General features: G+C 65.2%; 106 protein-coding genes, 1 tRNA gene and 1 pseudogene (2 of these 108 cut by a window edge). 64 read left to right on the top strand and 44 right to left on the bottom strand.

Features of this window, described 5'->3' with window-relative positions:
- The 3 genes in view from E7811_RS08470 to E7811_RS08460 are tightly spaced (at most 57 nt apart) and all read left to right on the top strand, a layout consistent with a single transcriptional unit that may run on beyond the window.
- Nucleotides 1–71, top strand: the end of a protein-coding gene (locus E7811_RS08470; RefSeq protein ID WP_136394078.1) for a competence/damage-inducible protein A. Its footprint begins 655 nt before the window's first position; 71 of the gene's 726 nt are visible here — the last part of the coding sequence; the start codon falls outside the window, past its left edge; the stop codon is at nt 69–71.
- Nucleotides 68–778: a GNAT family N-acetyltransferase gene (locus E7811_RS08465; RefSeq protein WP_136394077.1), complete on the top strand. Its 711-nt coding sequence runs from the start codon at nt 68–70 to the stop codon at nt 776–778. The genes E7811_RS08470 and E7811_RS08465 overlap by 4 nt, the downstream gene beginning before the upstream one ends.
- A gap of 57 nt (nt 779–835) precedes the next feature.
- Nucleotides 836–1,792 carry an OmpA family protein gene (locus tag E7811_RS08460; protein ID WP_136394076.1) on the top strand — a complete coding sequence of 319 codons (957 nt, stop codon included), beginning with the start codon at nt 836–838 and terminating at the stop codon, nt 1,790–1,792.
- Between the two features lie 30 nt (nt 1,793–1,822).
- Here the strand turns inward: E7811_RS08460 and E7811_RS08455 are convergent, their stop codons facing one another.
- Nucleotides 1,823–2,728: a LysR family transcriptional regulator gene (locus E7811_RS08455; RefSeq protein WP_136394075.1), complete on the bottom strand. Its 906-nt coding sequence runs from the start codon at nt 2,726–2,728 to the stop codon at nt 1,823–1,825.
- Nucleotides 2,729–3,076: 348 nt separating this feature from the next.
- On the opposite strand from E7811_RS08455, the gene E7811_RS08450 reads away from it, so the two are divergent.
- Nucleotides 3,077–3,322: a penta-EF hand family protein gene (locus E7811_RS08450; RefSeq protein WP_136394074.1), complete on the top strand. Its 246-nt coding sequence runs from the start codon at nt 3,077–3,079 to the stop codon at nt 3,320–3,322.
- 52 nt (nt 3,323–3,374) lie between these two features.
- Here the strand turns inward: E7811_RS08450 and E7811_RS08445 are convergent, their stop codons facing one another.
- The 4 genes from E7811_RS08445 to ilvD all read right to left on the bottom strand — a co-directional run bounded on the left by E7811_RS08445 (nt 3,375) and on the right by ilvD (nt 8,575).
- A complete protein-coding gene (locus tag E7811_RS08445) occupies nt 3,375–5,384 on the bottom strand; it encodes an NADPH-dependent 2,4-dienoyl-CoA reductase (RefSeq protein ID WP_136394073.1) in 2,010 nt (669 codons plus the stop codon).
- Nucleotides 5,385–5,528: 144 nt separating this feature from the next.
- Nucleotides 5,529–5,903, bottom strand: coding sequence for a hypothetical protein (locus E7811_RS08440; RefSeq protein ID WP_136394072.1), 375 nt, complete (start codon nt 5,901–5,903; stop codon nt 5,529–5,531).
- A 14-nt stretch (nt 5,904–5,917) separates the two neighbouring features.
- Nucleotides 5,918–6,691 (bottom strand): DUF6478 family protein, encoded by a 774-nt coding sequence (locus tag E7811_RS08435; RefSeq protein ID WP_211092089.1) that lies wholly within the window; start codon nt 6,689–6,691, stop codon nt 5,918–5,920.
- Nucleotides 6,692–6,841: 150 nt separating this feature from the next.
- Nucleotides 6,842–8,575, bottom strand: coding sequence for a dihydroxy-acid dehydratase (gene ilvD, locus E7811_RS08430; protein WP_136394071.1), 1,734 nt, complete (start codon nt 8,573–8,575; stop codon nt 6,842–6,844).
- A 128-nt stretch (nt 8,576–8,703) separates the two neighbouring features.
- On the opposite strand from ilvD, the gene E7811_RS08425 reads away from it, so the two are divergent.
- The 4 genes from E7811_RS08425 (at nt 8,704) to paaK (ending at nt 13,180) form a co-directional block, all read left to right on the top strand.
- Nucleotides 8,704–9,456, top strand: a complete 753-nt coding sequence (locus E7811_RS08425) for a heparan-alpha-glucosaminide N-acetyltransferase (protein WP_136394070.1) — start codon at nt 8,704–8,706, stop codon at nt 9,454–9,456.
- An 87-nt stretch (nt 9,457–9,543) separates the two neighbouring features.
- On the top strand, nt 9,544–10,479 hold the full coding sequence (gene accD / locus E7811_RS08420; RefSeq protein WP_136394069.1) for an acetyl-CoA carboxylase, carboxyltransferase subunit beta: 936 nt from the start codon (nt 9,544–9,546) through the stop codon (nt 10,477–10,479).
- Nucleotides 10,476–11,759: a bifunctional folylpolyglutamate synthase/dihydrofolate synthase gene (locus E7811_RS08415; protein ID WP_136394068.1), complete on the top strand. Its 1,284-nt coding sequence runs from the start codon at nt 10,476–10,478 to the stop codon at nt 11,757–11,759. Before accD ends, E7811_RS08415 begins: the two co-directional genes overlap by 4 nt.
- 113 nt (nt 11,760–11,872) lie before the next feature.
- Nucleotides 11,873–13,180, top strand: a complete 1,308-nt coding sequence (gene paaK / locus E7811_RS08410) for a phenylacetate--CoA ligase PaaK (protein ID WP_136394067.1) — start codon at nt 11,873–11,875, stop codon at nt 13,178–13,180.
- Between the two features lie 18 nt (nt 13,181–13,198).
- Here paaK and E7811_RS08405 read toward each other — a convergent pair whose 3' ends face one another.
- The 10 genes from E7811_RS08405 to E7811_RS08360 form a co-directional block, all read right to left on the bottom strand.
- A complete protein-coding gene (locus E7811_RS08405; RefSeq protein WP_281277036.1) occupies nt 13,199–13,681 on the bottom strand; it encodes an RNA pyrophosphohydrolase in 483 nt (160 codons plus the stop codon).
- Nucleotides 13,682–13,722: 41 nt separating this feature from the next.
- Nucleotides 13,723–15,063: a S41 family peptidase gene (locus tag E7811_RS08400; RefSeq protein WP_136394066.1), complete on the bottom strand. Its 1,341-nt coding sequence runs from the start codon at nt 15,061–15,063 to the stop codon at nt 13,723–13,725.
- Between the two features lie 7 nt (nt 15,064–15,070).
- Complete coding sequence (locus tag E7811_RS08395; protein WP_136394065.1) at nt 15,071–16,228, bottom strand: murein hydrolase activator EnvC family protein; 1,158 nt, start codon at nt 16,226–16,228, stop codon at nt 15,071–15,073.
- Entirely contained in the window at nt 16,225–17,742 is a 1,518-nt protein-coding gene (gene gpmI / locus E7811_RS08390; protein ID WP_136394064.1) for a 2,3-bisphosphoglycerate-independent phosphoglycerate mutase, read from the bottom strand. The genes E7811_RS08395 and gpmI overlap by 4 nt, the downstream gene beginning before the upstream one ends.
- A gap of 95 nt (nt 17,743–17,837) precedes the next feature.
- Entirely contained in the window at nt 17,838–18,308 is a 471-nt protein-coding gene (rlmH, locus tag E7811_RS08385; protein ID WP_136394063.1) for a 23S rRNA (pseudouridine(1915)-N(3))-methyltransferase RlmH, read from the bottom strand.
- A complete protein-coding gene (rsfS, locus tag E7811_RS08380) occupies nt 18,308–18,676 on the bottom strand; it encodes a ribosome silencing factor (protein ID WP_136394062.1) in 369 nt (122 codons plus the stop codon). Before rsfS ends, rlmH begins: the two co-directional genes overlap by 1 nt.
- 330 nt (nt 18,677–19,006) lie before the next feature.
- Nucleotides 19,007–19,082 (bottom strand) — tRNA-Thr (locus E7811_RS08375).
- 249 nt (nt 19,083–19,331) lie between these two features.
- Nucleotides 19,332–20,792, bottom strand: a complete 1,461-nt coding sequence (locus tag E7811_RS08370; RefSeq protein ID WP_136394061.1) for a heme biosynthesis protein HemY — start codon at nt 20,790–20,792, stop codon at nt 19,332–19,334.
- Between the two features lie 10 nt (nt 20,793–20,802).
- Entirely contained in the window at nt 20,803–22,047 is a 1,245-nt protein-coding gene (locus tag E7811_RS08365; RefSeq protein WP_136394060.1) for a COG4223 family protein, read from the bottom strand.
- Between the two features lie 67 nt (nt 22,048–22,114).
- Nucleotides 22,115–22,828, bottom strand: a complete 714-nt coding sequence (locus E7811_RS08360) for a uroporphyrinogen-III synthase (protein WP_168732953.1) — start codon at nt 22,826–22,828, stop codon at nt 22,115–22,117.
- A gap of 62 nt (nt 22,829–22,890) precedes the next feature.
- On the opposite strand from E7811_RS08360, the gene tsaD reads away from it, so the two are divergent.
- The 5 genes from tsaD to E7811_RS08335 all read left to right on the top strand — a co-directional run bounded on the left by tsaD (nt 22,891) and on the right by E7811_RS08335 (nt 26,987).
- Nucleotides 22,891–23,985, top strand: a complete 1,095-nt coding sequence (gene tsaD / locus E7811_RS08355; RefSeq protein ID WP_136394058.1) for a tRNA (adenosine(37)-N6)-threonylcarbamoyltransferase complex transferase subunit TsaD — start codon at nt 22,891–22,893, stop codon at nt 23,983–23,985.
- Nucleotides 23,982–24,905 (top strand): NAD(P)H-dependent glycerol-3-phosphate dehydrogenase, encoded by a 924-nt coding sequence (locus E7811_RS08350; RefSeq protein WP_136394057.1) that lies wholly within the window; start codon nt 23,982–23,984, stop codon nt 24,903–24,905. The genes tsaD and E7811_RS08350 overlap by 4 nt, the downstream gene beginning before the upstream one ends.
- A gap of 4 nt (nt 24,906–24,909) precedes the next feature.
- Complete coding sequence (locus E7811_RS08345) at nt 24,910–25,182, top strand: YciI family protein (protein ID WP_136394056.1); 273 nt, start codon at nt 24,910–24,912, stop codon at nt 25,180–25,182.
- On the top strand, nt 25,182–25,601 hold the full coding sequence (locus E7811_RS08340; protein ID WP_136394055.1) for an EVE domain-containing protein: 420 nt from the start codon (nt 25,182–25,184) through the stop codon (nt 25,599–25,601). The genes E7811_RS08345 and E7811_RS08340 overlap by 1 nt, the downstream gene beginning before the upstream one ends.
- A gap of 255 nt (nt 25,602–25,856) precedes the next feature.
- Nucleotides 25,857–26,987: a WD40/YVTN/BNR-like repeat-containing protein gene (locus tag E7811_RS08335; protein WP_136394054.1), complete on the top strand. Its 1,131-nt coding sequence runs from the start codon at nt 25,857–25,859 to the stop codon at nt 26,985–26,987.
- Nucleotides 26,988–27,036: 49 nt separating this feature from the next.
- Here the strand turns inward: E7811_RS08335 and E7811_RS08330 are convergent, their stop codons facing one another.
- The 3 genes from E7811_RS08330 to ahcY form a co-directional block, all read right to left on the bottom strand.
- On the bottom strand, nt 27,037–27,378 hold the full coding sequence (locus tag E7811_RS08330; RefSeq protein WP_136394053.1) for a DUF2853 family protein: 342 nt from the start codon (nt 27,376–27,378) through the stop codon (nt 27,037–27,039).
- A gap of 118 nt (nt 27,379–27,496) precedes the next feature.
- Entirely contained in the window at nt 27,497–28,087 is a 591-nt protein-coding gene (locus tag E7811_RS08325) for a class I SAM-dependent methyltransferase (RefSeq protein ID WP_136394052.1), read from the bottom strand.
- Between the two features lie 155 nt (nt 28,088–28,242).
- Nucleotides 28,243–29,637: an adenosylhomocysteinase gene (gene ahcY, locus E7811_RS08320; protein ID WP_136394051.1), complete on the bottom strand. Its 1,395-nt coding sequence runs from the start codon at nt 29,635–29,637 to the stop codon at nt 28,243–28,245.
- A gap of 63 nt (nt 29,638–29,700) precedes the next feature.
- Between ahcY and E7811_RS08315 the strand changes: the two genes are divergently transcribed.
- Entirely contained in the window at nt 29,701–30,339 is a 639-nt protein-coding gene (locus E7811_RS08315; protein ID WP_211092088.1) for an HD domain-containing protein, read from the top strand.
- 49 nt (nt 30,340–30,388) lie between these two features.
- Here the strand turns inward: E7811_RS08315 and E7811_RS08310 are convergent, their stop codons facing one another.
- The 3 genes from E7811_RS08310 to E7811_RS08300 form a co-directional block, all read right to left on the bottom strand.
- On the bottom strand, nt 30,389–30,703 hold the full coding sequence (locus E7811_RS08310) for an H-NS histone family protein (protein ID WP_136394050.1): 315 nt from the start codon (nt 30,701–30,703) through the stop codon (nt 30,389–30,391).
- A 136-nt stretch (nt 30,704–30,839) separates the two neighbouring features.
- The gene (locus E7811_RS08305; RefSeq protein WP_136394049.1) at nt 30,840–31,394 is read right to left on the bottom strand and encodes an ActR/PrrA/RegA family redox response regulator transcription factor; all 555 of its coding nucleotides are present in this window, start codon (nt 31,392–31,394) and stop codon (nt 30,840–30,842) included.
- Between the two features lie 57 nt (nt 31,395–31,451).
- Entirely contained in the window at nt 31,452–32,084 is a 633-nt protein-coding gene (locus tag E7811_RS08300; protein WP_136394048.1) for an SCO family protein, read from the bottom strand.
- Nucleotides 32,085–32,197: 113 nt separating this feature from the next.
- On the opposite strand from E7811_RS08300, the gene regB reads away from it, so the two are divergent.
- The 7 genes and pseudogenes from regB to addA all read left to right on the top strand — a co-directional run bounded on the left by regB (nt 32,198) and on the right by addA (nt 43,775).
- A complete protein-coding gene (regB, locus tag E7811_RS08295) occupies nt 32,198–33,586 on the top strand; it encodes a sensor histidine kinase RegB (RefSeq protein WP_136394047.1) in 1,389 nt (462 codons plus the stop codon).
- Between the two features lie 88 nt (nt 33,587–33,674).
- Nucleotides 33,675–35,264 carry a PAS-domain containing protein gene (locus tag E7811_RS08290; RefSeq protein ID WP_136394046.1) on the top strand — a complete coding sequence of 530 codons (1,590 nt, stop codon included), beginning with the start codon at nt 33,675–33,677 and terminating at the stop codon, nt 35,262–35,264.
- A pseudogene (gene tsaE / locus E7811_RS18195) lies at nt 35,155–35,730 on the top strand (tRNA (adenosine(37)-N6)-threonylcarbamoyltransferase complex ATPase subunit type 1 TsaE); the annotation flags it as partial. The gene E7811_RS08290 and the pseudogene tsaE, both read left to right, overlap by 110 nt.
- An 84-nt stretch (nt 35,731–35,814) precedes the next feature.
- Nucleotides 35,815–36,822, top strand: coding sequence for an aminoglycoside phosphotransferase family protein (locus E7811_RS08285; RefSeq protein WP_246020321.1), 1,008 nt, complete (start codon nt 35,815–35,817; stop codon nt 36,820–36,822).
- Nucleotides 36,807–37,511: a nucleotidyltransferase family protein gene (locus E7811_RS08280; protein ID WP_136394044.1), complete on the top strand. Its 705-nt coding sequence runs from the start codon at nt 36,807–36,809 to the stop codon at nt 37,509–37,511. The genes E7811_RS08285 and E7811_RS08280 overlap by 16 nt, the downstream gene beginning before the upstream one ends.
- A complete protein-coding gene (gene addB / locus E7811_RS08275; RefSeq protein ID WP_136394043.1) occupies nt 37,504–40,482 on the top strand; it encodes a double-strand break repair protein AddB in 2,979 nt (992 codons plus the stop codon). Before E7811_RS08280 ends, addB begins: the two co-directional genes overlap by 8 nt.
- A complete protein-coding gene (gene addA, locus E7811_RS08270; RefSeq protein ID WP_136394042.1) occupies nt 40,479–43,775 on the top strand; it encodes a double-strand break repair helicase AddA in 3,297 nt (1,098 codons plus the stop codon). The genes addB and addA overlap by 4 nt, the downstream gene beginning before the upstream one ends.
- Here addA and E7811_RS08265 read toward each other — a convergent pair.
- Entirely contained in the window at nt 43,772–45,142 is a 1,371-nt protein-coding gene (locus E7811_RS08265) for a phosphohexomutase domain-containing protein (protein ID WP_136394041.1), read from the bottom strand. The two genes, addA and E7811_RS08265, sit on opposite strands and share 4 nt — an antisense overlap.
- Nucleotides 45,143–45,286: 144 nt before the next feature.
- On the opposite strand from E7811_RS08265, the gene msrA reads away from it, so the two are divergent.
- Nucleotides 45,287–45,916, top strand: a complete 630-nt coding sequence (gene msrA, locus E7811_RS08260; RefSeq protein ID WP_136394040.1) for a peptide-methionine (S)-S-oxide reductase MsrA — start codon at nt 45,287–45,289, stop codon at nt 45,914–45,916.
- A gap of 3 nt (nt 45,917–45,919) precedes the next feature.
- On the opposite strand, the gene E7811_RS08255 is transcribed toward msrA, so the two are convergent.
- The gene (locus E7811_RS08255; protein ID WP_136394039.1) at nt 45,920–46,780 is read right to left on the bottom strand and encodes a ribokinase; all 861 of its coding nucleotides are present in this window, start codon (nt 46,778–46,780) and stop codon (nt 45,920–45,922) included.
- Nucleotides 46,781–46,795: 15 nt separating this feature from the next.
- Complete coding sequence (locus E7811_RS08250; RefSeq protein WP_136394038.1) at nt 46,796–49,051, bottom strand: NADP-dependent malic enzyme; 2,256 nt, start codon at nt 49,049–49,051, stop codon at nt 46,796–46,798.
- Between the two features lie 134 nt (nt 49,052–49,185).
- On the opposite strand from E7811_RS08250, the gene mutS reads away from it, so the two are divergent.
- On the top strand, nt 49,186–51,828 hold the full coding sequence (gene mutS / locus E7811_RS08245; protein WP_136394037.1) for a DNA mismatch repair protein MutS: 2,643 nt from the start codon (nt 49,186–49,188) through the stop codon (nt 51,826–51,828).
- A gap of 13 nt (nt 51,829–51,841) precedes the next feature.
- Here the strand turns inward: mutS and E7811_RS08240 are convergent, their stop codons facing one another.
- A complete protein-coding gene (locus E7811_RS08240) occupies nt 51,842–52,372 on the bottom strand; it encodes a nucleotide exchange factor GrpE (protein ID WP_136394036.1) in 531 nt (176 codons plus the stop codon).
- A gap of 25 nt (nt 52,373–52,397) precedes the next feature.
- Nucleotides 52,398–53,468, bottom strand: a complete 1,071-nt coding sequence (hrcA, locus tag E7811_RS08235; RefSeq protein WP_136394035.1) for a heat-inducible transcriptional repressor HrcA — start codon at nt 53,466–53,468, stop codon at nt 52,398–52,400.
- Nucleotides 53,469–53,584: 116 nt separating this feature from the next.
- Here hrcA and rph point away from each other — a divergent pair, with 116 nt between their 5' ends.
- The 5 genes from rph to E7811_RS08210 are packed head-to-tail and all read left to right on the top strand — an operon-like array spanning nt 53,585 to nt 56,798.
- Nucleotides 53,585–54,298: a ribonuclease PH gene (rph, locus tag E7811_RS08230; protein WP_136394034.1), complete on the top strand. Its 714-nt coding sequence runs from the start codon at nt 53,585–53,587 to the stop codon at nt 54,296–54,298.
- Between the two features lie 5 nt (nt 54,299–54,303).
- Nucleotides 54,304–54,912: an RdgB/HAM1 family non-canonical purine NTP pyrophosphatase gene (gene rdgB, locus E7811_RS08225; RefSeq protein ID WP_136394033.1), complete on the top strand. Its 609-nt coding sequence runs from the start codon at nt 54,304–54,306 to the stop codon at nt 54,910–54,912.
- Nucleotides 54,909–55,283 (top strand): RidA family protein, encoded by a 375-nt coding sequence (locus tag E7811_RS08220; protein ID WP_136394032.1) that lies wholly within the window; start codon nt 54,909–54,911, stop codon nt 55,281–55,283. Before rdgB ends, E7811_RS08220 begins: the two co-directional genes overlap by 4 nt.
- Nucleotide 55,284: 1 nt before the next feature.
- Complete coding sequence (hemW, locus tag E7811_RS08215) at nt 55,285–56,448, top strand: radical SAM family heme chaperone HemW (protein ID WP_136394031.1); 1,164 nt, start codon at nt 55,285–55,287, stop codon at nt 56,446–56,448.
- Complete coding sequence (locus tag E7811_RS08210; protein ID WP_136394030.1) at nt 56,445–56,798, top strand: YbaN family protein; 354 nt, start codon at nt 56,445–56,447, stop codon at nt 56,796–56,798. The genes hemW and E7811_RS08210 overlap by 4 nt, the downstream gene beginning before the upstream one ends.
- On the opposite strand, the gene E7811_RS08205 is transcribed toward E7811_RS08210, so the two are convergent.
- From E7811_RS08205 to rho, 6 genes are read right to left on the bottom strand one after another with little or no spacing between them, the layout of a single operon-like run.
- Nucleotides 56,773–57,690, bottom strand: coding sequence for a ParB/RepB/Spo0J family partition protein (locus E7811_RS08205; protein WP_136394029.1), 918 nt, complete (start codon nt 57,688–57,690; stop codon nt 56,773–56,775). The two genes, E7811_RS08210 and E7811_RS08205, sit on opposite strands and share 26 nt — an antisense overlap.
- 5 nt (nt 57,691–57,695) lie before the next feature.
- Nucleotides 57,696–58,502, bottom strand: coding sequence for a ParA family protein (locus tag E7811_RS08200; RefSeq protein ID WP_136394028.1), 807 nt, complete (start codon nt 58,500–58,502; stop codon nt 57,696–57,698).
- A gap of 3 nt (nt 58,503–58,505) precedes the next feature.
- Nucleotides 58,506–59,126: a 16S rRNA (guanine(527)-N(7))-methyltransferase RsmG gene (gene rsmG / locus E7811_RS08195; RefSeq protein WP_136394027.1), complete on the bottom strand. Its 621-nt coding sequence runs from the start codon at nt 59,124–59,126 to the stop codon at nt 58,506–58,508.
- Nucleotides 59,123–60,994 (bottom strand): tRNA uridine-5-carboxymethylaminomethyl(34) synthesis enzyme MnmG, encoded by a 1,872-nt coding sequence (gene mnmG / locus E7811_RS08190; RefSeq protein WP_168732952.1) that lies wholly within the window; start codon nt 60,992–60,994, stop codon nt 59,123–59,125. The genes rsmG and mnmG overlap by 4 nt, the downstream gene beginning before the upstream one ends.
- 11 nt (nt 60,995–61,005) lie before the next feature.
- Entirely contained in the window at nt 61,006–62,301 is a 1,296-nt protein-coding gene (gene mnmE / locus E7811_RS08185; RefSeq protein WP_136394025.1) for a tRNA uridine-5-carboxymethylaminomethyl(34) synthesis GTPase MnmE, read from the bottom strand.
- A gap of 27 nt (nt 62,302–62,328) precedes the next feature.
- Nucleotides 62,329–63,600, bottom strand: coding sequence for a transcription termination factor Rho (gene rho / locus E7811_RS08180; RefSeq protein ID WP_136394024.1), 1,272 nt, complete (start codon nt 63,598–63,600; stop codon nt 62,329–62,331).
- A gap of 581 nt (nt 63,601–64,181) precedes the next feature.
- On the opposite strand from rho, the gene E7811_RS08175 reads away from it, so the two are divergent.
- From E7811_RS08175 to dnaQ, 4 genes are read left to right on the top strand one after another with little or no spacing between them, the layout of a single operon-like run.
- Complete coding sequence (locus E7811_RS08175; RefSeq protein WP_136394023.1) at nt 64,182–64,781, top strand: Maf family protein; 600 nt, start codon at nt 64,182–64,184, stop codon at nt 64,779–64,781.
- Complete coding sequence (locus tag E7811_RS08170) at nt 64,778–65,617, top strand: shikimate dehydrogenase (RefSeq protein ID WP_136394022.1); 840 nt, start codon at nt 64,778–64,780, stop codon at nt 65,615–65,617. The genes E7811_RS08175 and E7811_RS08170 overlap by 4 nt, the downstream gene beginning before the upstream one ends.
- A complete protein-coding gene (gene coaE, locus E7811_RS08165; RefSeq protein WP_136394021.1) occupies nt 65,614–66,216 on the top strand; it encodes a dephospho-CoA kinase in 603 nt (200 codons plus the stop codon). The genes E7811_RS08170 and coaE overlap by 4 nt, the downstream gene beginning before the upstream one ends.
- Nucleotides 66,209–66,910 carry a DNA polymerase III subunit epsilon gene (dnaQ, locus tag E7811_RS08160; protein ID WP_136394020.1) on the top strand — a complete coding sequence of 234 codons (702 nt, stop codon included), beginning with the start codon at nt 66,209–66,211 and terminating at the stop codon, nt 66,908–66,910. Before coaE ends, dnaQ begins: the two co-directional genes overlap by 8 nt.
- A 15-nt stretch (nt 66,911–66,925) precedes the next feature.
- Here dnaQ and secB read toward each other — a convergent pair whose 3' ends face one another.
- Both secB and E7811_RS08150 read right to left on the bottom strand, forming a co-directional pair.
- Nucleotides 66,926–67,432 carry a protein-export chaperone SecB gene (secB, locus tag E7811_RS08155; protein ID WP_136394019.1) on the bottom strand — a complete coding sequence of 169 codons (507 nt, stop codon included), beginning with the start codon at nt 67,430–67,432 and terminating at the stop codon, nt 66,926–66,928.
- A gap of 80 nt (nt 67,433–67,512) precedes the next feature.
- Nucleotides 67,513–68,019, bottom strand: coding sequence for an FxsA family protein (locus tag E7811_RS08150; protein ID WP_136394018.1), 507 nt, complete (start codon nt 68,017–68,019; stop codon nt 67,513–67,515).
- A gap of 123 nt (nt 68,020–68,142) precedes the next feature.
- Here E7811_RS08150 and E7811_RS08145 point away from each other — a divergent pair, with 123 nt between their 5' ends.
- From E7811_RS08145 to E7811_RS08135, 3 genes are read left to right on the top strand one after another with little or no spacing between them, the layout of a single operon-like run.
- Nucleotides 68,143–68,796 carry a Tim44/TimA family putative adaptor protein gene (locus E7811_RS08145; RefSeq protein WP_136394017.1) on the top strand — a complete coding sequence of 218 codons (654 nt, stop codon included), beginning with the start codon at nt 68,143–68,145 and terminating at the stop codon, nt 68,794–68,796.
- A complete protein-coding gene (mltA, locus tag E7811_RS08140) occupies nt 68,796–69,824 on the top strand; it encodes a murein transglycosylase A (RefSeq protein ID WP_136394016.1) in 1,029 nt (342 codons plus the stop codon). The genes E7811_RS08145 and mltA overlap by 1 nt, the downstream gene beginning before the upstream one ends.
- A 2-nt stretch (nt 69,825–69,826) precedes the next feature.
- On the top strand, nt 69,827–70,426 hold the full coding sequence (locus E7811_RS08135; protein ID WP_136394015.1) for a Smr/MutS family protein: 600 nt from the start codon (nt 69,827–69,829) through the stop codon (nt 70,424–70,426).
- On the opposite strand, the gene E7811_RS08130 is transcribed toward E7811_RS08135, so the two are convergent.
- The 3 genes from E7811_RS08130 to hslV all read right to left on the bottom strand — a co-directional run bounded on the left by E7811_RS08130 (nt 70,427) and on the right by hslV (nt 73,503).
- Nucleotides 70,427–71,542 carry an alpha/beta hydrolase gene (locus tag E7811_RS08130; protein WP_246020265.1) on the bottom strand — a complete coding sequence of 372 codons (1,116 nt, stop codon included), beginning with the start codon at nt 71,540–71,542 and terminating at the stop codon, nt 70,427–70,429.
- A gap of 108 nt (nt 71,543–71,650) precedes the next feature.
- Nucleotides 71,651–72,949 (bottom strand): ATP-dependent protease ATPase subunit HslU, encoded by a 1,299-nt coding sequence (gene hslU / locus E7811_RS08125; protein WP_136394014.1) that lies wholly within the window; start codon nt 72,947–72,949, stop codon nt 71,651–71,653.
- The gene (gene hslV / locus E7811_RS08120; protein WP_136394013.1) at nt 72,946–73,503 is read right to left on the bottom strand and encodes an ATP-dependent protease subunit HslV; all 558 of its coding nucleotides are present in this window, start codon (nt 73,501–73,503) and stop codon (nt 72,946–72,948) included. Before hslV ends, hslU begins: the two co-directional genes overlap by 4 nt.
- 325 nt (nt 73,504–73,828) lie before the next feature.
- Between hslV and E7811_RS08115 the strand changes: the two genes are divergently transcribed.
- The 9 genes from E7811_RS08115 (at nt 73,829) to E7811_RS08075 (ending at nt 87,473) form a co-directional block, all read left to right on the top strand.
- Nucleotides 73,829–76,783, top strand: a complete 2,955-nt coding sequence (locus E7811_RS08115) for an Ig-like domain-containing protein (RefSeq protein WP_168732951.1) — start codon at nt 73,829–73,831, stop codon at nt 76,781–76,783.
- A gap of 11 nt (nt 76,784–76,794) precedes the next feature.
- Nucleotides 76,795–78,150 carry a TolC family protein gene (locus E7811_RS08110; RefSeq protein ID WP_136394011.1) on the top strand — a complete coding sequence of 452 codons (1,356 nt, stop codon included), beginning with the start codon at nt 76,795–76,797 and terminating at the stop codon, nt 78,148–78,150.
- Between the two features lie 23 nt (nt 78,151–78,173).
- Entirely contained in the window at nt 78,174–80,375 is a 2,202-nt protein-coding gene (locus E7811_RS08105) for an ATP-binding cassette domain-containing protein (RefSeq protein WP_136394283.1), read from the top strand.
- On the top strand, nt 80,372–81,550 hold the full coding sequence (locus E7811_RS08100) for an HlyD family efflux transporter periplasmic adaptor subunit (protein WP_136394010.1): 1,179 nt from the start codon (nt 80,372–80,374) through the stop codon (nt 81,548–81,550). The genes E7811_RS08105 and E7811_RS08100 overlap by 4 nt, the downstream gene beginning before the upstream one ends.
- 86 nt (nt 81,551–81,636) lie before the next feature.
- Nucleotides 81,637–82,494: a flagellar motor protein MotB gene (locus E7811_RS08095; RefSeq protein WP_136394009.1), complete on the top strand. Its 858-nt coding sequence runs from the start codon at nt 81,637–81,639 to the stop codon at nt 82,492–82,494.
- Nucleotides 82,495–82,593: 99 nt separating this feature from the next.
- Nucleotides 82,594–83,901 carry a flagellar hook protein FlgE gene (locus tag E7811_RS08090; RefSeq protein ID WP_136394008.1) on the top strand — a complete coding sequence of 436 codons (1,308 nt, stop codon included), beginning with the start codon at nt 82,594–82,596 and terminating at the stop codon, nt 83,899–83,901.
- A 13-nt stretch (nt 83,902–83,914) separates the two neighbouring features.
- Nucleotides 83,915–85,372: a flagellar hook-associated protein FlgK gene (flgK, locus tag E7811_RS08085; protein WP_136394007.1), complete on the top strand. Its 1,458-nt coding sequence runs from the start codon at nt 83,915–83,917 to the stop codon at nt 85,370–85,372.
- A 68-nt stretch (nt 85,373–85,440) separates the two neighbouring features.
- Nucleotides 85,441–86,382: a flagellin gene (locus E7811_RS08080; RefSeq protein ID WP_168732950.1), complete on the top strand. Its 942-nt coding sequence runs from the start codon at nt 85,441–85,443 to the stop codon at nt 86,380–86,382.
- Entirely contained in the window at nt 86,379–87,473 is a 1,095-nt protein-coding gene (locus E7811_RS08075; protein WP_136394005.1) for a flagellar basal body P-ring protein FlgI, read from the top strand. The genes E7811_RS08080 and E7811_RS08075 overlap by 4 nt, the downstream gene beginning before the upstream one ends.
- Nucleotides 87,474–87,851: 378 nt before the next feature.
- Here the strand turns inward: E7811_RS08075 and fliP are convergent, their stop codons facing one another.
- The 4 genes from fliP to fliF are packed head-to-tail and all read right to left on the bottom strand — an operon-like array spanning nt 87,852 to nt 91,016.
- Nucleotides 87,852–88,577: a flagellar type III secretion system pore protein FliP gene (gene fliP, locus E7811_RS08070; protein ID WP_136394004.1), complete on the bottom strand. Its 726-nt coding sequence runs from the start codon at nt 88,575–88,577 to the stop codon at nt 87,852–87,854.
- Nucleotides 88,578–88,579: 2 nt separating this feature from the next.
- A complete protein-coding gene (locus E7811_RS08065; RefSeq protein WP_136394003.1) occupies nt 88,580–88,849 on the bottom strand; it encodes a FliM/FliN family flagellar motor switch protein in 270 nt (89 codons plus the stop codon).
- Nucleotides 88,846–89,439, bottom strand: a complete 594-nt coding sequence (locus E7811_RS08060; RefSeq protein ID WP_136394002.1) for a FliH/SctL family protein — start codon at nt 89,437–89,439, stop codon at nt 88,846–88,848. Before E7811_RS08060 ends, E7811_RS08065 begins: the two co-directional genes overlap by 4 nt.
- Nucleotides 89,436–91,016, bottom strand: coding sequence for a flagellar basal-body MS-ring/collar protein FliF (gene fliF, locus E7811_RS08055; protein WP_246020263.1), 1,581 nt, complete (start codon nt 91,014–91,016; stop codon nt 89,436–89,438). The genes E7811_RS08060 and fliF overlap by 4 nt, the downstream gene beginning before the upstream one ends.
- Before the next feature lie 148 nt (nt 91,017–91,164).
- Between fliF and E7811_RS08050 the strand changes: the two genes are divergently transcribed.
- The 11 genes from E7811_RS08050 (at nt 91,165) to E7811_RS08000 (ending at nt 101,392) form a co-directional block, all read left to right on the top strand.
- Nucleotides 91,165–91,644: a flagellar basal body-associated FliL family protein gene (locus tag E7811_RS08050; RefSeq protein ID WP_136394000.1), complete on the top strand. Its 480-nt coding sequence runs from the start codon at nt 91,165–91,167 to the stop codon at nt 91,642–91,644.
- 9 nt (nt 91,645–91,653) lie between these two features.
- On the top strand, nt 91,654–92,025 hold the full coding sequence (locus E7811_RS08045) for a hypothetical protein (protein ID WP_136393999.1): 372 nt from the start codon (nt 91,654–91,656) through the stop codon (nt 92,023–92,025).
- Entirely contained in the window at nt 92,022–92,600 is a 579-nt protein-coding gene (locus E7811_RS08040) for a MotE family protein (protein WP_136393998.1), read from the top strand. The genes E7811_RS08045 and E7811_RS08040 overlap by 4 nt, the downstream gene beginning before the upstream one ends.
- 52 nt (nt 92,601–92,652) lie before the next feature.
- A complete protein-coding gene (motA, locus tag E7811_RS08035; RefSeq protein ID WP_136393997.1) occupies nt 92,653–93,522 on the top strand; it encodes a flagellar motor stator protein MotA in 870 nt (289 codons plus the stop codon).
- Nucleotides 93,522–95,699 carry a hypothetical protein gene (locus E7811_RS08030; protein WP_136393996.1) on the top strand — a complete coding sequence of 726 codons (2,178 nt, stop codon included), beginning with the start codon at nt 93,522–93,524 and terminating at the stop codon, nt 95,697–95,699. The genes motA and E7811_RS08030 overlap by 1 nt, the downstream gene beginning before the upstream one ends.
- Nucleotides 95,700–95,862: 163 nt before the next feature.
- Entirely contained in the window at nt 95,863–97,932 is a 2,070-nt protein-coding gene (locus E7811_RS08025) for a flagellar biosynthesis protein FlhA (RefSeq protein ID WP_136393995.1), read from the top strand.
- Nucleotides 97,929–98,702: a flagellar biosynthetic protein FliR gene (locus E7811_RS08020; protein WP_246020262.1), complete on the top strand. Its 774-nt coding sequence runs from the start codon at nt 97,929–97,931 to the stop codon at nt 98,700–98,702. The genes E7811_RS08025 and E7811_RS08020 overlap by 4 nt, the downstream gene beginning before the upstream one ends.
- Nucleotides 98,699–99,781: a flagellar type III secretion system protein FlhB gene (gene flhB, locus E7811_RS08015; protein WP_136393994.1), complete on the top strand. Its 1,083-nt coding sequence runs from the start codon at nt 98,699–98,701 to the stop codon at nt 99,779–99,781. Before E7811_RS08020 ends, flhB begins: the two co-directional genes overlap by 4 nt.
- A complete protein-coding gene (locus E7811_RS08010) occupies nt 99,768–100,118 on the top strand; it encodes a hypothetical protein (protein WP_136393993.1) in 351 nt (116 codons plus the stop codon). The genes flhB and E7811_RS08010 overlap by 14 nt, the downstream gene beginning before the upstream one ends.
- 99 nt (nt 100,119–100,217) lie before the next feature.
- Nucleotides 100,218–101,159 (top strand): LysR family transcriptional regulator, encoded by a 942-nt coding sequence (locus E7811_RS08005; protein ID WP_136393992.1) that lies wholly within the window; start codon nt 100,218–100,220, stop codon nt 101,157–101,159.
- The gene (locus E7811_RS08000; protein ID WP_136393991.1) at nt 101,156–101,392 is read left to right on the top strand and encodes a sulfurtransferase TusA family protein; all 237 of its coding nucleotides are present in this window, start codon (nt 101,156–101,158) and stop codon (nt 101,390–101,392) included. The genes E7811_RS08005 and E7811_RS08000 overlap by 4 nt, the downstream gene beginning before the upstream one ends.
- On the opposite strand, the gene mobA is transcribed toward E7811_RS08000, so the two are convergent.
- On the bottom strand, nt 101,389–102,030 hold the full coding sequence (mobA, locus tag E7811_RS07995; RefSeq protein ID WP_136393990.1) for a molybdenum cofactor guanylyltransferase MobA: 642 nt from the start codon (nt 102,028–102,030) through the stop codon (nt 101,389–101,391). The genes E7811_RS08000 and mobA overlap by 4 nt on opposite strands.
- 71 nt (nt 102,031–102,101) lie before the next feature.
- Between mobA and E7811_RS07990 the strand changes: the two genes are divergently transcribed.
- From E7811_RS07990 to E7811_RS07950, 9 genes are all read left to right on the top strand, one after another.
- On the top strand, nt 102,102–102,599 hold the full coding sequence (locus E7811_RS07990; protein WP_136393989.1) for a DUF2478 domain-containing protein: 498 nt from the start codon (nt 102,102–102,104) through the stop codon (nt 102,597–102,599).
- A 102-nt stretch (nt 102,600–102,701) separates the two neighbouring features.
- On the top strand, nt 102,702–104,714 hold the full coding sequence (locus E7811_RS07985; RefSeq protein ID WP_136393988.1) for a CocE/NonD family hydrolase: 2,013 nt from the start codon (nt 102,702–102,704) through the stop codon (nt 104,712–104,714).
- A 165-nt stretch (nt 104,715–104,879) separates the two neighbouring features.
- Entirely contained in the window at nt 104,880–105,941 is a 1,062-nt protein-coding gene (locus E7811_RS07980; protein ID WP_168732949.1) for a succinylglutamate desuccinylase/aspartoacylase family protein, read from the top strand.
- A 32-nt stretch (nt 105,942–105,973) separates the two neighbouring features.
- On the top strand, nt 105,974–107,575 hold the full coding sequence (locus tag E7811_RS07975) for a peptide ABC transporter substrate-binding protein (RefSeq protein WP_136393986.1): 1,602 nt from the start codon (nt 105,974–105,976) through the stop codon (nt 107,573–107,575).
- Between the two features lie 45 nt (nt 107,576–107,620).
- Nucleotides 107,621–108,544 (top strand): ABC transporter permease, encoded by a 924-nt coding sequence (locus E7811_RS07970; RefSeq protein ID WP_136393985.1) that lies wholly within the window; start codon nt 107,621–107,623, stop codon nt 108,542–108,544.
- Nucleotides 108,534–109,406, top strand: a complete 873-nt coding sequence (locus E7811_RS07965) for an ABC transporter permease (RefSeq protein ID WP_136393984.1) — start codon at nt 108,534–108,536, stop codon at nt 109,404–109,406. Before E7811_RS07970 ends, E7811_RS07965 begins: the two co-directional genes overlap by 11 nt.
- Complete coding sequence (locus E7811_RS07960) at nt 109,396–110,373, top strand: ABC transporter ATP-binding protein (RefSeq protein WP_136393983.1); 978 nt, start codon at nt 109,396–109,398, stop codon at nt 110,371–110,373. Before E7811_RS07965 ends, E7811_RS07960 begins: the two co-directional genes overlap by 11 nt.
- The gene (locus E7811_RS07955) at nt 110,370–111,344 is read left to right on the top strand and encodes an ABC transporter ATP-binding protein (protein ID WP_136393982.1); all 975 of its coding nucleotides are present in this window, start codon (nt 110,370–110,372) and stop codon (nt 111,342–111,344) included. Before E7811_RS07960 ends, E7811_RS07955 begins: the two co-directional genes overlap by 4 nt.
- 2 nt (nt 111,345–111,346) lie before the next feature.
- Nucleotides 111,347–113,155 (top strand): S9 family peptidase, encoded by a 1,809-nt coding sequence (locus E7811_RS07950; RefSeq protein ID WP_168732948.1) that lies wholly within the window; start codon nt 111,347–111,349, stop codon nt 113,153–113,155.
- A 100-nt stretch (nt 113,156–113,255) separates the two neighbouring features.
- Here the strand turns inward: E7811_RS07950 and E7811_RS07945 are convergent, their stop codons facing one another.
- Together E7811_RS07945 and hemA are read right to left on the bottom strand one after the other, a co-directional pair.
- A complete protein-coding gene (locus E7811_RS07945; RefSeq protein WP_136393980.1) occupies nt 113,256–113,747 on the bottom strand; it encodes a c-type cytochrome in 492 nt (163 codons plus the stop codon).
- Between the two features lie 66 nt (nt 113,748–113,813).
- On the bottom strand, nt 113,814–114,351 hold the 3' end of the coding sequence (gene hemA / locus E7811_RS07940) for a 5-aminolevulinate synthase (protein WP_136393979.1). Its footprint extends 677 nt past the window's final position; the window shows 538 of its 1,215 coding nt (coding positions 678–1,215); its start codon lies beyond the right edge, outside the window; it ends in the stop codon at nt 113,814–113,816.

Genomic DNA, 114,351 nt, shown 5'->3' with positions numbered 1-114,351 from the left:
TCCGCGGCACCGATCCCGGACGCATCGATGCCGCGATGACCCGGCTTTGCGCTCTGGTGGGGCAGGAATGACGCCAGACGCGCTTTACGCAACCGTCGAGGCGACATGGCCGCCCGCATCGGCGCGCCGCATCGGCCCGTGGATCGTCCGCGAGGGACAGGGCGGCGGGCAGCGCGTTTCGGCGGCGACCGTCGCGGGCGACTGGACCGGGGCCGACATCCCGGCTGCCGAACAGGCGATGCGCGATCTGGGCCAGACCCCGCTGTTCATGATCCGCACGCAGGATGCCGCGCTAGACGCGGTGCTTGCGGCGCGCGGCTACCGGGTCAAGGATCCGGTTGTGGCCTATGCGGGCCCAGCAGCCGCAGTGGCCGAACCGGCCCCCAGCCCGATGAAGGCCTTTCCGCACTGGCCGCCTTTGGCCATCACGCTTGAGGTCTGGGAGGAAACCGGGATCGGGCCCGGCCGCGTTGCCGTGATGCAGCGCGTCGCTGGCCCGAAATGCGCCATCCTCGGCCGGATCGAAGATCGCGCGGCAGGCGCGCTTTTCGTGGCCGTCAACGGCCCCATCGCCATGGTTCACGCCGTCGAGGTGCTGCCCGCGATGCGGCGCAAGGGACTGGCCCGCGCGATGCTGAAGCGCGCGGCCGGATGGGCCGCCGATCAGGGGGCGGAAACCTTCTCGCTGGTCGTGACCGAGGCGAATGAGGGCGCGCGGGCGCTGTATTCTTCTCTGGGCATGGATGTGGTTGGTCACTACCATTACCGCATCCTGTAACCCGGAAAGAGTGCGCGCCCCGTGTTGAACAGACCGGCAAGATTGCTGTCAGGGCTGATGGGCAGGGCACCGATCCTTGCCCTGTCGGTGATGGCGCTTGCCCCGGCTCATGCGCTGACACTGGAATTCCCCGGCCCCGCCGCACCCGGCGCCAACCGGCAGGAGGCGCCTGCGACCTACCGCATGGCGATCGGTCCGTGGTCCGCCGATGGGGTTCCCGCCCGCACCGTGGAAGGGGTTCTGGACCAGACTGCCTGGCGGATCGACATGCCGGGCCTGACAACGCTCGCCATACTCAATCCGCTAAAGGCGCAACTCGTCGCGGACGGCTGGACCATCCTTTACGAATGCGAAACGGATGAATGTGGCGGCTTCGATTTCCGCTTCGAGCTTGAGATCCTGCCCGAACCCGACATGCATGTCGATCTGGGCGATTTCCGCTATCTGGCCGCCGAACGGGTCGTGGACGGGGAAAGCCGTTTCATCACGCTGATCGCCAGCCGGTCATCGGTCGCGGGGTTCGTGCAGGTCACGCAGGTGGGGGCCACCGCGCCGCTGCCACCGAAGATCACGACGGGAACCGCCCCCGCGACGATCCGCCCGGCCACGTCCTCCGCCGACCGCGACGCCGACGCGCGGCCCCTGGGCGAACGTCTTGAAACGGGCGGGTCGATCGCACTGGATGATCTGGTCTTTGCCTCGGGCGCGTCATCGCTGGTCGAGGGCGATTATGCCTCGCTTCTTGAACTGGCCGATTACCTGAAGGCCAACCCCGACCGCAGCATCACGCTGGTGGGCCATACCGATGCCTCGGGCGGGCTGGATGCCAACATCGCCCTGTCACGCAGGCGCGCCGCTTCAGTCCGCGAGGTTCTGATCGAACGATACGGCGCGCCTTCGGGTCAGGTCAGCGCGGAAGGGGTGGGATACCTTGTGCCCCGTGCCTCGAACCTGACGCCTGAGGGGCGCACCCAAAACAGAAGAGTCGAGGTGATGCTCACCTCGACCCGTTGACCTGACAACTCACAATAACCCAAGTCACATTTACCAGTTGTCAGGACCCTTGTCTGCGAAACGCCGCGCCAGAAAGTCGATGAAAGCCCGCACCTTGGGCTGGGTGAAGCGCCCCGGAGGATAGACGGCATAGATGCCCAGCGTTTCGACGGGCAGGCCGGGGATCGCCTCTTCGACCTGGCCCAGACGCAGCGCATCGGCACAAAGGAACGACGGCAGATACGCAATCCCAAGGCCCGAGACCGCCGCATTCAGCAGCGACTGTCCGTCATTGACCGTCAGCCAGCCGGCCGACCGCACCTGCCGCTTTTCCCCGGACGGCGCGGTGACCTTCCACACGTTGCCATTGGCCTGGTTGGAATAGTGCAGCAGCTTGTGGTCGTTCAGATCGTCGATCTTCAGCGGCCGACCGAATTTCTGGAAATAGGACGGTGCGCCGATCATGCGCTTGGTCGTGTCGGTCAGCTTCCGCGCGCGAAGCGAGCTGTCTTCCAGTTCGCCGACGCGGATGGCCATGTCGAACCCCTCCGAGATCAGTTCGACATAGCGGTTGTTCAGCACCATGTTCACGGTGATGTCGGGATATTCCAGAAGGAAATCCCCCAGGATCGGCGACAGCAGGTTCACCCCGAAATCGGTCGCAACCGAAATGCGCAGAAGGCCCGAGGGTGCCGATTGCATCGAGGTGACAAGCGCATCCGCCTCGCCCGCATCGTTCAGAACCCGACGCGCCCTGTCGTAATAGGCCAGCCCGATTTCCGTCGGGCTGACTCGGCGGGTGGTCCGGTTCAGAAGGCGGGCGCCCAGACGGGCTTCGAGTGCCGACACGTGCTTGGACACTGCCGACTTGGAGATGCCCATCTTCTTGGCCGCATCCGTGAAGCCGCCTTGGTCCACGACCGTGGCAAATGCTTCCATTTCTGTCAGTCGGTCCATTGTTTTCCCCATACCAACTTACGCGGGTTGATGACCCTTATTGAAAGCCAAATCAGGCGAGATTGCGGTAAGGGCGCGACAAGTCCGCGGTAATTACGCGGATCGTTAATGGCAGCGAAACAGCCACACGACACCTCCGCCCGCCGATTTTCCCTGTTTCAGTCGGCAAAAAAAGGGACAGGGACTTGCACGGATACAACCTTGGGCGGAATTCCCACCCTCAAATTCAGGCGAAGCGGCGGGGGAATCCCGCCGATCCGCAGACGCTCTGGCGCGGTCGCCGGGCGGCGGCCAAGTTTTTGGGCATGGCACGGCAAGACCGCGTCGCAACCCAAGAAAGGACCAAAGATGAAAACGACGATCTTCGCCCTTCCGCTGATCCTTGCCCCTCTCGCCGCGCTCGCGCAGGACCTGCCCGAAATCGCGGACGCGGACGGCAACGGCACCTGGTCGCTGACCGAACTGCAGACGGTCTATGCCGATCTGACACAGGATGCGTTCACGGCAATGGACGTGAACGCCGACGGCGGCGTGGATGCCGAGGAACTGACCAAGGCGATTGCCGACGGCCTGGTCCCGCCGGTCGCGAACTGACGCAGCGGCGGGCGGGGCAGGCCGGCCACCCCGCCCGCCGTTCCCTGACGTGTTACAGCGTCGCCGCCAGCCGCGCGCCCTGATCGATGGCGCGCTTGGCGTCAAGCTCGGCCGCGACATCCGCCCCGCCGATCACATGCGCAGCGATCCCGGCGGCGGCCAGATCATCGGCCAGCGCACGGTCCGGAACCTGCCCGGCACAGAGCACGACCGTATCCACAGCCAGCACCTCTTGCGCGCCATCGCGGGTGATGTGCAGGCCCTCGGCGTCGATCCGGTCATACCGGACGCCGCCGATCATCTTCACGCCCTTCATCTGCAATGCCGCGCGATGAATCCAGCCCGTCGTCTTGCCCAGCTTGCGCCCCGGTTTTTCCGGCTTGCGCTGCAGCAGCCAAACCTCGCGCGCGGGCGGCTCCGGCTGCGGGCCGGCGGGGGAAAGGCCCCCCGCTGCGACGGACGGATCGGCCACGCCCCATTCCCGCCGCCACAGCGCCGGGTCGGTCGCAGGGCTGTGGCCCCGATGCACAAGGTATTCGGCCACGTCAAAGCCGATGCCGCCCGCACCCACGATGGCAACTCGCGGCCCCACGGGGGCGCCCTTCAGCACGTCGATATAGCCCAGTGCGGTTTCCTGCCCCGGAATCGCCGGATCGCGTGGGGCAACGCCAGTGGCCACCACCACCTCGTCAAAGCCGCGCAGATCGTCGGCCCCGGCCCGCGTGTTCAGGCGCAGCGTCACGCCCGCGCGGTCCAGCATCACGCCGAACCAGTCGACAAGACCGTGAAACTCTTCCTTGCCCGGAACCTGCCGGGCAAGGTTCAGTTGGCCCCCGACGCGGTCGGCCCGATCGAACAGCGTCACCCTGTGCCCGCGTTCCGCCGCGACGATGGCGGTCATCATCCCGGCCGGTCCTGCGCCCACCACCGCCACCGATTTGGCCACCGCAGCGGGTTCGTACCGCAGTTCGGTTTCATGGCACGCGCGCGGGTTGACCAGGCATGACGTCAGCTTGCCGCTGAACGTATGGTCAAGACAGGCCTGATTGCAGGCGATGCAGGGGGCGATTTCCCGCGCCCGCCCTGCTTTCGCCTTGGCCACGAAATCGGCATCCGCCAGGAAGGGCCTCGCCATCGAAACCATGTCGGCTAGACCGTCCGACAGGATGGTTTCGGCCACCTCGGGCGTGTTGATCCGGTTCGAGGTGATGACGGGAATGCCCACCTCGGGCCGCAGCCTGCCGGTCAGGTGGGCAAAGGCCGCCCGCGGCACCGATGTGGCGATGGTGGGCACCCGTGCCTCGTGCCAGCCGATCCCGGTGTTCAGGATCGACGCCCCCGCCGCCTGAATGGCGCGGGCCAGTTGGACGACCTCATCCCAGGTCGATCCGTCGGGGATCAGGTCGATCAGGCTGATCCGGTAGATCAGGATGAAATCCGCACCCACCGAGGCGCGCACCCGCCGCACCACCTCGACCGGAAGGCGCATCCGGTTCTCGTAGGACCCGCCCCAGCGGTCGGTCCGGCGGTTGGTATGGCGGACCAGGAACTGGTTCAGGAAATAGCCCTCGCTTCCCATCACCTCGACGCCGTCATACCCGGCCTCGCGCGCCCGCACGGCGGCGGTGACGATATCGCCGATCTGCTTTTCGATCCCGTCCTCGTCAAGTTCCCTCGGCGGGAAGGGCGAGATCGGCGATTTCAGCGCACTGGCCGAAACGCAATCGGGCCCATAGGCATAGCGTCCCGCATGCAGGATCTGCATCGCGATCCGTCCGCCCGCCTCATGCACCCGTCCGGTGACGATCCGATGATTGGCGATGTCCTGCGCGCCGAACAGCCCCGCCGCCCCGGGAAACACCCCGCCCTCGCGGTTGGGCGCCATGCCGCCCGTCACCATCAGCGCCACGCCGCCCCGCGCCCGCGCGGCATAGAATTCGGCCACCCGGTTCCAGTCCCCGGTTTCTTCCAGACCAGTGTGCATCGACCCCATCAACACCCTGTTGGGCAGGGTCACATGGCCAAGGTCGAGCGGCGAAAGAAGATGCGGGTAATCGGTCATCGGCGGGTCCTCCACCCGCCCTTCATGCCAAACCGGACAGCCGTCTGTCACGGCAAACGCGGCGTCACTTCAACCTGAGGAAAATACCCTCGGGGGGAAGGCCGAAGGCCGAGGGGGGCAGACAGCCCCCCTTTTCGGCGCGTCTCAGCCCGCTGTTTCCAGGCAGTGCCTGCGGAACGCGCGCTTCAACATGTCGAGTTCCGCACGCAGCAGGTCGATCTCGGCGCGCAGGTCGTCTTCCATCGCGACGCCGGTGATCACCGTGAAATGCGCCAGCCTTTCGCCAGATACGCGGTCGTGGATCAGGAAGGTCTGTACACCGTCGTTCAACGTCTCGGCCGGGATCGGCACGCGGACGGCCCATTCGCCCGGTCGGCCCGGGATCTCGGAAACGCCGACACCCTCAAGCGGCCGTTCCAGCAGCGTGACAGTCACCTGCGGCAGGCTGGTCGCGCCGGTCAGCACACCCTCCCACACGCCCTCGCGTATCCGTGTCTTGGTCAGCCTGATGTCGGACATGCGCCCAAATCCCGTTACAGATCCGCCCTCGGGCGGCGACAGAAGGTAACATCCCTCAGGATGATCTGGTTCATCTCGGGTCCTTCAAAGATGAGGTCGACCCAAAGCTTTTCGATCCGCTTCTCGTTCACCTTGGTATAGGCCAGATCGAATTCGACCATGACCTCTTCCTCGTTCAGGGGAAGTTCGCGCACGATCTGCTCGACGTTCGGGCCATGCTTGATGTTCAGCCGGGCGAAGATCTCAAGCGGTTTTTCCATCTCGACGATCACGTCGAGCCGCACCAGATGCCTCAGCTTCAGGCCCTGCACGGCTTCGGGCGGCAGGTCGAGCACCAGAGAAAGGAAGCTGCCATCGAACCGGAACACGTCCATGCGAAAGCCGAACGGGGCGATATCGGCCTCGCGCGTGTTGCGGATCTGGCGGACGGTCAGTTCCGACCGGCGGCAGTCGTGAAACACGGTCGCCCCATCGCAGACGGAGGCACGGCCGGGAACCGTGGACATGCCGGGGACGGGAATCTGGCCCTTCCACAGATCCGGCCGCCATGCCCAATCCGCCCCCATCGGCTTGCGGATCGCGTTGGAGCCGATCACGGGCAGGGCCAAACGGTGTTCGGCCTCGTGAATGACGCGGTCCAGCTGGCGCCGCAACTGCCGGGCCTTCCCGCGCAGATCGCGCAGCGTTTCCAGATCGACCTCGCCCGACTTGTCCGCCAACCCGGCCCAACGTCGCAGGGCGCGCCTCTGCATCAGCCGGTCCATGAACGTATCGGAGAGTTTCGGCATGGGCGGGGGCGCGGCTCTTCTACTGATCGGTCATGACTAAGGGACAATCACTCAATTATTGAGTGTATGGAAACGATTCCCCGATTGTCAGTAAAATGTAAAGCATTTCAGGACGACCGGCGCCCGCGTTCGGACGCCGGCCGGCAGGGATCACTGATCCATGTAGATGTGGCGCTCGGCCTTGGCGCCCGGATGGGTCACCGCGCCCCAACGCGCGCCGCCCACCAGGCGGGCGTACTTGTACAGCGCGCCGCTTTCATACTGGGTGCGACGCGGGCCTTTCCAGTCGGCCTTGCGCTTCGCCAGCTCGTCATCCGACAGCGCGACCGAAATCTCGCCCGTCAGCGCGTTGATGGTGATCACGTCGCCGTTCTTCAGCAGGGCGATCGGCCCGCCATGCGCGGCCTCGGGGCCGACGTGACCCACGCAGAACCCGCGCGTCGCGCCCGAAAAGCGGCCATCGGTGATGAGCGCGACCTTCTTGCCCATGCCCTGCCCGGACAGCGCGGCGGTGGTGGCCAGCATTTCGCGCATGCCGGGGCCACCCGCCGGACCCTCGTTGCGGATCACGATGACCTCGCCTTCCTTGTATTCGCGCTTCTGCACTGCCTCGAAGGCGTCTTCCTCGCATTCGAACACGCGGGCCGGGCCAGTGAAGACCTGTTCGGTCTCGGACATGCCGGCGACCTTCACGATGGCCCCGTCGGGCGCCAGGTTGCCGCGCAGGCCGACGACGCCGCCGGTCTTGGTGATCGGCGTCGCGACCGGATAGATCACCCGGCCATCGGCCTCGCGCGTGATCTCGTCCAGTTCCTCGCCCATGGTGCGGCCAGAGGCGGTGATGCAATCTTCGTGGATAAGGCCCGCCTTGCGCAGTTCCTTCATCACCACGGGCACGCCGCCCACCTCATACAGGTCCTTGGCAACGAATTCGCCACCCGGACGCAGCGACACGAAATAGGGCGTGTCGCGGAAGATGTCGCAGACATCGAACAGGTCAAAGTCGATCCCCGCCTCGTGTGCGATGGCGGGAAGGTGCAGGCCCGCGTTGGTGGAACCGCCCGTGCAGGCGACCACGCGCGCCGCGTTTTCCAGCGCCTTGCGCGTCACGATATCGCGGGCGCGGATGTTCTTTTCGATCAGGTTCATCACCGCCACGCCCGAGGCGTCGCCATACTGGTCGCGGCTTTCATAGGGGGCGGGCGCGCCCGACGAATTCAGCAGCGCAAGGCCGATCGCCTCGGACACGCAGGCCATCGTGTTGGCGGTGTATTGCCCGCCGCAGGCCCCGGCCGAGGGGCAGGCGACCCGTTCCAGGATGTCGAGTTCGGCATCGGTCATGTTGCCGGCCTGATGCTTGCCCACGGCTTCGAACACGTCCTGCACCACCACGTCGCGCCCGTTCAGCTTGCCCGGCAAGATCGACCCGCCATAGATGAAGACGCTCGGCACGTTCAGGCGGACCATCGCCATCATCATCCCCGGCAACGACTTGTCGCACCCGGCAAGGCCGACCAGCGCGTCATAGCAATGGCCGCGCATCGTCAGTTCGACCGTGTCGGCAATCGCATCGCGCGAAGCCAGCGACGAACGCATGCCCTCGTGCCCCATCGCGATCCCGTCGGTCACGGTGATCGTGGTGAATTCGCGCGGCGTACCGCCGCCCTTCTTCACGCCCATCTTGACCGACTGCGCCTGACGGTTCAGCGCGATGTTGCAGGGTGCGGCCTCGTTCCAGCAGGTCGCCACGCCAACCCAGGGCTGATGAATTTCTTCCTCGGTGATGCCCATGGCATAGAAATACGACCGGTGCGGCGCGCGGGCCGGTCCTTCGGTCACGTGGCGGCTGGGCAGTTTCGATTTGTCGAAACGGGTGTTGGTCATGGCATCCTCCGGGAATTCGCTGGGCAATGGAATAAAGGGGCAGCGCCAGCGGGGCAAGGCGGATTGCGCCCGGCGCGTATGTCGTTAGGCTTGCCGACGACAGGTCGCCGGCCGAAAGACACTCAGGAATGACCCACGCCTCCGACGTGAACGCTGCAAACGGCGCGATCCACCGCATCCCCGCGCTGGACATCGCGCGCAGTGTCGCGCTGTTGGCGATGGTTGTCTTTCACCTCACCTACGATCTGGCCCTGTTCCGTCTGATCGATCCCGATACGGCCTTCACACCGTTCTGGGCGCTGTTCGCCCGGATGACGGCGGGCAGCTTCCTGTTTCTCGCGGGCGTCAGCCTGTGGCTGGCACATGGGCGGGGCATCAGGTGGCCGTCTTTCCTGCGGCGGCTTGCGATCCTTGCGGCAGCAGCGATCGCCGTCAGCCTAGGGACGAGGTTCGGCATGGGCGAGGCCTGGGTGCGCTTTGGCATCCTGCATTCGATCGCGGCCTGTTCGGTGCTGGGGCTTTTGTTCCTGCGCCTGCCCGCCGCGGTCACGGCCGCCGCGGCCATCGCCGCCTTTTTCGCCCCCGGCTGGATCGCCCCGGGCACCTTTTCCCACCCGGCGTGGGTCTGGCTGGTGCAGGCCGAAGGGCGGCCCGGCATGGTGGATTATGTGCCCCTGCTTCCCTGGGCCGCACCGTTCCTGGCTGGCATGGTGCTGGGGCGCATCGGCACCGCATCCGGCCTGTGGCGCAGCCTTGCCCGGGCCGAAACGCCACTGACACGGCGGCTGTCATGGCCGGGGCGGCACAGCCTTGCGATCTATCTGGTTCATCAGCCCGTGTTGATCGGGCTTGTCTGGGCCTGGGCGCGTTTCGTCGCCTGACGAGATCGCCCCGCCGCGCTTGTGATTGCATTTCGGCCCCCCCCGGCTTATTTCGGGGGCCGAACGATAACCGAAGGGCCAGCCTGCATGAACTGGATCTCGAACTACGTCCGCCCGAAGATCAACTCGCTCTTCTCGCGCCGGGAAGTGCCCGAGAACCTGTGGACGAAGTGCCCCGAATGCGGAACCATGCTGTTCCACCGGGAACTGGCCGACAACCTGAACGTCTGCACCTCCTGCGATCACCACATGGCGATCACGCCGCGCGACCGCTTCAAGGCGCTGTTCGACGGCGGGATCTTCACCGAAGTGAAGGTGCCCGAGCCGCTGGCCGATCCGCTGCACTTCCGTGACCAGAAGAAATACCCCGAGCGGATCAAGGCCGCGCAGAAGGCAACCGGCGAGAAGGATGCCATGCTGGTCGCCGAGGGCGAGATCGCCCGCACCCCCGTTGTCTGCGTCGGGCAGGATTTCGCCTTCATGGGCGGGTCGATGGGCATGTATGTGGGCAATGCCATCATCGCCGGCGCCGAACGCGCCGTGAAACTGAAACGCCCGATGATCCTGTTTTCCGCCGCTGGCGGGGCACGGATGCAGGAAGGCATCCTTTCCCTGATGCAGATGCCGCGCACCACCGTCGCGGTCGAGATGCTGAAAGAGGCGGGGCTGCCCTACATCGTCGTGCTGACACATCCGACGACCGGCGGCGTGACGGCTTCCTATGCGATGCTGGGCGACGTGCAGATCGCCGAGCCGAACGCGCTGATCTGCTTTGCCGGGCCGCGCGTGATCGAACAGACGATCCGCGAAAAGCTGCCCGAAGGCTTCCAGCGCGCGGAATACCTGCTGGATCACGGGATGCTTGACCGCGTGACCCACCGCAAGGACCTGCGCGACGAACTGGTCACGATCCTGCGGATGCTGACCCGTCAGGGCCCGGCGGTGAAGGGCGACCTGCCCGCGCCCGCGGCCGAAACGCCTGCCGCGCCCGAAGCCGCCAAAGCGGAAGCCGCCCGGAAATGACCACGCCGCAGGCGACGGGATCCGACCTGATCCTTGAACGGATGATGACCCTGCACCCCAAGGTCATCGACCTTACGCTTGACCGCGTCCACCGCCTGCTGGCGGCGCTTGGCCATCCCGAACGCGGGCTTCCCCCGGTGATCCATGTCGCCGGGACCAATGGGAAGGGATCCACGCAGGCGATGATCCGCGCCGGTCTGGAAGCGGCGGGCAAGCGCGTGCATGCCTATACATCGCCGCATCTGGCGCGCTTTCACGAACGCATCCGGCTGGCGGGGGATCTGATTTCCGAACCCGCGCTGACCGCGCTTCTGGATGAATGCGTGGCCGCCAATGGCGGTGAAGAGATCACCTTTTTCGAGATCACCACCTGCGCGGCCTTCGCGGCCTTTGCCCGCACCCCGGCGGATTTCACGCTGCTTGAGGTGGGTCTGGGCGGGCGGCTGGATGCCACCAACGTGGTCGAGAAACCGGCCCTGACGATCATCACGCCGGTATCGCTGGACCATCAGCAGTATCTGGGCGAAACCCTGCCAGAGATCGCCGGCGAAAAGGCCGGGATCATCAAGCGCGGCGTGCCCTGCATCGTCGGCCCGCAGGCGCCCGAGGGGCTGGCGGTGATCGAGGCACGGGCCGAACGTCTTGGCGCGCCCCTTTTCGTCCACGGGCAGCACTGGCACGCCTTTGCCGAAGCCGGGCGGCTGATCTATCAGGATGAAAACGGCCTGCTGGACCTGCCCCTGCCGAACCTGCCCGGCCCGCACCAGATCCAGAATGCCGGCGCCGCCATCGCGGCCCTGCGCGCCCTGGGATATGGCGAGGCCGCCTGCGAGGCTGCCGTGACGCGCGCCGAATGGCCTGCCCGGATGCAGCGCCTGCGCCGCGGTCCGCTGGTGGACATGGCGCCGGGCGTGGAATTGTGGCTGGACGGCGGGCATAATCCCGCCGGGGGCGAGGCGCTGGCCGCCACGCTGGCACAGATGCCCGCGCGGCCCACCCACCTGATCTGCGGCATGCTGAACACGAAGGACATCGGCGGCTATCTGCGCCCTCTGGCCCCGCATGTGACGGAACTGCACGCGATCTGGATCCCCGGCGAAAAGAACACGCTTCCCGCCGAGGTGACGGCAGGGGCGGCCACCGCTGCCGGCATGAAGGCCACGACCGCCGAAAGCGCCGCGGCAGCGCTGGCGGCGATCACCGCGCACGATCCGGCGGCACGGGTCCTGATCTGCGGGTCGCTTTACCTGGCCGGGGCAATCCTGCGCGAGAACGGCTGACGCGTTCGTCAGAGGCTTGCCACATCGGTGCCAGATTTGCGTGGCTTGGCTTGCATCCGCCCCGGACGCATCTGGTGACCGGGTTTCTTCAAGAGTGAACGAAAGACTGCCCCATGCGCGATCTCAGCCCCAGGCCCGAAGAACTGGAACCGATCGAACTCGCATCCCGAGACGAGATCTCCGCCCTGCAACTCGCGCGGCTGAAACAAAGCCTTGGGCATGCCTATCGGAACGTCGCGCGTTACCGCCAGAAGTTCGAGGCCGCTGGCGTGCATCCCGATGATCTGACCTCGCTGGACGATCTGCGCCGGTTTCCCTTCACCGAAAAGTCTGACCTGCGCGAAACCTTCCCTTTCGGGATGTTCGCCGTTCCGCGCGACAGGGTGATCCGCATCCACGCCTCGTCGGGGACGACGGGAAAACCGACGGTGGTCGGCTACACCCGCAACGATCTTGACATGTGGTCGAACCTGATGGCGCGCAGCCTGCGGGCAGCGGGCACAAGGCCCGGCGATGTGGTCCATGTGGCCTATGGGTACGGGCTGTTCACCGGCGGATTCGGTGCCCATTACGGGGCGGAACGGCTGGGCTGCACGGTCGTGCCAGTTTCGGGCGGAATGACCCCCCGGCAGGTCGCGCTGATCGAGGATTTCGGCGCCACGACGATCTGCGCGACCCCGTCCTACATGCTGTCGATCATGGACGAATACCGCGCCCAGGGTCGCGACCCGGCGGAAAGCCCGTTGCAGACCTCAATGTTCGGGGGGGAACCCTGGACCAACGCGATGCGGGCCGAAATCGAAACCGCCTTCGACATGCATGCCATCGACTGCTACGGACTGTCCGAGGTCATCGGACCCGGCGTCGCAATGGAATGCGTCGAGACCAAGGACGGGCTGCACCTGTGGGAAGATCACTTCTACCCCGAAATCATCGACCCCGAAACCGGCGCGGTCCTGCCTGATGGGGAAGTGGGGGAACTGGTACTGACCTCGCTGACGAAAGAGGCGCTGCCGGTGATCCGCTACCGAACGCGCGACCTGACCCGCCTGCTGCCGGGAACGGCCCGATCCATGCGGCGGATCGAAAAGGTGCGCGGGCGGTCGGACGACATGATCATCCTGCGGGGCGTCAATGTCTTTCCCAGCCAGATCGAGGAACAGATCCTGGCAACGCAGGGTCTGGCGCCGCATTTCCAGATCGAGCTTTCGCGCGACGGCAGGCTGGATTCAATGAAGGTTCTGGCAGAACCGGCAACGGCCTTGCCCGGCGACGCGGCTCTGAGGCTGGCGGGCGGGCTTCAGAAGCGGATCAAGCAGACGCTGGGGATCACCGTGACCGTGGCCCTGCAACCGCCCGGCGGCGTGAAGCGCAGCGACGGCAAGGCGCAACGCGTGATCGACCGCCGCCCGAAGGCATAGGCCCGACGTCCGCCCGGATCAGGCAAGATGCGGGCGGAACGCCTCGATCACCTGTTCATAGACGGCGCGCTTGAACGGAACGATCGCCTTCACCATCTCGTCCGCCGTCACCCATTTCCAGACCGAGAATTCGGGGTGGTCGGTATCGATCCGGATCTGGTCATCCCGGCCGGTGAACCGGAACAGGAACCATTTCTGCTTCTGCCCCCGGAATTTGCCGCCCCAGACCTTTCCCAGCAGTTCGGGCGGCAGATCGTAAGTTACCCACCCCTTGGTCTTTTCCATGAATTCGACCAGGTCGCCGGTCACACCGGTTTCTTCCCACAACTCGCGCAGGGCGGCGGCGCGGGGCTTTTCGCCATCGTCGATGCCACCCTGAGGCATCTGCCAGGCGGCTGTCGGGCTGTCGATGCGCTGGCCGGCAAAGATAAGGCCCGCGTCATTGATCAGCATCACGCCGACGCAGGGGCGATAGGGCAGGTTCAGGGGATCTGTCACGATGGGCGCCGACGGGGCCGGTTGCCCGGCCCCATCCCTTGCTGTCAGGGTTTCGGGGCGATGGCCGAAAGGCCCTTGAGGATATCCACGGCATAGGCCAGCTGATAATCCTCGTCGCGCAGCTTGGCGGCTTCCTCGGCGCGCGCCAGTTCGTCTTCAAGCTGCTTGCGTTCATCCTCGGTCATCGAGTCGTTCGACAGGTTGCCGCGAAGGTCGGCCTCGAACCGGCCATTGTCTTCCGCTTCCGTCTCGGTCTCGGCTTCGGCGTTCGGGTCGCGGCGGGGCTGGTTCACGATGATGTCGGGGGCCACGCCAAGCGCCTGGATCGACCGGCCCGAGGGCGTGTAATACCGCGCCGTCGTCAGGCGCATCGCGCCCTCGCCGCGCAGCGGGATCACCGTCTGGACCGACCCTTTGCCAAAGCTCTTGGTTCCCACGACGATCGCGCGTCGATGATCCTGCAACGCACCCGCCACGATCTCCGAGGCCGAAGCCGAGCCGCCGTTGATCAGCACGACAATGGGCTTGCCCTGGGCCAGATCGCCGGGCGTCGCGTTGAACCGTTCGCCATCGCTGGGATCGCGGCCGCGGGTCGATACGATCTCGCCCTGTTCAAGGAAGGCGTCAGACACGAGGATCGCCTGGTTTAGCAACCCGCCGGGGTTGTTGCGAAGGTCGATCACCACGCCTTCGACGTTTTCCATCCCGCCCAGTTCGGCCACGGATTTGTCGAGCCCTTCCTTCAGCCCCGAGAAGGTCTGGTCGTTGAAGGTGGTCAGGCGCAGCACGATGGTCTTGCCGACCACACGTTCGCGCACGGCGGTCAGCTTGATCGTGTCGCGGATGATCGACACGTCGAAGGGTTCTTCGATCCCTTCACGAACGACGGTGATGATGATCTCGGACCCGACCGGGCCGCGCATCATGTCCACCGCCTGATCCAGCGTCAGGCCAAGAACGGATTCGCCGTCGACATGGGTGATGAAATCGCCCGCCTCGATCCCGGCGGCATCGGCGGGGGTGTCATCCATGGGGGCCACGACCTTGACGAACCCCTGTTCCTGCGTGACCTCGATGCCCAGCCCCCCGAACTCGCCGCGGGTCTGGACCTGCATGTCCTCGAAATCGTCCGGCGGCACATAGCTGGAATGGGGATCAAGCGACGACAGCATCCCGTTGATCGCGGCCTCGATCAGCTTGTCGGTCTCAACCTCCTCGACATACTGGCCGCGGATCCGTTCGAAGATGTCGCCGAACAGGTCGAGCTGTTCATAGACGGACGAAGACGATGCCGCCTCCTGCGCCACAAGAGGCCCGGCAACCTGCGTCGTCAGAACCGCCCCGGCCAGCGTGCCGCCCAGTGCGGCCATCACGAACTTTCTCATCTGTCAGTCATTCCCCTGTTTGGGTTCCTGCTTGTTGCGCTGTTCCGGCGAACCACTCGGACGGGTCAACCGGCTCTGCTCCCAGCCTCAGTTCCAAATAAAGCGTTTCCGTATCCTGTCCGCCACCGCCTTCTTGCATGGAAACCAGGAACTCGGCGGCTCCCGGCTCACCACCACCCATCAAGCCGATGGGGGCGCCTGCGGCGATCACCTCGCCGACAGAGCCATATACGGTTTCAAGCCCCGCCACGATCAAAAGATATCCGTCCCCCGGCTCAAGCACGATCACGTTTCCGTAGTCGAGCAGCGGACCCACATAGCGGATCGTGGCGCCGTTTGGCGACGTGACCAGCGCCCGCGGCCGCGTGGCAAGGACAATGCCGGGGCGGGCCACGCCGCTGGCGTCGGTTTCGTTCGCGCGGCGGATGACCGTTCCCAGAACCGGCAACGGAATGGCCCCCTTTGCGCCGAGGAACGAACCGGTTCCGCCGTCATCGGCTAGGTTCAGCGCCAGCCCCTGGGAAAAGGCATCCAGCGTATCGGCGCTTTCCAGAAGCCCGCGCAGGGTTTCGGGATCTTCGGTAAAGCGCCGGGGCAGTTCCGTCCGGTCCGACATCGCCTGGCTGAGCGCGGAACGCGCCTGTTGCGCGGCAGATAGGCCCCGTTCAAGCGTCTGCCCCGCGGCCACCTGCACCGCGCGCAGATCGCGCATCTCTTCCAACTCTACCCGAAGCGCGTCGGCCTCGGCCTGAAGCGCCGGGGTGACCTCGGACAGCATCATGCCCGACCGCGCCGTCCCCAGTGGGCCCGACGGATGCAGCAGCAACAGCGGCGCGGGATCGCTTTCGATCCGGCTCAGCACGCCCAGAAGCTGCGCGACACGGGCGCGCTTGGCATCGAACTGCAGTTGCAGCGCCGTTTCGCGCACGCGCGCCTGGCGCAGCCCTTCGCGCATCGCGGCAAGGCCCCGTTCATAGGCGCCGATGGTGCGCGTCAGCGCCGCGATGCGATCCTTGGCCGCGGTCGCGCTGTCTAGGTCGGCCACCGCCTGTTCAAGCTCGCGCGCGGCCTCGGCGGCGATGTCACGGACGTCCGCCGCCCGCGCGGCAGGGGCTGCCGCCAGAACCCAGACCATCAGGGCAGAGGCCAGAACCCGCGCGATCATTCGATCAGGCTTTCCCCCGTCATCTCGGGCGGCTTCGGAAGGCCCATCAGTTGCAGCAGCGTCGGGGCAAGATCGGCCAGTCGCCCCGGCCGCAGATGCGCGCCCGCACGCCCACCGACAAGGATGACCGGCACCGGGTTCGTCGTATGCGCGGTGTGAGGCCCACCGGTTTCCGGGTCCACCATCACCTCGCAATTGCCGTGGTCGGCGGTCACGATCATCGCCCCGCCCGCCTTGTCCAGCGCGGCCAGCGCCCGGCCCAGACCCTGATCCACCGCCTCGCAGGCGGCGATGGCGGCGGCCAGATCGCCGGTATGCCCGACCATGTCGGGGTTGGCATAGTTGACCACGATCAGGTCGTAACCGGCCTCGATGGCCGCCACGAAACGATCCGTCACCTCGCCCGCGCTCATTTCCGGCTTCAGGTCATAGGTGGCCACCTTCGGCGACTTCGGCATGAACCGGTCTTCGCCCGTATTGGGCGCCTCGGTCCCGCCGTTCAGGAAGAAGGTGACATGCGGGTATTTTTCCGTCTCGGCCAGGCGGAACTGGGTCCGGCCCTGGCTTGCGACCCATTCGCCAAGGGTGTTGCGGATTTCCTGCTTGGGATAGGCCGTGGTCATGTAGGCGTTGTGGTCCACGGAATAGTCGACCATCCCCAGAAGCGCCGACCACCCCGGCCGACGGCCGGTGTCGAAGGCATCAAAGCCGGGCTGGCCGATCGCTGCCAGGATTTCCCGCGCCCGGTCCGCCCGGAAATTCAGGCAGAACAACCCGTCGCCATCCCGCGCGCCGGCGTAATCGCCGATGACCGTGGGCGCGATGAATTCATCCGTGCCGCCCGCGCGATACGAGACCTCGACTGCCGCCAGCGCATCGGGGGCCGCCTCGCCCTCGCCGCGGACCATCGCGGCATAGGCGCGTTCGACGCGGTCCCACCGGTTGTCGCGATCCATCGCCCAGTAACGGCCGATCACGGTGCCGATGCTGACGCCCTCGGGCAGGCCGGCCAGCAACTGCTGCATGTAGCCCCGTGCCGACGACGGCGGCACGTCACGCCCGTCGGTGATGGCGTGGATCACCACGTCGCAGCCGCCCGCCCGCAGCACCCGCGCCGCCGCCAGCATGTGGGTGATGTGGCCATGCACCCCCCCGTCCGAGACGACGCCCATCAGATGCGCACGGCCTCCCGTCGCCCTGAGCCGGTCGATGAACGACAGGATCGCCGGGTTGCGGTCGAATGATCCCTCCTCGATCGCAAGGTCGATCTGGCCCAGATCCATCGCCACGACCCGCCCGGCACCGATGTTCGTGTGCCCGACTTCGGAATTGCCCATCTGGCCCGTGGGCAGGCCGACGTCCGGGCCATGTGTCACCAGCAGGTTGTGGGGGCAATCCTTCCAGATGCGGTCGAAGTTGGGCGTGCGGGCCAGCGCCGGTGCATTGGCCTCGGTCTCTTCCCGATGGCCCCAACCGTCAAGAATGCACAGGACGACCGGTTTCGAAACGGACATTGGCACGCCTTTCTTTGGTATCCTCGCGCGTTCTACGCCTTGCGCCCGCCCGCTTCAACCGCGCAGCACTGCGCAAGGCGCAGGTTTCCATGTCCTCAGGCGCGATGATAGGGCGTTCCCGCCAGGATGCCCGCCGCGCGATAAAGCTGTTCGGCCAGCATCACCCGAACCAGCATGTGCGGCCAGACCATGCGCCCGAAACTGATCGAGAAATCGGCCCGGTCCCGAAGCGGGGGTGCAATGCCGTCGGCGCCGCCGATCACGAAGGCCACATCCTGCCGACCGCCATCGCGCCATTTCGCAAGCTGTTCGGCGAATTCGGGGCTGGAAAGGACGCGCCCGCGTTCGTCCAGCGTGCAGACCAGCGCGCCAGAGGGGATGGCGCGGTCCAGAAGATCCGCCTCGACCGTCATGCCGCCGCCACGCCTGTCCTCGACTTCGTGTTCGGTCACCGGCCCCAGGCCAAGCCCGCGCCCGGTGCGGTCGAACCGCTGGATGTAATCATCCACAAGGCCGCGCTCCGGCCCGGACCGCAACCGCCCGACCGCACAGAGGTGAACCCGCATCAGGCCTTCGACGCCGCCTGCCCGCTGGGCAGCCACATCTTTTCAAGCTGATAGAACTCGCGCACCTCGGGCCGGAAGACATGGACGATCACATCGCCCGAGTCGATCAGCACCCAGTCGCCGGTTTCCTTGCCTTCCATCTTGCAAAGCAGCCCGAAATCCTGCTTCAGCCGGTCGGCCAGCTTTTCCGCGATGGCCGCGACCTGCCGCGACGAACGGCCCGAGCAGATCACCATGTAATCGGCCATGTCGGAACGACCGCGCAGGTCGATCTGCACGACTTCCTCGGCCTTGTCGTCCTCAAGCGATTGCAGGACCCGTGCCAGAAGCTCTTCGGAAGCAGGCTCGCTATCACCTGCGGCGGTCATACGCGCCGCCCTCGGTCCGACCGGCAGCCCGGTCGCAGGATCAGAATGAGACAGGACATTGTCCTCCAGATGGCGCGCCAAACCCAGGTGGCGCAAGTTAGCGCGATTCTAGCACCCGCTCCCGCAAATCTCAACAATCGGGGGCCAAACGCGAAGCGGAGCCGATATCCCGCCATGGGACGGATGGCAAGCGAAAGCCGTCCGGCACTGCACCTGCGTCAGTGGCGTCGAACGCCGCATCCGCAATCCGACCCTTGGGATCGTCTCGTCCACGCAGTGTGCATGGCGACATCTAAGCTATTGGAACGGAAGGGTTTATCCAGAGAAGACTGGTGCCGCTGAAGGGACTCGAACCCCCGACCCCATCATTACGAATGACGTGCTCTACCAGCTGAGCTACAGCGGCACTCTTCTCTGGCTTGGCCCTACTATGGCCCTGCCAACAATTCAACCCCCGATCTAACTGCTTGGCTTTACACGTCTTTCGCAAGCGGAACCGCTCTTTGCAAATGACGTGCCCGACCAACCGAGCCATACCGACAGCCTTCACTGGCACGGCCCGTTCCGGGTCTGTCCGTGGCCAGCCGCATCGTTTCCCTGATCGGGTCAGAGGCGGTAGCGGGCTATTAGCACCGTCGAAATGCGGTGTGTAGCCCTATTTTTCATTCGGCGGAACAACCTCGGCATCGACCACTTCGGCAGGGGCGTCGGCGGTGTCAGCCTCGGGCTCGGGGGCGACGGGCGTGCCGACCAGAAGCGGCAGCAACTCCGTTCCTGTGGCGCTCGGGCCGGTGCCTTCCGGCGGTTCACGCCAGCTCAGGGTGTCGAACCCGCCGCAGTTCTCGCAGATCGGAACCCATTGCGCATGGATCGCCTGACACTTGTCGCAGCACCATTGCGGGCCACGCGGCGCCGTGAGCGCGCGTGCGAGCCAACCGCGCACGACCGCCTCGTCCGAGCCTTCGCCACGTTCGATGGCCGCCATGACCGCCAGCGACCGCTGGGTCGGGTGCGATGTGGCCAGGTCGCCAAGCGCGCGGCGCGCCGCCGGGAAATCCTCGGCCGTGATGTTGAGTTCCGCCAGAAGTATCCGGGTTTCCGGATCCTCCTTGTGCACATCGGTCAGGGCGCGAAAACGCTTGATCCGGGCCTGCGGGCTTTCATCGGGTTCGATCTCGGCGAAGGCGGCGGCCAGATCGGGATGCGGGCGGGTCGCCCATGCCTTTTTCAGGACGCGTGTCGCATCCTTCTTCTTGCCCGCCTCCATCAAGCCGCGCGCCGCCATGGCCGCAGCCGGGATCAGGTCAGGCGACAGGCGGTTGGCCTCGATCGCCGCTTCGCGCGCCTCGATCGTGGCGTTTTCGTCAAACACCGTTTTCGCTTCCTGAAGCGCAAGCACGGCATCGCGCCGACGATAGACATCGCGGGGCAGGTCGCCGGATTTCAGCTTGGCCCCCAGCGTCGCCCGAGCGCCCTTCCAGTCATGCGCATCGGCCTGCAGCTTCAGCAGGATATCCTGCATCTCGGGGTGCTTGGGTTTCAGCACAAAGGCCTTTTCCGCGAGTTTCAGCGCGGTGGCCGTGTCGCCCTCTTCGATCTTCTGCAACATCAGCCCGCGCACACCGACAAAGCGGGTCTTTTCATCGGCCAGCAGCAGCTTGTAGGCCTCGGTCGCGCGCTTGCCGTCGCCGACCAGTTCGGCGGCCTGCGCCGTCAGAAGCGTCGTCAGTTCCGGCTTGTTGAGGTATTTTTCGGCCTTCGCGGCCCGCACCATTGCCGTGCGACCCTCGCCCGAGGCCAGCGCGATCATCCCGTCGGCAAGGGCCTGATAGCCCTTGCGTTCGCGGTTGCGGTCGAAATAGCGCGAGACGGCGGTTTCATCCCCATTGAGGAACCGCAGGACCGCCACGACAAGCCCCGCGATCTTCATTACCAGCCACAGCGCGAACAGCAGCAGAAGCGTGGCAATCGCCGCCTGCAAGGGGCCAAGCGTCACCTCGTATCCGGCGGCGGCGATGCGGATGCCGCCGTCGGTGTCCATCAGGACACCAGCGCCATAGGTCAGCCCGGCGATGGCCGCGACGAACAACAGAACCTTGAGCAAGGACCAGATCATTTCGCGCCCCTCATTCCGCCAGAGATTGGGTGATGTCCCGGATCGCCTGCATCACGCTCAGGCGCTGACCGGCCATGCCCGCCCAGGTGGCCATTGCCGCCTGCCCGTCTTCGGGCAGCGTTGCGATCAGGTCAAGCGCGGCCTGCAGGTCGTTTTCCCGCACCGCGGCCTCGGCCCGCGACAGGATGGCGTCGGGATCGTCGCCCTCGCGCGGTTCAAGGGACCTCGCATTGGTCTGGGTCTTGAGGAATGTGGCCAGCCGGTCGGTCAGGGCATCGCCTGCCTCGACCTGGACGGAGGCCGCAAGCGCCGCGCGCGCCGGGTCGGCAAACCCGTCCCGCAAGGCGGCAAGCGTCGGGATACCGGCCTCGGCGGCCGCGGTCAGGGCATCGGGCACCGTGACCCCCGCGGACGATAGGGCCTGAAGTTCCCCGGCAAAGGGCTGGCCCGCATCTGCCGCAGCCAGAAGCGCGGTGGCCGCCTGCCGGGCCGCAGCCTGCATCGCGAGGCGCTCGGCCTCGTCCCGCATCTGGGCAGCGTTCGCCTCGGCCTCGGCCAGACGGGCGGCGGCGGCGGCATTCGCGGCCTCGATCTGCGCGGTGATGTCGGCGGCAACATCGGGCTGGCTTGCCAGTTGCGCCTTCAATGCCTCGATCTCGGCCATGACGGGGGCGAGATCGACCTCTGCCGCCGCCGGAGTGGCCTCGATCGCCGCAAGCCTTTCGCCCAATCCCGTCAGACCTTCGGCGGCCGCATCCAGCCTTGCCGCCAGATCCGCCTGGGCCGACTGATTTTCCGTCTTCAGGCCCGCGACGGTTTCCTCAAGGGCCGCGATGGCCCGGGCCTGTTCCGCCAGCGCGGCAGAGGAATCGGACTGCCCCGGGAAGGGCCAGCCATCGGGCTTGATGACCTGCGCGGTCCCGAAACCGATCCCGGCCGCCAGGACACCCCCCAGAAGCGCGGGCAGGAAGGACGATCGCTGCGCCGGTGCCGGTTGCTGAGCGGCGTGAACGGGTTCCGGCGCCGGCCGGATTTCTTCACCGGCGTCGGCGGGCCGGGGGCTTTCGTCATCGGCCGGCAGCACCTCATCCACGTCAGCCGCAGGCGGGGCCACGGTTGCCTCGGCCACCTCCGCTGCGACCGGCGTCGGCTCGGCGGCAACCTCGGGCACGGGTGCGGGTGCTTCATCCGGTTCCGGCAGGATGACCGGCTCCGTTGCGGGAGTCTCTGCAGGCTTGCCCTTTGGTTTCTTCATTCCGTTACCCCCTGACCCGATCCACCCCGTTTCCTTGCGGAAAGCCTAATCACTCGAACACCATCTCTCAACCCGGAGGGCCTGCGTCAATCAGCGCGACCACCGCGCGCCGCATGGACGGGGCATCGGGATTGAGGGCCACCTTGCGCATCCGCACCGACGGCAGATCGACATTGGCGTCAACCGCTTTCGACATCGCCACAACTCCAAGCGGCGCCTTCCCGCCAATCGCCCGATAGGCCGCACAGAACAGGCTGGCCGTCCGGGGCGAAAAAAGCGGGACGATGACGCCGCCCTGCCCCTTCAGCAGGACCTCGGCCGCTGCCGACATCGCCTGCGGAACCTGCCGGTAGGCTATGACAGAAACTGTCTCTATTCCGGCGGCAGTCAATCGTTGCGCAACATCGCCGCGTGTATCCTCGCCGTGCAGGTGGATCAGCCTTCCGGCCGGAGCCTCGCCCCGGATCAGCCGGATCATCGATTCCGCGTCGCCCTCGGCCGGGACGGGCCTGAACCCCGCGGCGGCGGCGGCGGCGGCCGTCCGATCACCCACGCAATAGGCCAGATCCGGCAAGGATGCCCGAAAGGGCAGCGCCGCCTCAACCCCGGTTTCGGAACTGAAGATGACCCCGGAAAACGGGCCCGCGGGCACATCCCGCAGCACAAGGTCGGGCGCCATCAGGGGCGAGATCATGATCTCTGCCACACCCGGCCGCGCCCGTTCCAGATCGGCCGCGAACCGTTCCGATTGCGCCTGCGGGCGGGTCAGAAGAATCGGCATGCGGGATTGTGTGGCCATGCACCCAGTGTTACCTGCGGGGAAAGCCCCTGACAACGACGCCCATGCACCGCCTCACCGTCCTTGGCATAGAATCGAGTTGCGACGACACCGCCGCGGCAGTCGTCCGGCTGGACGCCGGACAGGCGCCGCAGATCCTGTCGTCGGTCGTCAGCGGACAGACGGACCTGCACGCGCCGTTCGGCGGTGTCGTGCCCGAACTTGCCGCACGCGCCCATGCGGAACGCGTCGATCTTTGCGTCGAAGAGGCGCTGACACAGGCAGGCACCGACCTGAACGGGATCGACGCCATCGCCGTGACGGCGGGGCCGGGGCTGATCGGCGGGGTTCTGGCCGGGGTGATGTGCGCCAAGGGGCTGGCCGCCGCCACCGGCCTGCCGCTTGTCGGCGTGAACCATCTTGCCGGGCACGCCCTGACCCCGCGCCTGACCGACGGGCTTGGTTTTCCGTATCTGATGCTGCTGGTTTCAGGCGGACATTGCCAGTTCCTGATCGTCCGGGGTGAAGAGGATTTCACCCGCATCGGCGGTTCTATCGACGACGCGCCGGGCGAGGCATTCGACAAGGTCGCGAAACTGCTTGGCCTGCCGCAACCCGGCGGCCCCTCGGTGGAACGCGAGGCGGAACAGGGCGACCGAAGACGGTTCGCCCTGCCGCGCCCGCTTTTGGACAGACCGGGGTGCGACATGTCCTTTTCCGGGCTGAAGACCGCCGTCCTGCGTGAACGTGACAAGATCCTTGCAGAAAAGGGCGGCCTGACGCGGGCGGATCGCGCCGATCTCTGCGCCGGGTTTCAGGCGGCCGTCACCGATGTGCTGGCGGAAAAGACGCGCCGGGCGATCGGGGATTATCTGGACCTGCGTCCGCATGCGCCTAGCCTTGCCGTTGCGGGCGGGGTGGCCGCGAACACGACCATCCGCGCGAGGCTTGAAACCGTCGCCGCCGACCTCGGGCTTGGGTTCGTCGCACCGCCGCTGTCCCTGTGTACCGACAATGCCGCGATGATCGCCTGGGCCGGGATCGAACGGTTCCGTCACGGCGCGCGCGATGGCCAGGATCTGGTGGCGCGCCCGCGCTGGCCGCTTGACAGCACAGCGCCCGCGCTGATCGGATCCGGCAAGAAAGGGGCGAAGGCATGATCGCGGTTCTGGGGGCGGGGGCGTTCGGCACATCGCTGGCCGTGGCCATCGGCCGCGAACGCCCGGTCACGCTGTGGGGCCGCAACCTGAAACATCGGAGCCAGTCGGCCGTGTCGCTGCCGGAAAACGTCACTGTTTCTGCGGAAATCGGCGATGTCGGGGCCGATACCGTGCTTCTGGCGATGCCCGCGCAGGCGCTGCGCGGCTTTCTGCAAGACAACGCCCCACGTCTGGCCGGGCGCAAGCTGGTCGCCTGCTGCAAGGGTGTGGACCTGCGGCTTGGGCTTGGCCCCGTGGGGGTGATCCGGTCGGTCCTGCCGGGGACAACGGGCGCGATCCTGACCGGCCCCAGCTTTGCCGCCGATATCGCCCGTGGCCTGCCGACAGCGCTGACGCTGGCCTGCGCGGACGATGCCGAAGGGCTGCGGCTTCAGCATGACCTGTCGACGGCGGTGCTGCGGCTTTATCGCACGACCGACGTGGTCGGCGCGGAACTCGGCGGCGCGCTGAAGAACGTGATCGCCATTGCGGCGGGCATCGTCATCGGCGCGGGCCTTGGCGATTCCGCCCGCGCCGCCCTGATGACACGCGGCTTTGCCGAAATGGTGCGCTTTGCCGAAAGCCGGGGCGCCCGTGGCGAGACGCTGACAGGGCTTTCGGGTTTTGGCGATCTGGTGCTGACCTGCACCTCGCCCCAGTCGCGGAATTTCCGTCATGGTCTGGCGCTTGGTTCGGGCCAGCCGGTCGATGAGTCCGCGACCGTCGAAGGCGTCGCGACCGCCCGCGCCGTGACCGATCTGGCCGAACGCGTGGGCATCGCAATGCCCGTTACCGCGATGGTCGCGGCCCTGACCGAAGGCCATGTTACCCTGGCCGAGGCCGTACGCACACTGATGTCCCGCCCGTTGAAACAGGAGTGATCCCATGCGCGTCGCGCTGATCTGCATCGACAAACCCGACAGCCTTTCGATCCGTCAGGAAAACCGCCCGGCACACCTGGAACACATCCGGGAAAGCGGCATCGTGGAAATGGCGGGTCCGTTCCTGAGCCCTGCGGGCGAGATGACCGGATCGCTTGTGATCCTGAATGTCGAAACGCTTGCGGACGCCGAGGCCTGGGCCAAGGCGGACCCCTATGCCAAGGCAGGGCTTTTCGCCAGCGTCGACATCCGCGAATGGAAGAAGGTGGTCGGCTGATGGCCTACTGGCTGTTCAAATCCGAACCGGACACCTGGAGCTGGGATCAGCAGGTGGCCAAGGGCGCCGCGGGCGAGGAATGGGGCGGGGTCCGCAACTATCAGGCCCGCAACAACATGCGCGCGATGAAGATCGGCGACCTGGGATTCTTCTATCATTCGAACGTCGGGAAAGAGGTTGTGGGCATTGTCGAGGTCTGCGCCGAAAGCGCCCCCGACAGCACAACGGACGATCCGCGTTGGGATTGCGTGCATATCCGGGCCGTGCGGCCGCTGGCCCGGCCCGTGACGCTGGAAGATTGCAAGGTGGAACCGGGGCTGGAAAAGATGGCGCTGGTCAATAACACCCGCCTTTCGGTCCAGCCCGTGACGGACGAGGAATGGCGGATCGTGTGCCGGATGGGCGGCGTGGAACCCTGATGTTTTCTGGAAATGGAGGGCCCCGCACCCCTACGGGACCCTCCATCCACCCCACGCGCTCCCCTAGCACCGCACGTGTTCCGAAAGGGTCCCGGGCATCCTGCCCTGTTGCCTTATCCTTAGCCGAATCGCGCGACGAGGGCAAAGCCGAAGCCCGACAAGTTTGAACCAACTCATTCTAAAATCAGGTTCTTTCCAATTCGCTTTGGGCCTGACGGGTTCGTGCTAGACTGCGCTTGCGAACGGGAGGGTCCGATGCAGGTCTTGCTTGTCGGAACGACGAAGGGTGCTTTCCTGCTGGAAAACGGTCGAACGGGCTGGCGGGCACGGGGGCCATTCTGCGACGGATGGCCGATCAACCAGATGGCGGGCGATCCGGCCGGGGGAACGATCTGGGCCGCGGGCGGGAATGACTGGTTCGGTGCCGGCATCTGGCGTTCGGATGATGGCGGGGCGACGTGGTCGCTGTCGCTGTTGTCGAACGGACAGATGGATGCATGGTTGGCCAATGACCCGACCTTCGTCGAAATGGCGGGCCGCGGCCCCGACCCGGACGCGCCCTTCAAGGGCACGGTGGATTCGGTCTGGTCGATCCATCACGCCGGAAACCGGCTCTATGCCGGCACGAAACCCGCCAATCTGTTCGTCAGCGATGACCGGGGCATGACCTGGACGCGCTGCGAGGGGCTGGCGCAACACCCCAGCCGGGACGAATGGAACCCCGGCGCGGCGGGGCTTGTCCTGCACACGGTCGTCACCGACGAAGCCGATGCAAACCGGCTCTGGATCGGGATATCGGCAGCGGGTGTCTTTGCCAGCGAGGATCGCGGCGAAACCTGGGACAGGCGCAACCGGCTGACCAATGCGGCCGCCGATCATGGCGGGCACCGGCATCCGGCCGCACCCTGCGGCCACGAGATCGGCCATTGCGTGCACAACATGGGACGGTCGGCCGAGGGCGTGATCTGGCAGCAGAACCATCACGGCGTGTTCCGCAGCACCGATGATGGCCGCAACTGGCAGGACGTGACCGAAGGCCTGCCCTCCACCTTCGGGTTCCCGGTCGCCGCGCATCCCGCCGACTCGCAGACTGCCTGGGTCGTGCCGCTGAACGGCGACATGCAGGGACGCTATCCGCCGGATGCGGCCTGCGCCGTCTGGCGCACGCAGGATGGCGGCCAGACATGGCAGGCGCTGCGCAACGGATTGCCGCAGGAAGGCTGCTTCTTCACCGTCCTGCGGCAGGCGATGGCGATCGACGCCGATGCCCGCCTGTCCTTCGGCACAAACAGCGGATCAGTCTTCCACAGCGACGACGGGGGCGAGACATGGCAAGAGATTGCGCGGCATCTGCCAACGGTGCTGAGCGTGGACGTCCTGCAATGAAAAGCCCGCGCCCCACGGGGAACGCGGGCCATCACACCTGCGGGGCGTCTTACTTGTAGACGCCTTCCTTGCCGAAATGCTTGGTCAGCATGTAGTAGACGACGGCGCGGTACTTGTTGCGCTCGGACTTGCCGTAGGTATCGACGACGGCATCGATCGCCTCGCCCAGCTTGGGGCTGTCGGCCAGGCCAAGCTTCTTCATCAGGAAGTTCTTCTTCACCCGTTCGATCTCTTCAGGGTCCGAGGCCGCGACGGTTTCGCTGTCGGCGTTGTAGATCGCGGGACCGCAGCCGATGGTCACCTTCGTCAGAAGGGCCATGTCGGGATTCATCTTGCACTTGTTGCGCAGATCGTCGGCATACTTGGCGATCAGTTCGTCACGTTTGCTCATTCTATCAGGCTCCTCGTTCCCGTTGGTTTTCACTTGGCCGCACGGCCCGGACACATCCGGGATCAGCGGAATGCCGAAAGCTTAGGCGAAACTCATTCGCCCACAAAGGGAAATATGGCTATTTCTTTCCCCCCCGGGCCTTGGGCGCGGGACGGTTCAGACGGATCGTCCACTGGTTCGCCATCAGGCTCAGGCTGGCCTGATCGCCCAGTCCGGCAACGGCCTTTTCCACGGCATGCTTCACCGGGGCGCCGCTTGTGGTGGCCTGCCAGTTGAAATCGTCGCCGCAGATGATGCCGTCGTGCTTCACCTTCTTCAGGCTCAGCGCGATGTCATTGTCGATGAAGGGTTCGTTGTGGTTTCCGTCGAGATAGACCCAGTCGAGGTATCCATCCTTCAACGCGGCCAGCGCCTCGTCCGAGGTCGCCCGGTGGATGATCACCCGTTTGTCGTCACGGAAGGCCGCGACGACGCCCTGATAGATCTCTTCCATCCGGTTTTCGTTCTTCTTGCGGCCGAAACCGGTATTCGCGAACTCGGGCTGGTAAAGCCACGGGTCGATCAGGTGAAGTTCCTTCGGCTGGCAGATTTCCAGAATGCGTTTCGAGAAATTGCCTTCCCAGACGCCCACCTCGGCCACGATCCCGCCTTTCGGCAGGCTTTCCAGCAGCTTGCCGCGGACGCGATCACGTTTGCTTTCTTCTTCCATTGGTCACTGCCCATACCATTGATTGTTTTTTGGCGCAGAATAGGCAGGGCGCGACACGTTTGCAAAAGAATGGACAAGGCAGCCGGGGGGAAGTTGCAAAAAGAACGCAGCGCCCCGCAAAGGGCGCTGCGCCGAACCGAATGAACTTCGTGCGGTCAGTAGCGGTAGTGATCCGACTTGAACGGCCCGTCGACCTTGACGCCGATGTAATCGGCCTGTTCCGGGCGCAGTTCGGTCAGTTTCACGCCGATCTTCTTCAGATGCAGGCGGGCCACCTTTTCATCCAGGTGCTTCGGCAGGATGTAGACGCCGGGGGCATAATCCTTGCCCTTGGTCCACAGTTCGATCTGCGCAAGAACCTGGTTGGTGAACGAGGCCGACATCACGAACGAAGGATGCCCGGTGGCATTGCCGAGGTTCAAGAGACGGCCTTCGGACAGAAGGATGATACGGCTGCCCGAAGGCATTTCGATCATGTCCACCTGATCCTTGATGTTGGTCCATTTGTGGTTGCGCAGGGCCGCGACCTGGATCTCGTTGTCGAAATGGCCGATGTTGCCGACGATGGCCATGTCCTTCATCTCGCGCATGTGCTCGATACGGATCACGTCCTTGTTGCCGGTGGTGGTGATGAAGATGTCGGCATCCCGCACCACATCTTCCAGCACGACAACCTCGAAGCCGTCCATCGCCGCCTGAAGCGCGCAGATCGGGTCAACCTCGGTCACCTTCACGCGGGCACCGGCGCCGCGGAGCGAGGCGGCCGAGCCCTTGCCCACATCGCCGTAACCGCAGACGACGGCCACCTTGCCGGCCATCATCGTATCGGTGGCGCGGCGGATGCCATCGACCAGGGATTCCTTGCAGCCATACTTGTTGTCGAACTTCGACTTCGTCACACTGTCGTTCACGTTGATCGCCGGGAAGGGCAGCATGCCCTTCTTGTGCAGGTCATACAGACGATGCACGCCGGTGGTGGTTTCCTCGGACACGCCCTTGATGGCTTCACGCTGTTTCGTGAACCAGCCGGGCGACTCCGCCAGACGCTTCTTGATCTGGTTGAACAGGCAGACTTCTTCGTCACTGGTCGGCACGGTGATCAGGTCGGTTTCACCGGCCTCGACCCGCGCACCAAGCAGGATATACAGCGTTGCATCCCCGCCATCGTCGAGGATCATGTTGCAGGTGCCTTCCGGGAACTGGAAGATCTTGTCGGTATAGGCCCAGTAATCTTCCAGCGATTCGCCCTTGATCGCAAAGACCGGCACGCCCGAAGCGGCAATTGCCGCCGCCGCGTGATCCTGCGTCGAGAAGATGTTGCACGAGGCCCAGCGCACATCCGCACCCAGCGCGACAAGCGTTTCGATCAGGACGGCGGTCTGGATCGTCATGTGCAGCGATCCGGCGATGCGGGCGCCCTTGAGGGGTTTTGCCGCGCCGAATTCCTCGCGCAGCGCCATCAGGCCCGGCATTTCCGTTTCGGCGATATCCAGCTCTTTCCGGCCGAATTCGGCCAGCCCGATATCCCTGACTATGTAATCCTTCGCCATTTGGCGCACTCCTTGGCAATTCTCGCTTTGCGGTGCACATAGCACCTTGAAGGGTTCGCGACAATGTCGGGGGAAAAGCAAAGCATCATGCCTGTGTCCGAAAGCGGCAAGGGCCGCACACCGCGTGCATGGCAGCGCATGCTGTCGGGCCGCCGGCTTGATCTTCTCGACCCGACACCGGTCGATATAGAGATCGAGGATATTGCCCACGGCCTTGCCTTCGTGGCGCGCTGGAATGGTCAGACCCTGGGGGATTGGCCCTATTCGGTGGCCGAACACTCCCTTCTGGTGGAACGGCTGTTCAGCCGACAGAATCCCGATATCGCCCCCCGCTGGCAATTGGCCGCGCTGCTGCATGACGCCCCCGAATATGTGATCGGCGACATGATCAGCCCGGTGAAGGCCGCCGTCGGTCCGGGATATGGCGCACTTGACGAAAGGCTGACCGCCGCGATCCACTTGCGGTTCGGTCTTCCGGCCGTGACGCCGTCGCCGATCAAGAAGGCGATCAAGGCGGCCGACCGGATTTCGGCATGGATGGAGGCGGTTCACATCGCCGGTTTTTCCCGGACCGAGGCCGATCGCCTGTTCGGATGTCCCGACCCCGGCCTTATTTCGGGGATGGTGATCGAACTGCGCCCCCCTGCCGAGGTGCGCGCCAATTTCATCAGCCGGCACCGGGAATTGATGGAAAACATGTGATCGCGTGGCGTACGTCGCTTGACCCGCCACGCAACCGGATTCGTCAGCCTCAGATAGCCAGATCCGAGGGCGATTTGCCGGCTTTCAGCGCCTCTTCGAACCAGCGCGGCTTGCGCCCGCGCCCCGACCAGGTTTCCGACCTGTTGGCGGGATTGGCGTATTTCGGCGCAACCGGGGCCTTCGTCCGACCGGTCGAAGCCCCGGTCAGTTCGGCAAGCGAGAAACCCATCTGGCGGGCCTTTTCCTCAAGCTCGGCAAGGGCTTCCTTCTTGCGGCGATCCTCATAGCTGGAAATGGCGCGCGCAATGCGGGCCTGAAGTTCCTTCAGCTCCTTGAGCGAAAGGGAATTGATATCGGTATCCACGTCTGATCCTTTCGAAGATCCGTCATTCGAATTGAAAACGGATCATTGCTTCCACAAAAACGTCCCGCTTTAAAAGCGGATGTAAAATGTGGATATCCGATCAGACGTGAATTGGCCAGAAATTCCGGAAATGGCTTCAGCGCGGGCTGCGTTTGGCCAGAATTCTCTGAAGGGTCCGGCGATGCATGTTCAGGCGACGGGCGGTTTCGGAAACGTTCCGGTCGCACATTTCATAGACCCGCTGGATATGTTCCCAACGCACCCGATCAGCCGACATAGGATTTTCCGGTGGCGGCGGAAGGGCATCGCCCTTTGCCAGAAGTGCCGCGGTAATTTCGTTTGCATCGGCCGGTTTTGAAAGATAATCGGTGGCACCGACCTTCACCGCAGCAACCGCCGTGGCAATCGCCCCGTATCCGGTCAGTACGACGATCCGGCAATCCGGGCGCTTTTCGCGCAGGGTTTCCACCACATCAAGGCCGTTGCCGTCTTCAAGCCGAAGATCCACCACCGCATAAGCTGGCGGTCGGGTCTGGGCAATGGCCTTTCCGGCGGCAACACTTTCCGCGGTTTCCGGAATGAAGCCCCGCTTTTCCATCGCCCGGGCAAGGCGTTTCACGAAGGCTTCGTCATCGTCAACAAGCAGCAGGCTGCGATCCGGCCCCAGTTCCGCACCCAGATCTTCGGACATTTGCGTTTCCTTACTATTCACGAATTGGAATGAATCTAGGTTGCTTTTGCCCGCTGGTCAATTTTGACCTTGGGTTGCCGCCGCCTCGACGAAACAGGCCACACGCTGTGCCATTTCATCCGGCGTCTCTTCGCGCCGGAAGAATTCCACGAAGCCGATTTCAGGAAAGACCAGATAGGTAAAGGTCGAATGGTCGATCAGATAGAACTCTTCTTCGGGATCCTGGATCTTGAAATAGGTCTTGTAGGCTTTTGACGCTTCCTGGATCTGTTCGGGCGTTCCGGTCAGGCCGATCATGCGCGGGTGCAGGTTATCGGTGAAATCGCGCAGAACCTCGGGCGTGTCGCGCTTCGGATCGACCGAGATGAACACCGGGGTAACCTCGATGCCCCTCTCTTCAAGGATATCCACCGCCTCGGCGTTGCGCGCATTGTCCAGCGGGCAGACATCCGGGCAGAAGGTATAGCCGAAATACACAAGCGACGGCCCGGTGATCACGTCCCTGTCGGTGACGGTCTTTTCGTTCTCGTCGATCAGCGTGAACGGGCCGCCGATGGCACCACCGCCGACCTGCCCGCCCCGGCACTGGGCAAAGACGTCATCCGGCGCTGCAAGCTGGCTGTAAAGGTAGGTGCCCCCGACCAGCGCCACGATGGCGCCGGCAGCGACCCCGGCGTAAAGCTTCATCATCATTCACCCTTGCATTCCGATGCGCGGTCACCCGCGTCAAACATGCGTCATTGATCCTTCATTGCGGGCTTCGTAACAATGGAAAAATCCCTTCCGCGACAGCAAGGCGCGTCATGACACCTCCGCTTGCGGGCATCAATGTCCGCACCGACACCCGCGAAAGCATGCGGCTTCGGACGCTGATCCTGTTGCGGTGGATGGCGATCGCCGGCCAACTTGCGGCGATTGCGGTCAGCATCCGGTATTTCGACATGCAGGTGCCTCTGGGCCTCTGCTTCATGACGATCGGCGCCTCGATCATCTCGAACCTGATCTTCATTTTCATCTTTCCGGAAAACAAAAGGCTGAGCGATACCGAAGCGCTCATGATCCTGCTGTTCGATCTGGCACAGCTTTGCCTGCTTCTGTTCCTGACGGGTGGCATGGACAATCCCTTTGCCCTGCTGGTGCTGGCGCCGGTGACGATCTCGGCCTCGGCGCTTCAGGTGCGCCAGACGGTGATCCTTGGGCTTGCGGCGATCGTCCTTGTCACCCTGACAGCGCTATTGAACATCCCGATGCGCCTTTCGGACGGCTCCGAATTCGCGGTCCCGCCGCTGTTCGAGTTCGGCTTCTGGCTGTCGATCGTGATCGGCGTCGTCTTCATGTCGCTTTATACGCAACGGGTTTCATCCGAAATCCGGACGATGTCAGACGCACTTCTGGCCACGCAGATGGCCCTCGCACGGGAACAGAAGCTGACCGATCTGGGCGGCGTCGTCGCCGCTGCGGCGCATGAACTGGGAACACCGCTGGCCACGATCAAGCTGGTGTCATCGGAACTGATCGAGGAACTGTCGGACCGGCCCGCGTTGCAGGATGACGCGCGGCTGATCCGCGATCAGGCCGACCGCTGCCGCGACATCATGCGATCCATGGGCAGGGCCGGCAAGGACGACAGGCAGATGCATCAGGCACCGCTGGATGCCGTTCTCCGCGAGGCCAGCGAACCCCACCTGAACCGCGGCAAGACCGTTCATTTCGAACTGGTCGCAGAAGCGGAAGGCGGGCGCCAGCCCACGATCCGCCGAAGCCCCGAGATCATCCACGGCCTGCGCAACCTGATGCAGAACGCAGTGGATTTCGCAGCCGGCAATGTCTGGGTTGAGGGCCGCTGGAGCGACCGCCGCATCGTCGTGCGCATCGTCGACGATGGCGACGGCTATCCGCCGCATCTGATCGGCCGCATCGGCGACCCGTTCGTGCGCAGACGCCGGAGCGAGACGGACGCGGCCAGACGCCCGGAATACGAAGGCATGGGCCTTGGGCTGTTCATCGCAAAGACCCTGCTGGAACGCACCGGCGCCGAGCTCAGCTTCGCGAACGGATCAGACCCGTTCCTGACCCCGGAAGAACGGCCCGAACGGTGCGGCGCGATCGTCGAGGTGATCTGGCCGGTGGACCGTATCCTTGCCCCGGCGCTGGACACACCGCTTGGGGAAAACGCCCCGATCGAGGGATAGCCCTTCCCGTCTTCTGCCTGCGGGTTAACGGGTCGTTAACACTGTCGCCTCTAGGTTGACGAGGTGAGTCCCCTGGTCGGCCGCGTGCATGGATATTTCGGTTCCCCTGGTCCTGTTGATTACCTCCGTCTCTGCCGGTGCCGTCACGCTGGGCCTTCTGGCAATGCATCTTTACGGCAGTCTCAGGCCAGTGGTCGTTCCGCGCAACTCGCTCTTTGCGGTGCAGGATGATGCACCGGTCTTCGTCTTTGACGGCCAGACGCTGCTGGATACCTCGCCTGCCGCACGCCGGCTGATCGGGCGGGCCATCGGCGACGGGCCCACGTGGAATGACGGCCGCGCCTGGGAAGCGGTCATGGGCTTTCTTGCCGCACGCTTTCCGGACCTCGCGGCACAGATCGACGGGCTGGGATCCACCGGCCAGATCACGCTGAACTCGGCCCGTAATGATGTGAACCCGCTTGTTCTTCATGCATCCCGCAACGGCGGCCTTCTGCGCCTGACGCTGTCGGATGCCGACAGCGAGGCCGCGCGGGGCCACGATCCGCTGACCGACCGGACCATCGCCGAAGAACTCGACCGGCTGCGCCGACTGGGCGCGCTGATCCCCTATCCGGTCTGGCGCGAAGATGCCGGGGGCCGCGTCACATGGGCAAACCAATCCTATCTGACCGGCCTGTGCGAAACCCGTGACGAGGGTATCGGATGGCCGCTGCCTCGGCTTTTCCCCGCAATGCCGCCGGGCGACACCAGCCATCGGGCGCAGCTGGAAAAGGGCGCTGTCACGCAGTGGTTCGACATCAGCGCGCATCCCGATGGCTGCGGCGAAACCCTGTACTTCGCCACGCCCGCGGATGCGGCCGTCAGCGCGGAAAAGGCACTGCGCGAATTCATGCAGACCCTGGCGCGGACCTTCGCACACCTCCCCGTCGGTCTTGCCGTGTTCGACCGCCAGCGCCAGCTTGCGATGTTCAACCCCGCGCTTGCGGACCTGACGGACCTGAAGGCCGATTTCCTGACGATGAAGCCCACGCTTTTCGCCTTGCTGGATCAGATGCGCGAGCGTCGCACGATCCCCGAGCCCAAGGATTACCGCAGCTGGCGCAAGCAGATGGCCGAGATCGAGAAGGCGGCGACCGCAGGCCAGTTTCAGGAAACCTGGAACCTGCCGGGCGGGCGCACCTACAGGGTCTCTGGCCGCCCGCATCCGAACGGGGCAATGGCCCTGATCATCGAGGACATCACCACCGAAATGTCCCGCGCGCGTCTGTTCCGCGCCAATCTGGAAATGGCCCAGTCCGTTCTGGACACACTGGCCGACGGGATTTCCGTGTTTTCGGAATCCGGCGTTCTGGTGATGTCGAACCGTGCCTATGCCGACCTGTGGGATCACGACCCGTCCGATGCCCTGGGTGCCGGCGCCATCGGCAGCATGTCCGCCCACTGGCAGGCCCGTTCGGCGCCGACGGAAACCTGGTCGCGGATCGAAGGCAGCATCCTGGGGCGCGAGGCGCGCGGCGAATGGACAGCCGATGTGCGGCTGACCGACGGACGGATCGTTTCGTGCCATGTCAGGCCATTGGGCGCCGGGGCGACGATGGTTTCGTTCCGCCTGCCGGAACCGGCCGATCCCGCGACGATGGCCGTTGGGCGGGAGCGTCCCAGACAACGCGCCTGACCGGTCCTGTTTCGCTTGCGGTCGGAACGCGGGTCGATACATTCGGCGCATGTCCGATCCCGGTTCCGTCCTTGTCCTTGATCTGCCAGATGAAAGCGCCACAGCGCGTCTGGGCCGATGCCTTGCCCGCCTCTTGCGGCCGGGCGACACCCTGCTTCTTGAAGGCGAAATCGGCGCCGGAAAATCCCATCTCGCCCGAAGCCTGATCCGCCAGCGGCTTGGCCGGATGGAGGATGTGCCATCCCCCACGTTCACATTGGTGCAGACATACGAGGCCGAAGACGGCGACATCTGGCACGCCGATCTGTACCGGCTGTCACAGCCCGACGAGATCGCCGAACTGGGGCTGGAAGAGGCATTCGCCACCGCCATCTGCCTTGTGGAATGGCCCCAGCGCCTGGGACGGTACGTGCCTGCGGATGCCATGACCCTGCGCCTGGAACGGAAGGGAGAGGGGCGCACCGCCACGATCCTTGCACCGACCCGTCCGGGATTTGCCGCGGCGCTGCGCGCTGTTTGGGATGATGCCGGGCCAGGGGGGGGCCGAGGCATGACAGACCGCGCGGCGCTGGCGCTGGATTTCCTGCAAACGCATGGCTGGGCCGACGCGCGGCGCTGGCCACTGGCGGGCGACGCCTCGGACCGCAGCTATCAGCGCCTTGCCCTTGGCGACCGACGGGCGGTTCTGATGGACGCCCCGCCGGGAAAGGGCGATGATCCCGCCGATTTCATCAAGATCGCCGAATTCCTTGGCCGTCTTGGCCTGTCGCCGCCCGCGATCCTTGCGCGCGACCTGAAGCATGGCTTTCTGTTGCTTGAGGATCTGGGCGACGACCTGTTCGCCCGCCTGATCGAACAGGAGCCTGCGCGCGAGGCCCCGCTTTGCCGGGCCGCCGCCGATGTGCTGATCCGCCTTCACCAGGCCGCACCGCCACCGGGCCTGCCCGACCTGACGGCAGCCGACTGGGCCGAGGCGGCGATGTTCTGCGTCGATTTCTACCGCCACGCGCTGACCGGCGATCATGCGGGGCGCGATGCCCTCCGGGCCGAGATGGAACACATCCTGACCGCCCATGCCGACGGGCCGCGCGTGGTGATCCTGCGGGACTATCACGCCGAAAACCTGCTGTGGCTTCCCGACCGCGAAGGTGTGCGGCGTGTCGGCCTGCTGGATTTCCAGCTGGCCCAGATGGGCCAGCCGGGCTATGACCTCGTGTCGCTTCTGCAGGACGCGCGGCGCGATGTGTCCGAGGCGACCGAGGCCGCGACGATCCGGCATTTCCTTGAACGCAGCGGGCGATCGGAACAGAGCTTCAGCGCGGCCTATGCCGCATTGGGCGCGCAGCGCGCCTTGCGGATCATCGGCATCTTTGCGCGCCTTTGCCTTGTTGGCGGAAAGGATCGCTATCTTGCCTTCCTGCCCCGCGTCTGGTCGCAACTTCAGCGCAACCTGGGCCATCCTGCGCTGTCGGACCTGGCGCGGATCGTGAATGAAACCCTTCCCGCACCCGACGCCGGTGCGATCGAAAGGATCAGGCTGCAATGCCGCAGGACGTGAATGCGATCATGGTCTTTGCCGCCGGGTTCGGAACCCGAATGGGCGAACTGACCCGCGCACAGCCAAAGCCGCTGATCCGCGTCAACGACGCGGCGCTGCTGGATCATGCGCTGGATCTGGCCGATGCGGCCGGGATCGGGCGGATCGTGGTCAACACCCATTACCTGGCCGATCAGATCGTCCGGCACCTTGGCACGCGCCCCGACATCGCCCTGTCGCACGAAGCGGATGAAATTCTGGAAACGGGCGGCGGGCTGAAACAGGCGCTTCCACTTCTGGGGCGCGGCCCGGTCCTGACCCTGAATTCGGATGCCGTCTGGACCGGGCAGAACCCACTGATCCAGTTGCTGCAGGCCTGGGACCCCGCAGAAATGGATGCGCTCTTGCTGCTGCTGCCCGCACCGCTGACGCGCGGGCACCGGGGCACGGGCGATTTCGTCATGGATCAGGCCGGGCGCATCCGGCGCGCCGGTGGCCAGCCGGGCCTGACCTATCTGGGCGCGCAGATCCTCAAGACCGATGGGCTGTCGGCGATCCCCGACCGGGTCTTTTCGCTGAACCGGCTGTGGGATCAGGCGATTGCAGAAGGTCGAGCCTTCGGTCTGGTGCACAACGGGCTCTGGTGCGACGTGGGCCACCCCGGCGGCATCGCCGAGGCCGAACAGATGCTGGCCGAAGCCGATGGATAGGGCGCGGCTGTTCACCGGGGCCGAGGCGACCGGGCCGCGCCTGTTCTGCCTGCCGCCCGGCGTCGATTTCCCGCGCCTCCTGATCGCGGGGCTGCGCGCGCGCCTTCAGGGCCAGCCGCCCGAGGCGATGGCGCGCATCACCCTGTTCGTGAACACCGAACGCATGCGCCGCCGCATCGTCGATCTGATGTCGGCCGAGGGCGCGGGTTTCCTGCCGCGCATCCGTCTTGTCACCGATCTTGCGCCCGAAGCGGCCCGCGCCGGCATCGCGGCCCCGGTGCCAACCCTTCGCCGCAGGCTCGAGATCGCGCAGCTTGTCCGCCGCCTGCTGGCGGTGGAGCCTGACTTGGCCCCGGCCAGCGCGGCCTATGATCTGGCCGACAGTCTGGCCGACCTGATCGACGAGATGCAGGGCGAAGGCGTGCTGCCGGAAACCGTCATGGGGCTGGATGTCTCGCAGCATTCGGCCCACTGGCAGCGCACGCAGAAGATCCTGAACATCGTCGTTCCGCTTTTCACCGATGGCGCCGCGCCGGATGCGCAGATGCAATTGCGCCGCACGGTCGAGGCGCTGGCCGGGGTGTGGAAGCTGACACCGCCCGCCGATCCCGTGGTGATTGCAGGCTCCACCGGGTCGCGCGGCACCACGGCGGCGTTGATGCGGCTTGTGGCGGGCCTTCCGCAGGGTGCCATCGTCCTGCCCGGATATGACGACGCCACACCGGCCAGCGTCTGGGACCGGCTGGAAGACGCGCTGACCGCCGAGGATCACCCGCAATACCGGTTCCATCGGCTGGTGCAGATGATGGGAATCGGCCACGCCGACATTCGCCCGTGGGTGGCGGCGCGGGCCCCCGCCCCGTCGCGCAACAGGCTGGTGTCCCTGGCCCTGCGCCCCGCTCCGATCACCGACCAGTGGATTGCCGAAGGCGCAACGCTGGATGATCTGCCGTCCGCGACCGAAGACATGACCCTGATCGAGGCCGAAAACCCCCGGCAAGAGGCGCTGGCGCTGGCACTGATCCTGCGCGAGGCGGCCGAAAGCGATATCCGCGTCGCCCTTATCACCCCGGATCGCGGGCTGACGCGGATGGTGACCGCGGCGCTGGATCGCTGGGGCATCCGGCCCGACGATTCCGCCGGCCGTCCGCTTGGACTGACGCCGCCGGGCAGGCTGTTGCGGCATCTGGCCGGCCTGTTCGGCCAGCGGATCACGGGCGAGGATCTGCTGATCCTGCTGAAACACCCGCTGACGGCGACCGGGGCCGACCGGGGCCAGCACCTTCTGTTCTCGCGCGATCTGGAACTGCATATCCGCAAGCACGGCCCCGCCTTCCCCACGGCACAGACAGTATCGGCATGGGGCAATGCGCAACGCACGCCCGAACGGGTCGCGCCCTGGTGCGAATGGATCGGGCGTGTCCTTTCGGCGCTGGCCGATCCGGAGGGCGAGACGGGCCCGATCGAACTGTCCGACCATGTGGCGCGGCACCTGGCGCTGGCCGAACTGCTGGCGCAGGGTCCGGGCAGCGCGCCATCGTCGCTCTGGGTCAGGGAAGCGGGCGAAATGGCCCGCAGCCTGATGGATAACCTGGCCACCGAGGCCCCCCACGGCGGGACGATGACGAACGCGGAATACCGCAACCTTCTTGATGCGCTTATCGCGCGCGGCGAGGTGCGCGAGGATGTCGTGGCGCATCCCCGGATCATGATCTGGGGCACGCTGGAGGCGCGCGTTCAGGGTGCCGATCTGGTGCTGCTCGCAGGGCTGAACGACGGGATCTGGCCGCAGCTTCCGCCCCCCGATCCATGGCTGAACCGGCAGATGCGCCTGGCTGCGGGCCTTTTGTTGCCGGAACGCCGGATCGGGCTTTCGGCGCATGATTTTCAGCAGGCCATCGCCGCGCCGCGCGTTGTCCTTTCCCGGTCGGTGCGCGACGCCGAGGCGCAAACGGTGCCTTCGCGCTGGTTGAACCGGCTTTCCAACCTGATGGCAGGCCTGCCCGACCGGCGCGGCCCCGAGGCGCTGGCTGCGATGCGCGACCGGGGGCGCCTGTGGCTTGACCGGGCCCGCCTTCTGGAAAGGCCGGAAACCGCGCTGGCCCCGGCGCCACGCCCTTCGCCCCGCCCCCCCGTGGCGGCGCGGCCCGACCGGCTTTCCGTCACCACGATCGCCCGGCTGATCCGCGACCCCTATGCAGTTTATGCGCGGCACGTCCTGCGCCTGTCGCCGTTGGATCCGCTGACGCAATCCCCCGATGCGCGGCTGCGTGGATCGGTTCTGCACCTGATCCTCGAAGCCTATGTGCGCGAACGCCGCAAGCACGCGACCGCAGGCGAACCGCGCGAGATGGCGCGCGCCCGGCTGATGGATATCACCCACCGGGTTCTGGAATCCGAGGTGCCATGGCCCGATGCCCGCGCCCTGTGGCAGGCCCGGTTGGCGCGCGCGGCAGATTTCTTTCTGGATCAGGACGAACGCCACGGCGGCACGCCGGTCGTTCTGGAAACGCGCGGCAAGGTCCGGCTTGATCCGCTGGATTTCACGCTGACCGCACAGCCGGACCGCATCGACCTGCTGCCCGACGGACGCATCCACCTGATCGACTACAAGACGGGCAACCCGCCCAGCGCCGACGCACAGAAGCATTTCGAAAAGCAGTTGCTGATCGAGGCCGCGATGGCCACTCGTGGGGCGTTCTCGGAACTCGGCCCGGTCGAACCAGCGCGCGCCACCTATGTCGGCCTTGGGGCTTCACCGGAAATTTCGGAACCCGATGTCGATGCGGCCACGCTGGAAACGGTCTGGGCCGATCTGATCCGGCTGATCCGGCGCTACATGCAGGCCGATCAGGGCTATACCTCGCGGCGCGCCCCGGCCAAGGCCGACGAGGCGGGCGACTATGACCATCTCGCCCGCTACGGCGAATGGGGCATGGGCGATGCGCCCGGACCGGAGGATGTGGGATGACGCGACCCCGCCCCAATGACGCAACCGAACGGCAGATCCGGGCCGCCGATCCGGCACAATCGACCTGGCTTTCGGCCAATGCCGGGTCGGGCAAGACGCGCGTTCTGACCGACCGTGTGGCGCGGCTTCTGCTGGACGGGACCGACCCGGCACGCATCCTGTGTCTGACCTACACCAAGGCCGCCGCGACCGAGATGCAGAACCGCCTGTTCCGGACGCTCGGCGAATGGGCGATGCTGCCCGATGCCGCCCTGTCTGACCGGCTGGCCGAACTGGGCGTCGAGATCGCACCCCGCCCAGCCCTGCTGGCGGATGCACGGCGGCTGTTCGCGCGTGCCATCGAAACGCCGGGCGGCCTGCGCATCCAGACGATCCATTCCTTCTGCGCCTCGCTTCTGCGGCGGTTCCCGCTCGAGGCGCGCATCTCGCCGCAGTTCACCGAAATGGACGAACGCGCGGCCAGCCTGATGATGCAGGAAATCGTCACCGAGATGGCCGCGTCGATCGCGCCCGATCTGGTCGAGGACCTTGCCGCTGTCTATTCGGGCGAGGATTTTTCCGAGGTCGCGCAATCCATCGTGGCCGATCGGGCGGGCTTCACGGCGCCTGCCGACCTTGATCATTGGCGCGCCCGGATGGGCCTGCCCTCAGGGTTCACGGCCGAAACCCTTCTGGCCGAGGTGTTTCTGGGCGACGAGGCCAGCCTGATTGCCGCGATGCGCCCCATCCTTCTGGCCAGCGCCAAGATCACGGACGCAAGGACGGCAGAAAACCTTGCTGCATTGCGCCTCGATGCGCCGACGACAAGGACGTTGGCCGATCTGGAACGGATCGTCCTCACGGGTGAGACGGCACAATCGCCCTATTCGGCAAAGGTGGGGTCGGTTCCCACAAAGGACACCCGCAATCGTCTTGGCGCACTGGCCGACCGGTTCGAACAGCTGATGCGGCGCGTCGAAGCCGCGCGGCCAAGGCGCATCGCGCTTGAAGCCGCCGAGAAAAGCCTGGCTCTGCACCGGTTCGCGCACGTGTTCCTGCAGGAATACGACCGGCGCAAGGCGAACCGCGCCGCGCTGGATTTCGATGACCTGATCGCCAAGGCGGTGGCGCTCTTGACCGATCCGGCGGTGGCTCAATGGGTGCTGTTCCGCCTGGATGGCGGCATCGACCACATTCTTGTGGACGAAGCGCAGGACACCTCGCCCCAGCAATGGCGCGTGATCGAACTGCTGGCACGGGAATTCACCGCAGGCCAGGGCGCGCGCGACATCGCCCGCACGGTCTTTGTCGTGGGCGACAAGAAGCAATCCATCTATTCCTTCCAGGGCGCCGATCTTCAGGCGTTCGACCGGATGCAGGGGCATTTCCGCCAGCGGTTTTCGGAAATCGGCCAGCCGATCCAGTCGCTCGATCTGGAATATTCGTTCCGGTCCTCTCCCGCGATCCTCGATCTCGTCGATGCGGTCTTTGCCCGGCACAGCGGTCGTGGCCTGGGCGGACAATGCCACCACCTTGCCTTCAATTCCGGGATGCCCGGGCGGGTGGAGCTTTGGCCTCCGATCCCGCCCTCGGGCAAGGCCGAGAAAGAGGAATGGTGGGACCCGGTCGACATCATCGGCGAGGAACACCACATCGCCCGCCTCGCTCGCGAGATTGCCGAGGAAATCGGGGCGCTGCTGGCGGCAGGCGTGCAGGTGCCGGTCAAGGGGGGGTTCCGCCCTGCCCATGCGGGCGATTTCCTGATCCTCGTGCGGCGGCGTTCGCCGCTCTTTTCCGAAATCATCCGCGCCTGCAAGAAGGCCGGCCTTCCCATCGCCGGGGCGGACCGGCTGAAACTGGGCGGGGAACTGGCGGTGAAGGACCTCGCCGCCGTCCTTTCCGTTCTGGCCACGCCCGAGGACGATCTGTCGCTGGCCGCGGCGCTGCGCTCGCCCCTGTTCGGCTGGACGGAAGACGATCTTTTCAGGCTGGCGCAAGGGCGCGAGGGATACCTCTGGCAAGCGCTGCGCGAAAAGGCCGACGACCACGGCGAAACGATGGCCATCCTGACCGACCTGCGCGATCAGGCCGATTTCCTGCGGCCCTATGACCTGATCGAACGGATCCTGACGCGGCACGACGGACGCCGGAAACTTCTGGCGCGTCTTGGCGCCGAGGCCGAGGACGGGATGGACGAACTGCTTTCGCAGGCGCTCGCCTACGAACGCAACGACGTGCCCAGCCTGACCGGCTTCCTGACATGGCTGCACACCGACGACGTGACCGTGAAACGGCAGATGGACAGCGTCGGCCAGCAGATCCGGGTGATGACGGTGCATGGCGCGAAGGGGCTTGAGGCGCCCTTCGTCATCCTGCCCGACACGGCCGACCGGACCCGGCAGGAACGCGGCGTCGCGATCCGTCTGGCAGACGGAACCATTGCCTGGCGGATGCCCAAGAAAGCCTCGCCGCCCGAGATCGAGACCGCCCGCGCCCTGCGCGAGGATCGCGAGGCCGAGGAACAGCTTCGCCTGCTTTATGTCGCGCTGACCCGTGCGCAATGCCGCCTGATCGTCGCCGCCACCGGCAAGTTGAGCGACGAAATGGCCTGGTACAACCTGGTTCGCGAGGGGATGGAAACGCTCGGCGCGCGCACTGCCGCCGATGGCCGACTTGTCCACGAAACCGGCGCCTGGCCAACCGGCACGCCAGCGGCGGTGGCGGATGCACGGCCAGAGGCACCGCTTCCCGAATGGGCGCGGCGGAAGTCACCCGACAGCCCGCGCCCGCCCCGACCGCTGTCACCCTCCGATCTTGGCGGGGCAAAGGTGATGCCGGGCGAAACCGACGGCAGCAGCGAAGAGTCGATGAAACGCGGAACAAGGCTGCACCTGCTGCTGGAACATCTGCCCGACGCGGACCCCGCCGAATGGCCCGCCCTGGCACGGCGCCTGCTTGAGGATGCGCCCGACAGCGACGATCTGCTGGCCGAGGCGCGCCCGGTCCTGATGGCGCCGCATCTTGCGCCGCTTTTCAAACCCGGCACGCTGGCCGAAGTGGCCGTCACCGCCGAATTCGAGGGGCAGCGCCTTTCCGGCACGATCGACCGTCTGGTCGTCGAACCCGAAAGGGTGCTGGCGGTTGACTTCAAGTCGAACCGGATCGTTCCCGACAAGGCCCAGGAAGTGCCCGACGGCATCCGCCGCCAGCTTGCGGCCTATGCTGCGGCGCTTGCGCAGATCTACCCCGACCGGCGGATCGAGGTTGCCGTTCTGTGGACGCGGACGGCAACCCTGATGCCAGTGCCGGTCTAGGCTTCGGACCGGATCAGCGTAGCAATCTTGTCCACCCCGTCCTGAACCCGCCGCGCATCGCCCCGCGCCTCGACATTCAGGCGCAAGAGCGGTTCGGTGTTCGATGACCGCAGGTTGAACCGCCAGTCCCGGAACGATAGGCCGACGCCGTCACTGTCGTCGCGGCTTTCCGCCTCTGCCTCGAACGCATCCAGGACGCGGCGAACAGCCGCGGCTGGATCCTTCAGCGCAAAGTTGATCTCGCCCGACGAGGGAAAGCGCGCGATGCGGTCGGCCAGAAGATCGGCCAGAGAAGCACCGCGACGGCCAATCAGTTCGGCGATCAGAAGCCAGGGAATCATGCCGGAATCGCAATACATGAAATCGCGGAAATAATGGTGCGCCGACATCTCGCCGCCATAGATCGCGTCATGATCGCGCATCGTCTGTTTCATGAAGGCGTGGCCGGTGCGCGACTGGATCCCGCGCCCGCCGCCCGACCGGATCACATCCTGCGTGTTCCAGACCACCCGCGGATCGTGCACGATCGCCTCGCCGGGATGATGGTCAAGGAAGACCTCGGCCAGAAGCCCGACGATGTATTCGCCCGGCACGAAGGTGCCAAGGTGATCGAACAGGAAGCACCGGTCGAAGTCGCCATCCCAGGCAACCCCGAAATCCGCGCCGTGCTGGCGCACCGCTTCGGCGGTCACCGGCTGGTTCTCGGGCAGAAGGGGGTTCGGGATGCCGTTCGGGAACTGGCCGTCGGGGTCATGGTGCATCCGCACGAAGGACAGGGGCGCACCCCGTTCGCGCAACCCATCGGCCAGGGCATCGAAGGTCGGGCCGGCTGCACCGTTGCCTGCGTTCACCAGTATCCGCAACGGGCGCAGTTGCGCGATGTCGACCATCGATAGGACACGGTCCACATAAGCCGCCCGGCAGGACGACACGTCGCGCAGCATACCCCGCGCCCCCACTGCGCGGAACGTGCCGCTTTCGGCCAGCGCGCGAATGGCCCCAAGGCCGCTGTCCTGGCCAAGCGGTGCCGACCCCGCCTTGACCATCTTCATCCCGTTGTAATCCATCGGGTTGTGCGAGGCGGTCACTTCGATCCCGCCATCCGCATCCAGATGGGCGGTCGCGAAATACATCTCTTCCGTGCCGCAAAGCCCGAGATCCAGCGCATCGGCGCCTGCATCGCGGACGCCCTCGACCACCGCATCCATCAACGCCTGCGAGGATGCGCGGACGTCACGACCCACCACGATGGTGCGCGCGTCAAGCACCTCTGCCGTTGCCCGCCCGATCCGGTAGGCAACCGATTCGTCCAGGTCGACGCCCAGCTTTCCGCGAACGTCATAGGCCTTGAAGCAGGTCAGATTCATCTCATTCGCCGTGTCAGTCTTTTGTCTACATGGGCGAGTCTGCACGCTTCCGGTGCGAACATAAAGATCGCGTGATGTCACCGACGGGTGAATTGCCGCGCGTTGGACTTGCCGTCATGGTTTGGTTTCGTGATGGAGGTGTGAATGAAGATATTGGCGTTATCAGGAATTTTGTGCGCTGCGCTTGCGGCATCGGCCCATGCCGCACCCGAAAAGGCCATTGTCGCTGGTGGGTGCTTCTGGTGCGTCGAGGCCGATTTCGAAAAGGTGCCGGGTGTGATCGGTGCCGTTTCGGGCTATACGGGCGGGTCCGAACAGAACCCGACATACAAGCAGGTTTCCGGAGGCAGGACGGGACATTACGAGGCGGTCGAGATCACCTTTGACAACGCTCGGATCAGCTATGACGACATCCTGCACCTGTTCCTGCGGTCGGTCGATCCGACCGATGCGGGAGGGCAGTTCTGCGACCGGGGAAAAAGCTATCGCACGGCGATCTTTCCTTTGAACGCGGCCCAGGAAGACGCGGCGCGGCGCGCCATCGCAAAGGCGGGCGCCGACCTGGGGGCAAAGATCGCGACCCCGGTTCTTGGCGCTGGCCGGTTCTGGCCTGCCGAGGACTATCACCAGGATTACTACAAGAGCGGCGACATCGTGATCACACGCGCCGGGCCGAAATCGAAAGCGAATGCCTACAAGTTCTATCGCGAGGCCTGCGGCCGCGACCAGCGGGTCAGGCAGTTGTGGGGATCGGCGGCGGCCTTTGCCAAATAGGCTCTAATCCTGCAGGAATGCGGTGACGTCCGCGGCATCCGGCATGGCCTCGCCCGCGCCGGCGCGTGTCACCTGGATCGCCGCAGCCGCCGAAGCGCGGCGCATCGCCTCGGGCCGGGAAAGCCCCGCATCCAGCGCGGCTACGAGATTGCCGATGAAACAGTCGCCCGCCCCTGTCGTATCGACGGGCCTGACACGAAAGGCGGGAACCGAAAGCACCTCGCCCGACGGGGAATGCCATTCGGCCCCCTTTGCGCCGCGGGTCACGATCCGTTCCACCGGGGGAACCTGCCCGAGCGCCGCTTGCAGTTGCGCGGCCTCGCCTTCGTTCATGACCAGAAGGTTGGTAAAGGGCAGAACCTCGCGCACGGCATCAACATCGAACGGCGCGGCGGAATAGACGACGCGCAGGCCGCGTTCCCGCCCGATCCGCGCCGCCTCGGCCTGGGCGGATGTTTCGTTCTGCAAAAGCAGGAAATCCCCGACCCTTGCATCCGCCAGCGCGCCTTCCACCTGATCGCGATCGGGCAGCAGATTGGCGCCCGGAAACAGGATGATCGCGTTCTCGGCCTGCGCATCGACCGTGATGATCGCATGGCCTGTGGGGGTGTCGGTGATCCGGATGGCGTCTGTTCCAACGCCAAAAGCACGCAACCGCGCCAGCACCCGATCGGCATCGGGACCGACGGCCCCGATGTGATGCACCACGGCCCCTGCGCGCGCGGCGGCGACCGACTGGTTCGCGCCCTTTCCACCCAGCCCGGTCGAATAGGACAGGGCCGCAAGCGTTTCGCCCGGGGCGGGCAGGTGCGGCACCTGATAGACATGGTCGATGTTGACCGAACCCAGGTTCCAGACCGCCATGACCGCCCCCCGCCGCTAGCCGATCTTGGACGCGGCAAGCGCCGCCATGTTCAGGATGTCGTTCACCGTCGAATTGGTGGAACAGATCTGGATCGGCTTCCTGACGCCGGTCAGGATCGGGCCGATCACGGTCGCTCCGGCCATTTCCTGCATCAGCTTGACCGAGATCGACGCCGAATGACGCGCTGGAACTACCAGAACGTTCGCCGGTCCGGTCAGGCGGCAGAACGGGTATTGCGCCATCACATCGGCATTCAGCGCCACATCGACGGTCATTTCGCCTTCGTATTCGAAGTCGACGCCCATCCTGTCCAGCACCCTTGGCGCCTCGTGCATTTTCGCGGCGCGCTCTGAAACCGGATAGCCGAAGGTCGAGAACGACACGAAGGCCACCCGAGGATCGAGGCCGAAGTGACGTGCCACGCCCGCCGCCTTGATCGCAATCGTCGCCAGATCATGTTCGTCGGGCCATTCATGCACCAGCGTGTCGGTGATCAGCACGATCCGACCCTTGTGCAAAAGCGCCGTCACCCCAACGGCCCCGTCGGTGGCCTTGGCATCGAAGACATGGTTGATCAGTTGCAGCACATGCGCGGATTTGCGGGTGGCCCCGGTGACAAGCCCATCGCCATGTCCGTGCTGCAGCATCAGTGACGCAAACACATGCCGGTCGCGCGCGGCCAGACGGTGCACGTCGTGCCGGTCAAACCCCTGCCGTTGCAGGCGGTGGTACAGGAAATCCTTGTACTGATCGAGATGGCGGGTGTTGGCCGCGTTCACCACCTCTAGCTCGCGGACTGCCTCGCCGAGGCCGGCGGCATCCAGCTTTTCGCGCACATCGGCGTCGCGGCCGACGACCAGCGCCTTGCCCAGGCCCGACCGCTGATAGGCCACTGCCGCGCGCAGGACGCGGGGATCGTCACCTTCGGCAAAGATCATGCGGGCCTGCGCCGCGCGGGCGCGGGCATGCACACCCTGAAGGATGCTGGCCGTCGGGTCCATCCGGGCCTTCAGGCTTTGTTCATAGGCCTTCAGGTCGATGATCGGCCGCCGCGCCACCCCGGTATCCATGCCCGCCTTTGCGACCGCGGGCGGGATCACATAGATCAGCCGCGGATCGAAGGGCGTGGGGATGATGTAATCGCGCCCGAAGGAAAGCTTGCGCCCATAGGCCATCGCGACCTCGTCCGGCACATCCTCGCGCGCAAGCCGCGCCAACGCCTGGGCACAGGCGATCTTCATCTCGTCGTTGATGGCGCGGGCGTGGATATCCAGCGCCCCCCGGAACAGATAGGGGAAGCCAAGGACGTTGTTGACCTGATTGGGATAGTCGGACCGCCCGGTCGCCACGATCGCATCGGCGCGCACCGCATGGGCCTCTTCCGGCGTGATTTCCGGATCGGGGTTCGCCATTGCGAAGATCACCGGGTTGTCGGCCATGCTGGCGACCATCTCGGGCGTCACAGCGCCCTTGGCCGACACGCCGAGGAACACGTCCGCGCCGGCCATCGCCTCTTCCAGCGTGCGCAGCTCCGTGTTCGCGGCATGGGCCGATTTCCACTGGTTCATGCCTTCGGTGCGGCCCTGATAGATCACACCCTTGGTATCGCACATGATGCAGTTGTCATGCCGCGCGCCCATCGCCTTGAGAAGTTCCAGGCAGGCGATCCCGGCAGCCCCAGCGCCATTCAGGACGATCCGGCAATCCTCGATCTTCTTGCCCGACAGTTCCAGTGCGTTGATCAGGCCCGCCGCACAGATCACGGCCGTGCCGTGCTGGTCGTCATGGAACACGGGAATGTCCATGATCTCTTTCAGGCGCTGTTCGATGATGAAACATTCCGGCGCCTTGATGTCTTCAAGGTTGATGCCGCCGAAGGTTGGCCCCATCAGCGACACGGCCTTGATGATCTCGTCCGGGTCTTCGGTATCCAGCTCGATATCGATGGCGTTCACATCGGCGAACCGCTTGAACAGGACCGCCTTGCCCTCCATCACCGGCTTGGACGCCAGCGCCCCGAGGTTGCCCATGCCCAGGATCGCCGTCCCGTTCGAGATGACGGCGACCATGTTGCCCTTGACGGTGTAGTCATAGGCCGTTTCCGGCGCGTCCGCGATGGCCTGAACGGGAACCGCAACGCCCGGGCTGTAGGCCAGCGAAAGATCGCGCTGCGTCGCCATCGGGGTCGAGGCGACCACATCGTATTTTCCGGGGCGCGGTTCCAGGTGATAGGCAAGCGCCTCTTCGGGGGTGATCTTCGTTCGGGTCATCAGGGGGCCATCCTGTATATCGCAAGCCCTGCCCTCTTAGCGCCCCCACGGCCCTGTCACAACAAGAGTTGCACTTGCGCCTTCCCCCTTCCGGGGCGGTTTTGTAGGGTTTCCGGGCAGCAAGGGGGAAACTCGTGAACGACGATAGCGTCACGCCGATGATGGCCCAGTATCTGGAGATCAAGGCCCAGAATCCGGGGGCCCTGCTGTTCTACCGGATGGGCGACTTCTACGAGATGTTCTTTGACGATGCGGTGGCCGCAGCCGAGGCGCTGGACATCGCGCTGACCAAACGCGGCAAGCACCTTGGCGAGGATATCGCCATGTGCGGCGTGCCCGTCCATTCGGCCGAAGGGTACCTGTTGTCGCTGATCCGCAAGGGGTTTCGCGTGGCCATCGCCGAACAGCTGGAAGATCCGGCCGAGGCGCGCAAGCGCGGATCAAAGGCGGTGGTGCGGCGCGATGTGGTGCGGCTTGTCACGCCCGGAACCCTGACCGAGGATTCGTTGCTGGAAGCGCGGCGCCACAACTTCCTTGCCGCCTGGGCCGAGGTGCGGGACGAAGCGGCGCTTGCCTGGGCCGACATATCGACCGGCGAATTGCGGGTGATGCCCTGCCCGCTGGCGCGGCTGGCCCCCGAACTGGCCCGCCTTGCCCCGCGCGAGGTTCTGGCCAGCGAGGCAAAAGAGGCCGATCTGGCTGCAATAGTGACGGATTCGGGCGCCGCGTTCACGCCGCTCGCGCGGTCCGCCTTCGACAGCACGGGGGCCGATGCACGGCTGTGTGCGCTGTTTCAGGTGGGCACGCTGGATGCCTTCGGCACCTTCGACCGCGCCGAACTTTCCGCGATGGGGGCACTGGTCGAATACCTGAACCTGACGCAACGCGGGAAACTGCCGCTGCTGCGCCCGCCGCAAAAGGAATCGCTGGGCGGGTCGATGCAGATCGACGCGGCGACACGGCGGAACCTGGAAATCACGCAATCGCTGTCGGGAGGGCGGGACGGGTCTCTTTTGTCGGTGGTGGACCGGACCGTGACGGCAGCCGGGGCACGGCTTCTTGAACGGCGCCTGTCCAGCCCCGCACGTCATCTGGGCACCATTCATGCACGGCTGGAATCGGTGCGCTTTCTGCTCGAACAGAGCCGTTTTCGGCAGGAATTGCGTGACTTGCTGCGACGCGTCCCGGACATGGACCGCGCCTTGTCGCGCCTTGCGCTGGATCGCGCCGGGCCGCGCGACATCGCCGCCATCAGGGCGGGCCTGACCCAGGCCGGGGCGCTGGCGCAGCGGCTTTCAACCAACCTGCCCGGCCTGCTGGCCGAGGCGGCGACGGCGCTGACCGGGCATGATGGCCTGATCGACCTTCTGGATCAGGCGCTGGTGGCCGAACCCCCGCTTCTGGCGCGGGACGGCGGTTTCATCGCCCCCGGATACGATGTGGAGTTGGACGAAACCCGCACGCTGCGCGACGAGGGCCGCGCCGTGATCGCGGGCATGCAGGCCGATTTCATCGAAAAGACGGGAATCCAGAGCCTGAAGATCAAGCACAACAACGTGCTGGGCTACTTCATCGAGACGACATCGACCCACGCCGAAAAGATGCTGGCGCCGCCGCTTTCGGAAACCTTCATCCACCGGCAGACGACGGCCAATCAGGTGCGGTTCACCACGCTGGCGCTTTCCGAGATGGAAACGCGGATCCTGAACGCCGGAAACCATGCGCTTGAGATCGAAAAGCGTCACTATTCCAGCCTCAGAGAGGAAACCCTGGCCCGGTCGGCTGCAATCGCCGCTACGGCGAGGGCGCTGGCCGAGATCGACCTTGCGGCGGCCTTCGCCGATCTGGCAGCCGAAGAGGGCTGGACCGAACCGGTCGTCGACGACAGCCGCGCCTTCCTTGTGTCCGGCGGTCGGCACCCGGTGGTGGAACGGGCGCTGCGCAGGCAGGGGGGGCAGCCCTTTGTCGCCAACGACTGCGCGCTGACTGATGCGGACACGCCCGCCATCTGGCTGCTGACCGGGCCGAACATGGCCGGCAAGTCGACCTTTCTGCGGCAGAACGCGCTGATCGCGCTTCTGGCCCAGTCCGGCAGTTTCGTTCCGGCAACCTCGGCGCGGATCGGGCTTGTCAGCCAGCTTTTCAGCCGGGTGGGCGCGTCGGATGACCTGGCGCGGGGCCGGTCCACCTTCATGGTCGAGATGGTGGAAACCGCCGCGATCCTGAACCAGGCGGATGATCGGGCGCTGGTCATCCTGGACGAGATCGGGCGCGGCACGGCCACATACGATGGTCTGTCCATCGCCTGGGCGACGCTGGAACATCTGCACGACGTGAACCGCTGCCGGGCGCTGTTTGCAACCCATTACCACGAGATGACCGCGCTTTCGGCCAAGCTGGACGGAGTCGAGAACGCAACCGTCACGGTCAAGGAATGGGAAGGCGAGGTCGTGTTCCTGCACGAGGTGCGCAAAGGCGCAGCCGACCGCAGCTATGGCGTGCAAGTGGCGCGGCTTGCGGGCCTGCCGTCGGCGGTGATCGACCGGGCCAAGGTGGTTCTGGAGGCGCTGGAAAAGGGCGAACGCGAAGGATCAAGCCAGAAGGCGCTGATCGACGACCTGCCCCTGTTCCGCGCCACCCCGCCGGTTGCGCCGCCACGGGCGGAACCGAAGGCTTCTGCCATCGAGGCGGCACTGAAGGGGGTTCACCCCGACGAACTGACGCCCATCGAGGCGTTAAAACTGGTCTATGACCTGAAGGCGATGCTGCCCGGCTGAACCGGGCGGCGCATCACTGGGTGTTTGACGACACGCCGACCTGCGCGGGGCGCAGAAGCCGGTCATGGATCATGAAGCCCTCGGTCATGACCTGGATGATCTGACCGGCCTTCGTGCCCGGCACCGGGGCCTCGAACATCGCCTGATGCTGCTGCGGATCGAACTGGTCGCCCACCTTGGGCGAAACGGTCGTCACGCCGTGCCGCCCCAGAACATTGACCAGCTCGCGCATCGTCAGCTCCACCCCTTCAAAGAAGGCCGAGACCTGTTCGCGCTGTTCGTCGCCCACGGCATCCAGTGCGCGCTTGAGGTTGTCATAGACGGGCAACATGTCGCGGGCGAGTTTGGAACCACCATACTGTTCGGCTTCCCGGCGATCGCGTTCGCCCCGCTTGCGCGCATTTTCGGCATCGGCAAGCGCCCGCATGAACCGGTCGCGGAAATCGTCACGCTCGGCGCGGAGGGCTTCGATTTCATCCAGTTCGGCGAAATCCTCGAGCCCCTCTTCGATCAGATCCTTTTCGGATGCGTGTTCCTGCGACATGTCTTCTTCCTCAGTATTTCCAACGTCAGACCACACCCCGGTCTGAAACCAGCCGTCCGATCAGTTGCGCGGTGTAATCCACAATCGGAACGATTCGGCCATAGTTCAAACGGGTCGGACCGATGACACCCACGGCGCCGATGATCTTTCGGTCAGCGTTCATATAGGGAGAGACGACCAAAGAGGAACCCGAAAGTGAGAAAAGCTTGTTCTCGGAGCCGATAAAGATGCGCACACCCTCGCCGGTTTCCGCCAGTTCCAGGAATTCGGTGATGTCGCGTGTGCGTTCAAGATCATCGAACAGCTGGCGGATGCGTTCCACATCGCGCGCCTCGGCGCTGTCGTCGATCAGATTCGACCGGCCGCGGACGATCAGCCTTTCGCTTGCCAGCCCGGCGTTTTCCCAGACGGCCAGACCGCTTTCGACCAGATCGCGTGCCAGCGTGTCGATCTCTTGCCGCCGTCGGACCATTTCGTTGCGCATGGCCTTGACCAAATCGCCCAACGTCTTGCCTTCGGCCAGCGCGTTCAAGAAATTCGCGGCCTCGCGCATCGACGACGGCGTCTGCCCGGCGGGCGGGGTGAACACGCGGTTTTCGACATGGCCATCCGCAAAGACAAGGACGACCAGCGCGCGATCCGGACCGAGGCTGACGAAATCGATATGCCGGATGGGCGCTTCATGCTTTGGCGCAAGAACTAGGCTGGCGCCGCGCGTCAGTCCCGAAAGCGCGCTTCCGATCCGGTCAAGCAGCGTGCCAACGTCGGCCTCGTTCGAGCCGAGCGTCGCGTCGATACGTTCCCGGTCGTGGGCGGCGACGGAACCGATTTCCATCAGGCCATCGACGAACATCCGCAGGCCAAGCTGCGTGGGAACCCGGCCGGCCGACACATGCGGGCTGTCCAGCAGGCCCAGATACTCCAGATCCTGCATGACGTTGCGGATCGTCGCTGCGCTGACCTTTTCGTTCATCGTGCGGGTCAGCGTGCGCGAGCCCACCGGATCGCCGGATTCAAGATAGCCCTCGACGACCCGACGAAACACCTCGCGCGAGCGATCGTTCATTTCTGCCAGAAGTTTGCGACCGTCAGACATGGCTGCTTTCCAAGGGACCACAGACATTAAAGTTGACCCGAGGGGCGCGTCAATCAGGGTTGCATCCCGTGCCATCGGGCCGCTATCTCAGCCCGGACCGATGAAAGGATGAAACGATGCGCCCCTCTGGCCGTAAACTGGACGAACTGCGCCCGGTTTCCATTGAAATCGACGTGATGAAACATGCGGAAGGGTCCTGCCTGATCCGCATGGGCGAAACCCATGTGCTGTGCAGCGCCACCGTCGAAGACAAGCCGCCGCCGTTCCTGAAGAACACCGGCCTTGGCTGGGTGACGGCGGAATACGGGATGCTGCCGCGCGCCACCAACAGCCGGACCCGGCGCGAGGCCGCGGCCGGAAAGCAATCGGGCCGGACGCAGGAAATCCAGCGCCTGATCGGTCGCGCCCTGCGCGCGGGCGTGGACCGTTCGGCGCTTGGAGAGCGTCAGATCGTCATCGACTGCGACGTGATCCAGGCCGACGGCGGCACGCGCTGTGCCTCGATCACGGGGGGCTGGGTTGCCCTTCGCCTGGCGGTCAACCGGCTGATGAAGGCGGGGATCATCGTCTCGGACCCGATCCTGGATCATGTCGCCGCGGTGTCCTGCGGGGTCTATGCGGGCCAGCCGGTGCTTGACCTCGACTATGCCGAGGACAGCACCGCCGGGACCGACGGCAATTTCATCATGACCGGCGCGGGCCGGCTGATCGAAGTGCAGATGTCCGCCGAGGGTGCGACCTTCTCGCGCGCCGAGATGGGGCGGCTTCTTGACCTTGCCGAGGCGGGAAACACCATGTTGGTGGCGGCGCAGAAGGCCGCGCTGGGGTAAGGGCGATGCGGAAATTCCAGGGCGACCGTCTGCTGGTCGCCACGCACAACAGGGGCAAGCTTGAAGAGATCGCCAGGCTGCTGGAGCCCTACGGGATCAGCGTGACATCCGCTGCCGATCACGGCCTGCCGGAACCGGTGGAGACCGAGGAAACCTTTGTGGGGAACGCCCGGATCAAGGCCCACGCGGCCGCGCGCGCCACGGGCCTGCCCGCGCTTTCGGACGACTCGGGCATCAGCATCGACGCGCTGGACGGAGCGCCGGGGGTTCACACCGCGGACTGGGCCGAAACGCCCGACGGTCGCGATTTCGGGATGGCGATGAAGAAGACCTGGGACCTGCTGGAGGCTGCCAAGGCCCCCTTCCCGCGTCACGCGCAATTCCGCTGCACGCTGGTGCTGGCCTGGCCGGACGGGCATGATGAAGTGTTCGAAGGCGTGATGCCCGGTCAGGTGGTCTGGCCCATGCGGGGCGACCAGGGGCATGGCTATGACCCCATCTTCCAGCCGGAGGGGTTCGACCAGACCTTCGGCGAGATGGACAGGTGGCAGAAGAACCAGATCAGCCATCGGGCCGATGCGTTCCGCAAGCTGGTGAAGGGGTGTTTCGAATGAAGCGGATTTCCACCGGGTCGCCCTTCGAGGCGAAGATGGGCTATTCCCGCGCCGTCGTGAAGGGTGGCTGGTGCTTTGTGTCGGGCGTCACGGGATATGACTATCGCACGATGACAATCCCGGTCGATGTGGCGGCACAGGCCACCAACTGCTTTGCCACGATCCGGGGCGTCCTGACGGAAGCGGGGTTCGAGATGGCCGATATCGTCCGGGTGCAGTATACCGTCACCGACGCCGCGCTTGTCGACGCCATCCTGCCGGTTCTGGCGGAAAACCTGGGCGAGATCCGCCCCGCCGCGACGATGGTGATCGCGGGGCTCATCAAGCCGGAAATGCTGATCGAGGTCGAAGTGACGGCCTTCAAGGGGTGACATGGAAGACTGGCGGCACGGCGGTTTCGGGCTTTACCTGCATTGGCCGTTCTGCCAGTCGAAATGCCCCTATTGCGACTTCAACAGCCATGTCGCGGCCCGCATCGATCAGGGCAACTGGCAGAATGCCTATCTGCAAGAGATCGACAGGATCGGGGGTGAGACCGGCAACCGGGTTCTGAACACGGTCTATTTCGGCGGCGGTACCCCGTCGTTGATGGAAGGACGGGTTGTCGGCGCGATCCTCGAACGGATTGGCAAGACATGGACCCTGGCCAATGACATCGAAATCACGCTTGAGGCAAACCCCGGTTCGGTCGAAGCGGCGCGGTTTGCCGACTACCGCGCGGCGGGGGTCAATCGCGTTTCGCTTGGTGTTCAGTCACTTAGGGATGCGGACCTGCGCCGGTTGGGACGCCTGCATGATGCCGCCGCGGCCCGCGATGCGCTGGAAATTGCAAAGCGCACCTTTGATCGCGTCAGTTTCGACCTGATCTATGCGCGGCAGGATCAGACCCTTTCGGACTGGGAAGCCGAACTGGGCGAGGCGCTGCAACTGGCGGCAGGACACCTTTCGCTTTACCAGCTGACGATCGAAAGCGGCACGGCCTTTGGCGACCGGCTCGCGGCCGGAAAGCTGCGGGGCTTGCCGGACGAGGATCTGTCCGTCGACTTTTTCGAGCTGACCCAATCCATGACCGAGGCTGCGGGGATCCCGGCCTATGAAGTCTCTAATCATGCGGAACCGGGCAATGAATCCCGTCACAACCTGATCTACTGGCGATCGGGTGACTTTGCCGGGATCGGGCCTGGCGCGCACGGAAGGCTGACCCTGAATGGGCGGCGGATCGCGACAGAAACGGCACGGAACCCAAACGCCTGGCTGTCTACGGTAATGGCCGGACGATCGGGCGATTCGCTTCGGGAAACGCTGGACCAATCGCAGATCCTTGAAGAGTTTCTGGTGATGGGGTTGCGCACGTCAGAAGGGCTGGACGTCGCTCGGCTGTCCAGCCTCTGCGGAAAGAAAGATTTTTCAAGTGATTTCAAAGATTTGGAAGATTTTGGATTGATTTCCACGACGCCGCACAAGTTGATGGCTACCGCAAAAGGGCGGCTTGTTCTGAACCGCCTGATCGAAGAAATCGCGACGAGGCTGGAATGAGGTGGCTCTGGGCAGCGGCTGGCCTGATTGCAGTGGGACTGGCCTTCATAGGGATTTTCCTGCCGCTGGTCCCGACGGTGCCATTCCTACTGCTGGCCGCGTTCTGCTTTGCACGGTCGTCCGAACGGCTGCACAACTGGCTTCTCAGCCACCCGACATTCGGCCCCCCGATTCTTGACTGGACCACCCGGGGCGCGATCGCGCGGCGTGGGAAGGTCCTGGCAAGCGTCTCGATCGCTGCGGTTTTTGCTGTTTCTCTGGCCCTGGGCCTGCGGCCGGCGATCCTTGTGGTTCAGGCCGTTGTGCTGGGGGCCGTGCTGATCTTCATATGGACCCGTCCCGAGGCGTAGCGGACAGCACCCGGCACAGCAGATCGAGATCGTCAAGCGTGTTGTAGCGAATCGAAAGGACGCCGCTTTCAGTTCCGGCCTGATGGTTGATCGAAACGCCCATTCCGAGGTTTGCCGATAGATCGCCTTCGAGGGCGCGCGTGTCTGCGTCCTTCTCGGTGTGTCCGCTGCGCCCTGTTGCCCCCCCCCTCGTCGCCGCCTGCGGAGCTGCCGCGGCCTTGGCGAGTTTTTCAGTCTCGCGCACGGAGAGCCCCTTGGCGATCACATGACGGGCAAGCGCGACCGGATCATCAGAGGTGATGAGCGCGCGGGCGTGACCGGCACTGAGCCTTCCATCACGGACATGATCCTGCACTTCGGAAGGAAGATTCAACAGACGCAGAAGGTTGGCCACATGGCTGCGGCTTTTGGAAAGGACCTCGGCGAGCTGGTCCTGCGTATGACCAAAGCGATCCATCAACTGACGGTAGGCGGCAGCCTCTTCCATCGGGTTGAGGTCGGAACGCTGAATGTTCTCGATGATAGCGACTTCAAGGACCTCTGTATCATCGTATTCGCGCAAGATGACCGGGACATCATGCACCTGCGCCCGCTGTGCTGCGCGCCAGCGACGCTCGCCGGCGACGATTTCATAGCCACCGCTGGCGCGGGTTCGCACGATAAGGGGCTGAAGGACACCTTTCTGCCGGATCGATTCGGCCAGATCGGCAAGCGCATCCTCGGCAAAGGTCCGCCGCGGCTGAAGCGGATTCGGATGCAGCTTTTCAATGGGAACAAGGAAGTCTGCGCGCCGCGGGCCAGATTCCTGCGCGGGTTCGGTTGTTGCCGAAACATCGGCCATCAACGCCGAAAGGCCGCGACCCAGGCCGCGCCGTTCCTGTTTCTTGTCCATCGGCGTTACTCCTTCCTTGCGGGTAGACCGCGGCGGCCCGCGATTTCTTGTGCGAGAGCGCGATAGGATTCCGCGCCCCTTGATGATCCGTCATACTGAAGAACCGAAAGCGCGAATGACGGCGCCTCGCTCAATCGGACGTTCCTGGGGATAACGGTCTTGAACACCAGCTCCCCAAGGGTTTCGCGCGCATCCTTTTCCACCTGCTGGGAAAGGTTGTTCCGAACGTCATACATCGTTAGGACAACCCCTTCGATCCTGAGGTTCGGGTTTGCGGATTGGCGCACCTCGCGGATGGTCAGCATCAGTTGCGACAGGCCTTCCAGCGCAAAGAACTCGCTCTGCAACGGAACCAGCACCGAATCCGCGGCCACCAGCGCGTTCACTGTCAGAAGGCTGAGCGAGGGCGGGCAGTCGATGAAGATGTAGTCAAAGCCATAAGGCTCCATCTCGTTTTGCCGCAGGGCGTCACGCAGAAGGAAACTGCGCCGTTCGGACGAGACAATCTCGATATCGGCCGACGACAGGTCGGCGTTGGCGGGCGAGATGAACAGGCCCTCCACGCGGGTGGGTCGGACGACCGAAACGGGGGACGCACCATCAAGGATCAGATCATAGGTGGAAACCTGACGATCCGATTGATCTACGCCAAGGCCCGTGGAGCTGTTTCCCTGCGGGTCGAGATCCACAAGAAGCACACGATGGCCAAGTTCGGCCAGTGCTGCCGACAGGTTGATGGCTGTCGTGGTCTTGCCGACACCGCCCTTCTGGTTGGCAATGGCGATTATGGCTGCGGGCTGGGTACCGGACATCGGTTAACGGGCCTTTATTTTTTTCAGCACAAGGATAGCGGCGTCCTTGTCCGTCACGCTGGGAAGGACCGAGACGGAAAAGTCGTGTGACTGCTGCGCCTCTGCGATTTCTGCCTGATGATTGGCGCCCTTTGGGAAGATAGCCACGCCACCCGGCTCCAGATGCCTTTCCGCGAAACGGCACAGAGCCGGCAGGGCGGCAAGCGCGCGTGCCGAAAGGACGTCCGCCTTCATTGGAGAAAGAGTCTCGATCCTTTCAGCGTGGACGGTGGCCTTTACACCGAGCGCCCGCGCTGCCTGTTGAAGGAACGCCGCTTTTCGCTGATCCGATTCCACAAGGATCACTTCGGCCTCCGGGTTCTGTTCGGCCGCAAGAATGGCAACCACCAAGCCGGGAAATCCGCCGCCCGATCCAAGATCGACCCATCTATGAAAATCCCGGGGTGCCAGGGTGTACAGCTGCTGCGAATCGACGATGTGGCGAGTTCGCGCGTCCTTCAGGCTTTCCTTGGAGACCAGATTGACCGCTGGGTTCCACTTCCGCAGAAGGCCTTCGAGGGCTGAAAGCCTTTCGGATGTTTCACGTGAAACATCCCGGTCAGTAGCGGAGAGATCAGACATCATTGACCGACCGCCAGATCCGGCGTCTTGAGGCGACGAAGGTGCGCGAGGATCAGCATGAGAGCAGCGGGCGTCATCCCCTCGATCTGGCTGGCACGATGCAAGTTCTCTGGTCGATTTCGTTCAAGCTTCTGTCGAAGCTCGTTCGAAAGGCCCGAAATTCCGGAGTAGACGAAATCCGCCGGGATCGCTGTTTCCTGGTCCCGCCGTAGCGCATCGACATCAATGGCCTGGCGATCAATATATTGTGCGTAAAGCGCGTCTCGCCACAACTGATCCTTGATCGGACGCGGGATATCCGAGCCCTCAGGAAGAAGTGCGTCGATCGTTTCCGGTGATGACTCTGGAAACGCGAGAAGCGAGAACGCAGTTCTGCGCGCACCATCCATGCTGACATTGATACCGGATTTGCGCGCCTCGGCGGGTGTGAAGCTTTTTTCCAGAAGGGCGGACTTGCCCGCTGAAAGCGCCTCCATCTTTTCCGCGAATCTGGCGCTCCGGACCTTCGAGACACAACCCACCTCTTCGCCCAGAGGCGTCAGGCGCTGATCTGCGTTATCGGCCCGCAAGGTCAACCGATACTCTGCCCGTGAGGTGAACATCCGGTAAGGTTCGGTTGCACCGAAGTTGCCAAGATCATCGATCATGACCCCAATATACGCCTGGCCGCGGGAAAGCGTGACCTCTGCCCTGCCAAGCGCCCGGCACGCCGCATTCAGGCCAGCCACAAGCCCCTGCGCCGCCGCCTCTTCATAACCCGTCGTGCCGTTGATCTGGCCGGCGAAAAACAGGCCCGTGACCGCGCGGGTTTCAAGGGTCGCGCGCAGGTTTCGCGGATCAAAGTAATCGTACTCGATCGCATACCCGGGCTGGAGGATTGTCACATTCTCAAGCCCACGGATCGACCGCACATATTGATGTTGAACTTCTTCCGGCAGCGACGTGGAAATGCCGTTCGGATAAACCGTATGATCGTCCAGACCCTCCGGCTCAAGAAAGACCTGATGGCCGGTCTTCTCGGCAAAGCGCACGACCTTGTCCTCGATCGACGGGCAATACCGCGGCCCGACCCCTTCGATATGACCGCCGTACATGGCCGAGCGACCAAGGTTGGCGCGGACAATATCGTGTGTACGCTCGTTCGTATGCGTGACCCCACACGAGATCTGGCGGACCATCGGCGCGGTAGAGAGGAAGGAAAAAAGCGTCGGCTCATCGTCGCCGGGCTGTTCGTCCAGAATATCCCAGTTGATTGTCCGACCGTCGAGGCGCGGCGGCGTGCCGGTCTTCAGCCGCCCTCGGGGGATTGCCATGTCCTTCAGCCTGTCTGCCAGGGCGACAGAGGCATTATCTCCGATTCGCCCGCCACTTCTCCGGACATCGCCGATGTGGATGACGCCGTTCAGAAACGTGCCTGCGGTCAGAACGACGGAACGCGCCTCGATCCGGCTTCCGTCAGCCAGGATGACTCCGCCAATGATTCCACCAGTCTCGACAAGGTCTGCGACCTCTGCCTCGACAATCGTCAGGTTTTCCTGTTGTGACAGCAGGCGCTGGATGGCCTCGCGATAGAGCTTCCGGTCAGCCTGCGCCCGGGGCCCCTGCACCGCCGGCCCCTTGCGGCGGTTGAGAAGGCGAAACTGGATCCCGGCAGCATCGGCCGCCCGACCCATGACGCCGTCCAGCGCGTCGATTTCGCGCACTAGATGGCCTTTGCCCAGCCCACCAATCGCCGGATTGCAGGACATGACGCCGATCGCGTCTTTCCGCAGCGTGATCAACGCCGTCTGTGCGCCAAGACGTGCCGAGGCAGAGGCGGCCTCTGCCCCCGCGTGGCCCCCACCGATGACGATCACATCAAAATGTTTCACGTGAAACACCCTCATTTCCCGATGCAGAAGCTGGCAAAGATTTCATCCAGCAGGTTCTCTACCCCGATCCGGCCAACCATCAATTCCAGAGCTCTGATCGCCTGACGGATGTGTTCGGCAATCAGTTCCGTCCGGGCAGGTATCACGTCTAGCTGATTCCGTGCCAGACCCAAAGAGGCGATTGCTGACTCCAGCGCTATCCTCTGGCGTTCGTGCATGACAACACCGGACGAAGCGACCCTCGCACCCAGAACGGTGGCGATCCTTTCCACGAGGTCATCGATGCCCTGCCCGGTCTTGCCTGAGATCGCACCCGTCTCCACGGCATCGCCGACGCCAAGATCGGACTTAGAGCGGACGACGATATCATCCCTGTCAAGACTTATGCCCGGCGGCAGCCCCGCGTCACCCACCAGAACCACCCGAAGATCCGCCAGACGCGACCGCTCCAGTGCGCGCGCGATGCCAATGCCCTCGACAGGATCATCGGTCTCTCGCAAACCTGCCGTATCCAGCAAGGTGACCGGCAAACCGGAAAGATCCATGCGAACCTCGATCACATCCCGCGTCGTTCCCGCAATTTCCGAGGTGATGGCCGCCTCTCGACCTGCCAACCTGTTGAGAAGGGTGGATTTTCCGGCGTTTGGCTCCCCCAGGATCGCCACCTCGAAGCCGTCTCGAAGCCGCTCTCGGACCTTAGAACCTTCCACCTCTGCCGAAAGGTCCCGCAAAAGACCGTCCAGTAGCAGGCGCACCTCGGGCGTCACATCCACCGGCACGTCCTCGTCTGCAAAGTCGATCGTGGCCTCGAGAAGTGCGGCAGAGCGGATCATCGCCCTGCGCCACGCCTCGACCCGTTCGCGGACAGCCCCGGACATCACGCGAAGCGATTGCCGGCGCTGCGCCTCTGTTTCCGCATCGATCAGGTCGGCCAAACCTTCCACCTGGGTCAGGTCGATCCGCCCGTTTTCCAGCGCTCGTCGGGTAAACTCACCCGCATGCGCCATCCTGCAACCCGGCATGCCCGACAGGACACGCAACACCTCGGCAACCACGGCAATACTGCCGTGCAGGTGCAGTTCTGCCACCTTCTCGTCGGTGAAACTTCCGCCCTCCGGAAACAGCAGAACCAGTGCCTCGTCCAGAACGACATCCTGCCACACAAGCCTGCGCAGAGCTGCCCGCCGCGGCGCGGGCAGATCGCCGGCCAGCTGGCCGACCACATCCCAGGACGCGGGGCCGGAAAGACGGATGACAGCCACACCCGCCTTGCCACGCGCGCTGGCCAAGGCGAAAATCGTATCCACGATACGACCCTCCGTTCAGAAAGCGCCTCAGGCGTTCATGGAATCGAAGAATTCCGAGTTCGTCTTGGTCTGCTTCAGCTTGGAAATGAGGAACTCGATCGCATCGGTGGTGCCCATCGGGTTCAAGATGCGGCGCAAGACATAGGTCTTCTGCAGATCGGCCTTGTCGACCAGCAGATCTTCCTTGCGCGTGCCGGATTTGAGGATGTCCATCGCCGGGAAGACGCGCTTGTCGGCAACCTTGCGATCAAGCACGATCTCGCTGTTGCCGGTGCCCTTGAATTCTTCAAAGATCACTTCGTCCATCCGGCTGCCGGTATCGATCAGCGCCGTTGCGATGATGGTCAGGCTTCCGCCTTCCTCGATGTTGCGAGCAGCGCCGAAGAACCGCTTGGGGCGCTGAAGCGCATTGGCGTCCACGCCCCCGGTCAGGACTTTGCCCGACGACGGCACGACCGTGTTGAACGCACGGCCAAGACGGGTGATCGAATCCAGCAGGATGACCACGTCGCGCTTGTGTTCGACCAGACGCTTGGCTTTCTCGATCACCATTTCCGCGACGGCTACATGCCGGGTCGCCGGTTCGTCGAAAGTCGACGAAACAACCTCGCCCTTCACGCTGCGCTGCATGTCGGTCACTTCTTCCGGCCGCTCGTCAATCAGAAGCACGATCAGATAGCATTCCGGATGGTTCTTCTCGATCGAATGGGCGATGTTCTGCAGCAGAACGGTCTTGCCCGTCCGTGGCGGGGCGACGATCAGCGCACGCTGGCCCTTGCCGATGGGCGACACGAGGTCGATGATCCGCGCGGACCGATCCTTGATAGTGGGATCCTCGATCTCCATCTTCAACCGCTCATCGGGATAAAGAGGCGTAAGGTTGTCGAAATGCACCTTGTGCTTGGCGCGTTCGGGATCGTCAAAATTGATCTTCGTGGCCTTCACCAGGCTGAAATAACGCTCGTTCTCGCGGGGGGCCTGGATCACGCCTTCGATGGTATCGCCCGTCCGCAGGCTGAACTGGCGGATCATCTCGGGGCTGACATAGATGTCATCCGGGCCGGGAAGATAGTTCGCCTCAGGGCTGCGCAGGAAACCGAAACCGTCCTGCAACACTTCCAGAACCCCATCTCCGCCGATTTCCCAACCTTCCTCGGCATGTTCCTTCAGGATCGAGAACATCATTTCGCCCTTTCGCATCGAAGGAGCGTTCTCGATCTCCCATTCCTCTGCCATGGAAAGCAGCTCGGCCGGGGTCTTGGCCTTGAGATCAGACAGGTTCAGCCGTTCAACGGTCATGGGATCGTCCTTGGCACAGCAGAACGAAATCTGCCGTATCTCTGGTTTGGCGGGGATGTTCTGACCGGACGGCCAGCTTGACGGCAACTAAGGTGAAACCGCGCGAAAGTCAACCAGGGCGCCGATTCTGCTTGATGTTCCCAGCCGGTGTTTGCGAAGCGGTCGGATCGGTACGCGCCGGATAGCCCTTCCTTAATAAGAGATTCTTGAAAAGAAGAGATGATGATGTCTTTGGTGTTGTGGATAACTGGATATCCCGATTTATCGACCGAGTCATCCACAAGTCAAAGGTGGTATTATTGACCAGATACGATCGGCCATCTCCCCTAGAGAGACGATAAAAATAATTCTATATCAATATGTTAAAAGAATTTCGCAAATGGCTGACCATCCAAGTGCCAGGGTATGATCGACCTGTCCTCCCGATCTCCCACAGGATCGTTGAAACGCGATCCACAAAAGGAAAACCTCAGGGCAACGCTTGACTTTGCCAACAGTCGCCATGCACCAAAGGCCACCGCCCGTGAAAGGCCACAAATGGCTCGGCGGAACATATCGCGATTATCCACAGCCCTACCCTCATGTCCCGTCCGATCGTTCTTGCCTCTTCCTCAGAAATCCGGGCCCGCCTGATGCGCTCGGCCGGGCTCGACATACGGGTTCAGCCCGCCCGGGTGGACGAAGATTCGGTCAAGGCCGCCCTGATGGCTGAAGGGGCCACGCCCCGCGACCTCGCCGATACGCTGGCCGAGATGAAGGCCCGCAAGACCGCCGATCGGATGCCCGATGATCTGGTCCTTGGCTGTGATCAGGTCCTCGCCCTCGGTCGTCACGTCTTTTCCAAGCCCGGAACGCCCGCGGAAGCCGCCGATCAGCTGCGCGCCCTTCGTGGGCAGTCGCACCAGCTGCTTTCTGCCATCGTCCTCTATGATCGGGGCGAACCCGTGTGGCGCCATGTCGGAACCGTCCGCCTGACGATGCGCGACTTTTCCGAAGACTGGCTTGCCGCCTACATCGACCGCAACTGGGAAAGCATCCGCCACAGCGTGGGCGGCTACAAGCTCGAGGAAGAGGGGATACGCCTTTTCACCAGTATCGAAGGGGATTACTTTACCGTCCTTGGGCTGCCGCTTCTGCCGCTTCTGGCGTATCTGGGTCAACGAGGGTTCATCGAGACATGACCGATCATCCGCGAATACCCCTGGCCGGGGTGATCGGATCGCCCGTGGCGCACAGCCGGTCGCCGATCCTGCACGGCTATTGGCTGCGAAAGTACGGAATCCGCGGCCATTACATCCCGATGGACATCGCCCAGGCCGATCTGGGCGAAGCGCTGCGCTTGCTGCCGAAGCTGGGTTTTGTCGGGGTGAACGTCACGATCCCGCACAAGGAAACCATCCTCGGACTGGCCGATATCATCACCGACCGGGCCGCGCTTATCGGCGCAGCCAACACCCTGATCTTCCGGAAGGACGGAAAGATCCACGCAGACAACACCGACGGGTCGGGATTCATCGCGAACCTTCGCCAGAACGCGCCCGACTGGAATCCGGCGGCAGGCCCGGCCGCGGTCTTCGGGGCGGGCGGCGCGGCGCGTGCCGTCGTTGCCGCGCTGATCGAGGTCGGCGTGCCCGAAATCCGCATCGCCAACCGAACCCGCCCTCGCGCCGAAGCCCTGCGCGCGGATTTCGGCGCCAAGGTCACCGTCTTCGAATGGGTTCAGGCGGGCAACATGCTGGACGGGGCGCGGACGGTCGTGAACACCACATCGCTCGGCATGGTGGGCAAACCCGACTTCCGCGTGCCGCTGGACGGATTGGAACCCGCGGCCCTGGTGACAGATCTCGTCTACACCCCGCTCAAGACGCCCTTCCTGGCCGAGGCCGAGGCCGCCGGCTGCAAGGTGGTGGATGGATTGGGCATGCTGTTGCATCAGGCCGTGCCGGGCTTCGAACGCTGGTTCGGCCACCGCCCAGAGGTGGATGATGCGACCCGCGCCGCCGTACTTGGCCCATGACCGTCGGATCGCAGTTTCGCCTTGGGCTCACCGGCTCCATCGGCATGGGAAAGTCGACCACGGCAGGCTTCTTCCGGGCCGCAGGCATCCCCGTCTGGGACGCCGACGCCTCTGTCCACCGGCTCTATGAAACCGGTGGCCCCGCCGTGGCGCCGGTCCGAGCCATCTGCCCCGAGGCAACAGCGCAGGGGTATGTCGACCGCTCGATCCTGAAGGACAGGATCGCATCCGACCCATCCTTCCTTTCCCGTCTTGAAGGCATCGTGCATCCGCTCGTCGCCGCCGACCGGGCGGAGTACGCCGCCAGCGCGGCATCCGATATCGTCGTCTTCGACATCCCCCTTCTGTTTGAAAAGGGGACCGAAGCCGAGATGGACGCGACCGTTCTGGTCACGGCCCCGGCGAGCCTGCAACGCCAGAGGGTGTTGGCACGGCCCGGCATGACCGAAGCACAGTTCACCGCCATCCTGTCGCGCCAGATGCCCGACGCGGAAAAGCGCGCCCGCGCCACACATGTGGTCGAAACCCTGTCGCTCGACTCCGTTTCGGCCTATGTTCAGGCCCTGATCGCCTACATCCGGATGCTGCGTGATGCGTGAAATCGTTCTGGACACGGAAACCACGGGCTTCGAGCCGTCCGAAGGCCACCGCATCGTCGAGATCGGCGCGGTGGAGCTGTTCAATCACCTGCCGACCGGCCGGACCTATCACCAATACATCAACCCACAGCGCCTGATGCCGAAAGAGGCGTTCGAGGTTCATGGGCTGGGGGATGATTTCCTGCGCGACAAGCCGGTTTTCCGCGATATCGGCCAGGCATTTCTTGATTTCTTGGGCGACGCAAAGCTTGTCATCCACAACGCCACCTTCGACATGAAGTTCCTGAATGCAGAGCTTGGCTGGGCCGGCCTTCCGACTCTGCCCTTCGATCGGGCGGTTGACACGCTTCTGATCGCGCGGACAAAATTCCCTGGCGCCCAGAATTCGCTCGACGGGCTTTGCCGCCGGTTCGGCGTCGACAATTCGATGCGCGAAAAGCACGGCGCGCTTCTGGACAGCGAAATCCTGGCCGAGGTCTATCTGGAATTGATCGGCGGGCGTCAGCCGGATTTCGGCCTTGCGGCAACGGCCGTCCGTGTCGAGACGCGGTCGGCGTCGCTGACGGTGGCCGATTGGCGGCCGCAACCGCGCCCGTCGCCGCTTCCCCCCCGGATCACCGAGGAAGAGGCCGCCGCTCATGCGGCCTTCGTGGCGCGGATGGGCGACGGCGCGATCTGGAACAAGCGGGGCTGATGCGCCCCGCCGCGGTCACTGGGTGACCTGCTCCGTCGGGGCGGCGTTCTGGGCCTGCGCGCGCCGCGCGAGTTCCTGACGGTAAAGCGCGAGGAAATCCACCGTATCCACGTTCAGTGGCGGGAAGCCGCCATCGCGCGTCACATCGGAAATGATCCGGCGCACGAAGGGGAACAGAAGGCGCGGGCATTCGATCAGCAGGAAGGGGTGAAGCTGGTCTTCGGGCACGCCTTCCACATGGAAGATCCCACCATAGTCCACTTCCAGAAGGAACAGCGTGTCGCCGTTGGTCTTGTTCTTCGACGTCACCTTGAACTTGGTGATCACCTCGTACTGATGGTCCTGCGGGCGCTTGCGGGCATCGAGCGAAACCGCGACCTGAATGTCGGGCTGCACTTCCCCGCTGGTCAGCCCCTTCTGCGCCACCAGGTTTTCGAACGACATGTCCCGCACGAACTGTGCAAGGACGCTCATCTTCACCTGCGGCTGGGCTTCTGCGGCGGTGCCGTTACCTTCGGCCATTCCCAAATTCCTCCAATTCACGACACCAAAGCGTGCCTGTTAACGGTTGCCGATGTCCTTAGCAGCATCGGACGCGCCCCTCAATGCCGTGTCCAGCCCGATCCCCCCGGCGGGCGCGGCGGCGCGGCGCCCCCCGCCCCGGTTCCGGCGTCATCCTCCATCTCGAAATACTCGGCGTCGATGATGGTCGTGGCGCCACTGCGCGCGGCGGTTTCTTCATGACGGGCGGAAAATCCCACAATGCTGATCCGGCTGGCCAGCTGGGCGATCACCACATTACGGATCTTCGGCACCAGCAGAAGAAAACCGACCGTGTCCGTGAAGAACCCAGGCGTCAGCAGCAGCACGCCGGCCAGAAGGATCAGCGCGCCATGTGCCAGCGGCGACAGCGGGTTGCCGAAATCTTCCTGTGACCGCCGCAGGTCATTCAGCACCCGCAGGCCCTGATGCCGGACAAGGATCGTCCCGATGATCCCTGTCAGCAGCACGACCCCCAGCGTTGGCCACAGCGTCAACCATCCGCCCACCTTGATGAAAAGGGCGATTTCGATCAGTGGGACCGCGACAAACAGAAGCAAAAGCCACATCGGGCGATTCCTTGGTTCAACCATTCGGGCGGGGCGGTAGACTTGTGCCCACCCCTCACCTACATAAGGACGCAACGGGCGGACTGCCAGTCCGCACAAGAGTATCGCCGAACCGAGGTCTTGATGAACAATTCGCTGATCCAACTGCTCGTCCTGGCCGGGATTGCCGTGTTTCTGATCCTGAAGCTCAGAAGCGTTCTGGGCACCCGTGAGGGTTTTGAAAAGCCGCCTCTTCCCGCCGAACCCGCACAGGCAAGGCGCACTCTCGAGGTCGTCGAGGACGGCCCCGATCGTGACATCACCGATCACGTGGCCGATGGTTCGCCCGCGGCAAAGGCGCTGGCGGCGATGAAGATGGTCGAGCCGGGCTTCAACGTCAGCGAGTTCCTGCAAGGGGCGCGCGGCGCCTACGAGATGATCCTGATGGCTTTCGAGCGTGGCGATATCAACCGCATCCGCCCTTTCCTGTCGCCCGACATCCATGACGCCTTCGCCGAAGCCGTGCGCGAACGCGAGGATCAGGGGCTGACAGTCGAGGCGAATTTCGTAGGCCTGCGCGGCCTGACCCTGGAAGACGCGACCTTCGACCGCGACACCGCCGAGGCCGAAGTCACCGTGCGGTTCACCGGCGAACTGACGACCGTCATCCGCAACAAGGCCGGCGAGGTTGTCGAAGGCAGCCCGACCGCCGTAAAGCGGCAATCCGACGTCTGGACCTTCGCGCGCCGGATGGGGACGAACGACCCCAACTGGCAGCTTGTCGCGACAGGGGAGTGATGCGTGCCCTTCTGCGCAGCCTGGCGCTTGCGGCGTTCGCGATGACCGCCGCGCCGCTGCCTGCGCAGATCCTCGACTTTGCCGATCTCGACGGTTGGGCCGAGGACGACCATCGCGCGGCGCTGGTGGCGTTTCGCGAAACCTGCGCACAACTGGACGATCCCGATTGGCGCCCTCTCTGCCGTCTGGCCGCAGATGCAGGCGGATCGGACGCATCCGCCCGCCAGTTCTTTGAATTGTTCTTCCGGCCCGTCCTGGTTGGGGAACCGCCCGCGTTGTTTACCGGGTATTACGAACCGGAACTGGCGGGTTCGGCCCACCGCACGCCCCGTTTTGCCTGGCCGATCTATGGCCGACCGCCGGAATTGCAGGACGGCACCCAATGGCTCAGCCGGGCGCAGATCGAAACCGAGGGCGCGCTGCGCGGGCGCGGGCTGGAAATCGCCTGGCTCGAAGACCCGGTTGAGGTGTTCTTTCTTCAGATCCAGGGGTCCGGCCGGATCCGCATGACCGATGGCCGGGTGATCCGCGTGGGCTATGCCGGGCGGAACGGCCATCCCTACCGGTCCATCGGGCAGGAAATGGTCCGGCGCGGCACCCATACGCTCGATCAGGTTTCAGCACAGGAAATCCGCGCCTGGGTTCGGGCCAATCCGGCCGCCGGGCGCGAATTGCTGAACCACAACCCGTCCTATGTCTTTTTCCGCATCCTGCGCGACCTTCCCCCCGAAAAGGGGCCGATCGGGGCTATGGGGCGTCCGATCACCGCGATGCGCACGGTTGCGATCGACCCGTCCTTTACGCCGCTTGGCGCGCCGGTCTGGATCGAAAAGGACGGTCGCGATCCGCTGCGCCGCCTGATGATCGCGCAGGACACCGGCGGCGCCATCAAGGGCGCGCAGCGGGCCGACATCTTCTTTGGCACAGGGTTCGAGGCGGGTGAGGCCGCAGGCACCATCAAGGACGGCGGCCGGCTGATCCAGCTTCTGCCGATTGACCGCGCCTACGCCATGTTGCCGGACGGCTGATCATGGCCCGCCGCCGAACCCTTCGCCCGGACGAGGAAGAGCTTTGGCATGCCGTGGCGCGCACGGCCAAGCCGATGCATCCCAAGCGCCGCGATCCCGGCCCGAAACCCGTTCCCGCCCCGCCGAAGGCACCACAGAAACCCGAACCGGTGGTTCCGCTTTCCACCTTTCGTATTGGTGAAAGGGCGGCCCAGACGGCGGCCCGCGCGCATGACCTGGCACCGACGGTGGGCGAACGCCTGTCGGGTGCGACAGTGCGGATGGACCCAAAGACATACTCGCGAATGGGGCGCGGAAAGCTCGCGCCCGAGGCGCGCATCGACCTGCACGGCATGACCGTGGCAGAGGCGCATCCCGAATTGATCCGTTTCGTTCTGAACGCCCATGCCCAGGGGATGCGGCTGGTCCTTGTGATCACGGGCAAGGGCAAACCGGGGCCGGATCACGGGCCGATCCCTTCGCGACAGGGTATCCTGAAACATCAGGTGCCCTTCTGGCTGCACATGCCGCCGATCGGGCCGACCGTTCTTCAGGTGACCGAGGCGCACCTGAAGCACGGCGGTGCAGGGGCCTATTACGTCTATCTCAGGCGGTCGCGCTGATCAGCGGTTCAGTTCGTCGGAGATCGCCGTGACCGGCGAAAGCACGATCTGTGTCGCGCTTTGAACTGTTAGTACCACCCCCGGCAGAAGGCCCACACGCCCCTGCCTGTCGGCCTCGAATGCAGCGTCGATATCGCCGATCCGGCCCAGAAGGCTGATCAGGGTCGGCGACTGCGCGAGGGTGAAGTGCCCCGCCCCTTCCGAGAAGGCGCCGACATCAAGGAAAGTCACGTCAAGATCGGCGACCCGCGACACGTCGCTGAGGTTGCCAAGCCGCTCGGGCTCGCCCGCTAGCCGCGCCGACAGGTTCAGGATCCGGTCACGGTTCGATCCGAAGATCAGGAAGGGCTGCGGCAGACCGTCCATCGCATGGGCCTGTGCCCTGAACACGTCAACGTCGATATCGGGGGAAATCAGGACCACGCCCCCGATCCGCGATCTTGCACGCGCTCCGTTCCTGATGATGGCCTGGCGCAAGCCCTCCATCGTCAGGGCCGAACCCATCGAATGGGCCACAAGGACGATCCGCTGTGCTCCGGCAGCGTCCACCTCGGCCAGAAGCCGCTCCAGCCCGTCGCGCGCGAACAGGGCGGAATCCCTGTCATAGACATAGCCCAGTGGATTGGCGGCAGAAGGCCAAGAGTAATGCACGATCGCCCCCGGCATGTCGAGGTCGTGCGAAAGCTGCGCGATGCGGTAAAGGCCTTCTGAAAACGTGTTGTTGAAGCCATGCACAAAGATCACGGCATCCCGCTGACCGGCTGGCAGCCGGGCCAGTTCCGCCGCCAGGTCGGCCCGGAATGAAAGGCTGTCCTCGTGGCGCACCTCGGCGGTGGTCAGGAAGTGACGTTCCGGGTCGGGCGTCCCTGCTTTCGGCGGCCAGCGGATATCGCCCGCCTCGCGCCTGGGAGGAATGTTCACGTCATATCGCGCGAAGGATACCGCTTCGGATCGTCCCCTGCCGAACCTGTCACGCTCGTCGCCGATCGTCCGCGTGGTGGCAACGAAGATGCGCTCGATCTGGCCCGCGCCCGCGGCCTCGGGCGAAATGGTCATGTGCCCCCGCGGCGCGCAGGCCGCCAGAACAAGGATCGAGATCAACAGAAACCTGCGCAAGACGGACCCCCATCAGGACATCCCATTCATTCGCCACCGCGGCGCCAAAGGTCAAGCGGCCATAGGGACGTCGCCCCGGGTCAGGCGGCAGGACACCGCCGGTCCTGGTTACAGAACGTAACGGCTCAGGTCGGCCGATTTCGCCAGTTCGCCCAGGTTTTCGTCGACAAAGGCGGCGCTCACGGTCACGGCCTCTCCGCTGCGGTCCGGCGCGTGGAACGACAGGTCCTCGAACACGCGTTCCATCACGGTGTAAAGCCTGCGCGCGCCGATGTTTTCCACACTGCGGTTGACCTCTGCGGCGATCCCGGCAAGCGCCTTGATCCCGTCTTCGGTGAAGGTCACGGTCACGCCTTCCGTTTCCATCAGCGCCGCGTACTGGCGCGTCAGGGCGTTGTCGGTTTCGGTCAGGATGCGCACGAAATCTTCCTCGCTCAGCGCGCGAAGCTCGACCCGGATCGGCAAACGTCCCTGAAGCTCGGGAAGCAGGTCCGAAGGTTTGGCGATATGGAAGGCGCCCGAGGCGATGAAAAGGATATGGTCGGTACGAACCGGCCCGTATTTCGTCGAAACGGTCGTTCCCTCGATCAGCGGCAGCAGGTCGCGCTGCACCCCCTCGCGGCTGACATCGGCGCCGCGCGCATCGGCACGGGCGCAGACCTTGTCGATCTCGTCGATGAAAACGATCCCGTTTTCCTGAACGGCCTCAAGTGCCGCCCCCTTCACGGCCTCGTCATCCAGAAGCTTGTCGGCTTCTTCCCCGATCAGGATCTCGTGGCTTTCGGAGACGGTCATCCGCTTGCGGGTCCGCCGCTGAAATGCTTTGCCGAACAGGTCCTGAAGGCCCTGCATCTGCATGTCCATCCCGTTGCCGCCCATCACCATAGGGAAACCGCCGCCCGCATCGGTCAGTTCAAGCTCGATCACGGTATCGTCCAGTTCGCCGCGGCGCAGCTTCTGGCGGAACATCTCGCGCGTCTGTTCGCGGGCGTCCTTTCCGGCAATCGCCTCGATCACCCGGTCCTCGGCGGCACGCTGGGCGCGGGCCTTCACCTCGTCGCGCATCCGGGCGCGGGTTTCGATCATCGCGGCATCCACCAGGTCGCGGATGATCGAATCCACGTCCCGCCCGACATAGCCCACCTCGGTGAACTTCGTCGCCTCGACCTTCAGGAAGGGCGCGCGTGCCAGCCTGGCCAGGCGGCGGCTGATTTCCGTCTTGCCGACACCGGTCGGCCCGATCATCAGGATGTTCTTGGGATAGACCTCGTCGCGCAGGTCATCGCCCAGTTGCTTGCGCCGCCAGCGGTTGCGCAGCGCCACGGCCACGGCGCGCTTGGCATCCTTCTGCCCGATGATGAAACGGTCCAGTTCGGAAACGATTTCGCGCGGGGTCAGGTCGGTCATTTGCGGATCGTCTCCACCGTCAGGTTGCCGTTCGTGTAAACGCAGATGTCGGCGGCGATCGCCATGGCGCGCCGTGCGATGTCTTCGGCGGCCATGTCGGTGGACATCAGCCCGCGCGCGGCGGCCAGCGCGAAATTGCCGCCCGATCCGATTGCGGCGACGTCATGTTCCGGTTCCAGCACATCGCCTGCACCGGTGATGACGAAAAGCTCTGCCCCGTCGGTGACGATCAGCATCGCCTCGAGATTGCGCAGGTACTTGTCCATGCGCCAGTCCTTCGCCAGCTCGACACAAGCCCGCGCCAGTTGCCCCGGCATCGCCTCGAGCTTCTTTTCCAGCCGCTCCAAAAGCGTGAAGGCATCGGCCGTCGATCCGGCAAAGCCGCAGACAACATCCCGGCCCCCTGGCGAAAGCCGCCGCACCTTGCGGGCGGTGCCCTTGATGACGGTCTGGCCAAGGCTCACCTGACCGTCGCCGGCAACGACCACCTCACCCCCCCGGCGCACCGCAAGGATCGTGGTGCCATGCCAGCCGGGGAACCTGTCTTCTGCCATCGCAATCTCCATTTCGTGCCAACCTATATGGCGAGACGCGAGGCGCGACACAAGTTCGGCACCGTTACGGCGCAGGGGCCGATTTTTACTACCTTTGAGACAACAAGGCCCCAATTGGAAAAGGGCGTGTGATTTTGGACACAAAATATAGTGGCCGGGTAATCAAATTGCGCAAACTGGGGGGAAATTTACACAAAAAGCGCCACACCCGCATCGAACCTCTAGAAATTGTGGCAAAATAGAGGTATCCGTTGTCGCAATGGGTCCGAAAGTGACCTGAACACAAATGCCGGGGGCAGTCCCGGTTCGAGGCGGAGTAGTAAAGATGGCCCAGGCGATTGATTTCGCCGTTCGCAATGCTGCGGGCGGAATTGTACGTGGTACGGTAGGCGGTGAGGGCAGCAGCTTCATTCCCGTCGGAACCGGAGAAAGCGTCTCTCTCAACATTTCCAGCGCATCGGTGGTGTCGTATGAACGCCAGGGCGCGGATCTCATCATCAAGCTTACCGATGGCAGCACGGTCACCCTGAACGGGTTTTTCAACGATGCTGCGGTGGCTGACAACCGGCTTTACCTCAGCTCGGATGGCGTGATCTCGGAGGTCATGCTGAACGACAGCGGCAATGGCCTGATCTATGCCGAATACGGCCCGGCCCAGGGCTGGGACAAGTATTCCGCGCTGGATGACCTTCGCTTTGCGCAATCGGACGCGGCGGCGACCTACGGCGAATACACCGATGAACCGGCGGGCATGGGCTTTCTAGCACCGGGTCTGCTGGGCGGGCTCGGCTCTGGCGCGGCTGCGGCTGCCGGTGCAGGCCTTCTGGGCGGCGCAGCCCTTCTGGGCGGCGGCGGTTCGAACGCCGGTGGCGGTGACGGTGACGGCGACGGAGGTGGTAACGGCGGCGGCGATGGTGACGGTGACGGCGGTGGCGACGGCGGTGGCGATGATCGCGCCCAGCCGACGGTGGATCGTCCCAACGCAACCGACACGCTGACCACGAATACCGAAGATCCGCGCCTTGTCGTGACCGGCACGGGCGAACCCGGCGATGCCGTGACAGTGACGATCGGAACGGAAACCAAGACCACGACGATCCGTCCGGATGGCACATGGGGCGTTACCTTCCCCGAAACCGATTTTCCTGCCGACGGCACCTATCGGTCCGAGGTCGTTTTCACCCAGCCGGATGGCACGACGACCGAAATGAACGGTCCTCGCTTCGTGATCGACATGACGCCGCCCGAGGTAGAGGCGACCGCCGGCGTGGAAAGCGCAGGCGATGTCGAGAACGCTGCGGAATACGCCGATGGCGTGACGATCTCTGGCGAGGGCGAGGCGGGCGCCGCGATCGTCGTTACGATCGACGGTCACAGCCAGTCGACCACGGTTGCGGCAGATGGCACATGGTCGGTGACCTTCACGCAATCGCAGGTGGCGGCCGGCGAATACAGCATCCCCGTGGTGATCACCGCGACCGATGCCCTCGGCAACCAGACGACGATCAACGAAACGCTTGTCATCGACACGCGCACCTCGGTCACGATCAATTCGCCCGTCGCAGGCGATGACATCGTCAACGCCGCCGAAGCGGCGGCGGGCGTCACCCTCACGGGTCAGGCGCAGCCGGGATCGACCGTGTCGGTGGAATGGAACGGCACGACGCGGCAGGCGACGGTCGCGGCGGATGGCAAATGGTCGGCCAACTTCCCGGCCGCCTCGATCGCGGCGGGCACCTATGCGGCGACGGCAACCGTGACCGCGACCGATGCGGCGGGCAACACGGCCACGGCTACCAAGTCGATCCGTGTCGATACAGAAATGTCGGTTGCGTTCAATGACGGCCAGGCCGGTGGCGACAACACCATCTCGGGCGCGGAACGGACGGCATCGGTTGCCCTGACCGGAACGGCCGAACCGGGCGCCACGGTGCAGGTTAGCTTTGAAGGTATCACCAAGACGGTGACGGCCTCCCAGAACGGAACCTGGACGGCGACCTATGGCGCATCGGAGATCCGCGCGGGCACCTATACCTCGACCGTGACCGTCTCGGCGCGGGATGCGGCCGGAAACGTGGCGACCGACAGCCATACGGTGCGGGTCGATACCGAGGTGCGCAACTTCACCCAGTCGCCCGACACCAGCGCGGTCAAGGCAGATGCGATCCTGAACGGCGCCGAAGCGGCGGCAGGAATGACCGTCACCGGCACCGTGGAACCGGGTTCGACCGTGATGGTCAGGTTCGGATCCGGCACCACCCGCGAAGCAACCGTCCGGGCCGATGGCACGTGGTCGGTCGTCATTCCCTCGGGCGAAATTCCGGCTGGCGAGAATTCGGTGACCTTGACGGCGACGGCAACCGATGCGGTCGGCAACACATCGACGCTGACGCAGCAAGTCGCGGTCGATACGCTGGTGCGCAACCTCGCGCTTCAGGGCAGGATCGCCGGCGATGACATCCTGAACGCCGCCGAAGCCGCGCAGGGCCTGGTTCTGCAAGGATCGGTGGAACCGGGTGCCTCAGTGGTGGTGCAACTTTCGAACGGCGCCGAAATGACCGTTCGCGCCAATTCGAACGGACGCTGGGTGGCGAATTTCGCGGCCTCTTCGCTGCCGGCGGGCGAAATGGACATGGTGGCCACTGTCACCGCGACCGATGCCGCCGGGAACGTCGACAGCTTCACCCGCGACTTCCGTCTGGACACGATCGCGCCGGAATCGCCAGATGTGGTGTCCTTCTCGCGCGACGCCTCGGGTCTTCGCGGTATCGGCACGGAACTGACGGACGATATCTACAGCTTCGCGCGGATCGACGCCTCGGGCGCATCGACCACGGTCAACGCGGTCCGGTCCGACGACACTGTCTGGGACGAAGCGAACTTCCGCTTCAGCTCGACCGTGCCGGATGGCAGCTATCTGGTCATCAACAACTCGGACGAGGCGGGCAACACGGCCAGCACGCTGCTGATCGTGGACAACACCAGCGGCGTGGATGTGGATCTGACCCGCTCGGGCCTGACCCGCTTTGACCTGGCGGCGATTGACCTGACCTTTGCGCCGGATGCCGACCTGACGATCACCGAACAGCAGCTGATCGCGCTGACCGGGCCGGAAAACAGCCTGATCGTCAAGGGCGACGCCGACGACACCGTGACCGCCACCGGCGCGGAAGGCACTGGCCAGACGACCGTGATCGGCGGTCAGAGCTATGTGGTCTATACGCTGGGTGACAGCGGCGCGAGCCTTCTGGTCGACGACGACATCAACACCGTCATCTGACGGAGGCCGGAATGAAACGGCCGGTCGCAAGCAGGACAGGGGCCGGGGCGGTTCGCCTCGGTCCGCTGATGGCTCTGGCCCTGATCCTGTCGGGATGCATGGATGCGGGGAACGGGGTCGTCGGCATGTTCCGCATGTCCGACGATGCCCGCCCCGATACCGTGACGAGCGAACCCCAGGGCGAACTTGCCGCCGCAGGCAACCAGGCGGAAACCCGGTCGGCGATCATCGACCAGCTTTCCGAACGCCGATCCATCATCACCGATGGTCCCTACGCACAGGTCGCGCAGGCGGTGCTGTCCGCCTCGGCCGGGGCGGCGCAGGCCGAATTGCGCGTGGCCAGCCTCACCGCCGAAGCGAAGTCGAAGAACTGGCTGCCTTCGGTCGGGCCGTCGGTTGATCTAAGCTCGCTCGGTTCGGTCGCGGCATCCATTCTTGTGGAACAGGTCCTGTTCGACAATGGCTACAAGAAGGCCGAACGCGCCTTTGCCGCAGCCGATGTCGAGGTCGCCGCCGTCAATCTTTCGATGGACATCAACCGCCGCATCCAGGACGGGCTGATCCATTACATCACCGCGCAACGTGCGCAGGAACAGGCCCGGCTGGCCGAAACGGCGATTGCCCGGATGGGCGAATATGAACGCATCGTCGCCGGGCGGATCGAAGGCGGCCTGTCGGACCGGTCCGAACAGAACGTCATCATCCAGAAAACCTCGGAGATGCAGGCCGCGCTGACAGCAGATCGCAACGCGGCGTCCCTCGCCATGGCCGAGCTGAACGCCATGGCCTCGCATCCGCTGGATGGCATTGCCGGGCTACAGCTGCTGCCTGCCGATCCGGGCGGGCCAGAGCCGCTTTCCGTCCTCAAGGCGCGGGGCGAAGGTGCCCGGAATGTGGCCGAGGCGCAGATGGAACGCGCCGCGCATCTGCCGGGGCTGAAGGCTGCCGGCTCGATCGGAAGGGGCGGGTTGACCGGGGGCCTGAGGTTGGGTGCCGACCGGCTGCTGGGCCTTGGGACCGGCGCACAGCTTGAGGCGCTGGATGCCGCGGGCGAAGTCGCAGACCGGCGCGAGGCCGAGGAACGCCAGGATGCCGCGCGGCGCCTTGTGGCCCTGCAGAAGGAAATCGACGCGCTGCGCATCCGCGAGGCAGAAACCAAGAACGTGCTGGAACAGACACGCGGCAGCCTTTCGCTTTTTACCGAACAGTACAAGGTCGGCCGCCGCCCGCTGATGGAACTGGTCGGCATGTATGAAACCCTGTCCGGGCAGGAACGCGAACACGCCTCGCTGAAATACGAAATCGCGATCCGCCAGGTCCGGATGGCGGCGGAACGCGGCGTTCTGGTGGATGGAGCGCGCTTGTGACGGATCGCGTCATCGCCTTCGACATGAACGCGGCCCGCGTGGCGGGATCGGCCCCGGCACGCCCTGTCGCGGGATCACCGGCGGCGGCCCCGCCCCGGATGGACCCGCGTCTTGACGGCCGGGCCGGTCTGGCGGTGGTGCTTGCCGCGCTGACGGGCCACGAAATTTCGCGCACCGATCTGCTGGAACACCTGCACCAGAAGGCAGGGGAAAGCGGCGCCTTACCGGCTCTGCGCGACCTCGCGCGGGGCATGGCGGCCCTGGGCCTGAAACCTGCGCTGGTGCGGGAAACCTCTGGCCGGCCTGGCATCTGGCCCGCGCTGGCGCAGATGTCCAATGGCCAGATCGTCCTTGTGCTGGACGAAACAGAAGCCGAATTCACCGTCTACAACCCCTCCAGCGCCGACCACCGCGACGACGTGCCCCGCGCCGATTTCGAAAGCGTCTTTACCGGTCACGTCCTGCGGCTGAAGCAGCCCGTCGCCGCGCTGGAACGCCGCCACCTTCCGCGCCTGTCCGCCGATCACTGGTTCTGGGGACAGTTCGGCCGTTTCCGCCGCCAGATGATCGAGGTGGCCGCCGGGTCGCTGGTGGCGAACCTGCTGGCCGTCTCGGTCGCCCTTTTCTCGCTTCAGGTCTATGACCGGGTGATCCCGCACCAGTCCGAGGCGACGCTGTGGGTCCTGGCGATCGGCGCGATGCTGGCGTTGATGCTTGAGGCGGCGCTGAAGGTCGCGCGGTCCACCCTGATGGATTCGACCGGGCGGCAGATCGAACTGACGGTTCAAGGGATCCTGATGGACCGGCTTCTGGGCATGAAGGTGCCGCCTTCGGAACGCCAGCCCAGCCAGGTCTTCAGCACGATGCGCGAATTCGGCGCGGTGCGCGAATTCTTCACCGCCTCGACCATCGGGACGCTGGCCGACATTCCGTTCGTGATCATCTTCCTTGCACTGGTGGCAACGATCGGTGGCAATCTGGTGTGGGTTCTGATCGCGGGCGGCCTGCTGATGGTGCTGCCCGGCTTCCTGTTCCAGAAGCGGATGGTCGCACTGACGCAGGCCACGCAAGGGGCCAGCATGCGCGCCTCGAAACTGCTTTACGAGGCAGTGTTCGAACAGGAAACCGTCACCACCCAACGCGCACAGGGCCGCATCCGCCGCATATGGGCGGAACTCAACGCCCTGACTGCCGCGAAATCCTCGGATCAGCGCAAGCTTTCCTCGCTTCTGACCTACTGGGCGCAGGGCGTGCAGCAGGCAACTTACGTCACGGCGGTCGTCGTCGGAGCCTATCAGGTCTTTGCCGGAAACTTCACGGTCGGCACGATCATCGCGATCGGCATCCTGACCAGCCGGACGCTTGGCCCCCTGGCGCAGCTTTCCTCCACCATGGCGCGCTGGACCAATGTCAGGGCGGCGCTGGATGGTCTTGATACGCTGGTGAACACGAACCAGGCCGAAGACCAGTCCCGCACCTATCTGCGCCGTGACGAGATCGCGGGCGCTTATGAGCTGCGCGCGCTTGAGTTCCGCTATGATCCGCAGTCCGCGCCAACGATCGACATTCCGGCAATGGCCATACCCGCGGGCCAGCATGTGGCGGTTCTGGGCACCAACGGATCGGGCAAATCCACGCTGCTTCGGCTTCTGGCCGGGCTTTATGAGCCCACCGGCGGGCGCGTTCTGCTGGACGGGCTCGACATGGGGCAGATCCACCCCCGCGACCTGCGCCGCAGCCTGGGATACCTGGGTCAGGACGTGCGGCTGTTTTCCGGAACGATCCGCGACAACCTGAACATGAACGGGCTTGAGCGCGACGACGACCGTCTTCTTGCCGCGCTGGATTTCGCCGGGCTTGGACCTTTCATCCGAAACCACCCGCGCGGTCTGGATCTTGAAATCCGCGAACTGGGCGAGGGCCTGTCGGTAGGCCAGCGGCAAAGCCTTGGCTGGGCGCGCCTTTGGCTGCAGGACCCGAAGATCGTGCTGCTGGACGAACCCACCGCTGCGCTGGACCAGACGCTTGAATCGACACTGGTCAGCCGCCTGCACGGATGGCTTGACGGGCGAACGGCCGTAATCGCGACGCACCGCGTGCCGATCCTGCAGCTGACCAGCCGCACGCTGATCCTTCAGAACGGGCGGCTGGCCGTGGATGGCCCGCGCGATGCGGTTCTGGCGCATCTGACGAATGCGCGAACGGCAGGGGGGGCGGCGCAATGACGGTGATCCTGGATGACGGGTTCGAAAACCGGATGCAAAGGCCAAGCCTGACGGTCTGGATGATCGTCGTCGCGGTGGCCGTGTTCCTGCTGTGGTCCGCCTTCGCCTGGGTCAGCGAGATCGTCCGCGCTTCCGGTCAGGTCGTATCGTCGTCGCGTCCGCAGATCATCAGCAATCTGGAGGGCGGCATCCTGGCGGAACTGGACGTTTCCGAAGGCGATGTCGTCGAACCCGGCCAGGTGCTGGGGCGGCTGCACGGCACGCAATATCAGTCCGCCGCCCGCGATCTGGCCGATCAGGTGGCGGCGCTGGAAATCCGCAGGCTGCGGCTTGAGGCCGAAATGGCGGGGCGCGACCGCTTCGAGGTGCCCGGGGATCTTGCCGCCCGCGTGCCCGAAATCGCGGCATCCGAGGCCGCGCTGCTTCAGGCCCGACAGGGCGATTTCCGCGGCAGGCTGGACGGTGCCGCGGCGGTGCTGGAACAGGCGGCGACAGAACTTCAGCTTCTGGAAAAGATGCACCAGCGCGAACTGGCGCCGCTGATCGAGGTGACGCGGGCGCGCAAGTCCCATTCGGATGCGCAGAACCGCTACAGCGACACGCAGACCGAGATGGAGTTGCAGCAGGCCGGGGAATATTCCGAAACCCTGACCGAACTGACATCGCTGCGCCAGAAGCTGACCATCGCCGAGGATCAGCTGCGCCGCACCACGCTTGTGGCCCCGATGAAGGGCGTCGTGAACAAGCTTTCGGTGACGACCATCGGCGGGGTCGTGCGGCCGGGCGAAGAGATCCTGCAGATCATCCCGCTTGAGGACGAACTCTTCATCGAGGCGCGGGTGAAACCCGAAGACATCGCCTCGGTCCGGCACGACCAGGATGCCACGATCAAGCTGTCGGCCTATGACTACACGATCTATGGCACGCTCAAGGGCAAGGTCCATTTCATCAGCGCGGACACGTTCAGGGACGAACGGTCGCGCAACCCCGATGGCGATCCGCACTATCGCGTGACGGTGAAGGTCGACATGACCCAGCTGACCGACCGGCAGACCCGGCTTGAAATCCGCCCCGGCATGCTGGCCGAGGTCGAGCTTCAGACCGGGGGCAAGACCATCCTCAGCTACCTGACCAAGCCGCTTTACAAATCGCGCGAGGCGCTGCGCGAACGCTGAGGGCCAAAACCCTAAAATCCAACAGGTTAAACGCCCATTCACCCAGACCGGGTATTCCTGTTCGCGGGTGTAAATGGGTGTGGTGCATGGCCGGGCAATCAAATGCCGCGCCAGTCATCATCAAACGGAAGAAGGTCGTCGGGGGCGGCGGTCATCATGGTGGGGCCTGGAAAGTGGCCTATGCGGATTTCGTGACCGCGATGATGGCATTCTTCATGTTGATGTGGCTGCTGAACGCGACGACGGAGAAACAGCGCAAGGGTATCGCGGATTACTTCAACCCGACGATCCCGATCAACCGCATCTCGGGCGGGGGCGAGGGCGCCTTTGGCGGCGACAGCATCTTTACCGAACAGCAGCTTGCCCAGACCGGGACCGGCGCCAGCAACATCCGGCCGACCGAGGCGAACGCCGCCCGCGGCGAGATGCGGCAGGCCGATCAGCCCGGCGTCGATGCCCAGACGATGCAGCGCGACACCGAGGCGATCGAACGGGTCATCAAGGCGCTTACAGCATTGGGCGGGGAAAGCATGACGATGCAGCAGGCGCTGCGTCATGTCGTGACCCGCGTCACGGATGAGGGGCTGGTCATCGAGATCTTCGATCTGGAAGGGCGGCCCCTGTTCGTTGACGAAACCGCCAGTCCGTCGCACACGATGGCGCTTCTGGGCGATCTTCTGTCCGAGGTCCTGAACCTTGCGGAAAACCCGGTGGCGATCAACGCGCATGTCCGGTCCTTCCCGATCACCCTGATCGACGATCCCACCTGGTCGATGACCGCAGACCGGGCGATGGCGATGCGCGACCTGCTGGTGTCCGCCGGGCTTCCCGACGGCCGGATCGCGCGGGTGACAGGCCATGCCAACCGCCGACCGGTCACGGCCAACCCGATGGCTGTCCGCAACAACCGGGTAGAACTGGTTCTGCTGCGGAGTGATCGCTAGGGGAAATCGGTCGATCTTTATCTGTTAGGCGGCTGTTAAGCGCTTTGCGGCAAGCCTCGGTCTGCAAAAGGGATCGAAGCAGCAGAAAGGCGCTTTCGAATGACGATTTCCTCCTCGCTGAATGCGGGCGTGGCCGGGCTGAACGCCAATGCCACGCGGCTTGCCACCATTTCCGACAACATCGCGAACTCGGCGACCTATGGCTACAAGCGCGCGGTGACCGATTTCCAGAGCATGGTCATCAGCGAGGCGCCAGGCGCGGGCACCTATTCGGCCGGAGGGGTGCGCGCCTCGACCGAGCGTCTGATCAACGAGAAGGGCGCACTCGTATCCACCTCGAACGCGCTCGACATCGCGGTATCGGGGCGTGGGATGCTGCCGGTGACGCCCTCTGTCGGGCTGGACACCAACATCGGCGACAGGACCCTGATGATGACGACCACGGGGTCGTTCAACCCCGATGCCGACGGCGTCCTGCGCACGCAGTCGGGCCTTGTCCTGTTGGGATGGCCCGCCAATGCCGACGGCACGATCCCGGTCTTGCCGCGCGACACGATCGCGGGCCTTGTGCCGGTCGTGGTGAACGCCAACCAGCAGGCGGGCGATCCGACAACGCAGATGAAGCTGGGCGTGAACCTGCCCGCCACCCATACCGTGGCCGGCGCCGCAGGCGATACGCTGCCGCTTTCCGTGGAATATTTCGGCAACCTCGGAACCTCGGAATCGCTCGACATCACCTTTACGCCCACCGTTCCGGCAACGGGGGCCTCAAACGAATGGACGCTTCAGATCCGCGATTCGGCGCAGGACGGGGCCTTGATCGGGGAATACACGCTGACCTTCGACGACACGCGCGGCAATGGCGGGACGCTGGCCAACGTGACGGTGGTTTCGGGCGGCACCTATGACGCGGCCACCGGCACGCTTGACCTGACCGTCGGAGGCGGGCCGCTGACGCTGACCATCGGGCGGCTTGGCGATCCGAACGGGTTGACGCAACTGTCCGACAGTTTCGCGCCCACCTCGATCACCAAGAACGGGTCGCCCGTGGGAAACCTGACCGCGGTCGAGGTCGATGAGAACGGCTATATCATGGCCACCTACGACACCGGCTTTACCCGGCGTCTCTATCAGATCCCGCTGGTCGACATGCCCAACCTCAACGGGTTGATCGCGCTGAACAACCAGACCTATCAGGTTTCGCCCGAAAGCGGATCGTTCTTCCTGTGGGATGCGGGCGACGGGCCGACGGGATCGGTCGTGGGCTATGCGCGCGAAGGGTCCACCACCGATGTCGCGGGCGAATTGACGGCGCTGATCCAGACGCAGCGCGCCTATTCCTCGAACGCCAAGGTGATCCAGACGGTGGACGAGATGTTGCAGGAAACCACCAACATCAAACGCTGACGGGTAGGGCCGGATGACCATTTCCGCCACCCTGTCCAGCGCCCTTTCCGGGCTTCAGGCCGCAAGCCGCGCCGCCGAACTGATTTCGTCGAACGTGGCGAATGCCATGACCGAAGGCTATGCCCGGCGCGAGCTGGAACTGGCCGCGCGCCGCGTCGGCGACAGCGGACAGGGGGTTTCGATCACGGGCGTCAACCGCCTGACCGACCCGGCGTTGACCTCGGACCGCCGCATGGCCGAGTCTGATCTGGCGGGCGGGTCCGAGATCGCGGATTTCCTTTCGGGGCTTCTGGATGCCATCGGCAACGCCGAGGATGCAGGCTCGCTTTCGGCAGGGATAGGTCGGCTTGACGCGGCCCTTGTGACGGCGGCGGCCAATCCCGGCTCGAACGCGCATCTGGCGCAGGTCCTGGATGCGGCCCGCGCGGTTGCCGATGGCATCAGCCGGATCGGCCGGTCCATTCAGACAGCCCGCAATGCCGCAGACAACCGGATTTCGGCCGATGTCGCCACCGTGAACCAGACGCTGGCCCGGATCGCCGATCTGAACACGGAAATCCGGGGCCAATCCAGCGCAGGCCGTGACCCGTCGGCGCTGATGGATCAGCGCAGCCAGATGGTGGACAGGCTGGCCGGTCTCCTCCCTCTCCGCGTCGTGGACAGGGATCACGGGCAGATCGCAATCTACACGACCTCTGGTGCAGTGCTGCTGGACGGTCGGCCATCGGTTCTGGGCTTCACCCGTGCGGCGATGGTCACGCCTGAAATGACGATGGCTTCGGGCGGGCTGTCGGGGCTGACGCTGAACGGTGTGCCGATGACACCCGGCACACAGGGCAGCCTTGTCAACGGCGGCGCACTTGGCGCCCGGTTCGAGATCCGCGACAGGCTTGGCCCGCAGGCACAGGCCCGGATCGACGCGATCGCGCGCGACCTGATGGAACGGACGGCCGATCCCGCCGTGGATCCGACGCTGGCGCCGGGCGCACCCGGCCTGTTCACCGATCTTGGCGCGACCTTCGATCCGCTGACCGAGGCGGGGCTTGCCCAGAGGCTCCGGATCAACGCGGCGGTCGATCCCCTTGCGGGCGGCGCGATCTGGCGGTTGCGCGACGGGATCGGCGCGGCCGCTCCGGGCCCGCCGGGCGATCCATCGCGCCTTGCCGCGTTGCGCGGCGCGCTGTCCGATCCGCGGCTCGCGCTGTCCGCCGATCTCGCGGCGGGGGCGACCTCGGCCACGGGCCTGGCGGGCGCGTTCCTTTCGCTTGCGGCCACCGAATACGGGCAGGCCGACCTGAAATCCACCTATCTGTCCAGCCGCCATTCCGGGATGAAGGCGCTTGAGCTTCAGAATGGTGTCGATACCGATCAGGAAATGCAGGCACTGTTGCTGGTCGAACAGGCCTATGCGGCCAACGCGCGTCTGATCCAGACAGTCGACGACATGATCCAGACCTTGCTGGGGATCTGACGATGCTGCGCTTTCCCGCCTTTGGTGATCTGGCCCAGACCTTTCAGCGAACAGCCCAGATGGGGCAGATGAAAACGGCCATAAACCGATCGACGACCGAAACGACCACCGGCCTTGTCCATCGGACGGCCACGCATCTGACCGCCCGCAACGACAGCCTCGTCGCGCTGGAAGCATCGCTTCAGCGGCTGGACGCCTACGCGCAGGCGCGCGGCGCGGTGAACCTGCGCATCGACGCCGTGCAATCAGCCCTCGAGGCAATCGATGACATGTCATCCGCCCTTTCGGTCGATCTGATGAATGCCACGGCCTCGGCCCACGCCGTCACCGTCGACACGCTTGCACGCGACAGCGCCACCCGTTTCGAGGCGACGGTGGGCCTGCTGAACGGCAGGCTGGCGGAACGCGCGCTGTTCGCGGGCCGAGCCGAGGCCGGCCCTGCCTTGCGCCCCGCGCAACAGATCCTCGATGAATTGCAGACGGTTGTCGCGGGCGCCGTCTCGGCCGCCGATGTCGAGACGCTGGCGGGCGCCTGGTTCGACGATCCCGCGGGCTTTGCCGCCTTCGCATACCTGGGCGGTGATGCGGCCCCGGGCATCCCTGTATCGGACACCGACAATGTGGCTGTGCCCGTTACCGCCGCCGATCCCGCGCTTCGCGACACCTTGAAGGGCCTCGCCATGGCCGCGCTGCTGGATCGTGGCGCGCTGGCCGGCCTTGACGCGCAGCGCAAGGATCTGGCCGCACGCGCCGGGCAGGTGCTGTTTGCCGCAGGGTCCGACCGGACGATGCTGGCGGCATCCCTTGGGGTTGTGGCCGACCGGCTTGACCGGATCGGCACGCAAGGCGCCGCCCAGCGGAGCGGGCTCGAGATCGCCCGCGTCGGGCTGATCGGCGTCGATCCCTTCGCCTCCGCCACCCGCCTGCAAGAGGCGCAGCGCCAACTGGAAAGCGTGTTCGCGATCACCGCCCGCATGTCGCGGCTGAACCTGATGGATTTCCTGCGATGAAACGGTTTTTCCTGATCCTTGCGATGCTTTTCTGTGGCCCGGCCGTGGCCGAACAGATCCGCATCAAGGACCTCGTGCAGTTCGATGGCGTCCGGGGCAACGACCTTGTCGGCTATGGTCTGGTCGTGGGACTGAATGGCACGGGCGACGGATTGCGCAACGCGCCCTTCACCGAAGAGATCATGTCGAACCTGCTGGAACGCCTGGGCGTCAATGTCGCGGGCGAGGATTTCCGCCCCAAGAACGTGGCGGCGGTGCTGGTGACGGCAACGCTTCCGCCCTTCGCGCGGTCCGGGGCGCAGATCGACGTTTCCGTCTCTGCCATCGGGGATGCGAAAAGCCTTTTGGGCGGGACGCTGGTGCTGACGCCGCTCAACGGTGCCGACGGGCAGGTCTATGCCGTCGCACAGGGGACAATCATCGCCGGCGGCGTATCCGCCGAAGGCGCTGCGGCGCGTGTCGTGCAGGGGGTGCCGACCGCCGGGATCATCCCGAACGGCGGGCGGATCGAACGTGAGGTCGCCTTTGATTTCTCGACGCTCGAGATCATCCGCCTCGCGCTTCGCACGCCGGACTTCACCACCGCGGCCCGGATCGAGACGGCCATCAACCATGCCTTCCGCAAGCCCGTGGCGGCGATGATCGATCCGGGCACGGTCACCCTCGATCTGACAGGGTCAGGCGCATCGCCTGCCCATGTGCTGCAAAAGGTGGAAAACCTGCTGATCGAACCCGAACGCCGCGCCCGAGTTGTGGTGGACCAGAGATCGGGGACAATCGTCATGGGCGAGGATGTGCGGATCAGCCGGGTGGCGGTGGCGCAGGGCGGCCTCACCCTTCGGGTTGAGGAATTTCCGGCTGTGATCCAGCCGAACCCCTTTGCAGAGGGGGAGACCGTGATCGTTCCGCGCACCGCCGCCGGGATCGAGCAGGATCCGGGAACCGGTCTTGCCGAGGTGTCGGGCGGCACGAACCTGTCGGACCTGATCGCGGGGCTCAATGCCCTTGGCGTGGCACCGCATGACATGATCGACATCCTGAAGACGATCAACGCGGCCGGCGCGCTGCATGCAGAATTCATCGTCAACTGATCCGGTGCCAACGCGGCAAACGCTTGCGGCCTGTCGACATGTGCGGCGACCCTGGCGGTGCTGCCTGGCCGCGGATGGACCGGCTGGTCGATCGCAGCGGGGCATTTCACATGTTCCGGCGGTGCCATTGGAAAATTCGCGCCGATGAAAGCCGCAACGCTTGTTGGACTTGGCGCCTGGCCCGGACTTGCGCCTGGAAAGGCAGGCTTGGCCCTCGGTTTCTTTCCGGGCATGCAAGGCAGTATCAGCAGAGGTCCGTTCATCCCGTTAGCGGGATCTGCGCGCTGATCGCGGCCCTGATGGCCCGGCGTCACCGCGACTCTCCACAGGACGCGCCATCGGGCACGGCACATTCGGGCTGGGAGCCCTTCGGGTGGATCACAGGTAGCTTTTCACCAGTGCCTCGGAAACCAGCGTCCAGCCGTCGGCCATAACGAAGAAGGCCAGCTTGAACGGCAGGGCGACCGTGGCGGGCGGAACCATCATCATACCCATCGACATCAGCACCGCCGAAACGACCAGATCGATGATCAGGAACGGCAGAAAGACCATGAACCCGATCTCGAACGCGCGCTGCACCTCGGTCAGCAGGAAGGATGGCACAACCAGCGAAAGGGGCGCCGCCGCCGTGGGTGTGATCGCTTCGTTTCGCAGCCCTGCAAGCGTGGCATAGGTTTCGCCATCCAGCCGCGCGAGCATGAATTGGCGGAACGGGTCGATCATACGCGGGATCGCCTGTTCCACCGGCAGCGCGCCTTCGGTCATCGGCAGAACCCCGTCGTTCCAGGCAGCCATCAGCACCGGGTCCATCACATACCATGTCAGGAACAGCGCCAGGCTGACGATCAGCATGTTGGGCGGGGCCGATTGCAGCCCGATCGCCTGCCGCAGGATCGAAAGCACCGTCACCACGAAGGGAAAGCAGGTGACCATCACGGCGATGCCCGGAAGCAGGCTGAGAACGGTGATAAGCAGGATCAGCTGCACCACCGTAAGCGACAGGGAGCCCCCCGCCCCAGCATCGAAGCTGAGCGTCTGCGCCGCCAGCGGCCCGGCCAGCCCGACCAGAATCGCCGCGAGACCTGCCGCCCGGAAAGGGCACATGGTCAAAGGCCCCCGGACAGATTGACAAGCTCGGTCAGACGGACCGCCAGCTGCCCGGCCTGGTCGCCCGAAAGCTCCTGCAGTTCTCCACGCGCGATCAGCCTGTCACCGACGTAAAGTTCGACCGGGTCATCGACCCGGCGATCCAGCGCCAGCACGGCATCTGGCCCCATCCGCATCAGCGCCCGCACTGTAGGCCGGGCCCGCCCGACCGCTACGGTGATCTCGATCGGAACCGAGGAAAACGGGTTGGCATCGATCGCTTCGGTCATCCTGGGTCTCCCGTCGGGGGGGTTTGAAAGAAGTCGTCCATGGCGGCGCGGATGCGCGCCACGCTGTCGGCAAGGTCGATAAGCCGTTCTTCGGGCGCGGCCCGCAGCAGCACCTGTTCGGGCGGCAGGCTGGGTTCATCCAGCAGAAGGACGGAAAGGCCGGTCGTTGCCTGAAGCATGGGTTCGACCAGCGCGCGGCTTCCGGGATGGACATGAAGGGCGAGCGGTGCCTCAAGCGCCTGTCCGGCCGCCTTCGTCACCTCTTCCAGCACGACCGCACCAAGGGCGGCACGCGCGATCTCGGGCAGGATCGTGTCGGTCAGGGACCGGATCACCGGGGCCAGGGCGCGCAGCAGAAGACCCCGCGCCTCATGATGCGTGAAGGCCAGCGCCTGAAGGTTGCGCGCCGCAGCAAGCTGGCGGGTCCGAAGATCGCTTTCGTCGGACGACGATGCGTCTTCCCACCCTGCCGCGTAACCTTGTTCGTAGGCGGCAAGTTTCAGATCCTCCAGATAACCGCTGTCGGCCATCACGGCCTGATCCGGGGCGTCCGCCTGGCCTTCGAAGACCTCAAGCCGGAGCGGGCTCATCTTTGCGCCTCGTCTGCGGTTTCAAGCCAGCCCCGCAGGATCTGGACCGATTCGGCCTGCCGGTCTGCGATCAACCGGCGCAAGCGGTCCATCGGGTCGTCGGCCTCGGTATCCGTGCCATCGTCAAGCGATGGCAGGATCTCGCCATCGGCCACACGATCCACTGCCCGCCCGACAAGCGCGCCGCCCTCAGCGTCCGGTCCGCCGATGGCCGCAACGGCCCCCGTCGGCAGAAGGGCCGCGGCATCATCGGCGATGCGTGCCCGTGCCCCGGTCAGGGCCGGACGCAGCACGAAAAGACCAAGAACGATCGCCACCAGCGCCAGCAGCGCGACCGACACCAGTTGCATGACGTCGATCCGATCCATGATCGACCAGCCCTCGGCCGTGGCCTCGGTTCCCTCGACGGGAGCGGAGCCGAAGGCGAGTGACCGGATCGCCAGCGTATCGCCCCGCGATTCGTCCAGTCCGACCGCCGACGCCACAAGTTCGCGCAGGATGGCCAGTTCTTCCTCGGGGCGGGGCTCGATGGTGGTGGACCCATCGGCGGCAGTCACGGCGACGCCATCGACCAGCACCGCCACGGAAAGCCGCCTGATCGAACCGGGCACGCGCAGCACCTCGCGCATGGTTTCGGATACCTCGAAATTCGTGCGTTCCCGCGTTTCGGTCTGGCTGCTTTGGTTGCCCTCGCCTTCGGCGCCGTCCCCGTCGGGCAGGTTCGATGCCACGGTCACCGACCCCTCCGCCCCAGATTCCGACGAAGCACGCTCTTCAGTTTCCGTGGATACCGCCACGCGCCCCTTTGGATCGAACAGACGTTCGGAAATCGATTCGCGCTCGGTGACGAGTTCCGCACTGACCTGCACGATCGCCCGGCCTGGGCCGACGCGGGCCTCAAGCAGGCGGGTGGCGCGGTCGCGCAGTTCCGCCTCACGGTCGGATCCCCCGGTCGGGCCGGGGCCGGCGCCTTCCGGGTCGGTGATCAGGCCACCAACGCTGTCGATCACCGCGACATCGGCAGGGGACAGGCCCGCCACCGCCGCCGCAACAAGGTGGCGAATGGCGCGTGCCGTATCCGGCGGCACCTGGCCGGTCGCCGTTGTCAGCGTCACGCTGGCCGTCGTGCCGGTTTCGGGTTGAAACGGTTGCGAAGGTGCGCGGGCGATGTGCACGCGGGCGGCCCTGACCATCGGGTTTGCCAGGATCGTCCGGGCAATCTCTCCTTCCTTCGCGCGCCAGTACGCGGCGTCGAACATCTGCGATGTCGTCCCGAAACCCGAAAGCCCGTCCAGCAGTTCGTAGCCCGCCCCCCCGGTTTCGGGCAGGCCCTGCCCGGCGAGCGTCAGCCGCAGCTGATCGCGCTGCGCGGGATCGACATAGATCGCATTGCCCCGCACCTCATAGGCAGTGTTGGCGGCGTCGAGTGCCTCGATCACCGCGCCTGCGTTGCGGCCATCAAGCCCGGCGAAAAGCAGCGCGCGTTCCGTCCGGCTGCCTGCCCCACCGATGAAGATCAGCGCCGCGAAGACGCCCATCGTCGCCACCGCAACGATGATTCGCTTACTGATATCCATTCCGGACCACAGGGAAAGAAGATTGGACACGCCCGAGTCTCCATCGCTTCGGCTTCTGCCGCCTCGGGCCGACATTCGCCAAACCGGCTTAAGAAACGGTTAGCCAGATCGGGGCTATGCATGGGCCGTGATCCATCAGGAGCCGACGATGGCGGAACCCACCGAAGCCGAACCCCCCAAGCCCCGGAAACGTTCGAGGCTTGGCTTGATCATCGCCCTTGTCCTTGCCGCCGTTCTGGGTGGCGGCGGGTTCTTTGCCACCTATTCCGGCCTTCTGTTCGGCGGCGGGGCGGAAAAGGCGGATGGTGCCGATGCGGCACCGCTGCCCGAAATCGCCTTTGTTCCGGTCGATCCGCTGACCATCACGCTCGGCAACGGCGGCTCGGTGCGGCATCTGCGCATGGCCTCGCAGCTTGAGGTGTCACCCGCCCATTCGGCCGAGGTGGCGCTTTTGATGCCGCGCATCCTCGACGTGATGAACGGCTATCTGCGGGCCGTCGCCCTGCGGGAGCTGGAGGATCCAGCGGCGCTTGTCCGTTTGCGCGCGCAGATGCTGCGCCGGATCCAGATCGTTTCCGGCGAAGGCCGGGTGCGCGATCTGCTGATCACCGAATTCGTGCTGAACTAGGAGGCGGGAATGGACCTGATTTCGGATCTGATGCTTGGCCTCGGCAGTCTGGGTGCGGCGGCCTACTGCTATGTCCTGGCGCGCCGGTTAAAGCGGTTCTCGACACTGGAAACCGAAATGGGCGGGGCCATCGCCGTTCTTTCGGCGCAGGTCGATGACATGACCCGCGCGCTGAACCGTGCGCAGGCAGCCGCCCGCGAAAACGCCGACCGGCTTGAGACGCTGACACTGCGGGCCGAGGCCGCGGCGGCCGGGCTGACAGCGGCGGAACAGGCGCATGCGGCACGCGCGCCTTACGAAGGCGCGCCCATGTCCGACACGTCGCGGCGGCTGCGCTTTGTCCGCCGCCGTCCCGTCGAAGCGGATGAGGTGCTGACATGAAGCGCCTTTTCTATCGCCTCGGTCTTGGTGTCCTTGCCGTTGCGGCACTTCTGATGGCGGCATCGGGCGCCGTGCGGATCGGCAGCGGCATCGGTCTTGCCATCGCCCAGACCCAGGTGGCCGACAGCCCGCCCGACGACACCGCGGCAGCGCCGGCGCACTGCCCGGCGCCCCCGGCCGAACTTGCCCGTGCCCTGCGGGAACGCGAGGCGGCGCTGGCTGCGCGCGAAGCCTCGCTGATCCGGCGCGAGGCCGCCGTCGAGCTTGCCGAACAGCTTTCCCGCCAGCGCCTGAATGACATGGCGGCTGCCGAGGCCAGCCTCGCAAGGATGGTCGCCCGTGCCGACAGCGCAGCAGAGGATGATCTTGTCCGGCTGACCTCGCTTTACGAGGCGATGAAGCCCAAGCAGGCGGCGGCGATCTTCGACCAGATGGTGCCCGAGTTTTCGGCCGGGTTCCTTGGCCGGATGCAACCCGACATCGCGGCGCAGATCATGGCGGCGATGACCCCCGAAAACAGCCATTCCGTGACGGTGCTGCTGGCCGGGCGCAATGCGCGCGCGCCCGTCGAATAGGCCGCAAACGGCTTTGAAGACAACGCAACCTACCCAGTGAAGGAGCCTTTCCATGTTCGGCATCATCGGCATCGCCGTGATCTTCGTGATGGTCTTCGGCGGTTACATGCTGGCCGGCGGAAAGATGGGTATCATCCTCAAGGCCCTGCCGTTCGAGATGATCATGATCGGTGGTGCGGCGATCGGGGCGTTTCTTTTGTCCAACGATCTGGCGTCGGTCAAACATGCGCTGAAGGACATCGGCAAGGTCTTCAAGGGGCCGAAATGGAAGCCTGCGGATTACCGCGATCTGCTGTGCCTGCTGTTCGAACTGATCCGGGTGGCACGCAACAATCCGGTCGAGCTTGAAGAGCATATCGAAAATCCGGGAACGTCGGCGATCTTCTCGCGCTACCCCAAGATCCAGAAGGATCACGAGACGATCGACCTGATCTGCGACACGCTGCGCGCGGCGTCCATGAACTATGACGACCCGCATCAGGTAGAGGATGTTCTGGACAAGCGCATGGAGGCGAGCCAGCACCACGCGCTTCATTCCAGCCACGCGCTTCAGTCGATGGCCGATGCGCTGCCCGCCCTGGGTATCGTGGCCGCCGTTCTTGGCGTGATCAAGACGATGGGTTCGATCGACCAACCGCCCGAGGTGCTGGGCAAGATGATCGGCGGCGCCCTGGTGGGCACCTTTCTTGGCGTCTTCCTCGCCTACGGGATCGTCGGCCCCTTCGCAGTGCGGGTGAAGGCCGTTGTCGAGGAGGATGGGCATTTCCACCACCTGATCCGCGAGGTGCTGGTGGCCAACCTGCATCGGCATCCGCCGAACATCTGTATCGAGGTCGGTCGACAGAACACGCCGCACCACGTCCGCCCCAGTTTCCAGGCCGTGGAAGAGGCCGTGCGCAGCCTGAAACAGGATGCGGCGTGATGCGCGCGCTGGCCCTTCTGTTGTGCATGATCTGGTCCGCCATGGCCCAGGCCGCCACGGTCCGGGTGACATCGGGCGAACATGACGGGTTCACCCGCCTTGTGGTCGATGCGGGCGCGGGCACGGGGTGGAGCCTGGGCGCGACACCCGACGGATACGAACTGCGACTGTCGGGTCCCGACCTGGCCGTTGACCTGAGCGGTGCCTTCCGCCTGATCGGCCGGTCCCGCATCGCAACGCTTGAGGCCGCGCCCGCCACGCCCGACGGGGCTGCGCTGCGCCTGGTCCTCGGTTGCGGCTGCCATGTGCAGGCTTTCGAATTCCGCCCCGGCGTGCTGGTTCTCGACGTGCGCGACGGACCGCCGCCGCCCGGTTCCGCCTTCGAACAGCCGCTAGCGGCGCGACGCATGGCAGAGTCGCCGCCACCCATTGCCCTTCGACCCCGTCCGCGCCCGTCCGCGCCCTATGTGGGCGCGACCTTGCCGCCCGTTGCCCCTGCCGCCCCGCCGGCCCCCCTGCCAACTGTCTTGCCGGCAGACCAGGCCGCCTTCGGAACCGAAGCGATCCAGACGGAAGAGGCGCGGCAAAGACTTTTGCGGGACCTGAGCGACGCGGCCGCTCGCGGTGTGGTACAGATGGCGCTGCCGGAAGGCGTGGTCCCGCAGCGGGACGGGCAGGCGACAGCGCACGCCGGGGCAGGCCAGATCCGTGCCGGGCTGGACCTTGGCCTTGTCATCCTTCCCGATCAGGATGCAAGGCCCGCCATGATGCCGGATGGCGCCACCTGCCTGGATGACCGCCGCCTGCGGCTTGCCGACTGGGGACAGGCCGAAGACGTCGCAGCCCAACTTGCCACCGCCCGGCAGGGCCTTCTTGGCGAATTCGACCACACGAACCACGATGCGCTGGCCGACTATGTGCGCCTGCTTCTCTATCTCGGTTTCGGGGCCGAGGCGCGTCAGGCCATCGAATCCTTCCAGAGCCAGCACGAAGATCGCGGGATCTGGGCGGCGATGGCATCCATTCTTGACGGCGAGGCAGGGCCGGGTCCGTTTGCCGGCATGGCGGCCTGCGACGGCGAGGCCGCCCTTTGGGCGACACTTGCCGCTGACAAGGTCACGCCGGATGCGGATCGGGCGGCGGTCATCCGGGCCTTCAACGGCCTGCCGGTTCACCTGCGACGCCAGTTTGCCCCCGATCTGATCGGCAAGTTCACCGCCGCGGGCGATACCGCCACGGTCTTTGCCCTGCAATCGGCGCTGGAACGTCCGCTGGCCCCGTCGGACCCGGCGGCGGCGCTGCTGCGGGCGGAACAGGCGCTTTCGGCGGGGGAACATGCCCGCGCCGAGGCCGATCTGAAAACCGCAACGAATGACCATTCGCGGGCCACCGAAACCGGCGTGGCACCGCTTGCGGTAACGCTCGCCGCGCAGGACAAGCCCGTGCCGCCCGAAATGATCACGCAGATCGAGGCGCTGCTGCACGAATACCGCGGCAGCCCGGAAGAGCCGATGCTTGAAAACGCCTTGGCCATCGCCGCCGCGGCGGCTGGCCAGTTCGATCTGGCCTTCCGCGCCCGGCCTGACTCAGGCGCGGCCGATCCGGAAATCTGGCGCCTTCTGGCCCGCAACGCGGGCGATGACGAGTTTCTGGCGCGCGCCGTGATCCCGGCATCAGACGTGCCTGGCACCCTGCAACCCGGGCTTCGGCTACGGGTTGCCGAACGGCTTCTGGGGCATGGATTTGCCGACCATGCCCTGGCGTGGATTTCCCCCGAACTTCGGGATCCGGTAGGCCACCCCGAAGCCGCCACCCTGGCCGCGCAGGCCAATCTGGAACGCGGCGATCCCGCTGCTGCGTTGCGCCTGATCGCCGGCCGGGATGGCGAGTCGGCAGAACGGATCCGGCTTGCCGCCCGGTCGGCCCTGCAAGGCGCGCCGGTTCCGGAAGGGGGGCCAGAGGCCGCACCCATGGCCGGTCTGCTTGCATCGCGCGCCTGGGAGGCCATCGCCGAATCGGGTGATCCCGTCTGGTCGCCGGCCGCCGGCCGCGTGCTTCCGCAGCAGGGGCCGCCGGCCAGACCCGGTCCGGTCGGTGCCTCGCGGGTGCTGCTGGATGACAGCAATCGCACGCGCGCCACGCTGGATGCGTTGCTGGCGGCGACAGCCGCGCCCTAGGCCCGGATGCGATGTGCCGAAACTGTCCGTTAACCGCGATGCCCGAGGATCGCCGCAGGTCGCCCGCAATGGCCTGATCGGTCGAACGCCGATCAGGCCACGGCGAGCTGACCGGACTTGAGCCCACCCCGAAAGACAGTGCGAAAGACAGCCGAGAGACGCCATGACCACCGCCTGGACCATCGTGAAGCGCCCGACGATCCTGCTTGCCCTGGCGTTGATGGCGGTGATCGTGATGATGGTCTTGCCGGTGCCGTCCTGGCTTCTGGATCTGGGTCTCGCACTGTCCTTCGCTCTGGCGATCCTGATGTTCACCATCACGCTTTTCGTCGAAAGGCCGCTCGATTTCTCGGCCTTCCCGACGATCCTGCTGGCCTCGCTGATGCTGCGGCTTTCGCTGAACGTATCCTCGACCAAGCTGATCATCGGTCAGGGCCACACCGGTACCGACGCGGCGGGACATGTCATCCAGGGCTTTGCCGATTTCATCATGGGGGGCAGTGTCCTTCTGGGTGTGGTGATCTTCTGCGTTCTGATGATCGTCAACTTCGTGGTGATCACGAAGGGCGCGGGGCGGATGGCCGAGGTCGGCGCAAGGTTCGCGCTGGACGGCATGCCGGGCAGGCAGCTTGCGATCGACAGCGACATGGCGGCCGGCGCCATCGACCATGCCGAGGCGAAGGCCCGACGCGAACGCGAACTGGCCGAGACGAACTTTTTCGGCTCGCTCGACGGCGCGTCGAAATTCGTCAAGGGCGACGCGATCGCCGGGCTCCTGATCACGGCGCTCAACATCGTGGTCGGGCTGGTCGTCGGTGTGGCGCTTCACGGCATGCCGATGGCGCATGCCTTCGAAACCTATGCCATCCTTACGGTCGGCGACGGGCTGGTTTCGCAGATCCCGGCGGTCATCATCTCGATCGCCGCGGCGCTGCTGCTGTCGCGGGGCGGTGCTTCGGGCGCGGTCGATGTGTCGATGATGGCCCAGCTTGGCCGCTATCCGGCCGCCCTGGGAACCGTCAGCCTGCTGATGGCCCTTTTCGCCTTCGTGCCCGGCCTGCCGTTCATTCCCTTCATTCTGGGAGCGATCATGCTTGGCGGGGCGGCCTGGCTTGGCGCGCGCCGCGACCTGCGGCCGATGCCGGATGCCAACGCCGCCGCTGTCACGGCTATGCCCGCCCCCCTGGGCGATGTCCTCGACTTCGACGAGATCCACATCGAATTCTCGCCTGATCTGGTCGCCCTGGCGCTGGACCCCGCGACGGGTATGGATGGGCGCATCCGCAACATGCGCAGCCATGTCGCCACCACCTATGGCCTGATCCTGCCGGAAATCCGGCTGACGGATGATCCGGCTCTTGAACCGGGGGCTTACCGCATCCGGCTGCAAGGGGTGGAATGGGCGAAGGGCCGCATCGTTTCAGACCGCGTCCTCTGCCTTCTGGATGACCGGACCGAGGCGCCGCCGGGTCCTGACGTCAGCGAACCCGTCTATGGCGCTCCCGCCCGATGGATCGCGCGGTCCGATCACGATACCGCCGCCCTGTCCGGCCTGACCGTCGTTTCACCGACCGAGGTTCTGGCCACCCATCTTCTGGAAGTGCTGCGGGGCAATCTGGCGCGGCTTCTGTCCCTCAAATCCCTCAGGCGGCTGCTGGACGAATTTCCCAATGTGTCCGATCCGGCCCGGGCGGAGGCGAACCGGCGCCTGCTGGCCGACCTGATCCCTGAAAAGGTGCCCGTGGACCTGCTTCTGTCGGTCCTGCGGCTGCTGTTGGAAGAGCGTGTTTCCATCCGCAACCTTCCCTTGATCCTCGAATCCATTGCCGAGGCGCGAAGCGCAGGGTCGGCCGAGGCTGTCTGTGAACATGTGCGGCGACGCCTGGGGTTCCAGATCATCGCCGGACAGAAGCGCGACGACGGGTCGATCCCGCTGATCCAGCTGGCCCCGGATTGGGAACGGCATTTTGCCGAACATCAGATCGAGGGCGAACGCGGCCTGGTCGACGTGGCGCTGCCCCCGGCGGATTTCGGCAGGCTGATCACCGGCATCGCCGACCAGTTCCGCCGCGTTTCGGAAAGCGGGACAAGACCCGCCCTTGTCACCTCGGCGCTGCGCCGCCGCTTTCTGCGAACCGTGGTCGAGGCGAAGGGCCTGCCGATGCCCGTGCTGTCCTACGATGAAATCGGGGTCACCGCGCGGCCCGCGATGGTGGGGACGGTGCCCGCGTGACGGCCCTGTACCAGATCGCCCTGATCGCCATCGAACAGCTTCAGGCGATGCTGATGGCGGCCTATCCCGTCCTGTTGCGGATCGGTGCGGCCATGGCATTGCTGCCCGCCCTGGGCGAGGCGAGCGTGCCCATGCGCGTGCGTGCCGCGCTGGCCCTTGCGCTGACCGTCGCGGTCACGCCCGCGCTTGGGCCGGAGGCCGCGCCGGCTCTGTCCTTGCGCGTGATCGTCACCGAAACGGTGGTTGGCCTGTGCATCGGCTTTCTGCTGCGTCTCTTCGTGCAGGCCTTCCAGATCGCCGGTGCGATCATGGCCCAATCGGTGGCGCTGTCGCACCTTTTCGCCGCGCCGGGTGTTGAACCCTCGCCGGTTCTGTCGAACCTGCTTGTCTGGGCGGGTCTGGCGCTGTTCGTCCTGTCCGGCATGCATGTCGAGGCGGTCCGGCTGATCGTCTTGTCCTACAGGCCTTTCCCCGCGGGCGAGGCGCTGTCGGCCGGTTCCTTCACGGCCTGGGGCGTGGCCAATCTGGCTCATGTGTTCGGTCTGGCGCTGGCTCTGGCGGCGCCGTTCGTCGCGGTCTCCCTGCTGTTCAACCTCGCGCTCGGGGTCATCAACCGGGCCATGCCGCAACTGATGGTGGTCTTTGTCGGCGCCCCGGCGATCACCCTTCTGGGCCTTGTCCTTCTGGCCGTGACGGCGCCCCTGATCCTGGCCCATTGGGGGCATGACGCCGGTGCGGCGCTGGCAGACCCGTTCGGGGGGCGCAGATGAGCGAGGAACAGGACGCCTCGGAAAAGGAACATGAACCAACGCCAAGGCGGCTGGAACAGGCGCGAGAGAAAGGCGACGCACCCCGCCTGAATGACCTGACATCGGCGGTGTCCTTTCTGGGTCATGCGGCGGTCGTCTGGCTTCTGGGGGCGTGGATCGTGCAACAGGCCGGGCCGGTGCTGGCGCATTTTCTGGCCCGCCCCGGGCCGCTTGCCGCACAGCTGCTGTCGCCGTCGCCGCCGATGATGCCGTTCCTGCATCTGGGTCTGGTGGGGGCGACGCTGTTCCTTGTGCCGATGGCCGTGATCCTTTTGTTCCTGATCGCCTTCAAGGGCATCCTGATGACGCCCGAAAACCTCATGCCGAAACTGTCGCGCATCTCGCCGATCGCGAATGCCCGCAACAAGTTCGGCCGCACCGGCCTCGTGGAATTCGCGAAGAACACGGTAAAGCTGTTTGCCATCGCCGCCGTGCTGATCTGGTTCCTGAAGGGCCAGGGCGAGGGGATCGCGCTGCTTGCGCAGATGCCGATTGGGTTGGCGCTGCCGCAGATCTTTGCGCAGATGCTGGCCTTTCTGGCGCTGGTCGTGGGCGTAAGCCTTGTCATCGCAGGCGCCGATCACCTTTGGCAGAAGGCCGATTTCCTGCACCGCAACCGGATGAGCCGGAAAGAACTGATGGATGAACTGAAGGATCAGGAGGGCGACCCCGCCACAAAGGCAAGGCGCCGACAGCGCGGGATGGACATCGCGCAGAACCGGATGCTGGCCGATGTGCCGAAGGCCGATGTGGTCATCGTCAACCCCACGCATTACGCCGTCGCCCTGCAATGGGGCCCCGCATCGGGACGGGCGCCTGTCTGTCTGGCCAAGGGCGTGGATGAGGTCGCCGCGCGCATCCGCGAAAGGGCGATGCTGGCGGGCGTCCCGATCAGGTCCGATCCGCCAACGGCACGGGCGATCCACGCGGTCGTGGCCCTGGGCGAGGAAATCCGCCCCGAACACTACCGCGCCGTCGCGGCCGCGATCCGCTATGCCGAACGCATCCGCAAGCTGGGCAAGGCCCATGCCCGACCGTGATCCCAGGCTTGTGCGGCTGGTTCGCCTTGCCGAACTGATCCGCGACCGGGATCTGGGCGCCTGTAGGGCCGCGATCGCGCGCGAAGACCGGATCGCCCGCCAGATCGCGGCGACCACATCCCAGCCGATCGACCTGCCCGAATGGCAGGGCGATCCGCGCCCGGCGCTGGCCTACAACCGCTGGTGCGATGACCGCCGCGCGCTCTTGAACGTCGAACTGGCGCGGGCAAGGGCGGAAAGCGCGGCGCTGAAACAGGCCGCGCAACGTGCCCTGGGCCGGCACGACGTGTTGACGCAGATCGCGGACCGGGGGCACCCAACCCGGAACCGGCCCTGACGGGGATGTGCGGCGGTGGCGCGCGACAAGCCGGTTGCCTTGGCGCGCGTTTTTCTATTCGATCCGCCTATCGAAGAAACCGGTTTCGATGGGTCAGACATGATCGGAAAACTTGAAATGCTGATCGCGCTGGCGAAGGAACAGCATTTCGGCAAGGCCGCCGAAAGCCTTGGCATCACCCAGCCGTCGCTGTCCACGGGCATCCGCCAGCTTGAGGAACAGTTGGGCGTGAAGCTTGTGCAACGGGGGTCGCGCTTTCGCGGGCTTACGCCCGAGGGGCTGCGTGCGCTGGACTGGGCGCGCCGGATCGTGGGCGATGCGCGCCGCCTTCGGGAAGAGATGCGGTTTTCCGGCACGGGTCTTGCGGGCCAGTTGCGGCTGGCCGTGGTTCCCACCGCCCTGACATGGGCCTCGCGACTGGCCGCGTCCTTCAGCGAAAGCCACCCCAAGGTCAGCTTTACCATCCTGTCGCGCACCTCGGCCGAGGTGCTTGAGATGCTGGAAAACCTCGATGTCGATGCCGGGATCACCTATCTTGACAATGAACCGCTTGGCCGCGTCTCGACCTGCTTTCTGTACCGGGAAACCTATACGCTGGTGTGCCGGAAGGATCATCCGCTGGCCGACAACACGAGCATCGAATGGGCCGACCTGAAGGACCAGCGGCTTTGCCTGCTGACGCCCGACATGCAGAACCGCCGCATCATCAACCGCTGCTTCATGGAGGCGGGCATCGCCCCGACGGCCTCGATCGAAAGCAACTCGACGGTGGTTCTGGTGGCCAACGTCAGCCACGGCGACTGGGTCACCATCCTGCCCAATGACATGGCCGAGTTCCTGACAACCGGCAAGGATCTGCGGATCGTGCCGATCCGGCAATCGGGGGCCGTGCCTTCGGTCGGTCTGATCGCCGCGCATCAGGAACCCCATACGCCCGTTCTTCAGGCGCTGATGGATACGGCGCGCACGCTGGTTTCGCCGCCGCGAAGGACGTCGGCCAAGGTGGACGGGGCGGGGCGACAGGGCTATAGCGGGCCATGACCTGGGACGAGGATCTGGACGCGATCGGGCTTTTGTGCCCGCTGCCTGTCTTGCGTGCGCGCAAGCGGTTGCTGGGCATGGCGCCGGGGCAGACCCTGCGCCTTCTGGCGACCGATCCGGCCGCCGTGATCGACGTGCCGCATTTCTGCGCCGAAGCGGGACACGAGTTTCTTGAAAGCCGGGCTGAAGGCGATGCCACCGCCTATTTCATCCGCCGGGGCGGCGGCCTTTAGGCCTGGGGGCAGATCGGCAGCAGGCGTTCGGCCTGGGCCAGGTCGTCGGGCGTGTTGATGTTGAAGAATGGGTCCACCGTCCCCGTGGCAAAGGGCACGAGTGTCGCGCCCTGCCGTTCGGCCCACAGCATCACCTTTCGATCCCCGCGCGCCAGCGTTTCGCGCAGGTCGGTGGCAAGGCCGACCGGCCACAGGCCAAAGGTGGGATGGGCGCGCAGAACGCCGGGCGCCGTTTCTGTCGCCGCGATGGCCGGGCCGCCGGACCCCCCGGCCCAAAGCCGACGCACCAGATCGCGGGGAAGGAAAGGGGTGTCCGTCGACACCGTCACCACATGGCCGAACCCAAGGCCCCCGGCCCAGTCCATCGCCGCCAGAACCCCGGCAAGCGGGCCCGGCTGATCGGGCAGGGGATCGGGCAGGACGGTGCCGGAAAAACGGCCCGGATCGCCATTCGCGCTGATTGCCAGCGCCGCGACCTGCGGCGCCAGACGGTCGCGGACGTGATCGGCCAGCGCCCGCCCGCCCAGAGGGATCAAGGCCTTGTCCACGCCGCCCATGCGGCTTCCCCGGCCACCGGCAAGGATCACCCCCGCGATGGGGAGAAGGGACTCGGGCGGGGTAGGGGCGGCGGCGGTCATGGCTTTGCTTCCAATGGGGGCGCGTGCCATGTAAGCAGGCACAGGCGCGGAAACACAAGGCGGCGGACCCCATGCTTGCATTCATCAGTTGCGACGAACGCGGCAAGGCCAACCGCATCCTCGCCGATCTTGCCCGTGATCTTGAGGCGCGCGGCTGGCCGCTGGCCGGGGCGGTGCAGGTCAACGTCGCAGGCGCCGACGACAAGTGCGACATGGACCTGCATGTCCTGTCGACGGGTCGCGTGGTGCGCATCACCCAGGATCTGGGGGCGCTGTCGGAAGGCTGCCGCCTTGATCCAGACGGGCTTGAACAGGCTGTCGGGCTTGCCGCGGCGGTTCTGGACACCGGCGCGCGACTGGCCATCGTGAACAAGTTCGGCCGGACCGAGGCCGAAGGCCGCGGTTTTCGCCCGTTCATCGGCCAGGCGCTGGCCTCGGGCGTGCCGGTCATCCTTGCCGTGGGACACGGCCATCGCGCGGCGTTCGAAACCTTTGCCGAAGGGATGGCCACCGAACTGCCCGCCGATCCGGCCGCCGTTCTGGACTGGTGCACCGCGACCGCCGTTTGATGCCCCCCGGACAAACGCGCTGGGGGGTTCGCCCGCGCCGGCGTTTGACAGCCGCGGGAAGGCTGGTGCAGTGTCGGCAGACACGGTCAGCCGGAGCGATGCTTGACAACCGTCCGCACCCAGTTTCCCCACCCGGTCGAGGTTGTCGAAAACCTGTTCATTCCCTTGCCCGACGGCACCCGGCTTGCCGCGAAACTGTGGCGGCCCGCCGGGGCCGATCCGGTTCCGGCGATCCTGGAATACCTTCCCTATCGCAAGCATGACGGCACCCGCACTCGCGATCAGGGCCTGCACATGTATCTGGCGGGGCATGGCTATGCCTGCCTGCGCGTCGACATCAGGGGCACCGGCGAAAGCGAGGGCGTGATCGTCGACGAATACACGCCTGTCGAACAGAAAGACGGTAGCGATGTCATCGCCTGGATTGCCGCGCAGGACTGGTGCGACGGGCAGGTCGCAATGATCGGCATCAGCTGGGGCGGGTTCAACGGGTTGCAGATCGCCGCCCGGCAGCCGCCCGCGCTGAAGACGGTGATCGCGGTCGGCTTCACCGATGACCGCTATGCCACGGATGTGCACTACATCGGCGGTTGCCTGTCGAAGGACAACATCGACTGGTCAGGCACGATGATGGCCTCGCAGGATCTGCCGCCCGATCCGGCGATCCACGGCCCGGCCTGGCGCGACATCTGGATGGACCGGATCCGGGCGAACCGTCCCTGGGGGTTGACCTGGCTGGCCCATCAGCGGCGGGATGGCTACTGGCGGCAGGGATCGGTCTGCGAGGTTTTCGCCGCGATCCGCGTGCCCGTCTATGCGGTGTCGGGTTGGGCCGACAATTATTCCGAAGCGGTGCCGCGTCTTCTGGCGGGCCTGTCATCGCCCTGTCGCGGGCTGATCGGGCCCTGGGCCCATTCCTTTCCGCATGACGTGACGGTGGAACCCGCCATCGGCTGGCTGCAAGAGGTCATCCGCTGGTGCGATCACTGGATGAAGGGGCGCGATACCGGGATCATGGACGAACCGGCGCTGCGTGTCTGGATGCAGGACAGCGTGCCGCCCGCCACCTGCTATCGTCATCGCCCCGGCCGCTGGGTGGGCGAGGATGCCTGGCCATCGCCCCGGATCCGTTGGGAGGCTCTTCACCCTGTGGGCGGGAGGTTGGCGGCCGCACCGCAGGCGGGTTTGGCGCGGGTCCGGTCCCCGCTCTGGGTCGGTCTGGCCGCGGGCGAGATCGGACGCTATGGCGATGAAGCCGACTGGCCGACCGACCAGCGCGAGGATGACGCGGGCTCGCTGGTATGGCAGAGCGAACCCCTGCCCGACCGGGTCGAGATCCTGGGCGCGCCCCGGCTGACGCTGCGCGTGGCGTCCGACAGGCCGCTGGCGCTTGCCGCTGTCCGCCTGAACGATGTGGCCCCTGATGGTTCGTCGACGCGGGTGACGCTGGGCCTTCTGAACCTGACGCATCACAAGGGGCACGACCGGCCCGAACCCCTGACACCGGGGGAGTTCATCACGGTGGTAGTGGAACTGGACGACATCGCCCATGCCTTTCCTGCGGGCCACCGGATCGGCCTTTCCCTGTCATCGACATACTGGCCGATTGCCTGGCCCTCGCCGGAGCTGACGATGCTGACGGTCGATTGCGGGCAGACCAGACTTGACGTGCCGGTGCGCCCGCCGCGTGCCGCGGATGCCGCCCTGCGCGCCTTCGATCCTCCGGAACACGCGCCGCAGAGCCCGGTTACCGATCACCCCGTCACGCCCGGGCATCCGCGCCGAGTGACGCGCGATCTTTTGACCGGGCGGATCACGGTGGATTTCCCGCGCTGGACCTATGACCACACGATGACGGACATCGGCATCCGCCAGGCATCGGAAGGCTTCGCCCGCTATGAAATCATCGATGGCGATCCTTTGTCGGCCTGCCTTGTCACCCGGTATCGCGTCAGCCAGATCCGCGCCGATGCAACGCTTGGCCATGAAAGCGAAACGCGGCTGTCCTGCGATGCGACGCATTTCCATCTGTCGGCCTGGCTGCGGATCACCGAAAACGGACATGAGGTGTTTCGTCGCGCCTGGAACGAGGCGATCCAGCGCGACCATATCTGAAGCCGTCAGGCCGGGCCGGTTACCGCAGGAGGTAACGACAATCCCGCTTGACGCCCGTTTCGCATCGGGCCTACGCTTTCCCTCGTTCGGGCCAGGGCCCATGAGGAGTGTATGAGGTCCGAATCCGTTTCCCTGTCAGCGGTCAGTCCGGGATCGTCCCGCACAATGACATGCCATGTCTGGGGGGAACGCGAGGCGCGGCCAAAGGTCTATCTGCACGGCGGGCTTCATGCCGATGAAATGCCGGGGCCGCTGGCTCTGTGGCATCTGATGGATCGTCTGGACGAAGCCGAACGTCAGGGCCGGATCACTGGGCAGGTGTCGGTCGTGCCGCTGGCCAACCCGATCGGCCTGATGCAATGGGTCCAGAACAAGCCGCAGGGCCGGCAGGATCTGGAAACCATGCGCAACTTCAACCGCGGGTATCCCGATCTTGCGGCGCTTGTCGGCGATGATCTGGACGGGGTGCTGACGGATGACCCCGATCACAACAAGGCCGCGGTCCGGGCGGCATTCGGCGCCGCGCTTGCGCGCGTCGCGCCCCTGACCGAACCGGACGAACTGCGCCTGCGCCTGATGCAATGGTCGCATGACGCCGATTACGTGCTTGATCTGCATTGCGATCACGTCGCGATCCTGCATCTTTACGCCTCGGGCCTTCGCCCGGCCGATACCGAACTTCTGTGCCGTTCGATCGGGGCGGAACTGGCGCTGGTTCAGGATGTGTCGGGCGGGAACGCCTTTGACGAGGCGCATACCGCCCCCTGGCGCGATCTGGCCGCGCGCCACGCCGGGCGCCACCCGATCCCGGCGGGATGCTTTTCATCGACGCTGGAATATCGCGGTCAGGGCGACGTTGACGACGCGACCGCCGCGCGGGACGCTGAAAACCTGATGGTCTTTTTGGGTGCGGTCGGCGCGGTTTCGGGCACGGCGGCCCCGGCCCATCCGCTGCCGCCGCTCTATCCCCTGGGCGGCGCGGTCGAGGCTTTCGCCCCCCAGGGCGGGATCGTGACCTGGCTGCATTGCCCCGGCGACAGGGTCGCGACCGGGGATACGTTGGCCCATGTCTCGGACCCGACGAAGCGGCAGCGCTTGCCCGTCCTTTCACCTGCGACCGGAATCCTGTTCCGGCGCGAACTCTGGCCTTTCGTGATGAAGGGTCAGGGCATGTGCCATGTCGCGGGGGAAACGATCCTGCGGCAGGGCCACCTGCTTTCCGACTGAACCATAACACAGATGAACAGGGAGTTTTCGAGATGAAGGGAACCGGATTGTCAAACTGGCTTGCCTCGGCGGCGATGGCGCTTGCCCTGGCGGTTGCATCCCCGGCGCTTGCCACCGATGGCGTGCTGGATCGGGGCATCGGATCAGAATGGTCGTCGCTTGATCCGCATGTGAACTTCGACGCGGCCGCAGGCTGGATCCAGTCCGACGCCTACGAGGGGCTGGTGAATTTCGATGGCGAGGGCAAGGTCATTCCCGGCGCCGCCGAAAGCTGGGAGGTCAGCGAGGATGGCAAGACCTACACCTTCCGCCTGCGCGAGGGCCTCAAATGGTCGAACGGCGATCCCTTGGTGGCGCAGCAGTTCGTTGACGGCATCCTGCGCACGCTCAATCCCGAAACGGCTTCGGAAAAGGGGTATTACTTCTATTCCGTCATCCAGATCAAAGGGGCCGAAGCGCTGGCCAACGGGGAAACCACCGACCCGGCGACCCTGGGCGTAACCGCACCCGATGACCGCACGGTCGTGGTGGAAATGGAAACGCCTGCGCCGCATATCCTTGACATCATGGGATCGTTCCAGGTCGCGCCGCTGCATGGCCCAAGCTATGCCGAGGCTGGTTCGGCGGTGTTCATTGACCCGGCGAAGGTCGTCGGAAATGGCGCCTATGTCATCAAGGAGGTCGTGCCCCAATCCCACGTCCTGCTTGAGGCGAACCCGAACTACTGGGATGCGGCCAATGTCTCGATCAAGCAGGTGAAATACCATGTGACCGAGGATGTCGTGACCGAACTGAAACGCTTTCAGGCGGGCGAGATCGACATCACCTATGACATCCCCGTCAACCAAATCGACCAGCTGAAAGCCGACATGCCCGACGAGGTCATCATTGGCCCGTCGACCGAAGTGACCTACTACACCTTCAACCTGACCAAGCCCGAACTGCAGAATATCGACGTGCGCCGCGCCCTGTCGCTGGCCATCGACCGAGAGCTTCTGCAGGAAAAGATCGTCAAGGGCGGTGCGATCCCGTCCTATTCCTATGCGGGGGGCTTCGACCCCACCTATCAGGGTCCGACCATTCCCGAAGCGTCGATGACGCAGGCGGACCGCAACGCCAAGGCGCAGGAGTTGATGGCGGCGGCGGGCTTCGGGCCGGACAATCCGCTGAAGCTGAACATCGTGACCACCGTGGCCGAAGACCGCATCCGCCTGGCGCAGGGCATTTCCCTGATGTGGAAGCAGACGCTGGGTGTCGAGGCATCGGTCGAATCGCTGGAACGCAAGGCCTGGCTTGATTCCTTCTACGCGGGCACCTGGGATGTCTTCGCCGACAACCTCGTGGGCGATTTCGCCGGCGCCGAGACGTTCCTTGCCTACATGCGGCCTTCGGCGGATGCCGGGTATAACTGGGACAAGCCGGAATTCGACGCCCAGATGGATGTTGCGGCAAGCAAGGCAGATCGCGCCGAACGCAACGTCGAACTGGCCAAGGCCGAACAGATCCTGCTGGACGACGTCCTTTTCGCGCCGATCGCCATCGAACCTTTCCGCCGTCTAGTGTCGAAGAAGGTCAAGGGCTATGCCGTCTCGGTCGCGGGCTACAACAACAGCCAGTTCCTGTCGCTGGAATGAGCATGGGGCGGGGCGGGCCACGGCCCGCCTCGCCGGGGCCCTCGCATGATCCGATTCGTGGTGAAACGGTTGTGGAACGGGGCGTTGACGCTGGCCGCGCTGGTCACGTTGACGTTCTTTGTAATGCGGCTCGCCCCCGGTGGGCCGTTTTCCAAGAACCGCAAGCTGTCGCCCGAAGTCATCGCCAATATCGAGGCAACCTATCATCTGGACGAACCGCTGTGGATGCAGTTCGGCCGCTTCGTCTGGGGCCTGCTGCGGCTTGATCTGGGGCCGTCCACGCGGTTCAGGGATTATTCGGTGGGCGACATCATCGCCTCGGGCCTGCCCTATTCGCTGACCATCGGGTTCTGGGCCGTGATCGTGGCCACCACCGTGGGAATCGCGCTTGGCGTCGCCGGGGCCTTGCGCCGCAACGGGTTCACCGATTACGCGGCGGGCACCATCGGCGTGATCGGGATCGCCATACCGATCTTTGTGATCGGACCGGTCATGCAGGCGGTCTTTGCGCTGAAGCTGTCCTGGGTGCCGGTGGGCGGCTGGAACGATGGCTGGCGGTCGCTCATCCTGCCGGTGATCGTGCTGAGCCTTCCGAACATCGCCTACATCTCGCGTCTGACGCGCACCTCGATGATTGAAACCATGCGTGAAAACTATGTCCGCACCGCGCGCGCCAAGGGAATCGGTGAATGGCGCACGATCTGGCGTCACACGCTGAAGGGCACGCTTTTGCCGGTGATCGCCTATCTGGGGCCTGCGACCGCGGCCATCATCACCGGGTCGATCCTGATCGAGACGATCTTTGCCCTGCCGGGCATCGGGCGGCATTTCGTCGATGCGGCTCTGAACCGGGATTACCCGCTGGTGATGGGGATCACGCTACTGTACGGCGGGCTTCTCATCCTGTTCAACATCGCCACGGACCTGGTTCGCGCCTGGCTAGACCCGAGGCTGCGCCATGACGGTTGAGATCGTCCCGCCGCGCCCGGTATCGACGCTGGGCCTTCAGTTCCGCCGCTTCCGGCGCAACCGGCTTGCGATGGCGTCGGTCTATGTTCTGACCCTCATCGTTCTGGCCTGTTTCTTCGGGCCGATGTTCTTTCCCTTCACCGGGCAGGATGCCGATTTCGGCAACATCTCGGCCCCGATCGACCTGTTCTCGATCCATCCCTTCGGCACCGACGATTTCGGTCGCGACCTTCTGGTGCGGGTGCTGGAAGGCGGGCAGGTTTCGCTGACCATCGGCTTTCTGGGCGCGCTGGTGGCGGGCGTGATCGGCGTGCTTTACGGTGCCGTCGCGGGCTATGTGGGCGGCAGGCTGGACGGGCTGATGATGCGCCTGGTCGAGATCCTGTACGGCTTTCCCTATGTGATCCTCGTGATCCTTTTGAGCCTGCTTCTGGGTGGCGGCAACGTCGCGCTGTTTGCCGCCATCGTCTTTACCCTGTGGCTGACACCCGCCGTGATCGTTCGGGCGCAGGCGCAGTCGCTGGCCCGCAAGGAATTCATCGAGGCCGCGCGGGCGGGCGGGATGACGCACCGGCAGATCGTTGTCGAACATATCGTGCCGAACTGCGTTTCGGTGGTGATCGTCTACGGCAGCCTGCTGGTGCCCGAGGTGATCCTGTCGGAAAGCTTCCTGTCCTTCCTGGGCATCGGCATCAAGGAGCCGCAGGCAAGCTGGGGCAACCTGATCCAGGCCGGGACCGCCGCGATGGATACCGACCTGAGGCTTCTTCTGCTGCCCGGCACGATGCTGGCCATCGTGCTGTTCTGCCTGAATTTCATCGCCGACGGGCTGAGGGACGCATTTGATCCGAATGACCGCTGAACCGCTTCTTTCGATCCGCGACCTGTCCGTGCGCTTCCGCCTGCCCGAAGGCGAGGCGGTGGCGGTGGATGGCGTCAGCCTTGACCTGATGCCGGGCGAGGTTCTGGGCATCGTCGGCGAAAGCGGGTCGGGGAAAAGCCAGATCCTTTATGCGATGATGGGGCTTCTGGCCTCGAACGGGCGGGCCGGGGGGCAGGTCCGGTTTCAGGGGCAAGACCTGCTGTCGCTGCCGCCCCGCGCGCTGGACCGCGTGAGGGGCCAGTCGTTGTCGATGATCTTTCAGGACCCGATGACATCGCTGAACCCTTTCATGCGCGTCGGCGATCAGTTGGCGGAAACGCTGCGCGTGCATCAGGGCCTGTCGCGCGATGCGGCGTGGAAGGCGGCCGTGGCCATGCTGGACCGTGTGCGCATCCCCGACGCCGCCAGCCGCGCCCGCCGCTATCCGCACGAATTTTCCGGCGGAATGCGTCAGCGCGTGATGATCGCGATGGCGCTGCTGGCAAAGCCCCGGCTTTTGCTGGCGGATGAACCGACGACCGCGCTGGATGTGACGATTCAGGCGCAGGTGCTGGATCTGATGGCGGAACTTGCGCGCGAAACCGGCACCTCGATCATTCTGGTCACACATGATCTGGGCGTGGTGGCGCGATTGTGCGACCGGGTGGTGGTGCTTTATGGCGGTCGGGTCATGGAAGAGGCGCGCACCGAAACCCTGTTCGACAATGCGGCCCATCCCTATACGCGCGGGCTTCTGGCGGCCATGCCGCGGCTGGAAGCCCCCCTGACGCCGCGGCTGGGCACCATACCCGGCACGCCGCGGTCGGGCGGCGGCGACGTGTCGGGATGCCCCTTTGCCCCGCGCTGCCCCGACCGGATCGACATCTGCACGAAGGCCCGCCCGCCGATGCGGATCACCGGCGAGGGGCGCCGCGCCGCCTGCCATCTGGTGGAGGAAGCGCAATGACCCTGCTTGAGGCGCGCAATCTGGGCGTGGGGTATCAGGTGGCCTCGGGCGGGCTTTGGCAAGGATCGCGGTTCCTGCCCATCGTGCTGGACGTGTCGCTGTCGCTGGAGCCGGGCCGGACGCTGGGCATCGTCGGCGAAAGCGGCTGCGGCAAGTCCACGCTGGGCCGCGCGCTGCTGCGCCTGATCGAACCGAACGAAGGCCAGGTCCTGTGGCAGGGCCAGGACATGGCCGCGATCCCGGCCGAGGACCTGCGCCGCCGCCGGGCCGAGATGCAGATCATCTTTCAGGACCCGGTCGCGGCGCTTGATCCGCGGATGACGCTGGGGCGGATCGTGTCGCGCCCGCTTTCCACCTTCGAACCCGGTCTGTCGCGCCGCACCGCCCGCGACCGCGCGGTCGAGGCGCTGGAACAGGTGGGCCTGTCCGCAGATTTCGCCGACCGTTATCCGCATGAACTGTCCGGGGGGCAGGCGCAGCGCGTGGGGATCGCGCGTGCCATCATCGGTCGGCCGAAGCTGATCGTTTGCGATGAACCGGTTTCCGCGCTGGATGTCTCGATCCAGGCGCAGGTCATCAACCTGCTGATGGACCTTCAGGAACGGATGGGTCTGGCGCTGATCTTCATTTCGCACAATTTGGCCGTGGTGCGCCACATCAGCCACGACGTGATGGTGATGTGCCTTGGCCGGGTCGTCGAAACAGCGCCGCGCGATGCCTTTTACGCCGGCCCGCTGCATCCCTATTCGCAGGCCCTCATGCAGGCCGTTCCGGAACCCGACCCGCGCCGCGAACGCGGGCGTCTGGGCACCGCCCTGCCGGGGGAACTGCCTTCGGTCCTGAACCCGCCGCCGGGCTGCGTCTTTGCCGGGCGCTGCCCGAAAGCCACCGATCTGTGCCGCACAACCCGGCCCGAGCTGCGCCCGCTCGGGCCGGGGCGCGCGGCCGCGTGCCACCATGTCGAGGACTGATGATGCCTGATCCCGCCGCGCTCTGGGCTGCCGTGCCGCTGATGTCGAATGTCCATGCCTCGGGTGACGGGCGATGGGCGTTCTGGTGCTGGTCGGGCCTTGCGGAAACCGACGAGGTCTGGTGCGCGCCGACCGATGGATCGGCACCGCCCGAACGCCTGACCACGGGGCAAGATCACTTCCTGATCCGCGACGTGTCGCATGACGGGATGCGCCTGATCCTCGCGCAGTCGGTTCATGCCTGCGAACATGACCACCTGCTGCTCTTGGACCGGTCCACCGGGGCGCTTTCGCAACTGACCCCCACTCAGACAAGCCATTACCTTTACGGAGGCTCTTTCACCCGTGACGATTCCGCCGTCATCTTCACGGCGAATTTCAATTACGACCGGGGCGAGGTGACAGAGGGCGGCTGGATCTGGCGTCAGGATCTGGCGACCGGCGCGCGCACCTGCCTTGCCCGGTCGGATACGCCGTTCGAGACCGGGCCCAGGCTTTCGCCCGATGGCACGCGCCTCTTGTGGCACCGGCACGAATACGCGCCTGCGGGCACGCAACTTTGGGTGCTGGGCGTGGATGGCGGCAACGCCGTCGAGGTGCTGAACCTGGGCCCCGCCAGCAACGCCCGCGGCGTCTGGCTGGATGATGACCGGATCGCCTTTGTCGCCGATCAGGATCGGCGCGACGGGCTGGGCATTCTGACCCTTTCGACCGGAAAGGTGGACTGGCTGGCGCGCGAGCCTGACCTGTTCCCCTTCGAATGTCTGGCCGGGACAGGCGCGGACTTCGCCTGCATCGTGCACGAACAGTCAAACACCCGCGCTGTTCTGGTGGACCCCAAGGGCGCGATCCGGCCCATGCCGAACCTTTCAGGCCGCCGCAGCCTGCTGCCCCATGATGCCCTGCCGGGCGGCGGCTGGCTGGCCGAGGCCTATGATGCCGATGCGCCGCACGATCTGGTCGCGGTGGCGGCCGATGGCACCTGCACCCTGCTGGCGCGGGCCGCGCCAGAACCCGGCCGCCGCCACAGCCGCCCGCAGGATTTCCGCTGGACTTCGCCCGACGGGCGACCGATGCAGGGCTGGCTCTACCGCCCCGAAGGCGTGCCGCGCGGCCTGATCGCCTATGTCCACGGTGGCCCGACCTGGCATTCCGAAGACTGGGTCAATCCCAAGATCGGCTTCTGGGTCCAGATGGGATATGCTGTTCTGGATTCGAACTATCGCGGCTCCACCGGCTTTGGCTACGACCACCGCGAGGCGGTGAAGGAAGACGGCTGGGGCGGACGCGAACAGGCCGACATCCGCGCCGGGATCGAGGCCGCGCTGGCCGCGGGCATCCCCGGCCCTGTCGCGGTGGCGGGCAATTCCTATGGCGGGTTTTCCTCATGGTGCGCGATCACCCGGCACACCGATCTGGTGACGGCGGCCATTCCGATGTGCGGGATGTACCGGCTGGACATCGACTATCACGAAACCGAAATGCCCCATGGCCGTGCCTATTCCGAAGAGATGATGGGCGGCACGCCCGAAGAGTTCCCGGAAAAATACGCCAACGCCTCGCCCGGCAATTTCATCGACCGGATTCGCGGGCATGTGATGATCGTTCACGGTCTGGCCGACAGCAACGTGGGGCCGGAAAACACCCATGTCGCGCTGCGCGAGCTGACGGCGGCGGGCATCCCGCACGAGGCGATGCTGTTTGAAAACGAAGGCCACGGCGTGTTTCGCCGCAGCAATGTGGAAACCTACCTGACCCGGTCGGCCGCCTTTCTGGAACGCGCCTTCCGCGAGGGCATCCGGCAGGACTGATCCCGAAGGACGGCGGCAGGAACAGAAAGGCCCCCGTCATCATCCCGTTTGGGGGGTGACGGGGGCCTTTTGCCGTGCATCGGGCCTTGCGGCCGGATAGTCAGTTCGAAGCGGGCGCAGCCTCGCCTTCCGCGGGGGCCGCTGCCGCATCGGCGGCGGGCGACAGGGACGCGATATAGGCATAGACGTTGCGCGCGTCTTCCTCTTTCGGCAGCTTGAAGCTCATCTTCGACTTGGCCGATTTGTCGCCGGTCTTCTCGCGCAGGAAGTCCACCGGATTGGCGACATACGCGACAAAACCCTCTTCTTCCCAGGCGTAACCGCCCGCACCCACGGCGACGATCGATTCACCGTAGTTGAAGCCCTCGTAGGTGCCGGCGACGCGGCCGGGCAGGCCATAGAGGTTGGGTCCGGTCTTGGCGTTACGGCCGCCAAGCACGTTTCCATCGGCATCCGCGATGACGTGGCAGGTCTGGCACTTGGCGAACACTTTCGCACCGGCTTCCGCATCGCCCGTCGGGTTCGCGATGGCAGGGGCGGACCCAAGGGCCAGCAGTGCCGCGGCGCTTGCCGCAATCGTTCTGACGTTCATTCTTTCCTCCCGGAAGTGGTCGATTGATCTGGAATTGTGTTGGCTGTCGGTAAAGTCAAATCACGCTCATGCAACCGCGTGGGCGACGGCGCAGCGCTGCCAGAGTGCCGTCAGCGCGTTCACGAGATGGTCGATATCCTCGGGCCGGTGCAGCGGGCCGGGCGTGATGCGCAGCCGTTCGGTGCCCTTCGGAACCGTGGGGTAATTGATCGGCTGCACATAGATGCCCCAGTCCGCCATGAGCATGTCCGAGATCATCCGGCACTTCACCGGATCGCCGATCATCACGGGGATGATGTGGCTTTCGTTCGGCATGTGGGGGATGCCGCGCGCATCCAGCGCCGCACGCACCGCGGCGACATTCGCCCGTTGCCGGTGGCGTTCGGCATCAGAGTGCTTGAGGTGTCGCACGGATGCCTGCGCCGCCGCCGCGACGGCAGGGGGAAGGGCGGTGGTAAAGATGAAACCGCTTGCGAAACTGCGGATGAAATCCACCAGATCCGCCTTGCCGGTGACATAGCCGCCCACGACGCCGAAGGCCTTTCCCAGCGTGCCTTCGATCACGTCGATACGATGGGCCAGGCCGCGTTCCTCGCTGACGCCG

It is taken from the genome of Aliigemmobacter aestuarii, assembly GCF_004799285.1.
Lineage (GTDB): Bacteria > Pseudomonadota > Alphaproteobacteria > Rhodobacterales > Rhodobacteraceae > Aliigemmobacter > Aliigemmobacter aestuarii.
The sequence above is the reverse complement of the archived record's forward strand: the minus strand, read 5'-3'. Positions and strand labels throughout refer to the sequence as shown.

Coding starts and splice junctions, on each gene's coding strand:
- E7811_RS08465 (WP_136394077.1), top strand. CDS start 68: ATGACGCCAGACGCGCTTTACGCAACCGTCGAGGCGACATGGCCGCCC.
- E7811_RS08460 (WP_136394076.1), top strand. CDS start 836: ATGGGCAGGGCACCGATCCTTGCCCTGTCGGTGATGGCGCTTGCCCCG.
- E7811_RS08455 (WP_136394075.1), bottom strand. CDS start 2,728: ATGGACCGACTGACAGAAATGGAAGCATTTGCCACGGTCGTGGACCAA.
- E7811_RS08450 (WP_136394074.1), top strand. CDS start 3,077: ATGAAAACGACGATCTTCGCCCTTCCGCTGATCCTTGCCCCTCTCGCC.
- E7811_RS08445 (WP_136394073.1), bottom strand. CDS start 5,384: ATGACCGATTACCCGCATCTTCTTTCGCCGCTCGACCTTGGCCATGTG.
- E7811_RS08440 (WP_136394072.1), bottom strand. CDS start 5,903: ATGTCCGACATCAGGCTGACCAAGACACGGATACGCGAGGGCGTGTGG.
- E7811_RS08435 (WP_211092089.1), bottom strand. CDS start 6,691: ATGCCGAAACTCTCCGATACGTTCATGGACCGGCTGATGCAGAGGCGC.
- ilvD (WP_136394071.1), bottom strand. CDS start 8,575: ATGACCAACACCCGTTTCGACAAATCGAAACTGCCCAGCCGCCACGTG.
- E7811_RS08425 (WP_136394070.1), top strand. CDS start 8,704: ATGACCCACGCCTCCGACGTGAACGCTGCAAACGGCGCGATCCACCGC.
- accD (WP_136394069.1), top strand. CDS start 9,544: ATGAACTGGATCTCGAACTACGTCCGCCCGAAGATCAACTCGCTCTTC.
- E7811_RS08415 (WP_136394068.1), top strand. CDS start 10,476: ATGACCACGCCGCAGGCGACGGGATCCGACCTGATCCTTGAACGGATG.
- paaK (WP_136394067.1), top strand. CDS start 11,873: ATGCGCGATCTCAGCCCCAGGCCCGAAGAACTGGAACCGATCGAACTC.
- E7811_RS08400 (WP_136394066.1), bottom strand. CDS start 15,063: ATGAGAAAGTTCGTGATGGCCGCACTGGGCGGCACGCTGGCCGGGGCG.
- E7811_RS08395 (WP_136394065.1), bottom strand. CDS start 16,228: ATGATCGCGCGGGTTCTGGCCTCTGCCCTGATGGTCTGGGTTCTGGCG.
- gpmI (WP_136394064.1), bottom strand. CDS start 17,742: ATGTCCGTTTCGAAACCGGTCGTCCTGTGCATTCTTGACGGTTGGGGC.
- rlmH (WP_136394063.1), bottom strand. CDS start 18,308: ATGCGGGTTCACCTCTGTGCGGTCGGGCGGTTGCGGTCCGGGCCGGAG.
- rsfS (WP_136394062.1), bottom strand. CDS start 18,676: ATGACCGCCGCAGGTGATAGCGAGCCTGCTTCCGAAGAGCTTCTGGCA.
- E7811_RS08370 (WP_136394061.1), bottom strand. CDS start 20,792: ATGATCTGGTCCTTGCTCAAGGTTCTGTTGTTCGTCGCGGCCATCGCC.
- E7811_RS08365 (WP_136394060.1), bottom strand. CDS start 22,047: ATGAAGAAACCAAAGGGCAAGCCTGCAGAGACTCCCGCAACGGAGCCG.
- E7811_RS08360 (WP_168732953.1), bottom strand. CDS start 22,828: ATGCCGATTCTTCTGACCCGCCCGCAGGCGCAATCGGAACGGTTCGCG.
- tsaD (WP_136394058.1), top strand. CDS start 22,891: ATGCACCGCCTCACCGTCCTTGGCATAGAATCGAGTTGCGACGACACC.
- E7811_RS08350 (WP_136394057.1), top strand. CDS start 23,982: ATGATCGCGGTTCTGGGGGCGGGGGCGTTCGGCACATCGCTGGCCGTG.
- E7811_RS08345 (WP_136394056.1), top strand. CDS start 24,910: ATGCGCGTCGCGCTGATCTGCATCGACAAACCCGACAGCCTTTCGATC.
- E7811_RS08340 (WP_136394055.1), top strand. CDS start 25,182: ATGGCCTACTGGCTGTTCAAATCCGAACCGGACACCTGGAGCTGGGAT.
- E7811_RS08335 (WP_136394054.1), top strand. CDS start 25,857: ATGCAGGTCTTGCTTGTCGGAACGACGAAGGGTGCTTTCCTGCTGGAA.
- E7811_RS08330 (WP_136394053.1), bottom strand. CDS start 27,378: ATGAGCAAACGTGACGAACTGATCGCCAAGTATGCCGACGATCTGCGC.
- E7811_RS08325 (WP_136394052.1), bottom strand. CDS start 28,087: ATGGAAGAAGAAAGCAAACGTGATCGCGTCCGCGGCAAGCTGCTGGAA.
- ahcY (WP_136394051.1), bottom strand. CDS start 29,637: ATGGCGAAGGATTACATAGTCAGGGATATCGGGCTGGCCGAATTCGGC.
- E7811_RS08315 (WP_211092088.1), top strand. CDS start 29,701: ATGTCGGGGGAAAAGCAAAGCATCATGCCTGTGTCCGAAAGCGGCAAG.
- E7811_RS08305 (WP_136394049.1), bottom strand. CDS start 31,394: ATGTCCGAAGATCTGGGTGCGGAACTGGGGCCGGATCGCAGCCTGCTG.
- E7811_RS08300 (WP_136394048.1), bottom strand. CDS start 32,084: ATGATGAAGCTTTACGCCGGGGTCGCTGCCGGCGCCATCGTGGCGCTG.
- regB (WP_136394047.1), top strand. CDS start 32,198: ATGACACCTCCGCTTGCGGGCATCAATGTCCGCACCGACACCCGCGAA.
- E7811_RS08290 (WP_136394046.1), top strand. CDS start 33,675: ATGGATATTTCGGTTCCCCTGGTCCTGTTGATTACCTCCGTCTCTGCC.
- E7811_RS08285 (WP_246020321.1), top strand. CDS start 35,815: ATGACAGACCGCGCGGCGCTGGCGCTGGATTTCCTGCAAACGCATGGC.
- E7811_RS08280 (WP_136394044.1), top strand. CDS start 36,807: ATGCCGCAGGACGTGAATGCGATCATGGTCTTTGCCGCCGGGTTCGGA.
- addB (WP_136394043.1), top strand. CDS start 37,504: ATGGATAGGGCGCGGCTGTTCACCGGGGCCGAGGCGACCGGGCCGCGC.
- addA (WP_136394042.1), top strand. CDS start 40,479: ATGACGCGACCCCGCCCCAATGACGCAACCGAACGGCAGATCCGGGCC.
- E7811_RS08265 (WP_136394041.1), bottom strand. CDS start 45,142: ATGAATCTGACCTGCTTCAAGGCCTATGACGTTCGCGGAAAGCTGGGC.
- msrA (WP_136394040.1), top strand. CDS start 45,287: ATGAAGATATTGGCGTTATCAGGAATTTTGTGCGCTGCGCTTGCGGCA.
- E7811_RS08255 (WP_136394039.1), bottom strand. CDS start 46,780: ATGGCGGTCTGGAACCTGGGTTCGGTCAACATCGACCATGTCTATCAG.
- E7811_RS08250 (WP_136394038.1), bottom strand. CDS start 49,051: ATGACCCGAACGAAGATCACCCCCGAAGAGGCGCTTGCCTATCACCTG.
- E7811_RS08240 (WP_136394036.1), bottom strand. CDS start 52,372: ATGTCGCAGGAACACGCATCCGAAAAGGATCTGATCGAAGAGGGGCTC.
- hrcA (WP_136394035.1), bottom strand. CDS start 53,468: ATGTCTGACGGTCGCAAACTTCTGGCAGAAATGAACGATCGCTCGCGC.
- rph (WP_136394034.1), top strand. CDS start 53,585: ATGCGCCCCTCTGGCCGTAAACTGGACGAACTGCGCCCGGTTTCCATT.
- rdgB (WP_136394033.1), top strand. CDS start 54,304: ATGCGGAAATTCCAGGGCGACCGTCTGCTGGTCGCCACGCACAACAGG.
- E7811_RS08220 (WP_136394032.1), top strand. CDS start 54,909: ATGAAGCGGATTTCCACCGGGTCGCCCTTCGAGGCGAAGATGGGCTAT.
- hemW (WP_136394031.1), top strand. CDS start 55,285: ATGGAAGACTGGCGGCACGGCGGTTTCGGGCTTTACCTGCATTGGCCG.
- E7811_RS08210 (WP_136394030.1), top strand. CDS start 56,445: ATGAGGTGGCTCTGGGCAGCGGCTGGCCTGATTGCAGTGGGACTGGCC.
- E7811_RS08205 (WP_136394029.1), bottom strand. CDS start 57,690: ATGGACAAGAAACAGGAACGGCGCGGCCTGGGTCGCGGCCTTTCGGCG.
- E7811_RS08200 (WP_136394028.1), bottom strand. CDS start 58,502: ATGTCCGGTACCCAGCCCGCAGCCATAATCGCCATTGCCAACCAGAAG.
- rsmG (WP_136394027.1), bottom strand. CDS start 59,126: ATGATGTCTGATCTCTCCGCTACTGACCGGGATGTTTCACGTGAAACA.
- rho (WP_136394024.1), bottom strand. CDS start 63,600: ATGACCGTTGAACGGCTGAACCTGTCTGATCTCAAGGCCAAGACCCCG.
- E7811_RS08175 (WP_136394023.1), top strand. CDS start 64,182: ATGTCCCGTCCGATCGTTCTTGCCTCTTCCTCAGAAATCCGGGCCCGC.
- E7811_RS08170 (WP_136394022.1), top strand. CDS start 64,778: ATGACCGATCATCCGCGAATACCCCTGGCCGGGGTGATCGGATCGCCC.
- coaE (WP_136394021.1), top strand. CDS start 65,614: ATGACCGTCGGATCGCAGTTTCGCCTTGGGCTCACCGGCTCCATCGGC.
- dnaQ (WP_136394020.1), top strand. CDS start 66,209: ATGCGTGAAATCGTTCTGGACACGGAAACCACGGGCTTCGAGCCGTCC.
- secB (WP_136394019.1), bottom strand. CDS start 67,432: ATGGCCGAAGGTAACGGCACCGCCGCAGAAGCCCAGCCGCAGGTGAAG.
- E7811_RS08150 (WP_136394018.1), bottom strand. CDS start 68,019: ATGTGGCTTTTGCTTCTGTTTGTCGCGGTCCCACTGATCGAAATCGCC.
- E7811_RS08145 (WP_136394017.1), top strand. CDS start 68,143: ATGAACAATTCGCTGATCCAACTGCTCGTCCTGGCCGGGATTGCCGTG.
- mltA (WP_136394016.1), top strand. CDS start 68,796: ATGCGTGCCCTTCTGCGCAGCCTGGCGCTTGCGGCGTTCGCGATGACC.
- E7811_RS08135 (WP_136394015.1), top strand. CDS start 69,827: ATGGCCCGCCGCCGAACCCTTCGCCCGGACGAGGAAGAGCTTTGGCAT.
- hslU (WP_136394014.1), bottom strand. CDS start 72,949: ATGACCGACCTGACCCCGCGCGAAATCGTTTCCGAACTGGACCGTTTC.
- hslV (WP_136394013.1), bottom strand. CDS start 73,503: ATGGCAGAAGACAGGTTCCCCGGCTGGCATGGCACCACGATCCTTGCG.
- E7811_RS08115 (WP_168732951.1), top strand. CDS start 73,829: ATGGCCCAGGCGATTGATTTCGCCGTTCGCAATGCTGCGGGCGGAATT.
- E7811_RS08110 (WP_136394011.1), top strand. CDS start 76,795: ATGAAACGGCCGGTCGCAAGCAGGACAGGGGCCGGGGCGGTTCGCCTC.
- E7811_RS08105 (WP_136394283.1), top strand. CDS start 78,174: ATGAACGCGGCCCGCGTGGCGGGATCGGCCCCGGCACGCCCTGTCGCG.
- E7811_RS08100 (WP_136394010.1), top strand. CDS start 80,372: ATGACGGTGATCCTGGATGACGGGTTCGAAAACCGGATGCAAAGGCCA.
- E7811_RS08095 (WP_136394009.1), top strand. CDS start 81,637: ATGGCCGGGCAATCAAATGCCGCGCCAGTCATCATCAAACGGAAGAAG.
- E7811_RS08090 (WP_136394008.1), top strand. CDS start 82,594: ATGACGATTTCCTCCTCGCTGAATGCGGGCGTGGCCGGGCTGAACGCC.
- flgK (WP_136394007.1), top strand. CDS start 83,915: ATGACCATTTCCGCCACCCTGTCCAGCGCCCTTTCCGGGCTTCAGGCC.
- E7811_RS08080 (WP_168732950.1), top strand. CDS start 85,441: ATGAAAACGGCCATAAACCGATCGACGACCGAAACGACCACCGGCCTT.
- E7811_RS08075 (WP_136394005.1), top strand. CDS start 86,379: ATGAAACGGTTTTTCCTGATCCTTGCGATGCTTTTCTGTGGCCCGGCC.
- fliP (WP_136394004.1), bottom strand. CDS start 88,577: ATGTGCCCTTTCCGGGCGGCAGGTCTCGCGGCGATTCTGGTCGGGCTG.
- E7811_RS08065 (WP_136394003.1), bottom strand. CDS start 88,849: ATGACCGAAGCGATCGATGCCAACCCGTTTTCCTCGGTTCCGATCGAG.
- E7811_RS08060 (WP_136394002.1), bottom strand. CDS start 89,439: ATGAGCCCGCTCCGGCTTGAGGTCTTCGAAGGCCAGGCGGACGCCCCG.
- fliF (WP_246020263.1), bottom strand. CDS start 91,016: ATGGATATCAGTAAGCGAATCATCGTTGCGGTGGCGACGATGGGCGTC.
- E7811_RS08050 (WP_136394000.1), top strand. CDS start 91,165: ATGGCGGAACCCACCGAAGCCGAACCCCCCAAGCCCCGGAAACGTTCG.
- E7811_RS08045 (WP_136393999.1), top strand. CDS start 91,654: ATGGACCTGATTTCGGATCTGATGCTTGGCCTCGGCAGTCTGGGTGCG.
- E7811_RS08040 (WP_136393998.1), top strand. CDS start 92,022: ATGAAGCGCCTTTTCTATCGCCTCGGTCTTGGTGTCCTTGCCGTTGCG.
- motA (WP_136393997.1), top strand. CDS start 92,653: ATGTTCGGCATCATCGGCATCGCCGTGATCTTCGTGATGGTCTTCGGC.
- E7811_RS08030 (WP_136393996.1), top strand. CDS start 93,522: ATGCGCGCGCTGGCCCTTCTGTTGTGCATGATCTGGTCCGCCATGGCC.
- E7811_RS08025 (WP_136393995.1), top strand. CDS start 95,863: ATGACCACCGCCTGGACCATCGTGAAGCGCCCGACGATCCTGCTTGCC.
- flhB (WP_136393994.1), top strand. CDS start 98,699: ATGAGCGAGGAACAGGACGCCTCGGAAAAGGAACATGAACCAACGCCA.
- E7811_RS08010 (WP_136393993.1), top strand. CDS start 99,768: ATGCCCGACCGTGATCCCAGGCTTGTGCGGCTGGTTCGCCTTGCCGAA.
- E7811_RS08005 (WP_136393992.1), top strand. CDS start 100,218: ATGATCGGAAAACTTGAAATGCTGATCGCGCTGGCGAAGGAACAGCAT.
- E7811_RS08000 (WP_136393991.1), top strand. CDS start 101,156: ATGACCTGGGACGAGGATCTGGACGCGATCGGGCTTTTGTGCCCGCTG.
- mobA (WP_136393990.1), bottom strand. CDS start 102,030: ATGACCGCCGCCGCCCCTACCCCGCCCGAGTCCCTTCTCCCCATCGCG.
- E7811_RS07990 (WP_136393989.1), top strand. CDS start 102,102: ATGCTTGCATTCATCAGTTGCGACGAACGCGGCAAGGCCAACCGCATC.
- E7811_RS07980 (WP_168732949.1), top strand. CDS start 104,880: ATGACATGCCATGTCTGGGGGGAACGCGAGGCGCGGCCAAAGGTCTAT.
- E7811_RS07975 (WP_136393986.1), top strand. CDS start 105,974: ATGAAGGGAACCGGATTGTCAAACTGGCTTGCCTCGGCGGCGATGGCG.
- E7811_RS07970 (WP_136393985.1), top strand. CDS start 107,621: ATGATCCGATTCGTGGTGAAACGGTTGTGGAACGGGGCGTTGACGCTG.
- E7811_RS07965 (WP_136393984.1), top strand. CDS start 108,534: ATGACGGTTGAGATCGTCCCGCCGCGCCCGGTATCGACGCTGGGCCTT.
- E7811_RS07960 (WP_136393983.1), top strand. CDS start 109,396: ATGACCGCTGAACCGCTTCTTTCGATCCGCGACCTGTCCGTGCGCTTC.
- E7811_RS07955 (WP_136393982.1), top strand. CDS start 110,370: ATGACCCTGCTTGAGGCGCGCAATCTGGGCGTGGGGTATCAGGTGGCC.
- E7811_RS07950 (WP_168732948.1), top strand. CDS start 111,347: ATGCCTGATCCCGCCGCGCTCTGGGCTGCCGTGCCGCTGATGTCGAAT.
- E7811_RS07945 (WP_136393980.1), bottom strand. CDS start 113,747: ATGAACGTCAGAACGATTGCGGCAAGCGCCGCGGCACTGCTGGCCCTT.